Origin of the sequence: Anaerococcus hydrogenalis (genome assembly GCF_002871895.1) — a bacterium.
Lineage (GTDB): Bacteria > Bacillota > Clostridia > Tissierellales > Peptoniphilaceae > Anaerococcus > Anaerococcus hydrogenalis.
In genome coordinates this window covers 1-112,668 of sequence record NZ_PNHP01000003.1, presented here as the reverse complement: position 1 = coordinate 112,668, position 112,668 = coordinate 1, and the positions used below count along the sequence as shown (strand labels likewise).

At 30.9% G+C, this 112,668-nt stretch carries 141 protein-coding genes, 1 tRNA gene and 2 other annotated features (1 of these 144 only partly in view); of the genes, 129 read left to right on the top strand and 13 right to left on the bottom strand.

Translation table 11 applies throughout. The annotated features are described in order from the left end of the window. The 37 genes from CJ192_RS05330 to CJ192_RS05150 all read left to right on the top strand — a co-directional run. Positions 1–88, top strand: the 3' end of a protein-coding gene (locus tag CJ192_RS05330) for a Crp/Fnr family transcriptional regulator (protein ID WP_004817908.1). It extends 560 nt beyond the left edge of the window; only the last 88 of its 648 coding nucleotides appear in the window; its start codon lies beyond the left edge, outside the window; it ends in the stop codon at positions 86–88. 296 nt (positions 89–384) lie between these two features. Beyond that, the gene (rpsJ, locus tag CJ192_RS05325; protein WP_004815458.1) at positions 385–693 is read left to right on the top strand and encodes a 30S ribosomal protein S10; all 309 of its coding nucleotides are present in this window, start codon (positions 385–387) and stop codon (positions 691–693) included. A gap of 65 nt (positions 694–758) precedes the next feature. Further along, positions 759–1,388 carry a 50S ribosomal protein L3 gene (gene rplC, locus CJ192_RS05320; RefSeq protein WP_102198019.1) on the top strand — a complete coding sequence of 210 codons (630 nt, stop codon included), beginning with the start codon at positions 759–761 and terminating at the stop codon, positions 1,386–1,388. A gap of 13 nt (positions 1,389–1,401) precedes the next feature. Continuing rightward, entirely contained in the window at positions 1,402–2,025 is a 624-nt protein-coding gene (gene rplD / locus CJ192_RS05315) for a 50S ribosomal protein L4 (RefSeq protein WP_102198018.1), read from the top strand. Next, positions 2,025–2,318, top strand: coding sequence for a 50S ribosomal protein L23 (gene rplW / locus CJ192_RS05310; RefSeq protein ID WP_004815462.1), 294 nt, complete (start codon positions 2,025–2,027; stop codon positions 2,316–2,318). Before rplD ends, rplW begins: the two co-directional genes overlap by 1 nt. An 11-nt stretch (positions 2,319–2,329) precedes the next feature. Continuing rightward, entirely contained in the window at positions 2,330–3,163 is an 834-nt protein-coding gene (gene rplB / locus CJ192_RS05305; RefSeq protein WP_102198017.1) for a 50S ribosomal protein L2, read from the top strand. A gap of 9 nt (positions 3,164–3,172) precedes the next feature. Next, a complete protein-coding gene (gene rpsS / locus CJ192_RS05300; RefSeq protein ID WP_004815464.1) occupies positions 3,173–3,460 on the top strand; it encodes a 30S ribosomal protein S19 in 288 nt (95 codons plus the stop codon). Positions 3,461–3,470: 10 nt separating this feature from the next. Then, the gene (gene rplV / locus CJ192_RS05295; RefSeq protein WP_102198016.1) at positions 3,471–3,818 is read left to right on the top strand and encodes a 50S ribosomal protein L22; all 348 of its coding nucleotides are present in this window, start codon (positions 3,471–3,473) and stop codon (positions 3,816–3,818) included. Positions 3,819–3,820: 2 nt separating this feature from the next. Beyond that, entirely contained in the window at positions 3,821–4,546 is a 726-nt protein-coding gene (gene rpsC, locus CJ192_RS05290; RefSeq protein ID WP_004815467.1) for a 30S ribosomal protein S3, read from the top strand. 29 nt (positions 4,547–4,575) lie between these two features. Further along, positions 4,576–5,007: a 50S ribosomal protein L16 gene (gene rplP / locus CJ192_RS05285; protein ID WP_004815469.1), complete on the top strand. Its 432-nt coding sequence runs from the start codon at positions 4,576–4,578 to the stop codon at positions 5,005–5,007. Beyond that, a complete protein-coding gene (rpmC, locus tag CJ192_RS05280; protein WP_004815471.1) occupies positions 5,007–5,213 on the top strand; it encodes a 50S ribosomal protein L29 in 207 nt (68 codons plus the stop codon). The genes rplP and rpmC overlap by 1 nt, the downstream gene beginning before the upstream one ends. A 4-nt stretch (positions 5,214–5,217) precedes the next feature. Further along, positions 5,218–5,478 carry a 30S ribosomal protein S17 gene (rpsQ, locus tag CJ192_RS05275; protein WP_004815472.1) on the top strand — a complete coding sequence of 87 codons (261 nt, stop codon included), beginning with the start codon at positions 5,218–5,220 and terminating at the stop codon, positions 5,476–5,478. Between the two features lie 19 nt (positions 5,479–5,497). Beyond that, positions 5,498–5,866, top strand: coding sequence for a 50S ribosomal protein L14 (rplN, locus tag CJ192_RS05270; protein WP_004815474.1), 369 nt, complete (start codon positions 5,498–5,500; stop codon positions 5,864–5,866). A 9-nt stretch (positions 5,867–5,875) separates the two neighbouring features. After that, positions 5,876–6,184, top strand: coding sequence for a 50S ribosomal protein L24 (gene rplX, locus CJ192_RS05265; RefSeq protein WP_004815475.1), 309 nt, complete (start codon positions 5,876–5,878; stop codon positions 6,182–6,184). A gap of 17 nt (positions 6,185–6,201) precedes the next feature. Further along, positions 6,202–6,744: a 50S ribosomal protein L5 gene (rplE, locus tag CJ192_RS05260; protein WP_004815477.1), complete on the top strand. Its 543-nt coding sequence runs from the start codon at positions 6,202–6,204 to the stop codon at positions 6,742–6,744. 11 nt (positions 6,745–6,755) lie between these two features. Further along, on the top strand, positions 6,756–6,941 hold the full coding sequence (locus CJ192_RS05255) for a type Z 30S ribosomal protein S14 (protein ID WP_004815479.1): 186 nt from the start codon (positions 6,756–6,758) through the stop codon (positions 6,939–6,941). An 18-nt stretch (positions 6,942–6,959) separates the two neighbouring features. After that, complete coding sequence (rpsH, locus tag CJ192_RS05250; protein ID WP_004815481.1) at positions 6,960–7,355, top strand: 30S ribosomal protein S8; 396 nt, start codon at positions 6,960–6,962, stop codon at positions 7,353–7,355. Between the two features lie 10 nt (positions 7,356–7,365). Then, positions 7,366–7,905, top strand: a complete 540-nt coding sequence (gene rplF, locus CJ192_RS05245) for a 50S ribosomal protein L6 (RefSeq protein ID WP_102198015.1) — start codon at positions 7,366–7,368, stop codon at positions 7,903–7,905. Positions 7,906–7,914: 9 nt separating this feature from the next. Then, positions 7,915–8,280, top strand: coding sequence for a 50S ribosomal protein L18 (rplR, locus tag CJ192_RS05240; protein WP_004815489.1), 366 nt, complete (start codon positions 7,915–7,917; stop codon positions 8,278–8,280). Between the two features lie 15 nt (positions 8,281–8,295). Continuing rightward, positions 8,296–8,802, top strand: coding sequence for a 30S ribosomal protein S5 (gene rpsE / locus CJ192_RS05235; RefSeq protein WP_004815490.1), 507 nt, complete (start codon positions 8,296–8,298; stop codon positions 8,800–8,802). A gap of 11 nt (positions 8,803–8,813) precedes the next feature. Further along, complete coding sequence (gene rpmD / locus CJ192_RS05230; RefSeq protein ID WP_004817749.1) at positions 8,814–8,996, top strand: 50S ribosomal protein L30; 183 nt, start codon at positions 8,814–8,816, stop codon at positions 8,994–8,996. Between the two features lie 10 nt (positions 8,997–9,006). After that, on the top strand, positions 9,007–9,450 hold the full coding sequence (gene rplO, locus CJ192_RS05225) for a 50S ribosomal protein L15 (protein WP_004817825.1): 444 nt from the start codon (positions 9,007–9,009) through the stop codon (positions 9,448–9,450). Continuing rightward, positions 9,450–10,721, top strand: a complete 1,272-nt coding sequence (gene secY, locus CJ192_RS05220) for a preprotein translocase subunit SecY (protein WP_102198014.1) — start codon at positions 9,450–9,452, stop codon at positions 10,719–10,721. Before rplO ends, secY begins: the two co-directional genes overlap by 1 nt. Before the next feature lie 4 nt (positions 10,722–10,725). Then, positions 10,726–11,370 carry an adenylate kinase gene (locus CJ192_RS05215; protein WP_004815498.1) on the top strand — a complete coding sequence of 215 codons (645 nt, stop codon included), beginning with the start codon at positions 10,726–10,728 and terminating at the stop codon, positions 11,368–11,370. Positions 11,371–11,537: 167 nt separating this feature from the next. Beyond that, entirely contained in the window at positions 11,538–11,756 is a 219-nt protein-coding gene (infA, locus tag CJ192_RS05210) for a translation initiation factor IF-1 (protein ID WP_004815500.1), read from the top strand. 130 nt (positions 11,757–11,886) lie between these two features. Next, the gene (gene rpmJ / locus CJ192_RS05205) at positions 11,887–12,000 is read left to right on the top strand and encodes a 50S ribosomal protein L36 (RefSeq protein ID WP_004818043.1); all 114 of its coding nucleotides are present in this window, start codon (positions 11,887–11,889) and stop codon (positions 11,998–12,000) included. 11 nt (positions 12,001–12,011) lie between these two features. After that, on the top strand, positions 12,012–12,353 hold the full coding sequence (gene rpsM, locus CJ192_RS05200; RefSeq protein ID WP_004815502.1) for a 30S ribosomal protein S13: 342 nt from the start codon (positions 12,012–12,014) through the stop codon (positions 12,351–12,353). Positions 12,354–12,361: 8 nt separating this feature from the next. Next, entirely contained in the window at positions 12,362–12,766 is a 405-nt protein-coding gene (rpsK, locus tag CJ192_RS05195) for a 30S ribosomal protein S11 (protein WP_004815504.1), read from the top strand. A 12-nt stretch (positions 12,767–12,778) separates the two neighbouring features. Continuing rightward, entirely contained in the window at positions 12,779–13,372 is a 594-nt protein-coding gene (gene rpsD, locus CJ192_RS05190) for a 30S ribosomal protein S4 (RefSeq protein WP_004815507.1), read from the top strand. 33 nt (positions 13,373–13,405) lie between these two features. Continuing rightward, entirely contained in the window at positions 13,406–14,362 is a 957-nt protein-coding gene (locus CJ192_RS05185) for a DNA-directed RNA polymerase subunit alpha (RefSeq protein WP_004815509.1), read from the top strand. 9 nt (positions 14,363–14,371) lie between these two features. Beyond that, positions 14,372–14,713: a 50S ribosomal protein L17 gene (rplQ, locus tag CJ192_RS05180; protein ID WP_004815511.1), complete on the top strand. Its 342-nt coding sequence runs from the start codon at positions 14,372–14,374 to the stop codon at positions 14,711–14,713. A gap of 164 nt (positions 14,714–14,877) precedes the next feature. Further along, positions 14,878–15,978, top strand: coding sequence for a PP2C family protein-serine/threonine phosphatase (locus tag CJ192_RS05175; protein WP_004817950.1), 1,101 nt, complete (start codon positions 14,878–14,880; stop codon positions 15,976–15,978). Beyond that, entirely contained in the window at positions 15,968–16,609 is a 642-nt protein-coding gene (gene deoC / locus CJ192_RS05170; RefSeq protein ID WP_102198013.1) for a deoxyribose-phosphate aldolase, read from the top strand. Before CJ192_RS05175 ends, deoC begins: the two co-directional genes overlap by 11 nt. Continuing rightward, on the top strand, positions 16,610–18,055 hold the full coding sequence (locus CJ192_RS05165) for an alpha-amylase (protein ID WP_102198012.1): 1,446 nt from the start codon (positions 16,610–16,612) through the stop codon (positions 18,053–18,055). Next, positions 18,055–18,645: a ribonuclease H1 domain-containing protein gene (locus CJ192_RS05160; protein ID WP_102198011.1), complete on the top strand. Its 591-nt coding sequence runs from the start codon at positions 18,055–18,057 to the stop codon at positions 18,643–18,645. Before CJ192_RS05165 ends, CJ192_RS05160 begins: the two co-directional genes overlap by 1 nt. Positions 18,646–18,706: 61 nt before the next feature. After that, positions 18,707–18,935: a binding site (T-box leader), on the top strand. 68 nt (positions 18,936–19,003) lie between these two features. After that, complete coding sequence (locus tag CJ192_RS05155; protein WP_102198010.1) at positions 19,004–20,239, top strand: argininosuccinate synthase; 1,236 nt, start codon at positions 19,004–19,006, stop codon at positions 20,237–20,239. Between the two features lie 194 nt (positions 20,240–20,433). Further along, the gene (locus CJ192_RS05150; RefSeq protein ID WP_004818026.1) at positions 20,434–21,378 is read left to right on the top strand and encodes an alpha/beta hydrolase; all 945 of its coding nucleotides are present in this window, start codon (positions 20,434–20,436) and stop codon (positions 21,376–21,378) included. Between the two features lie 128 nt (positions 21,379–21,506). Here the strand turns inward: CJ192_RS05150 and argH are convergent, their stop codons facing one another. Further along, positions 21,507–22,946 carry an argininosuccinate lyase gene (gene argH, locus CJ192_RS05145; RefSeq protein ID WP_102198009.1) on the bottom strand — a complete coding sequence of 480 codons (1,440 nt, stop codon included), beginning with the start codon at positions 22,944–22,946 and terminating at the stop codon, positions 21,507–21,509. Between the two features lie 50 nt (positions 22,947–22,996). Further along, positions 22,997–23,210: a binding site (T-box leader), on the bottom strand. 367 nt (positions 23,211–23,577) lie between these two features. Further along, entirely contained in the window at positions 23,578–24,132 is a 555-nt protein-coding gene (locus tag CJ192_RS05140; protein WP_102198008.1) for a DUF3783 domain-containing protein, read from the bottom strand. A gap of 100 nt (positions 24,133–24,232) precedes the next feature. Between CJ192_RS05140 and CJ192_RS05135 the strand changes: the two genes are divergently transcribed. From CJ192_RS05135 to CJ192_RS05125, 3 genes are read left to right on the top strand one after another with little or no spacing between them, the layout of a single operon-like run. Next, positions 24,233–24,718 carry a hypothetical protein gene (locus CJ192_RS05135; protein WP_102198007.1) on the top strand — a complete coding sequence of 162 codons (486 nt, stop codon included), beginning with the start codon at positions 24,233–24,235 and terminating at the stop codon, positions 24,716–24,718. A gap of 56 nt (positions 24,719–24,774) precedes the next feature. After that, positions 24,775–25,173, top strand: coding sequence for a phage holin family protein (locus tag CJ192_RS05130; RefSeq protein WP_004817909.1), 399 nt, complete (start codon positions 24,775–24,777; stop codon positions 25,171–25,173). Next, positions 25,170–25,973, top strand: coding sequence for an N-acetylmuramoyl-L-alanine amidase (locus tag CJ192_RS05125; protein WP_102198006.1), 804 nt, complete (start codon positions 25,170–25,172; stop codon positions 25,971–25,973). Before CJ192_RS05130 ends, CJ192_RS05125 begins: the two co-directional genes overlap by 4 nt. A 38-nt stretch (positions 25,974–26,011) precedes the next feature. On the opposite strand, the gene CJ192_RS05120 is transcribed toward CJ192_RS05125, so the two are convergent. From CJ192_RS05120 to CJ192_RS05110, 3 genes are all read right to left on the bottom strand, one after another. Then, complete coding sequence (locus tag CJ192_RS05120) at positions 26,012–26,653, bottom strand: SdpI family protein (protein ID WP_102198005.1); 642 nt, start codon at positions 26,651–26,653, stop codon at positions 26,012–26,014. Continuing rightward, positions 26,643–26,918: an autorepressor SdpR family transcription factor gene (locus tag CJ192_RS05115; RefSeq protein ID WP_004815554.1), complete on the bottom strand. Its 276-nt coding sequence runs from the start codon at positions 26,916–26,918 to the stop codon at positions 26,643–26,645. Before CJ192_RS05115 ends, CJ192_RS05120 begins: the two co-directional genes overlap by 11 nt. Positions 26,919–27,052: 134 nt before the next feature. Continuing rightward, entirely contained in the window at positions 27,053–29,755 is a 2,703-nt protein-coding gene (locus CJ192_RS05110; protein ID WP_102198004.1) for an ABC transporter ATP-binding protein/permease, read from the bottom strand. A gap of 98 nt (positions 29,756–29,853) precedes the next feature. Here CJ192_RS05110 and CJ192_RS05105 point away from each other — a divergent pair, with 98 nt between their 5' ends. From CJ192_RS05105 to CJ192_RS05040, 14 genes are all read left to right on the top strand, one after another. Beyond that, positions 29,854–30,846: an alpha-amylase family protein gene (locus CJ192_RS05105; protein WP_102198003.1), complete on the top strand. Its 993-nt coding sequence runs from the start codon at positions 29,854–29,856 to the stop codon at positions 30,844–30,846. Positions 30,847–30,866: 20 nt separating this feature from the next. Beyond that, a complete protein-coding gene (locus tag CJ192_RS05100; RefSeq protein WP_004817878.1) occupies positions 30,867–31,541 on the top strand; it encodes a hypothetical protein in 675 nt (224 codons plus the stop codon). A gap of 509 nt (positions 31,542–32,050) precedes the next feature. Continuing rightward, positions 32,051–32,983 (top strand): P1 family peptidase, encoded by a 933-nt coding sequence (locus tag CJ192_RS05095; protein WP_102198002.1) that lies wholly within the window; start codon positions 32,051–32,053, stop codon positions 32,981–32,983. Positions 32,984–33,081: 98 nt separating this feature from the next. Further along, positions 33,082–33,366, top strand: coding sequence for a 30S ribosomal protein S6 (rpsF, locus tag CJ192_RS05090; RefSeq protein ID WP_004815573.1), 285 nt, complete (start codon positions 33,082–33,084; stop codon positions 33,364–33,366). Next, a complete protein-coding gene (locus CJ192_RS05085) occupies positions 33,367–33,897 on the top strand; it encodes a single-stranded DNA-binding protein (protein WP_004815575.1) in 531 nt (176 codons plus the stop codon). Positions 33,898–33,913: 16 nt separating this feature from the next. Beyond that, positions 33,914–34,138 (top strand): 30S ribosomal protein S18, encoded by a 225-nt coding sequence (gene rpsR / locus CJ192_RS05080; protein WP_004815577.1) that lies wholly within the window; start codon positions 33,914–33,916, stop codon positions 34,136–34,138. An 84-nt stretch (positions 34,139–34,222) separates the two neighbouring features. Then, on the top strand, positions 34,223–35,146 hold the full coding sequence (gene mnmL / locus CJ192_RS05075; protein ID WP_102198001.1) for a tRNA modification radical SAM protein MnmL/YtqA: 924 nt from the start codon (positions 34,223–34,225) through the stop codon (positions 35,144–35,146). Continuing rightward, positions 35,131–35,736 (top strand): isochorismatase family protein, encoded by a 606-nt coding sequence (locus CJ192_RS05070; protein ID WP_102198000.1) that lies wholly within the window; start codon positions 35,131–35,133, stop codon positions 35,734–35,736. Before mnmL ends, CJ192_RS05070 begins: the two co-directional genes overlap by 16 nt. A 533-nt stretch (positions 35,737–36,269) precedes the next feature. After that, positions 36,270–40,529 carry a 2-hydroxyacyl-CoA dehydratase gene (locus tag CJ192_RS05065; protein ID WP_102197999.1) on the top strand — a complete coding sequence of 1,420 codons (4,260 nt, stop codon included), beginning with the start codon at positions 36,270–36,272 and terminating at the stop codon, positions 40,527–40,529. Positions 40,530–40,873: 344 nt separating this feature from the next. Further along, positions 40,874–42,145, top strand: coding sequence for an O-acetylhomoserine aminocarboxypropyltransferase/cysteine synthase family protein (locus tag CJ192_RS05060; protein ID WP_102197998.1), 1,272 nt, complete (start codon positions 40,874–40,876; stop codon positions 42,143–42,145). 352 nt (positions 42,146–42,497) lie between these two features. Continuing rightward, positions 42,498–43,304 (top strand): transporter substrate-binding domain-containing protein, encoded by an 807-nt coding sequence (locus CJ192_RS05055; RefSeq protein WP_102197997.1) that lies wholly within the window; start codon positions 42,498–42,500, stop codon positions 43,302–43,304. A gap of 3 nt (positions 43,305–43,307) precedes the next feature. Next, entirely contained in the window at positions 43,308–44,015 is a 708-nt protein-coding gene (locus CJ192_RS05050) for an amino acid ABC transporter permease (protein WP_102197996.1), read from the top strand. Continuing rightward, a complete protein-coding gene (locus CJ192_RS05045) occupies positions 44,008–44,727 on the top strand; it encodes an amino acid ABC transporter ATP-binding protein (protein ID WP_102197995.1) in 720 nt (239 codons plus the stop codon). Before CJ192_RS05050 ends, CJ192_RS05045 begins: the two co-directional genes overlap by 8 nt. Before the next feature lie 48 nt (positions 44,728–44,775). Then, a tRNA-Leu gene (locus CJ192_RS05040) sits at positions 44,776–44,865 on the top strand. A 183-nt stretch (positions 44,866–45,048) separates the two neighbouring features. Here CJ192_RS05040 and CJ192_RS05035 read toward each other — a convergent pair. The 3 genes from CJ192_RS05035 to CJ192_RS05025 form a co-directional block, all read right to left on the bottom strand. Further along, the gene (locus CJ192_RS05035) at positions 45,049–46,110 is read right to left on the bottom strand and encodes a tyrosine-type recombinase/integrase (protein WP_102197994.1); all 1,062 of its coding nucleotides are present in this window, start codon (positions 46,108–46,110) and stop codon (positions 45,049–45,051) included. A gap of 104 nt (positions 46,111–46,214) precedes the next feature. Next, on the bottom strand, positions 46,215–46,985 hold the full coding sequence (locus tag CJ192_RS09380) for a hypothetical protein (protein WP_102197993.1): 771 nt from the start codon (positions 46,983–46,985) through the stop codon (positions 46,215–46,217). A gap of 50 nt (positions 46,986–47,035) precedes the next feature. Further along, positions 47,036–47,677: a LexA family protein gene (locus CJ192_RS05025; RefSeq protein ID WP_102197992.1), complete on the bottom strand. Its 642-nt coding sequence runs from the start codon at positions 47,675–47,677 to the stop codon at positions 47,036–47,038. A gap of 141 nt (positions 47,678–47,818) precedes the next feature. On the opposite strand from CJ192_RS05025, the gene CJ192_RS05020 reads away from it, so the two are divergent. Both CJ192_RS05020 and CJ192_RS05015 read left to right on the top strand, forming a co-directional pair. Then, positions 47,819–48,067 carry a helix-turn-helix domain-containing protein gene (locus CJ192_RS05020; RefSeq protein WP_102197991.1) on the top strand — a complete coding sequence of 83 codons (249 nt, stop codon included), beginning with the start codon at positions 47,819–47,821 and terminating at the stop codon, positions 48,065–48,067. A 64-nt stretch (positions 48,068–48,131) separates the two neighbouring features. Next, the gene (locus tag CJ192_RS05015; protein WP_102197990.1) at positions 48,132–48,317 is read left to right on the top strand and encodes a hypothetical protein; all 186 of its coding nucleotides are present in this window, start codon (positions 48,132–48,134) and stop codon (positions 48,315–48,317) included. Here CJ192_RS05015 and CJ192_RS09305 read toward each other — a convergent pair. Further along, positions 48,314–48,475 carry a hypothetical protein gene (locus tag CJ192_RS09305; protein WP_180960890.1) on the bottom strand — a complete coding sequence of 54 codons (162 nt, stop codon included), beginning with the start codon at positions 48,473–48,475 and terminating at the stop codon, positions 48,314–48,316. The genes CJ192_RS05015 and CJ192_RS09305 overlap by 4 nt on opposite strands. Positions 48,476–48,569: 94 nt before the next feature. Here CJ192_RS09305 and CJ192_RS05010 point away from each other — a divergent pair, with 94 nt between their 5' ends. After that, entirely contained in the window at positions 48,570–48,917 is a 348-nt protein-coding gene (locus CJ192_RS05010; RefSeq protein ID WP_102197989.1) for a hypothetical protein, read from the top strand. On the opposite strand, the gene CJ192_RS05005 is transcribed toward CJ192_RS05010, so the two are convergent. Beyond that, a complete protein-coding gene (locus CJ192_RS05005; RefSeq protein WP_040349230.1) occupies positions 48,914–49,120 on the bottom strand; it encodes a hypothetical protein in 207 nt (68 codons plus the stop codon). The two genes, CJ192_RS05010 and CJ192_RS05005, sit on opposite strands and share 4 nt — an antisense overlap. Before the next feature lie 181 nt (positions 49,121–49,301). On the opposite strand from CJ192_RS05005, the gene CJ192_RS05000 reads away from it, so the two are divergent. Next, positions 49,302–49,487 (top strand): hypothetical protein, encoded by a 186-nt coding sequence (locus CJ192_RS05000; RefSeq protein ID WP_102197988.1) that lies wholly within the window; start codon positions 49,302–49,304, stop codon positions 49,485–49,487. On the opposite strand, the gene CJ192_RS04995 is transcribed toward CJ192_RS05000, so the two are convergent. Further along, complete coding sequence (locus tag CJ192_RS04995; RefSeq protein WP_102197987.1) at positions 49,482–49,985, bottom strand: DUF8453 domain-containing protein; 504 nt, start codon at positions 49,983–49,985, stop codon at positions 49,482–49,484. The two genes, CJ192_RS05000 and CJ192_RS04995, sit on opposite strands and share 6 nt — an antisense overlap. A 93-nt stretch (positions 49,986–50,078) precedes the next feature. Between CJ192_RS04995 and CJ192_RS04990 the strand changes: the two genes are divergently transcribed. The 55 genes from CJ192_RS04990 (at position 50,079) to iadA (ending at position 92,150) form a co-directional block, all read left to right on the top strand. Next, positions 50,079–50,267 carry a hypothetical protein gene (locus CJ192_RS04990; RefSeq protein WP_004817930.1) on the top strand — a complete coding sequence of 63 codons (189 nt, stop codon included), beginning with the start codon at positions 50,079–50,081 and terminating at the stop codon, positions 50,265–50,267. 15 nt (positions 50,268–50,282) lie between these two features. Beyond that, positions 50,283–50,534 carry a hypothetical protein gene (locus CJ192_RS04985; RefSeq protein ID WP_102197986.1) on the top strand — a complete coding sequence of 84 codons (252 nt, stop codon included), beginning with the start codon at positions 50,283–50,285 and terminating at the stop codon, positions 50,532–50,534. A gap of 162 nt (positions 50,535–50,696) precedes the next feature. After that, complete coding sequence (locus tag CJ192_RS04980; protein ID WP_102197985.1) at positions 50,697–50,915, top strand: hypothetical protein; 219 nt, start codon at positions 50,697–50,699, stop codon at positions 50,913–50,915. Beyond that, on the top strand, positions 50,884–51,357 hold the full coding sequence (locus CJ192_RS04975; protein WP_102197984.1) for a hypothetical protein: 474 nt from the start codon (positions 50,884–50,886) through the stop codon (positions 51,355–51,357). The genes CJ192_RS04980 and CJ192_RS04975 overlap by 32 nt, the downstream gene beginning before the upstream one ends. Positions 51,358–51,368: 11 nt before the next feature. After that, the gene (locus tag CJ192_RS04970; protein WP_102197983.1) at positions 51,369–52,244 is read left to right on the top strand and encodes a helix-turn-helix domain-containing protein; all 876 of its coding nucleotides are present in this window, start codon (positions 51,369–51,371) and stop codon (positions 52,242–52,244) included. Between the two features lie 9 nt (positions 52,245–52,253). After that, the gene (locus CJ192_RS04965) at positions 52,254–52,442 is read left to right on the top strand and encodes a hypothetical protein (RefSeq protein ID WP_102197982.1); all 189 of its coding nucleotides are present in this window, start codon (positions 52,254–52,256) and stop codon (positions 52,440–52,442) included. Further along, positions 52,442–52,621 (top strand): hypothetical protein, encoded by a 180-nt coding sequence (locus CJ192_RS04960; RefSeq protein WP_102197981.1) that lies wholly within the window; start codon positions 52,442–52,444, stop codon positions 52,619–52,621. Before CJ192_RS04965 ends, CJ192_RS04960 begins: the two co-directional genes overlap by 1 nt. Positions 52,622–52,629: 8 nt before the next feature. Next, positions 52,630–52,809 (top strand): hypothetical protein, encoded by a 180-nt coding sequence (locus CJ192_RS04955; RefSeq protein WP_102197980.1) that lies wholly within the window; start codon positions 52,630–52,632, stop codon positions 52,807–52,809. Beyond that, positions 52,806–53,003 (top strand): hypothetical protein, encoded by a 198-nt coding sequence (locus CJ192_RS04950; protein ID WP_102197979.1) that lies wholly within the window; start codon positions 52,806–52,808, stop codon positions 53,001–53,003. The genes CJ192_RS04955 and CJ192_RS04950 overlap by 4 nt, the downstream gene beginning before the upstream one ends. Positions 53,004–53,020: 17 nt before the next feature. Continuing rightward, the gene (locus CJ192_RS04945; RefSeq protein WP_102197978.1) at positions 53,021–53,266 is read left to right on the top strand and encodes a hypothetical protein; all 246 of its coding nucleotides are present in this window, start codon (positions 53,021–53,023) and stop codon (positions 53,264–53,266) included. Further along, positions 53,259–53,705, top strand: a complete 447-nt coding sequence (locus CJ192_RS04940) for a single-stranded DNA-binding protein (protein WP_102197977.1) — start codon at positions 53,259–53,261, stop codon at positions 53,703–53,705. The genes CJ192_RS04945 and CJ192_RS04940 overlap by 8 nt, the downstream gene beginning before the upstream one ends. 7 nt (positions 53,706–53,712) lie before the next feature. Further along, positions 53,713–53,901 (top strand): hypothetical protein, encoded by a 189-nt coding sequence (locus CJ192_RS04935; RefSeq protein WP_102197976.1) that lies wholly within the window; start codon positions 53,713–53,715, stop codon positions 53,899–53,901. Continuing rightward, complete coding sequence (locus CJ192_RS04930) at positions 53,898–54,368, top strand: hypothetical protein (RefSeq protein ID WP_102197975.1); 471 nt, start codon at positions 53,898–53,900, stop codon at positions 54,366–54,368. The genes CJ192_RS04935 and CJ192_RS04930 overlap by 4 nt, the downstream gene beginning before the upstream one ends. Continuing rightward, positions 54,340–54,525, top strand: coding sequence for a hypothetical protein (locus CJ192_RS04925; RefSeq protein ID WP_102197974.1), 186 nt, complete (start codon positions 54,340–54,342; stop codon positions 54,523–54,525). Before CJ192_RS04930 ends, CJ192_RS04925 begins: the two co-directional genes overlap by 29 nt. Then, complete coding sequence (locus CJ192_RS04920) at positions 54,522–54,713, top strand: hypothetical protein (protein WP_102197973.1); 192 nt, start codon at positions 54,522–54,524, stop codon at positions 54,711–54,713. The genes CJ192_RS04925 and CJ192_RS04920 overlap by 4 nt, the downstream gene beginning before the upstream one ends. Beyond that, positions 54,706–55,209, top strand: coding sequence for a Holliday junction resolvase RecU (locus CJ192_RS04915; protein WP_102197972.1), 504 nt, complete (start codon positions 54,706–54,708; stop codon positions 55,207–55,209). Before CJ192_RS04920 ends, CJ192_RS04915 begins: the two co-directional genes overlap by 8 nt. After that, positions 55,202–55,363, top strand: a complete 162-nt coding sequence (locus tag CJ192_RS09300; RefSeq protein ID WP_180960889.1) for a hypothetical protein — start codon at positions 55,202–55,204, stop codon at positions 55,361–55,363. Before CJ192_RS04915 ends, CJ192_RS09300 begins: the two co-directional genes overlap by 8 nt. Beyond that, positions 55,356–55,760, top strand: a complete 405-nt coding sequence (locus tag CJ192_RS04910; RefSeq protein ID WP_102197971.1) for a dUTP diphosphatase — start codon at positions 55,356–55,358, stop codon at positions 55,758–55,760. The genes CJ192_RS09300 and CJ192_RS04910 overlap by 8 nt, the downstream gene beginning before the upstream one ends. A gap of 12 nt (positions 55,761–55,772) precedes the next feature. Then, entirely contained in the window at positions 55,773–56,210 is a 438-nt protein-coding gene (locus tag CJ192_RS04905; RefSeq protein ID WP_102197970.1) for a hypothetical protein, read from the top strand. Between the two features lie 243 nt (positions 56,211–56,453). Further along, on the top strand, positions 56,454–56,810 hold the full coding sequence (locus tag CJ192_RS04900) for an HNH endonuclease (protein ID WP_004817979.1): 357 nt from the start codon (positions 56,454–56,456) through the stop codon (positions 56,808–56,810). 98 nt (positions 56,811–56,908) lie between these two features. Continuing rightward, entirely contained in the window at positions 56,909–58,165 is a 1,257-nt protein-coding gene (locus CJ192_RS04895) for a phage portal protein (RefSeq protein ID WP_004817813.1), read from the top strand. Continuing rightward, positions 58,155–59,213: a hypothetical protein gene (locus CJ192_RS09295; RefSeq protein ID WP_004818013.1), complete on the top strand. Its 1,059-nt coding sequence runs from the start codon at positions 58,155–58,157 to the stop codon at positions 59,211–59,213. Before CJ192_RS04895 ends, CJ192_RS09295 begins: the two co-directional genes overlap by 11 nt. Beyond that, complete coding sequence (locus CJ192_RS04885) at positions 59,182–59,475, top strand: hypothetical protein (protein WP_004817946.1); 294 nt, start codon at positions 59,182–59,184, stop codon at positions 59,473–59,475. Before CJ192_RS09295 ends, CJ192_RS04885 begins: the two co-directional genes overlap by 32 nt. 115 nt (positions 59,476–59,590) lie before the next feature. Further along, positions 59,591–60,979, top strand: coding sequence for a terminase large subunit domain-containing protein (locus CJ192_RS04880; protein ID WP_004817902.1), 1,389 nt, complete (start codon positions 59,591–59,593; stop codon positions 60,977–60,979). Positions 60,980–61,062: 83 nt separating this feature from the next. Continuing rightward, positions 61,063–61,545 carry a hypothetical protein gene (locus CJ192_RS04875; RefSeq protein WP_004817750.1) on the top strand — a complete coding sequence of 161 codons (483 nt, stop codon included), beginning with the start codon at positions 61,063–61,065 and terminating at the stop codon, positions 61,543–61,545. Between the two features lie 2 nt (positions 61,546–61,547). Then, positions 61,548–62,444, top strand: a complete 897-nt coding sequence (locus CJ192_RS04870) for a phage major capsid family protein (RefSeq protein WP_004817991.1) — start codon at positions 61,548–61,550, stop codon at positions 62,442–62,444. Beyond that, positions 62,444–62,710 carry a hypothetical protein gene (locus tag CJ192_RS04865; RefSeq protein ID WP_102197969.1) on the top strand — a complete coding sequence of 89 codons (267 nt, stop codon included), beginning with the start codon at positions 62,444–62,446 and terminating at the stop codon, positions 62,708–62,710. Before CJ192_RS04870 ends, CJ192_RS04865 begins: the two co-directional genes overlap by 1 nt. Before the next feature lies 1 nt (position 62,711). Continuing rightward, positions 62,712–63,134, top strand: coding sequence for a phage Gp19/Gp15/Gp42 family protein (locus CJ192_RS04860; RefSeq protein ID WP_102197968.1), 423 nt, complete (start codon positions 62,712–62,714; stop codon positions 63,132–63,134). Continuing rightward, complete coding sequence (locus tag CJ192_RS04855) at positions 63,112–63,426, top strand: hypothetical protein (protein ID WP_244897285.1); 315 nt, start codon at positions 63,112–63,114, stop codon at positions 63,424–63,426. Before CJ192_RS04860 ends, CJ192_RS04855 begins: the two co-directional genes overlap by 23 nt. After that, a complete protein-coding gene (locus CJ192_RS04850; protein ID WP_004817863.1) occupies positions 63,423–63,659 on the top strand; it encodes a hypothetical protein in 237 nt (78 codons plus the stop codon). Before CJ192_RS04855 ends, CJ192_RS04850 begins: the two co-directional genes overlap by 4 nt. After that, the gene (locus tag CJ192_RS04845) at positions 63,656–64,003 is read left to right on the top strand and encodes a hypothetical protein (protein WP_004818044.1); all 348 of its coding nucleotides are present in this window, start codon (positions 63,656–63,658) and stop codon (positions 64,001–64,003) included. The genes CJ192_RS04850 and CJ192_RS04845 overlap by 4 nt, the downstream gene beginning before the upstream one ends. Before the next feature lie 11 nt (positions 64,004–64,014). Further along, positions 64,015–64,593 (top strand): phage tail tube protein, encoded by a 579-nt coding sequence (locus CJ192_RS04840; RefSeq protein WP_102197967.1) that lies wholly within the window; start codon positions 64,015–64,017, stop codon positions 64,591–64,593. Beyond that, a complete protein-coding gene (locus CJ192_RS04835) occupies positions 64,593–64,916 on the top strand; it encodes a hypothetical protein (RefSeq protein ID WP_102197966.1) in 324 nt (107 codons plus the stop codon). The genes CJ192_RS04840 and CJ192_RS04835 overlap by 1 nt, the downstream gene beginning before the upstream one ends. Before the next feature lie 20 nt (positions 64,917–64,936). Continuing rightward, positions 64,937–65,293 (top strand): hypothetical protein, encoded by a 357-nt coding sequence (locus tag CJ192_RS04830; protein ID WP_102197965.1) that lies wholly within the window; start codon positions 64,937–64,939, stop codon positions 65,291–65,293. Next, the gene (locus CJ192_RS04825) at positions 65,283–65,807 is read left to right on the top strand and encodes a hypothetical protein (protein WP_219721370.1); all 525 of its coding nucleotides are present in this window, start codon (positions 65,283–65,285) and stop codon (positions 65,805–65,807) included. Before CJ192_RS04830 ends, CJ192_RS04825 begins: the two co-directional genes overlap by 11 nt. 277 nt (positions 65,808–66,084) lie before the next feature. Beyond that, entirely contained in the window at positions 66,085–66,573 is a 489-nt protein-coding gene (locus CJ192_RS04820; protein ID WP_102197964.1) for an HNH endonuclease signature motif containing protein, read from the top strand. Between the two features lie 103 nt (positions 66,574–66,676). Continuing rightward, positions 66,677–68,452 carry a phage tail protein gene (locus CJ192_RS04815; protein ID WP_180960888.1) on the top strand — a complete coding sequence of 592 codons (1,776 nt, stop codon included), beginning with the start codon at positions 66,677–66,679 and terminating at the stop codon, positions 68,450–68,452. Next, positions 68,453–70,096 (top strand): distal tail protein Dit, encoded by a 1,644-nt coding sequence (locus CJ192_RS04810; protein ID WP_102197963.1) that lies wholly within the window; start codon positions 68,453–68,455, stop codon positions 70,094–70,096. It begins immediately after the preceding gene. Further along, entirely contained in the window at positions 70,093–74,634 is a 4,542-nt protein-coding gene (locus tag CJ192_RS04805; protein WP_102197962.1) for a phage tail spike protein, read from the top strand. Before CJ192_RS04810 ends, CJ192_RS04805 begins: the two co-directional genes overlap by 4 nt. Positions 74,635–74,642: 8 nt before the next feature. Beyond that, positions 74,643–76,499 carry a DUF859 family phage minor structural protein gene (locus CJ192_RS04800; protein WP_102197961.1) on the top strand — a complete coding sequence of 619 codons (1,857 nt, stop codon included), beginning with the start codon at positions 74,643–74,645 and terminating at the stop codon, positions 76,497–76,499. Further along, positions 76,493–76,939, top strand: a complete 447-nt coding sequence (locus CJ192_RS04795; protein WP_102197960.1) for a YomQ N-terminal domain-containing protein — start codon at positions 76,493–76,495, stop codon at positions 76,937–76,939. The genes CJ192_RS04800 and CJ192_RS04795 overlap by 7 nt, the downstream gene beginning before the upstream one ends. A gap of 8 nt (positions 76,940–76,947) precedes the next feature. Then, entirely contained in the window at positions 76,948–77,310 is a 363-nt protein-coding gene (locus CJ192_RS04790; protein WP_102197959.1) for a hypothetical protein, read from the top strand. A gap of 44 nt (positions 77,311–77,354) precedes the next feature. Next, on the top strand, positions 77,355–77,732 hold the full coding sequence (locus CJ192_RS04785; protein WP_102197958.1) for a hypothetical protein: 378 nt from the start codon (positions 77,355–77,357) through the stop codon (positions 77,730–77,732). Beyond that, a complete protein-coding gene (locus CJ192_RS04780; RefSeq protein WP_102197957.1) occupies positions 77,733–78,683 on the top strand; it encodes an N-acetylmuramoyl-L-alanine amidase in 951 nt (316 codons plus the stop codon). 125 nt (positions 78,684–78,808) lie between these two features. Further along, positions 78,809–78,994 carry a type II toxin-antitoxin system HicA family toxin gene (locus CJ192_RS04775; protein WP_102197956.1) on the top strand — a complete coding sequence of 62 codons (186 nt, stop codon included), beginning with the start codon at positions 78,809–78,811 and terminating at the stop codon, positions 78,992–78,994. A gap of 28 nt (positions 78,995–79,022) precedes the next feature. Continuing rightward, the gene (locus tag CJ192_RS04770) at positions 79,023–79,424 is read left to right on the top strand and encodes a type II toxin-antitoxin system HicB family antitoxin (RefSeq protein ID WP_102197955.1); all 402 of its coding nucleotides are present in this window, start codon (positions 79,023–79,025) and stop codon (positions 79,422–79,424) included. A gap of 877 nt (positions 79,425–80,301) precedes the next feature. After that, entirely contained in the window at positions 80,302–82,098 is a 1,797-nt protein-coding gene (locus CJ192_RS04765; RefSeq protein ID WP_180960887.1) for an oleate hydratase, read from the top strand. 364 nt (positions 82,099–82,462) lie between these two features. Then, positions 82,463–83,881 (top strand): aspartate ammonia-lyase, encoded by a 1,419-nt coding sequence (locus CJ192_RS04760; RefSeq protein ID WP_180960886.1) that lies wholly within the window; start codon positions 82,463–82,465, stop codon positions 83,879–83,881. Positions 83,882–83,897: 16 nt separating this feature from the next. Then, positions 83,898–85,202 carry a dicarboxylate/amino acid:cation symporter gene (locus CJ192_RS04755; protein WP_102197953.1) on the top strand — a complete coding sequence of 435 codons (1,305 nt, stop codon included), beginning with the start codon at positions 83,898–83,900 and terminating at the stop codon, positions 85,200–85,202. 3 nt (positions 85,203–85,205) lie between these two features. Further along, positions 85,206–85,922: an aspartate/glutamate racemase family protein gene (locus CJ192_RS04750; protein WP_102197952.1), complete on the top strand. Its 717-nt coding sequence runs from the start codon at positions 85,206–85,208 to the stop codon at positions 85,920–85,922. Positions 85,923–85,930: 8 nt separating this feature from the next. Then, positions 85,931–86,839, top strand: a complete 909-nt coding sequence (locus CJ192_RS04745) for a LysR family transcriptional regulator (protein WP_004817986.1) — start codon at positions 85,931–85,933, stop codon at positions 86,837–86,839. 12 nt (positions 86,840–86,851) lie between these two features. Beyond that, positions 86,852–88,210 carry a class II fumarate hydratase gene (locus CJ192_RS04740; RefSeq protein WP_102197951.1) on the top strand — a complete coding sequence of 453 codons (1,359 nt, stop codon included), beginning with the start codon at positions 86,852–86,854 and terminating at the stop codon, positions 88,208–88,210. Positions 88,211–88,220: 10 nt separating this feature from the next. Continuing rightward, a complete protein-coding gene (locus CJ192_RS04735) occupies positions 88,221–89,396 on the top strand; it encodes an NAD(P)-dependent malic enzyme (RefSeq protein ID WP_102197950.1) in 1,176 nt (391 codons plus the stop codon). Between the two features lie 187 nt (positions 89,397–89,583). Next, complete coding sequence (nhaC, locus tag CJ192_RS04730) at positions 89,584–91,026, top strand: Na+/H+ antiporter NhaC (RefSeq protein ID WP_004817822.1); 1,443 nt, start codon at positions 89,584–89,586, stop codon at positions 91,024–91,026. Continuing rightward, positions 91,023–92,150, top strand: coding sequence for a beta-aspartyl-peptidase (gene iadA / locus CJ192_RS04725; protein ID WP_102197949.1), 1,128 nt, complete (start codon positions 91,023–91,025; stop codon positions 92,148–92,150). The genes nhaC and iadA overlap by 4 nt, the downstream gene beginning before the upstream one ends. Before the next feature lie 37 nt (positions 92,151–92,187). On the opposite strand, the gene msrB is transcribed toward iadA, so the two are convergent. Further along, positions 92,188–92,622 (bottom strand): peptide-methionine (R)-S-oxide reductase MsrB, encoded by a 435-nt coding sequence (gene msrB / locus CJ192_RS04720; RefSeq protein WP_102197948.1) that lies wholly within the window; start codon positions 92,620–92,622, stop codon positions 92,188–92,190. Between the two features lie 122 nt (positions 92,623–92,744). Between msrB and CJ192_RS04715 the strand changes: the two genes are divergently transcribed. Next, positions 92,745–93,983: an aminotransferase class I/II-fold pyridoxal phosphate-dependent enzyme gene (locus CJ192_RS04715; RefSeq protein ID WP_102197947.1), complete on the top strand. Its 1,239-nt coding sequence runs from the start codon at positions 92,745–92,747 to the stop codon at positions 93,981–93,983. A 45-nt stretch (positions 93,984–94,028) separates the two neighbouring features. Here CJ192_RS04715 and CJ192_RS04710 read toward each other — a convergent pair whose 3' ends face one another. Continuing rightward, positions 94,029–95,771, bottom strand: a complete 1,743-nt coding sequence (locus tag CJ192_RS04710; RefSeq protein ID WP_102197946.1) for a phosphoenolpyruvate carboxykinase — start codon at positions 95,769–95,771, stop codon at positions 94,029–94,031. Between the two features lie 221 nt (positions 95,772–95,992). Here CJ192_RS04710 and CJ192_RS04705 point away from each other — a divergent pair, with 221 nt between their 5' ends. The 15 genes from CJ192_RS04705 to CJ192_RS04635 all read left to right on the top strand — a co-directional run bounded on the left by CJ192_RS04705 (position 95,993) and on the right by CJ192_RS04635 (position 112,568). Further along, positions 95,993–97,369: an NAD(P)/FAD-dependent oxidoreductase gene (locus CJ192_RS04705; protein ID WP_004817263.1), complete on the top strand. Its 1,377-nt coding sequence runs from the start codon at positions 95,993–95,995 to the stop codon at positions 97,367–97,369. A 160-nt stretch (positions 97,370–97,529) separates the two neighbouring features. Next, positions 97,530–98,069 carry a translation initiation factor IF-3 gene (gene infC, locus CJ192_RS04700; protein WP_004817261.1) on the top strand — a complete coding sequence of 180 codons (540 nt, stop codon included), beginning with the start codon at positions 97,530–97,532 and terminating at the stop codon, positions 98,067–98,069. Between the two features lie 10 nt (positions 98,070–98,079). Continuing rightward, positions 98,080–98,280 (top strand): 50S ribosomal protein L35, encoded by a 201-nt coding sequence (gene rpmI, locus CJ192_RS04695; RefSeq protein ID WP_004815623.1) that lies wholly within the window; start codon positions 98,080–98,082, stop codon positions 98,278–98,280. Positions 98,281–98,292: 12 nt separating this feature from the next. Then, positions 98,293–98,646, top strand: coding sequence for a 50S ribosomal protein L20 (rplT, locus tag CJ192_RS04690; RefSeq protein ID WP_004815624.1), 354 nt, complete (start codon positions 98,293–98,295; stop codon positions 98,644–98,646). Continuing rightward, the gene (locus tag CJ192_RS04685) at positions 98,646–99,377 is read left to right on the top strand and encodes a TrmH family RNA methyltransferase (RefSeq protein ID WP_102197945.1); all 732 of its coding nucleotides are present in this window, start codon (positions 98,646–98,648) and stop codon (positions 99,375–99,377) included. Before rplT ends, CJ192_RS04685 begins: the two co-directional genes overlap by 1 nt. A gap of 219 nt (positions 99,378–99,596) precedes the next feature. Further along, complete coding sequence (gene pheS, locus CJ192_RS04680) at positions 99,597–100,619, top strand: phenylalanine--tRNA ligase subunit alpha (RefSeq protein ID WP_102197944.1); 1,023 nt, start codon at positions 99,597–99,599, stop codon at positions 100,617–100,619. An 8-nt stretch (positions 100,620–100,627) separates the two neighbouring features. Then, the gene (gene pheT, locus CJ192_RS04675; protein ID WP_102197943.1) at positions 100,628–103,006 is read left to right on the top strand and encodes a phenylalanine--tRNA ligase subunit beta; all 2,379 of its coding nucleotides are present in this window, start codon (positions 100,628–100,630) and stop codon (positions 103,004–103,006) included. Between the two features lie 8 nt (positions 103,007–103,014). Beyond that, a complete protein-coding gene (locus tag CJ192_RS04670) occupies positions 103,015–103,539 on the top strand; it encodes a cell division protein ZapA (RefSeq protein WP_102197942.1) in 525 nt (174 codons plus the stop codon). Further along, on the top strand, positions 103,539–105,755 hold the full coding sequence (locus CJ192_RS04665) for a peptidase U32 family protein (RefSeq protein ID WP_102197941.1): 2,217 nt from the start codon (positions 103,539–103,541) through the stop codon (positions 105,753–105,755). Before CJ192_RS04670 ends, CJ192_RS04665 begins: the two co-directional genes overlap by 1 nt. Further along, on the top strand, positions 105,755–108,100 hold the full coding sequence (locus CJ192_RS04660) for an endonuclease MutS2 (RefSeq protein WP_102197940.1): 2,346 nt from the start codon (positions 105,755–105,757) through the stop codon (positions 108,098–108,100). Before CJ192_RS04665 ends, CJ192_RS04660 begins: the two co-directional genes overlap by 1 nt. Before the next feature lie 14 nt (positions 108,101–108,114). Further along, complete coding sequence (gene argS / locus CJ192_RS04655; protein ID WP_102197939.1) at positions 108,115–109,821, top strand: arginine--tRNA ligase; 1,707 nt, start codon at positions 108,115–108,117, stop codon at positions 109,819–109,821. Continuing rightward, positions 109,821–110,522 carry a hypothetical protein gene (locus tag CJ192_RS04650; protein ID WP_102197938.1) on the top strand — a complete coding sequence of 234 codons (702 nt, stop codon included), beginning with the start codon at positions 109,821–109,823 and terminating at the stop codon, positions 110,520–110,522. The genes argS and CJ192_RS04650 overlap by 1 nt, the downstream gene beginning before the upstream one ends. Position 110,523: 1 nt before the next feature. Then, positions 110,524–111,624, top strand: coding sequence for a tetratricopeptide repeat protein (locus CJ192_RS04645; RefSeq protein ID WP_102197937.1), 1,101 nt, complete (start codon positions 110,524–110,526; stop codon positions 111,622–111,624). Between the two features lie 102 nt (positions 111,625–111,726). Further along, entirely contained in the window at positions 111,727–112,101 is a 375-nt protein-coding gene (locus tag CJ192_RS04640; protein ID WP_004818312.1) for a RidA family protein, read from the top strand. An 11-nt stretch (positions 112,102–112,112) separates the two neighbouring features. Beyond that, the gene (locus CJ192_RS04635) at positions 112,113–112,568 is read left to right on the top strand and encodes a redoxin domain-containing protein (RefSeq protein ID WP_102197936.1); all 456 of its coding nucleotides are present in this window, start codon (positions 112,113–112,115) and stop codon (positions 112,566–112,568) included. Positions 112,569–112,668: the final 100 nt, after the last annotated feature.

Genomic DNA, 112,668 nt, shown 5'->3' with positions numbered 1-112,668 from the left:
ATCAAATATGGCGGATGAAAAAATTATTAAAATTAAAGGAAGAGAAATCGAAATTTTAAATCTAGATTTGCTAAAGGAAATATTATAAGGATATTTACTCCTATATAATAATGATAGAACTTTTATAATAAAAAAATTTGCATTATTTAAAAAAAACATATATAATAATCAAGATTGGTACAAAAATTATATAAAACTATGAAAATTACTTGATTTTTATTGGTAATTGTTGTATCATGTTTAAGTGCTATGAAGTGGGAGGTTGCTTTCACACTTAAGCCAGATGTGGAAGGTAATTTCCACCAAGCAAGCTAGAGAATAATCTCTAGTGCTTTCCAAATATAATTAAACGCCCGGTAGGGTGGCACATCAAAAGGAGGAAAAATGGCTAATCAAAAAATAAGAATTAGACTAAGAGCATATGATCATGAAATAATTGATAGCTCTGCAGAAAAAATTGTTGAAGCGGTAAAAAGATCAGGAGCAAAAGTAAGTGGACCAATTCCATTACCAACAGAAAAAGAAGTTATAACAATACTTCGTGCGGTTCACAAATACAAAGACTCAAGAGAACAGTTTGAACAAAGAACACATAAAAGATTAATCGACATCATTGGACCAAATGCTAAAACTTTAGATTCTTTAAAGAAACTAAATTTACCAGCTGGTGTTGATATAGAAATAAAACTGTAATTAGAATGATTGAAGATTTTCCAATTAATTTTGGATCAATCCGCTGTAATTAAGGAGGTACTCAAATGAAGAGTATATTTACAACAAAAGTAGGCATGACTCAAGTCATTGATGAAGATGGTGTTGTTACACCAGTAACTGTACTAAAAGCTGATGAGAATGTAATAGTTCAAGTTAAATCAGAAGAAGTTGATGGTTACAACTCAATCCAAGTTGGATATTATGACAAAAAAGAAAAAAATGTTAAAAAACCTATTAGAGGACACTTTGATAAGGCTAACGCATCTTACAAAAGATATTTAAAAGAAGTTAGACTTTCAGAAAAATCTGAATTAAGCCCTGGAGATACACTAAGTGTTGACCAATTTGAAGAAGGTGAATTAGTAGATATAGTTGCTACTTCAAAAGGTAAGGGAACACAAGGTGCTATTAAAAGATGGAACTACGGAAGAGGACCAGCAAGCCACGGTTCTAAATCACACAGAGTAGCAGGTGCAAGAGCTGCAGGTTCTGATCCAGCTAGAGTGTTCAAAGGTAGAAAAGGCTCTGGAAAAATGGGTAATGAACGTGTAACAGTTCAAAACCTAAAAGTTGTTAAAGTTAACACAGAAGACAGCTACATCTTAGTTAAAGGCGCTGTTCCAGGACCAAAAGGTGGACTTGTTCAAGTAAAACAAGCAATCAAGAGCCTATAATAAGGAGGAATAAATGCCTAAAGTAGAAGTTTTAAATATAAAAGGAGAAAATGTTGGTGAAATCGAGTTAAACGAAACTCTTTTTGCAGCAGATATCGCTGAAACAGCTGTTTATGATACAGTTAAAAACCAACTAGCTAATAAAAGACAAGGCACACAATCCGCTAAGACTCGTTCAGAAGTAAGAGGTGGAGGAAGAAAGCCATTCAGACAAAAAGGAACAGGTAGAGCTAGACAAGGATCTATAAGGGCACCTCACTATACAGGTGGTGGAATTGTATTTGCACCAAAGCCAAGAGACTACAGCTACAAGATTCCTAAGAAAATGAAAAGAAAAGCTCTTTACTCAGTTTTAACTTCAAAAGTAAATGACAATGAATTAGTTGTACTTGATGAATTAAAACTTGACTCATACAAAACTAAAGAAGCAAATGAAATCTTAACAAACATAAAAGCAGATAAAAAAGCATATGTAGTTATTGCTGATAATGATGACAAAGTTTATAGATCATTTAGAAATATTGAAGGTTGTGATGTAGAAAAAGCAAACCTAATCAATGTATATGACCTTTTAAGACATAACAAACTTGTTATAACAAAAGAAGCAATCGCAAAACTTGAGGAGGTATTTATATAATGAAATCACCTTACGAAATAGTAAAAAGACCAATAATTACTGAAAAAAGTATGGAGTTAATTGAAGATAATAAATACACTTTTGAAGTAGACAAAAATGCTAACAAAGCAGAAATCAAACATGCAATCGAAACTATCTTTGAAGGAGTAAAGGTTAAAAAAGTAAGAACATTAAACTTTACAGGTAAAAAAGTTAGAACTAGATATGGTTATGGTAAAAAAGCTGATTGGAAAAAAGCTTACGTTACATTAACTGAAGATTCTGAAGCAATTGAATACTTCGACGGAATGTAGGGAGGATTTAAATGCCTATAAGAAAATTAAAACCAACATCAAACGGACACAGAAATATGTCTGTTATGACATATAGTGAAATCACAAAAAAAGCCCCAGAAAAATCTCTTACAACTGATTTGAAAAAATCAGGTGGAAGAAATAATACTGGTAGAATAACAGTTCGCCATAGAGGTGGTGGAGCTAAAAGAAAATATAGAATCATTGATTTCAAAAGAAACAAAGATAATATACCAGCAAGAGTAAAAGCTATTGAATATGATCCAAACAGATCTGCAAATATTGCTCTTTTAGCTTATGCTGACGGAGAAAAAAGATATATACTAGCTCCAAGAAATCTTAAAGTTGGAGATGTAGTTGAAAGTGGAAAAGAAGCTGATATCAAACCAGGTAATGCACTTGAATTAAAAGATATTCCAGTAGGTACACAAATTCACAATATCGAACTTAAGGCAGGAAGAGGAGCAATTCTTGTAAGAAGTGCAGGAGTTTCTGCTCAACTTATGGCTAAAGAAGGAAGATTTGCAACAGTAAAATTACCAAGTGGTGAAACAAGATTAATCCACAATGATTGTAAAGCAACAATCGGTATGGTTGGAAACATCGAACACGAATTAGTAAGAGTTGGTAAAGCTGGTAAAACAAGATATATGGGTCAAAGACCACATGTAAGAGGATCAGCAATGAACCCAGTAGACCATCCACACGGTGGTGGTGAAGGAAGAACACCAGTAGGTAGACCAGCACCATCAACACCATGGGGTAAACCAGCACTTGGTCTTAAAACAAGAAAGAAGAAAAATAAATCTTCTAAATACATTGTAAGAAGAAGAAACGAAAAATAGGGGGATTTAATGGCTAGATCACTAAAAAAAGGACCTTTTGTCGATGAACATTTAATGAAAAAAATTGAAGCATTAAATGAAAAAAATGACAAAAAGGTAGTTAAAACTTGGTCAAGACGTTCTACAATATTTCCTGAATTTGTAGAACATACTATAGCAGTTCACGATGGTAGAAAGCATGTTCCAATATATATAACAGAAGATATGGTTGGACATAAACTTGGAGAATTCGTTCCAACAAGAACTTTCAAAGGCCACGCTAAAAAAGCGACTGAATTGAAATCAAAATTAAGATAGGAGAGTATAAATGGAAGTTAAAGCAACAGCTAAATATGTAAGAATATCTCCTCTTAAAGTTAATTATATATGTAGAGAAATTAGAGGTAAACAAGTAGATGAAGCACTTACTATTTTAAGATTTACAAATAAAAAAGGTGCTAGACTACTTTCAGACGTACTTAAAAGTGCAATAGCAAACGCAGAAAACAATAACGGATTATCTAGAGAAAATCTTATTGTTAAAAAAGCCTTCGCAAACGACGCTCCAACTATGAAAAGATGGAGACCTAAGGCTAAGGGTGCAGCTTATCCAATCCTTAAGAGATCATCTCACATAGGTGTAGTTCTTACAGAAGACGAAGTAGAGGAGGCATAATAATGGGTCAAAAAGTAAATCCTAAAGGTTTTAGAGTTGGCGTAATTAAAGAATGGGACTCTAAATGGTATGCAAATAAAAAAGACTTTTCTGAACTTTTAGTAGAAGATCATAAGATAAGAGAATTAGTTAAAAAAGAAGTTTACGATGCAGGAATTTCTGATATAGAAATTGAAAGAGCAGTAAATAACATCAAAGTTTCAGTTTATACTGGAAAACCAGGAATGGTAATCGGTAAAGGCGGAGCAGGAGTAGAAGAATTAAAGAAAAAAGTTGAAAAAATCGCTCCTGGCAAAAGAGTAATAATTAACGTTGAAGAAATCAAAAATCAAGACGTTGATGCTCAATTAGTAGCTGAAAATATTGCAGCGCAACTTGAAAATCGTATCACATTTAGACGTGCTATGAAACAAGCAGTTCAAAGAACAATGAGAGCTGGAGCTGTAGGGATCAAAACTCAAGTATCTGGTAGACTTGGTGGTGCTGATATGGCAAGAAGCGAAGGATACAACGAAGGAAAAGTTCCACTTCAAACACTAAGAGCAGATGTTGATTATGGTTTTGCAGAAGCTGATACCCAATATGGTAAAATCGGATGTAAAGTTTGGATTAACAGAGGAGAAGTTCTTCCTGGAGAAAAAGCAAAGAGAATTCCAGACATTAAACAACCAAAACAAAACAGAAGAAACAAGAAAAGACGTCCAAATAGAAGAAACAACGATAGATAATATTATTATCTCAAGGAGGAAACAAGATTATGTTAATGCCTAAAAGAGTAAAATATCGTAGACAACATAGGGGAAGAATGAAAGGTAAAGCCCAAAAAGGTAATACACTTGCTTATGGTGAATACGGATTACAAGCACTAGGTAGCACATGGTTAACAGCTAACCAAATCGAGGCTGCAAGACGTGCTATGACAAGATATATAAAAAGAGGCGGAAATATTTGGATTAAAGTATTTCCAGACAAACCAGTATCAAAGAAGCCAGCAGAAGTAAGAATGGGATCTGGTAAAGGTGCTCCAGAATATTGGGTAGCAGTAGTTAAACCAGGTAGAATTTTGTTTGAAATGAGTGGTGTAAGTGAAGAAGTTGCAAGAGAAGCTATGAGACTTGCAGCACAAAAACTTCCAATCAAAACAAAATTTGTAAAAAGGCTTGAAGTCAAAGAAGTGGAGGAAGCTTAATGAAAGCAGTAGAAATCAGAAAATTAAGTGAAAGCGAATTAAATAAAAAACTTTTCGATTTACAATCTGAATTATTTAATCTTCGTTTCCAATTGGCTACAGGTCAACTTGAAAACCCAGCTGCTATTGGAAATGTTAAACAAGATATAGCTAGAGTAAAAACAATCCAAACAGAGAGAAAGCTCAATATAAATAAGGAGGCTTAACTTGATGGAAAGAAATAGTAGAAGATCCGTTCAAGGAATAGTTGTATCAGATAAAATGGATAAAACAATTACTGTAAAAGTAGAAACAAAAATCCAACACCCTGTATACAAAAAAAGATTAAATGTAAGTAAGAAATATAAAGCTCACGATGAGAACAATGAAGCGAGAGTTGGCGATACAGTAACAATAATGGAAACTAGACCATTATCTAAGACAAAAAGATGGAGACTAGTTAAAATTAACGAGACTGCAGTTCGTGCTTAATTAGGTAAAGGAGATTATTATGATACAACAAGAATCTCGTATGAGAGTAGCAGATAACTCCGGAGCAAGAGAACTTTCAGTTATCAAAGTTCTTGGAGGAGCCGGAAGAAGATACGCAAACATTGGGGACATAGTTACTTGTTCAGTTAAAAGTGCAACACCCGGTGGAGCGGTAAAAAAAGGTGAAGTTGTAAAAGCTGTTATAGTTAGAACTTCAAGAGGAGTTAAAAGAAGCGATGGATCATACATCAAATTTGATGACAACGCAGCTGTAATAGTAAAAGACGACAAATCACCTGTAGGAACTCGTATATTCGGGCCAGTAACAAGAGAACTTCGTCATGAAGGATTCATGAGAATTATCTCACTTGCACCGGAAGTATTATAGGAGGATTAAATGCATATTAAAAAAGGCGATAAAGTCCAAGTAATATCAGGTGAATATAAAGGACACGTAGGAGAAGTTATTAAAGCATTTCCTAAGGAAAATAGAGTAATAGTTGAAGGTGCAAACATTCAAACTAAACACCAAAAAGCAAGACAAATGGGTGAAGAAAGTGGAAGATTTGAAAGAGAAGGAAAAATCTCAGCATCAAAAGTTCTACTATACTCAGAAAGCTTGAAAAAAGGTGTAAGAACATCAACTGAAATAATCGATGGAAAAAAAGTAAGAGTTTGCAAAAAAACTGACGAAAAATTCGATTAGATCCAAAAGGAGTAATTATGACAAGTAGATTAAAAGAAAAATATAAATCAGAAGTTGTTAAAGGTCTTGTGGATCAATTCGGTTATGAAAACTTAATGCAAGTACCAAAACTTGAAAAAATTGTTATAAATATCGGACTTGGTGAAGCAAAAGATAATAAAAACATTTTAAACAAGGCAAAAAATGAACTTGCACTTATTACAGGTCAACAACCAATTGAAATAAAAGCTAAAAAATCTGTATCAAACTTCAAACTAAGAGAAGGCCAACCAATAGGTACAAAAGTAACTCTTAGAGGAGAAAAAATGTATGATTTCATGGATAAATTAATCTCAATTTCTCTACCAAGGGTAAGAGACTTTAGAGGAATCAATCCAAATTCATTTGATGGAAGAGGAAATTATTCATTAGGAATCAAGGAACAATTAATATTCCCAGAAATTAACTATGATGATGTTGATTTCTTACATGGTATGGATATTACATTTGTAACAACAGCAAAAACTGATGAAGAAGCTAAAGCATTCTTAACATTAATGGGAATGCCTTACAGAAAATAAAGGAGCAAAAAATGGCAAGAAAGTCAATGATTGCGAAACAAAAAAGAAAGCCAAAATACAGTACAAGAGCATATTCAAGATGCAAGATTTGTGGAAGACCACATTCTGTATTAAGAAAATACGGTATTTGCCGTGTATGCTTTAGAGAGCTCGCAAACAAAGGTGAAATTCCTGGAGTAAGAAAAGCAAGCTGGTAAGTTAGGAGGAAAATAATTATGATGACAGATCCAATTGCGGATATGCTAACAAGAATAAGAAATGGTAATAAAGCTAATCATACATCTGTAAGCTTACCATCTTCTAATGAGAAACGTGCTATTGCTCAAATTCTATTAGACGAAGGTTACATCAAAGGATTTGATGTAGAAGAAGACAATAAGCAAGGTATTCTTACAATAGACTTGAAATACGCAGAAGAAGGCGAAAAAGTTATAACAGGACTTAGAAGAATTTCTAAACCAGGATTAAGAGTTTATGTAAAAGCTAATGAAGTACCAAAAGTACTTGATGGACTTGGAATTGCAATAATCTCAACATCAAAAGGACTATTAACAGATAAAGCAGCAAGAGACTTAAATGTCGGCGGCGAAGTTATGTGTTATGTATGGTAAGGAGGAATAAATGTCAAGAATAGGTAAAAAACCAATTGAAATCCCTTCTGGAGTAACTATTGATGTTAAAGACAATTTGGTTACAGTAAAAGGACCAAAAGGTGAAGATTCTCAATTAGTATCAAAAAACTTGAAACTTGAACAAAATGATAACGAGTTAAATGTTATCGCTTCTGAAAATCCTACAAAAATTGAAAATCAAGAACATGGTCTATTTAGATCATTAATTGCAAACATGGTTTTAGGAGTAACAGAAGGATATCAAAAAACTCTTCAAATAGAAGGAACAGGATATAGAGCTCAAAAACAAGGTAAAACTCTAGTAATGAATCTAGGATTTTCTCACCAAGTTAAACTGGACGATCCTGAAGGTATTGAGGTAGAAGTTCCTAATGATAGAACAATCATTGTAAAAGGAACAAATAAACAACTTGTTGGACAATATGCAGCAAATATCAGAAGATGGAGAAAACCTGAACCATACAAGGGTAAAGGAATCCGTTATGAAGGTGAGCATATTAGAAGAAAAGTTGGTAAGACAGGTAAGTAGGGGGCAATAATGGCTAAAAAAACTAAAGAGCAAAAATTAAAAACTCGTAAGTACAGAGTTAGAAATAAAGTCAGTGGAACTGCTCAAAAACCAAGACTTAGTGTCTACAAATCAAATACTAATATATATGCACAATTAATAGATGATGATGCACAAGTAACACTTGCAAGTGCAAACACATTACAAAAAGAAGTAAATGAAGGTTTAGAAAATTGTGCAAACATTGAAGCTGCCACAAAAGTTGGCGAAATGATAGCAAAAGTTGCACTTGATAAAGGAATCGAAGAGGTTGTTTTTGATAGAAACGGATATCTTTATCACGGAAAAGTAAAAGCCCTAGCTGAAGCAGCAAGAGAAAATGGTCTTAAGTTTTAACGAGGGAGGATTTAGATGTATTTATTAAAACAAGATGTAGACAAACTAAACCTCGAAGATAGAGTAGTTAGTATAAATAGAGTTGCGAAAACTGTTAAAGGTGGACGTAACATGAGATTTGCTGCCTTAGTGGTAGTAGGAGATCAAAATGGACACGTTGGTGTTGGAACTGGAAAAGCAACAGAAGTTCCAGAAGCTATAAGAAAAGCAACAGAAGATGGAAAAAAACACATGATTACTGTTCCTATAGTAAACACTACTGTTCCACACAGAACATTGGCAAACAAAGGTGCAGGATCTGTACTATTAATGCCAGCTAAAGAAGGTACCGGAATCATAGCAGGTGGACCAGTTCGTGCTATTTGTGAACTTGCAGGATACAAGGACATAAGAGCTAAAAACTTAGGTTCATCAAATCCTAAAAATATCATTAATGCTTGCTTAAAAGCTTTCTCTTCAATGAAGACTGTAGAAGAAGTAGCAAGATTACGTGGTAAATCAATAGAAGAATTCGATTATTAAGGAGTAATTCTATGGCAAAAGTTGAAATTAAATTAAAAAAATCCTTCATAGGCAGAAAAGATGATCAAATAGCTACTGCAAAAGCACTAGGTCTTAAAAAGATTGGCCAAACAGTAGTAAGAGAAGATAATTCTGCACTAAGAGGAATGATCAATAAAATTCCATTTATGTTGGAAGTTAAAGAATTAAGCTAGGAGGTGTAAAATGAAACTTCACGATTTAAAACCTAACCAAAAGCTAAAGACAAAAAATAGAAAAGGTAGAGGTCCAGGAAGTGGAAACGGAACTAGAGCAGGTCGTGGTCAAGACGGACAAAACTCAAGAAGTGGTGGAGGAGTTAGACCAGGATTTGAAGGTGGCCAAATGCCATTATTTAGACGTCTTCCAAAAAGAGGATTCAAAAATATTAACACAAAACAATACGAAACAATAAACGTATGTGATTTAGATATCTTTGAAGACGGTACAGAAGTTACACCTGAACTACTATTTGAAAATAAGATTTTAAATAAAAATAAAGCAAAAGCTGGAATCAAAATTCTTGGTGATGGCGAAATAACAAAAAAATTAACAGTTAAAGCTCACAAATTTACAAAATCTGCAGAAGAAAAAATCACAGCCCAAGGGGGAAAGGCTGAGGTGATCTAATGTTAGATACGCTAAAGAGAGCATGGGGTGAAGAAGAAATTAGAAAGAAATTCTACTTCACTCTTGTGATGTTATTAATCTATAGACTTGGAAATAACATCCCAATTCCATTTATTGACGCACAAAAGTTAGCTGCGGCATATAAAGGAATGGAAGGAACCCTTGTTGATTACTTAAATATGCTAACAGGTGGTGGCCTTTCAACCCTATCAATATTTGCACTTGGAGTACAACCTTACATTACAGCATCAATCGTAATGCAGTTACTCACAGTTGTAATACCAAGACTTGAAGAGCTAACAAAAGAAGGCGAAGCAGGAAGAAAAACTATACAAAAATATACAAGATATATGACAATATTTCTTGCTATATTTCAAGCTATAGCGATAACAAATGGATTATACGGAGCAGCTTTATTATCTGCTACACCATTTCAAAAACTAGTTATGAATGTAGTACTTATCGGTGGAACAATGCTTGTAACATGGATGGGTGAAACCATAACAGAAAAAGGAATAGGAAACGGTGTATCAATTATAATCTTCATGGGTATCATTGCAAATGTACCTAAAACATTAAAAACATGGAAGACTGGTCTTCACTACAATACAATCTCATGGCTTTCAATCTTAGTTATGGCAATTGTAGTAATATTTATAGTAGTATTTACTGTAAGAATTACAGAAGGTGAAAGAAAAATACCTGTCCAATATGCAAAAAGAGTAGTTGGAAGAAAAATGTATGGTGGACAATCAACCCATATTCCTGTAAAAGTAAATATGAGTGGTGTAATGCCAATAATATTTGCTTCAGCAGTTTTAGCTATCCCATCAACAATTTCATTATTTATGGGAAGAGCAAATGGAGGATTGAATCAATTCTTTAGCAAATCAACACACGGATTTATAATATATCTTGTTGTCCAAGCTGCACTAATATTAGTGTTTGCATATTTCTACAACATGATACAATTTAATACAGTTGAATATGCTAAGCAACTACAACAAAATGGTGGTTTTGTACCAGGAATTAGACCAGGAAAACCAACTAGTGATTACCTAGCAAAAGTTGGAAACAAAATCACATTTATCGGTGCTATTTCGTTAGCCTTACTTACAATAGTACCAGCACTATCATCAAGATTTTTAGGACTAAACTTATCATTTGGAGGAAGTTCAGTAATAATTGTTGTTGGTGTAATACTTGAAACAGTGAAACAAATAGAAGCTATGCTTACTATGAAAAACTACAAAGGATTTTTAAACAGGTAATATTATGAATATCATATTGTTAGGACCTCCGGGAGCCGGAAAAGGAACACAAGCAGAAAGATTAATTAAAGAATTGGATGCAGTTCAAATTTCAACAGGTGATATATTTAGAACAAATATAAAAAATAATACACCTTTGGGAACTAAGGCTAAAGAATATATTAACAAGGGTCAATTAGTTCCTGATGAGTTAACAATAGATTTAGTTTGGGATGCCTTAGATAAGGTAGAAGATGGAAAAACAATTCTACTTGATGGTTTTCCAAGAAATATTACTCAAGCCGAAGCACTTGATGAAGGAATGCAAAAAAGAGATAATAAGATTGATAAGGTAATAAATATCAACGTACCTGAAGATGTAATTATTGAAAGAATATCTGGAAGAAGAGTAAATGTGTCTACTGGAAAAGTTTATCATATAAAATTCAACCCACCAAAAGTTGAAGGGATTGATGATGAAACAGGAGAAAAACTAATCCAAAGAGAAGATGACACAGAAGCTGCAGTTAAAGAAAGACTTGATGTTTACAACAAACACACATCAGTTTTGATTGATTACTACAACAAAAAAGGTATATTAGTTACTATTGACGGTGCAAAAACTCCTGATGAAGTTTTTGATCAAATTAAAAAAAGTTTAGGTAGATAGATAAAAAATATTAACAAATATGCTAAATTTTTCAATGGATTACAAAATCGAAAACGAGATAAAGATAGAGTCTTTCATAAAAGATATCTTGATTATGTCTTGTTGTAAAAAGAATCAATCAGACATTAATAGATCAAAATAAAAAAAGAAAAGGAGAGATTTTATCGATGTCAAAAAAAGATGCTATAGAAGTAACAGGAGTAGTTAAAGAAGCTCTACCAAATGCAATATTTAAAGTAGAACTAGAAAATGGACATGAAATACAAGCACATATTTCAGGTAAACTAAGAATGAACTACATTAGAATATTACCAGGAGATACAGTTACAGTAGAATTATCTCCATACGATCTTACTCAAGGAAGAATTACTTGGAGAAAGAAATAGTCACGGGAGTGTTAAAGATTTTGAAAAAATCTTTAATTTTCGAGGCGAATAAGAGCTAGAAAAACTAAGCGAGCAAGCTTTAAGCTGACTATTTGATAAACAAGTTTAGATAAAGAAAGAGAGAACGATAATGAAAGTTAGAGCATCAGTTAAGAAAATGTGTGATAAATGCAAAATTATCAAAAGAAATGGTAAAGTTATGGTAATTTGCGAAAATCCAAAACATAAACAAAGACAAGGTTAAGGAGGTTTTAGATGCCAAGAATAGCTGGTATAGACTTACCTAGAGAAAAAAGAGCAGAAATTGGATTGACTTATATTTATGGTATAGGAAAATCTTCAGCACAAGAAATATTAGAAAAAGCAGGAATTAATCCTGATACAAAAATGAAAGACCTTACAGAAGGCGAATTAGGAAAAATTCGTGAGGTACTTGACGATTATACAATCGAAGGTGATTTAAGACGTGAAGTATCAATGAATATTAGAAACCTTAGAGAAATTAATTGCTACAGAGGACTAAGACATAAAAAAGGTCTACCTGTAAGAGGTCAAAATACAAAAAATAACGCAAGAACTAGAAAAGGAAGACATTAGGAGGAGATATGGCAGCAAAGACTAGAAAATCTTCTGCTAAAAGAGGTAGAAGAAGAGTTAAAAAGAATGTCGAAAGAGGACAAGCTCATATCAATTCAACATTCAATAATACAATGGTAACTTTGACAGATGCACAAGGTAATGCCTTATCATGGGCAAGTGCTGGACAATTAGGTTTTAGAGGATCAAGAAAATCTACTCCTTTTGCAGCACAAGAAGCAGCTTTAGAAGCAGCTAAAAAAGCTATGGACTATGGTTTAAAAAGTGTAGAAGTATTTGTTAAAGGACCAGGCTCAGGAAGAGAATCTGCAATCAGAAGCTTACAAGCAGCAGGGCTTGAAGTAACAATGATAAAAGACGTAACACCAATTCCTCACAATGGTTGTAGACCACCTAAGAGAAGAAGAGTTTAATAAGGAGAAACTATGGCAGTAAGCAGAGATCCAATTTTTAAAAGATGTAGAAGCTTAGGAATAAGCCCAGCATACTTAGGATATTCAGGAGAATCTAAAAGATCAAACTCTAATCAAAGAAGAAAACTCAGTGAATATGGTATGCAACAAAGGGAAAAACAAAAAGCTAAATTCATCTACGGAGTAAGTGAAAAACAATTTAGAAGTTATTATGAAAAAGCTTCAAAAATGCATGGACAAACAGGTGAAAACCTAATAATCCTTTGCGAAAGAAGACTTGACAATATAGCATTTAGATCAGGACTTGCTAGAACTAGAAGAGAAGCAAGACAAGTTGTAACACACGGACATTTATTATTAAATGGAAAAAGTGTTGACATCCCATCAATTCTTGTAAAAGAAGGAGATGTTATCGAAGTTAGAGAAAAATCAAGATCAAGCCAATTATTTAAGGCTATCAAAGAAACAAACCAATCATTTGGAATTGTTTCATGGTTAGATTCAGATCTAGAAAACTTAAAGGTAAAAGTTACAAACTTCCCAACAAGAGAAGATATTGATATACCTGTTGAAGAACGTATGATTGTTGAGTTCTATTCTAAATAGAATTAGTTAAATTGTTAGAACTAAGGAGATACAATGATAGAAAAATTAGATACAAAAATTGAAATTTTAGATATAGACGAAGAAACTAACTACGGAAAGTTTGTCTTATATCCACTCGAAAGAGGCTATGGTACAACCATAGGAAACAGTATGAGAAGGATGCTTTTATCATCCTTACCTGGTTCTAGCGTCTCAAAGATTCTTATAGACGGGGTACTACATGAATTTTCAACAATTCCTGGAGTTGTGGAAGATGTACCTGAATTAATATTAAATATCAAAGGTATTGATATTAAAAAACATACAAAAGAAGATCTAACACTATTTTTAGATATAGAAGGCCCAAAAATTGTTACAGCAAAAGATATTAAAACTGATGCCCAAATAGAAGTAGCAAATCCTGACCATTATCTTGCAACAGTCAATGATAAGGCAAGATTATTCATAGCACTTGATGTTACTGACGGAAAGGGCTACAGAGTTGCTGAGTTAAATAAAAAGGATACAGATCCTATAGGGGCAATTGCAATAGACTCATCATTTACACCAGTTAAAAGCGTAAACTTTACAGTAGAAAATACTAGAGTTGGTGAATCTACAGATTATGATAAATTAATTCTTGAAGTATGGACCGATGGAACAATCACTCCTCAAGAAGCCTTATCTGAAGGAGCTTCAATTTTGATGGAAGATATTAGATTTTTCAAAGATCTTCCTGGCCAACAATTCCCACCAGAAGTTGAGGAAGAAGAAGTTGAAGAAATTGAAGAAGAAGATGATAATCAAGTAGAATTATCTAAAACTATTGAAGAATTAGATCTTTCATTAAGATCATTCAATTGTCTAAAAAGAGCAGGATACAATACTGTTGGTGAGATAATAGAGAAAAGTGAAGCTGAACTAAAAGATATCAAAAACTTTGGTAAAAAATCTTTAGATGAAGTTATTGATAAAATTCATAGTTTAGGACTTAGCTTAAGAGAAGAATAGGAGGATATGATGGCTAATAAAAGAAAGCTTGGTAGAAGAACTGATCATAGAAATGCCTTACTTAGAAATCAAGTAACTTCTTTGTTAGACAATGGTAGAATTACTACTACCCTAACAAGAGCAAAAGAAACTCAAAAAATGGCTGATCGTATGATCACTTTAGGAAAGAAAAATACACTTCACACAAGAAGACAAGCAGCTCAATATATATACAAACCATCTACAGTTCAAAAATTATTTGGTGAAATAGCACCAAAATATGAAGATAGAAATGGTGGATATACTAGAGTATTAAAACTCGGACCAAGAAAAGGTGACGGTTCTGAAAGAGCAATTTTAGAATTAGTATAATTAAACTTACTCTATAGCATCTTATGAAAATAAGGTGCTTTTTTTGTGTTTATTTTTATTTTTTAAATTTATACTATTTTTGTATAATTTATTCTTATAAAAATTGAAAATCTATGATATAAATGTTAACATTAAAAGAGAATAAATGTTAAAAAGAGGTTTATATGGGTAAGGAAAATATAGAAAAATTTAGGGATGATAATTTCTATGTCTTAAACTCAATGGATGACTGGGTTAGGATACTTGATAAATACGGGAGGATTGTATTTATTAATGAAAAAATGAAAAGAGATATCCACTTAGATAGGTCACTCATTGAGCAAAATATAGATACTGAAAAACTTAATGAGAAGGCTGATATTTTTAAAAATACAACAATTGAAGAAGAAAGACTTATTAATGATAAGTATTATTCTATAAAGTCGTCTCCCTTATATTATCAAGATGAATTTGTAGGAATAATTGAAGTTTATAGGGATATAACTAGTGAATCTAAAATGAAAGTTGACCTATTTAATGCAAATAGGAAGATGCTTGAAGATATTAGATTTGTTAGAAAAATTCAAACTAACATACTTCCAAAAAATAAGGTATACGGGGATATAAAACTTGAAGGTAGATACCTACCTTCCAATGATGTTTCCGGAGACTTATTTGATATTATAAAAATTGACAAAGATAAGTATGCCTTTTATATAGCTGATGTTATGGGCCATGGGGTTAAGTCTTCTATTATGACTATGTTTGTAAAACTTTCTATAGCAGCTATTTTTGAAAGACACCCTTTTTATTCTCCAGGACAGGTTTTAAAAAAATTAAGAGAAGAATTTGTAAAACTTGATATGAACTCATCCCAATATTTTACAGTTTGGATTGGAATTTTTGACTGCAAAAAAAATACCCTTACCTTTTCAAATGCAGGCCACAATTGCCCACCTCTTCATTTGATTAATAAAAAATCCTATGTTGAAAAACTTGTTGTTTCAGGAAGGATGATTTCAAATATAATAGAGCAAAATATCTACCAAGAAGTTACAATAAACTTAAATCCAAAAGATAAGATATTATTTTATACTGATGGGATTATAGAAAGTAAGGATATAGGAAAAAATGAGTATTCCGTTGAAAGATTGATGAAGATTTTAAAAGAAGATAGAAGTCTTGATTATATCTTAGATGATTTGGAAAAATTTAGCTGGGGAGAACAAGATGATGATATAAGCCTTGCTATAATTGATTATAAAGGAGAAAAAAATGAAAATTAACCAATATATTGACCACACTATACTAAAAGCTGATGCTACAAAAGACCAAGTTAAAAAAATTGTTGAAGAAGCTAGGGAATATGACTTTAAATCTGTTTGTGTAAATTCCTCTTATGTTTCTTTTATTAGAAATATGGATAAGGATATTAGAATTACATCTGTTGTTGGTTTTCCTTTGGGGGCAATGACAACAAAGGCTAAAGTTTTTGAAGCAGAAGATGCTATAAAAAACGGTGCAGATGAAATTGATATGGTAATCAATGTAGGAAGATTAAAGGATAAGGATTATGACTATGTCCTTAACGATATAAAAGAAGTTAAAAAGGCATGCGGGGATAAAACTTTAAAGGTTATTATAGAAACTTGCCTACTTGATGATGAAGAAAAAATCAAGGTATGCGAACTTTCTAAAGAAGCTGGTGCTGATTTTGTAAAAACTTCTACAGGATTTTCTATAGGTGGGGCAAGAAAAGAAGATGTAGCTTTAATGAGAAAAACTGTAGGAGAGGATATGGGAGTTAAGGCTAGTGGAGGAATTCATACTTATAAAGAGGCCATGGAAATGATAGAAGCTGGGGCAAGTAGATTAGGTTGTTCAGCATCTATTGCTATAGTAAAGGGAGAAAAATAAATGAGTGATGTTATGATGCAAGCCTTCGAGTGGGACACACCTGCTGACGGAGGCTATTATAAATTTTTAAAAGAAAATGCAAAAAAAATTAAGGATGCAGGAATAGATGCCCTTTGGCTTCCACCAATGTGTAAGGGTGGAGGAGACCAAGATGTTGGATATGGAATTTATGACTTATGGGATTTGGGAGAATTTGACCAAAAAGGCACAGTTAGAACAAAATACGGAACAAAAAAAGAACTTCTTGAAGCCATTGATGAACTTCACAAAAATGAAATAAAAGTTTATGCCGATGTTGTTTTAAATCACAAGGGAAATGCTGATTTTGAAGAAGAATTTATGGCAAGAATGGTAGATCAAAACAACAGGGAAAAAGATGTATCAGAAGATATGAAAATAAAGGCTTGGACAGGTTTTAATTTTCCTGGAAGGGCTGGTAAATATTCTGATTTTGTTTGGCATTATTATCATTTTACAGGTGTTGATTATGATGCAAATACCGATACAAAGGCTATATTTAGGATTCTTGGTGATGGAAAATATTGGGATGAGGGCGTAAGTGATGAAAAAGGAAATTTTGATTACCTAATGAACGCTGACATTGACCATTCCCACCCAGAAGTTAGAGAAGAAATTTTCAAATGGGTTGATTGGTTTATGGAGGAAACTGGGGTTGATGGATTTAGGTATGATGCTTTAAAACACATATCTGATGAATTTATTTATGATTTATCCAAACATATTATGGAAAAAAAGAAAGATGATTTTTATCTTTTTGGTGAATATTGGCAATATGATGAGGGCCAAATTGATGGATATTTGGATGATACTGATTGGAAAATAGACTTATTTGATGTTCCACTTCATTTTCACATGCAAGAAGCAAGTAAGTCCAATGGAAATTATGATATGAGAAATATTTTTAACAATACCATAGTTGAAAATCATCCCCTTCAAGCAGTAACCTTTGTCGATAACCACGATTCCCAACCTGGTCAATCTTTAGATTCTTGGGTTGAAGATTGGTTTAAAGAAATTGCCTACTCCTTAATTTTATTTAGAAAAGACGGCTATCCTTGCATATTTGCAGGAGATTATTACGGTTTAAAAGGAGAAATTAAAAAAGATCCCTTAAAAGAAATGATTGATAAGATGCTTGATGTAAGAAAAAAATATTCTTTTGGTGACCAAGATGAATACTTTGATAATCCACAAGTTGTAGGCTGGGTAAGAAGAACTGATAATGAAACATCATCCCTTGCAGTTTTAATTTCTATTGGGGATATGGCTGAAAAACAAATGTTTGTCGGTGAAGAAGAAGCCGGAAAAGTTTATATAGATTTATCAGGAAATAATAAAAACACAGTTACAATCGATGAAGATGGAAACGGAGTCTTTAATGTTGGACCTGGTTCTGTTTCATATTGGGCAGCAGAGGAAAATTAATGAAATATTACGCAGTAAAAAAAGGCAGAAATCCTGGGATATATACATCCTGGGATTTATGTTTAAAAGAAGTAAAAGGCTACAAGGGAGCAATTTATAAATCTTTCAAGAAAAAAGAAGATGCCTTAGATTTCTTAGAAGATAAAAAAATTGAAATAAAGGCAGATAAAGATTCAGTGATAGCCTATATAGACGGATCTTATTCTAAAAAAGATAAAAAATATGGGGTAGGAATAGTCTACATTACTGATGAAAAAATCGAAGAAATTTACGAAGATTTTGATGATGAATTTCATATCCACAGAAATGTAGCAGGAGAAGTTAAGGCAAGTGTAGGAGCAATCAACAAGGCGATTTCTGATGGTAAAAAAACAATCTATATCCATTTTGATTACCAAGGCATAGAATCTTGGGCAAGAGGGACTTGGAAAAGAAATAACGACCTAACCAAAAGATATTACGAATTTTTCCAAAAAGCAAAGGAAAAAATTGATGTCCACTTCATAAAAGTAAAGGCCCACTCAAATGACAAATACAATGATATGGCAGATGCCTTGGCAAAAAAATCCTTGGGGATAGAGGCAGAATAATTAAAATATTTGACAAATTATAAAATTAATATTACAATATATTTAATTAAAATATTAGTTAAGAAAAGTGTTGAAGAGAAGAGTAACTATTTTAATGCTTAAAGCGAATCCCGTAGAGTGTGAGGGGAGAAGTTAAGAGATAGTGAAAAGAACCTTAGAGCTTATGGGTCGATACAAGGAGACCTATACGGGAACTCCCGTTACAGAGTTAGAGTATGTTAGTACTTGATGAGGTTTATTTTGTGAAAAATAAACAAATACGGGTGGTATCGCGAGTCTTCGTCCCTTTTGGGATGAAGGCTTTTTTAATTTCCAAAAACACAAATGACTAGTTTTTAAAAAATTTAGGAGGAAAAATATGATAAATAATGAATATGAAGTTTTAAATCAAGCAAAAAAAGTAGTATTAGCTTATTCAGGAGGTCTAGATACATCTGTAATGGTAGCTTGGCTAAAAGAAAATGGAGCAAAAGAAGTTATTTGTGTATCAGTAGATTTAGGACAGGTTAAAAATCCTGAGGCCTTGGAGAAAAAAGCTCTTAAATCTGGAGCTAGCAAATTTTATAATGTAAATGTTGAAGATGAATTTATAGATAATTATGCTTTCAAAACCTTAAAGGCTGGAGCAAAATACGAAAATGTATACCTATTAGGAACAGCCATAGCCCGTCCTTTAATTGCCAAAGTTTTGGTTGATGTGGCTGAAAAAGAAAAGGCAGATTTGATAGTTCATGGTTGTACGGGAAAAGGAAATGATCAAATACGTTTCGAACTTTCAATAATGACTATAAATCCTCAAATAAATGTTCTAGCCCCATGGAGATTTTGGGATATAAAGGGACGTAGCCAAGAAGAAAAATATGCAAAAGACCATGGCATAGAACTTAAAGTAACAAAAGATGAAGACTATTCAATGGATGAAAATATTTGGCACCTTTCCCATGAAGGCTTGGACTTAGAAAACCCAGAAAATCCTACAAACTTAGAAAAAATACTATATTGGGTCACACCAGCTGAAAAAGCTATAGATGAGACAGAAATTGTAGAAATAGAATTTGAAAAAGGAAAACCTATAGGCCTAAATGGAGAAAAATTAAAGGGATCAACTCTTGTAAAAAAATTAAATAAAATTGGAGGAAAACACGGAATAGGTGTAGATGATATGGTAGAAAGCAGGATGGTCGGAATGAAATCAAGGGGAGTATATGAAAATCCAGCTGCAAGTATCCTTTACTTTGCCCACGAAAAATTAGAATCCGTAACAATTCACCCAGATGCCCTCCAATATAAGCAAAAAATGGCCCTAGATTATGCCAAATTAGTTTATGCAGGAAAGTGGATAACCCCACTAAAAGAAGCCATGGATGACTTTATAGAAAAAACTCAAGAAAATGTAAGTGGAAAAGTAAAAGTAAAACTTTACAAAGGCTCCATGCAACCTGCAGGAATCTATGCAACAAACTCCCTTTATTTAGAAGAATACGCAACATTTGAAGAAGATGACGTATACAAACAATCAGATGCAACAGGCTTTATAAATTTATTTGGCCTATCAAGTAAAATATATGCAAAAGCTATGAAAGAAAATAAATAAGCAAGTCCTCCTTACTAAAAATTGTAGGGAGGATATTTTTTAAAAAATATTTATAAGGATTTCTTGGTCCTAGATTCTAGATTTTTTAAAAAATTTTATCCTACTTATATTTGTAAAATTTTGGTAAAATTTATGATTTTTCCTAGGATAATCCAAATATCTTTATTATAATTTAATTAAGATAGGGGGATTTTATGAGAAAGAAATTAAAGATTATTTTTATAGTTATAAGTGTACTTTTTATATCAGTGAGTTTATTTTTTGGGGCCTTTCTTGGTGTGGAAACTTTTAAGGGGCTAACAAATTTTACACCAAGAAAGGCTACTATAGAAAATATTTCAAAATATAAGAAAGAATATGAAAAATTTGCAGAAAATAAGGATGTTGAAGAGGTAAAAATAAAATCTTCCAAGTTTGACCATGAAATTCCTGCAATTTTTATTAAAAATAAAAATTCTGATAAGATTTGTATAATGGTCCATGGTATGGGGGCAAGCAAGTATTCTATGTATAATCAAGGGCAAATTTTTTATGATTTAGGTTACAGTCTTTTAATTTATGATCAAAGAAATTCAGGATATAATAAGGCAAAATACTCAACATTTGGAGTCTTGGAATCTTTTGACACATTGGATTGTCTAAATTATGCAAGAGAAAATATTAATAGTAAGGCCAAACTTGTTTTATTTGGAGAATCTTTAGGGGGAGCAACGTCTTTAATTGCTGCAAGTCGTGATAAGACAAATATTGATTATCTAGTCCTTGATTGTCCCGTTTCAGATTCTAATGAATTTTCTGATAAGGTATTTGAAAAGGTAGAAAAAGAAGAAAATATACCTGGTCAGTTGATGAAATTTACTGGAAATATTTGCTTGAAATTAAAATTAGGCTTTACTTTAAAAGATATTAACACAATAAAATGGATAAAAAATGCAAAATTAGATATGCCAATTTTGATAATAAATTCTGATTCTGATAAGATTACCCCTAAATACATGGGAGAAGATATTTATAGGGCAATAGATTCAAAAAATAAAGAAATTTATACAGCAAAAGGCTATGACCATACAAAATTTGCCCAAGAAAACCCCAAGGCCTACAAGAAAGTGCTGGCTGAATTTTTTGAAAAATATAAGTAGAACTTATTATAAAAAAAATAATTTTTAATTAAAAAAACAAGGAAAGTCAGCTTAGATTTTCCTTGTTTTTTATATAAGCCTTATGATAAGTATTTTAATTAATCTTATAAAGCTTTTTATATAATTATTTATTTTTCTAAATTAGCATATAAAGAATCTATGGTATTTTTTAACCTACTAATTTGATTTTCTAATTTTTCTATATATTCTTCTCCAACTCCTACTTGCCTATCAACTTCTTTGAAGGATGTTGCCCCGAAGGAGTTTCTTCTTTTTATGGAATTTTCAATTTTAAATATTGATAGGTCATCGAGTTTTACTGGAAATTCTAAAATTTCTAGGTCTTTTTTATTTATTTGAGAGAAATCTTTATTGTTATTTTCGCAGTATTTTACCAGGTTTCCTACAATTTCATGGGCAGATCTAAAGGGAATATTTTCTTTTACTAAATATTCTGCTATGTCAGTTGCCTCTATAAATCCTTCTTCTAAATGTTTTTTCAAAACTTCTTCTTTAAAGTGAGATCCTTCTAGCATTTTTTCAAAGATTAAAAGGGACATGTTTAGGGTTTTTATTGAATCGAATAAGGCTTCCTTATCTTCTTGGAAGTCCTTGTTGAAGGTTAAAAATGTTCCTTTTACAACTGTAAGAAGATTTATCAAATTTCCTATATTTCTACCAACCTTTCCTCTTGCAAGTTCTGCGAGGTCAGGATTTTTCTTTTGAGGCATTATAGATGAGCCTGTGCAATATCCATCATCTATATCTATAAATGAAAATTCTTGGGAATTAAATACTACAAATTCTTCCGCAATTGATGAAATATGGGTCATGGTAAGAGAGGATAGGTATAAATAATCTATTATATTATCACGATTTCCTACAGTATCCATGGCATTTTCTGTTGGCTTATCAAAGCCTAGAAGTCTTGTTGTAATAAACCTATCGGTTGGAAGAGTTGTCCCAGCCATAGCACAAGCTCCGAGTGGATTTTCTTGGAGTCTTTTAAAAAGTTCCATAAATTTCTCACTATCTCTTTTAAATCTTTGGAAATGTGCCATATAATAATAGCCAACTGTGATTGGTTGGGCATGTTGGAGATGGGTAAAGCCAGGCATAATCTTGTGACCTTCTTCCTTCGCTTTTTTTAATAAAACTTCCATCAAATTTTTAAGCCTTGTAAGAGATTCAAGACAAGCCTCTCTCATAAAAAGAGTTTCATCAAGGGCATTTTGGTCGTTTCTACTTCTTGCAGTATGAAGGGCCTTGCCAGCCTTGCCAATTTCATTTGTAAGCTCTTTTTCAATTAGCATCATTATATCTTCATTTGCTATATCAAGCTCAACCTCACCCTTATCAAATTTTTCCTTAACCTTAATAAGGCCAGATTTTATTTTCTTATAAGTATCTTCATCAATAATTTTACAATCTTTTAGCATTGTAACATGAGCAAGACTTCCCAAGATTGAATATGGATATAAGACATTATCAAAAGATAAAGATTCATTATAAAGGGCTGCCACCTCATCCATTGTCTTGGAAAATCTTCCAGACCATAAATTTTTCATTATTTCCTCCTAAAATTTTTCCTTTGAAGATATAAAAAAAACGCCCCTAAAAAAGGGACGATAGTAAACGTGTTGCCACCCTAATTTGCAAAATAAATTTTGCCTCATTAGAAAAACTTAAACGCAGTCAACGGGAAGCTTATGACTTATACCTCCAACTATTTCAAGCATCTTTTCGGTTAAAAATACTATAGCTTCTTCCAGCAAAACGAAACCTCTCTGTGATTAATAAAGCTAACCTACTAAACTCTTCAAAGTATTTATAAAGATGATAACATCATAGGAATACTTTGTCAAATATATTTATAATTATTTTATTATATTAATAGAAAAATATGAAAAAGTAAATTTAAGCTAAGGCGACATAAATAGATCTCTCGACTACGCTCGAGATGGGTGATTCTTATATTGGGATTATTGCTAAAGGATTTTTTTAATTATTATTTAAAAAAATATTAAAAAAAAGATCTCTCAAAAAGCTAGATGTGAGATAGGTCTTTGTATTTTATTGCTAAAAAATAAATATTTCTTTAGTAATAAAGTAAATAAAGAGTAACCCATCTCGAGCCCAGTCGAGAGATCTCCCTTATTAAATTTATACAAAAATATAAGCTAAACTTTGAAAAAAATCCTATAAACTTTCAACCAAGCTTTTAATTTTATCTCTATATTCTTTGGCTACATTAACATCAAAATCTTCCCCAGCTGTTTGGAAATAATGGTTTAATTCCTTAACTAACTTTGCTATTTGTGGATTTTCTTCTCCGCTTTCTTCTTTGATTTTGCTAGCCTTTGACAAATATCCATTAATCTCTTCTACAATTTGCATAGTTTTATGTTCTTGGTCGTTTTCTTCTAATAATTCCCTTAAAGTCCATTTGATATTTGTAGGTGTAATTCCAGCCTTGTGCTCAATCACAACTCCTTCTGCTCTCATCTTATCAATAAATTCAAACAAATCATTTTGCTCAAAATCTTTAAAAAATGCAAAGGTAAAATCATATTGGTCAAGGTGCTCGCCTTCTGATTCTATTTTTTCATAACCTTCAATTTCAGCAAGATATCCAACCTTTTGATCAACAGCTTCCATGCCAATCAATTTTAATTTTACTTGGTCTTTTTCACATAAAATTCTTAATTTTTTCTTTTCTATATCATTAGCGTTAAATAAAATAATTAATGCCATAAACTCTCCTTTTCTTTTTATACTTTATTTTATACCCAAAAAGATTATTTACTCACAAATGGGTATAATATATTATAAAGATAAATTTAGGGAGAGTTTTATGAAAGATTTTAAATATGAAAATAATAGGATAAAAGAAATTGATAAATTACTAGTTGAGGCAAGAGATGCTCTTGGAGTTTTGCAAAGGGCAACAAAAAGGGTTGGAAAGGCTTCTGATTATTCTCTTACTGGGCTTGTTGGAAGAAATATTGTTGGAGATTTTTTAAGGTCTAATAAAAATAATTCTATAAATAAGGCTATTGATAGGAGTCAAGATGTTCTTTTGAGTCTTCATTCAAATTTATTAACTTTTGATCCCAAGCTTGCATCAATTATTGATCTTCCTTACAAACTAAGTCAATTTTCTAGCCCTAGAAATCCTATTTCGGATATGAAATTAAGAATTGATATGAGAAAAAAGAAATTGGATATTCAAAAATCTGAGAAAAAACTTATTACTCTTATCAAAAAACTTTCTAAGGAAAGATCTAAGGAAATTAATAAAATTAAAAAAAGTATAGAGCTTAAGGCTTTTGAAGATTAATAATTTAGGGACATTTTCACCTTTCTACTTATATATAAGTAGGAGGTGATTTTTTTATGGAAAAATTTAAGGAAGTTTTTGCCTTTATTTTTACCATTATGGGATCTTTTTTGGGATTTTATTTTGGTGAAATTGATGCTTTTGTCTATAGTCTTTTATGTTTTGTTATAGCTGATTATATGACAGGAATTCTAAGGGCAGGAGCAGAGAGAAAACTTTCTTCAAAGATAGGTTTTAAGGGAATAGCTAAGAAAATTATGATTTTTATTCTTGTTGGAATAGGAAACTTGTGTGATAAAAACTTAATTAAATCTGAACCAATGATTAAGACTGCTATTATATTTTTCTATATAGCAAATGAGGGACTTTCTATTTTGGAAAATTCCCTTGCCATAGGTTTACCTATTCCAATGAAATTAAAAGTTTTATTAGAACAATTTAAGGAGGAGAAATGACTAACAGTAAATTAATTGATGATATAATTTTATCACCAAACAATAGTGGCTTAAGAAATGAGAAAATTACAAAAATTGCCATCCACCACGCAGCTGGAATAATTAAGGGTAGAGATTTGGCAAAAATTTTTCTGCCAAGGCAAAGACAGGCTTCTTCCAATTATATGATAGGATCAGATGGGCTTATTGTTTTGGGTGTAGATGAAAAAAATAGGGCATGGACAACTTCATCATCCTGGTGCGATAACCGTGCTATTACAATCGAAGTAGGAAATTCTACAAGAGATCCAAGTTGGGAAGTTTCTGACTTTGTTTTAAATAGATTAATTGACTTGGTGACAGATATTTGCAGGAGGAATAATATTTATCCTTGTACTTATACGGGAAATAAAAATGGTGTTTTGCAAAAACATGAGTGGTATGCAAATACAAATTGCCCAGGGCCATATCTTGGAAATAAATTTTCTTTTATAGCAAGTGAAGTTAACAAAAGACTTGAAAAAGATTATAAGGAAAATTTATATAGGGTAAGAAAATCTTTTAATGATAAAAAAAGTCAAAAAGGATCCTTTAAATCTATAGATAATGCCAAAAGATGTGCTGATAAATATAGGTTAAAGGTATTTGATGAAGGTGGAAAGGAAGTTTATCCAAAAAAGAATTTAAAATCAATCGATACTCTTGCAAGAGAAGTTATAAGAGGAGATTGGGGAAATGGAAATGAGAGGAAAAAAAGATTGACTGAGGTAGGATATGATTATTATGCCGTACAAAGAAGGGTTAATCAGATTTTAAGTTAATGAAAAAGCATTGAATAAATTCAATGCTTTTTTTGTGCTTAAATTCCATTTTTGTATAGATAAAAAGAATAAATCATTGGAATAAAAAATATTACAGCTATGGTTATTAAAATTAAATATTGATTTCCCACAAATGGACTTAATAAGAAAAAAAGTCCACCTAATATAAAAGTATAGCCACCAAGTCTGTGAGTTTTTCTCCAATTTTCGTCACTATTTAAGGTCCAAGGAAGTTTTATTCCAACTGTATAATTTCTTTTAGTTTTTGGAAGATAGTTTCCTATTATAATTAAGAGAAAACCTACAAATAAAGATACTATCACCATAACATTTATTTCTTTACCTAAACCATAAAAAACGCTTATCATGAAGGTTATAAGTAAAACGAGTGGAACAGTAGCTTTTCCAATTAATATTATAAGCTTATTTTTATTTATGTTTTTTGGATCATTATCTAACATAAAACAAGAAAAAATATTTATTAATATTAAAAATATTGGAGTTTTTATAAAAGCACTAAACTTAGTGGAATAATCATCAATTTCATTGTTAAAGCCCCAGTGAGTTGGTATAGTTTCTGGCATTTTTTTGTAAAATAATAAATTTATAAGGGCAAATAGCAAGATTGAAAAAACTATTGATATTATACTTTCTTTTTTAAATTTTATTTTATTTTTCATTTTCTCCTCCTTTAAATTTTACAAACCAAGCCATTATTTCTTCAAAAATACTTGTGTTCAGCTCATAATAAATAAAATTTTTCTTTTTTGTTTCATAGATTAAATCTTCATTTTTTAATAATTTTAAATGGTGGGAGATGGTTGCCCTTGATAGGTCAAAATTTTTGGCAATTTCTCCTGCATTCATACGCCCTTTTTTTCTTAATAAATTTAAAATTTCAATCCTTACTGGATCTGATAAGGCTTTAAAAGTATCAGAAAACAAAAAATCACCAACCTTTCATTCTATTTTGATAATTATCTAAATAGCTATTTTTATTATAGATTCTAAATAAAAAAAAAGTCAAATCTATTTTGAAAAATATCTAAATAGATTTGACTTGAAATTATTTTTAAATTTTATTCACTTTGCAAAGCCTCAACCGGGTCTTTTTTAGATGCTATTGATGATGGAATAATTCCTGCAATTAAGGTTAGTAAAACTGAAATTATTACAAGAATTACACCAGCTTTTATAGGAAGTGATGACCTAATATAGGAAATATTTGTCATATTTTGTATGATTTTACTTATTGGAATATTTAAAAGGATTGTGACAATAACTCCAAGAAGTCCTGACAACAGTCCTTCCATAAAAGTTTCTGACAAGAAAACTTTTCTTATATCTTTTTTGCTAGCTCCAATTGACCTTAAAATTCCTATTTCTTTTGTCCTTTCTAAAACGGAAATATAGGTTATTATTCCAATCATTATTGATGAAACTATTAGAGAAATCCCTACAAAGGCAATTAGTACATAAGAAATTGCATTTATTATTGTTCTTATTGATGAAGTCAAAAGTCCTACAAAATCTGTGTAGTGGATTTGGTCTTTTTCTTTTTTATTTTTGTTAAAATCATCAATTATGTTTTTTACCTTGTCCCTGTTTTCAAAATTTTCCACATAAATTTTTATTTCAGATGGGGCATTTTTGGAAACATAACCAAAATTTTCTAGGTTATTTTGGTAAGAATTTGATTGGAGTTTTTCATCGTATAATTTATCCAAGACCTTATCTTCTGGATCTTTTAGGAAAAGTCCAATTATATCCATATTTTGTCCTTGTTTTTGTCCGACTTGTGGATTCATTGATGCTTTTTTGATATTTTCTTTTAATTTATCAGAATTTGCAAGCAAAAATGATTGGGCTTCTAATTTTTGGTCAGCTTCTAAATTTTTAAGATATGACTTACTTGCCTTTCTTTTTTCTTCTTGGTCTTTTGCTTTAAAGGCAATATTATTTAAAATATTTATGTCTTTATTTTTTTCTTGGTCTTTTACAATTTGAGACTCTCCTGCTCTTTTTATCATCTGATCAGTAAATTTTGATGTAAAACCAAGAGGGGCAGTATTTGTTTGATTTGTTTCGCTATCTTTTTTTGCCCTGGCAATTCCTACTATTTTTATTTTGTAGGCATTTTCTATAGCTTTTTTCTTTTCATTTTCATCATCTTTTATATTTTTGTACTTATTATTTTCTTTTTTATAAAAATCAGCAGGTATTAAGGCCTTAAATTCATGGCCTATTAAGTCCTTTGTTTTTATTTTTTGATGGTCAAGTTTAATTTTTTCTCCATCTTTCATTTTATTTAAGATATTTTTGTAGTCTTTTTTTGGTAAAATTCCAAGTTCATACAAGCTTTCCCTATCAACAGAATTATTTTTGTCTGTAAATAAAACCAATTCATTGGCATTTTCTGGCCATTTTCCATCAATCAAATCATATTCTTCTTTTACAATATTTGAAATTGATCCATCCTTGTTAGAAATTATTTGCCTAAAATTTTTGTGTTCACTTGATCCTATATTAAAAATTGAAGGATTATTTGATGAAAACATATTGTCATCGTCATCTTTAAAATCTGACCCATCAGTATTTATAAGATTTCCATCCTTATCTTTTCCATATATTTGCAAATTTAAGTTATAAATATAGTTTGTTGAATGTTTTCCAATTGTTTTACTTAAATTTTTCTTATCCAGATAGGACTTAAATGGAGATAGGTTATTTTCCGAAATTGACGATGTAAGGGTTGATTTTCTTTTTAAAATATCATTATTTGCTAAAATATTTTTATCATCTTTATTGTGAATTTCATCTCCTGCAGGATCTCTCATGAAATTTTCCCCAAGATTTAGGCTTTCTTCCTTAATTTCTATGGGATAAGATTTTAAGGTTTTTCTTTGACTTTCCTTTATAAAATCATCAACCCCATTTGAAAGAGATAGGATTAAGGCTATTCCAATAATTCCTATTGATCCTGCAAAGGCTGTGAGGATAGTCCTTGCTTTTTTTGTCAAAAGGTTGTTAAAAGAAAGTTTTAGGGCAGTTGGAAGAGAAAGAGATAATTTTTTTGTCTTAAATTCATCCCTTGTTTTTTCTTCTTCATAGGGGTTAGTATCTGATAAAATTTTACCGTCTTTAAGTCTTACAATCCTTGTTGAATATTTTTCTGCCAATTCTGGATTGTGGGTTACCATAATTACAAGCCTGTCCTTGGCAACTTCTTTTAACAAATTCATAATTTCTTTGGAAGTTTCTGTATCAAGGGCTCCTGTTGGCTCATCGGCAAGGATAATTTCTGGATTATTTACAAGGGCACGGGCAATGGCAACTCTTTGCATTTGCCCACCTGATAATTGGGCAGGTTTTTTATAAATATGATCAGATAAGCCTACTTTTTCCAGGGCTTTTTTTGCCAAATCCTCCCTTAGATTTTTTTTCTCACCAGAAAGAGTCAAAGCAAGTTCTACATTTTTTAAGATATTTTGATGGCCAATTAGGTTATAAGATTGAAAAACGAAGCCGACCGACCTGTTTCTATAATAATCCCAATCCCTATCCTTAAATTTTTTGGTAGATCTCCCATCTATAATTAAATCTCCTGATGTATAATTCATAAGGCCGCCGATTATATTTAAAAGGCTAGTTTTTCCACCACCAGATGGGCCTAAAATTGAAACAAATTCATTTTTTCTAAATGAAATATTTATATCATCAAGAGCTTTTTGTTCACTTTCTCCTGTTTTATAAATTTTACTAATATTTTTAAGCTCTAACATATTAATCCTTTCTTTAATTGTAACGTTGTTTATTATACTCTTCTTTTGTGTTTTGATTATTTAGATTTAAAAAATATAATATAAATATAAGGAGAATTATGGAAGATATTTTTTATAGGACTTACCCAAAAAAATTTAATAAAGATAGATCAAATTTGGGATTTTTGGATATTTATGACCTTGATGCAAGGTTTATGATAGGAAAAATTTTGGGAATCGATTATATAATAATTGAAGATATTTTTATAAATTTTTTTCAGATAAATAAATTATTTGGTCAAAGATCTGATTTTGAAAATCAAATTTTAAAGGCCCATGATTTGGGTTTAAAAGTTATTTTGAGAATGGATTTAGAAAAAATTTCCAATGAAAATCAATTAGTAAACATAATAAATTTTTGGAAAGAAAGAGAAGTTGATGGTTTTTTATTTGATAATAGTCAAAATTTTGAAAATATTTTCGAAAAATTTGATATGAAATTTATTGTAAATTCCAAAGAAAATAAGGATGAATTTATCCCTAGCCTAGACTTATCAGATACTTACAAAAATATTGACTTTAAGTCTTATATTTTGGAAGAAAATAAAAAAGATGTGGGATTTTCTTTAAATAAAGACCTGGGCTTTATTTCTGAAAATATTTTGGACTTTAAACATTTTCACACAAATTGTGCAAAACTTTTGGCTATCATAACTATATTAAGGAAAAATGATATTTTTATAAAAGAAGGGGAGGAAACTCTCTTTAATATTAAAGGACTTGCTTTTAGTGAAAGAAAGGAAATATTTGATTTTTACAAAAAATTAATAGTCTTAAGCTATGATTATTTTGACATAATAAATAGTGGATATTTTTCCTTAAATTTCAAAGATAAAGATGTTTTATCCTATCTTTTTTATAGGAAAGACAAGGCCTTTATTGTAATAAATAACCTTTCTCAAAAAAATATTTTATTAAAATTGCCAGGATTTTTGGATGTGAAAAAGGCTAAGTTTGTAGTTGGAAATATTTCTAAAAGAGAAATTTTTGAAAATATAAACTTAAGATCTTACGAATCTTTTGCCTTTATCTGTCCAATAGTTGGAATATAAATTAAAAAAAGGAGACAATCATGGAAGAAAAAATGAAAAAATTTGTACCACAAGTACACTCTAAACTAAGAAAATCTTTTATAACAGTGCCAGAGGAAATTTACAGGGCAAGTGGGATAAAAATTTATGAAAAAAGAATAAAATCTCTTTTATTTACAACCGACCTTGCCATAATTAGAAATACAAATGCAGATTCAATAATGGCAGTTTATCCCTACACCCCACAAAATACAATTGCCCAATCAATAATTTCTACAGCATCAGTTCCTTGTTTTATTGGTGTTGGTGGAGGAACAACTCAAGGAGCAAGGTCAAAATACATAGCCTTTGATGCAGAACTTGAAGGAGCTTATGGAGTCGTTGTAAATTCCCCAATTCCAAATAAGGACATAAAGGCAATTTCAGAATTTGTAGACATTCCAGTAATTGCAACTGTAACTGGATTTAAGGATGATGTAGTTGGAAAAATAGAAGCAGGAGCTGAAATTTTAAATGTATCAGGAGGACCACAAACTCCAGAGCTTGTAAGTGAAATTAGAAAATTAATTGGAGATGAATTTCCAATAATTGCAACAGGCGGCAAAAAGCCAGAATCAATTTTAAAAACAATAAAGGCAGGAGCAAATGCCATATCCTATACAGCACCTTCATCTGCAGAAGTTTTTGCAGAAATGATGGATAAGTATAGGAAGTAGAATTAATATTTTAAAACAATTTACTTAGCTTGTAAACAAACCCTCAAGCACGAATATCTAACTCCAAAAATTGTTGATTTCTAAATTTGAAAATCCTAAAATCGCAAACTCGCTTACGCTCATACAGTGCGATTTTGAACGGATTTTTAAATTTGAAATCAAATTAATTTTTTACGTATGATATTCTTTGCATGAGGATTTGAATACTTAATTAATAATAGTATAAGTATTTTTCATTTTATTACTTTAATTAGTATAGAGAATTAAAAAAATCAAGAGATCTCTCGACTGGGCTCGAGATGGGTTATTATTGTATTTATTTTTAGGCTAAAGTTTAAGTGGAAATAATATTTATTTGATTAAATTAAATTGTAAGGCTTTTAAAAATTAACTAAGACACAAAAAACCCATCTCGACCTTGTGGAGAGATCTCTTGACGGCTATTAGCTTTATAAGAAAAATAGCTTAATTTATTAAAGATAATTTTTAATTTTAAACAAGGAGAAAAAATGTATAAGGGATACATTACCGACATCGAAGGAATAAAAATTGGTCATGCTCAAAATTTTGATGCAGGAACAGGTCTTACAGTTTTAATTCCTCCACAAGGAAATACTGCAAGTGTTGACGTAAGAGGGGGAGGACCTGGGACTCGTGAAACTGATTTATTAAATCCTGTAAATACTGTAAGCGAAGTTTCAGCTCTTGTTTTATCTGGAGGTTCTTCTTATGGTCTTGCAGGTTCAATTGGAGTTGTTGAAGAACTAGAAAAAGATGGGATTGGTTTTAAGGTTCCAAGCGGAATTGTTCCCATAGTTCCCCAAGCAATTTTATACGATTTGGATTATAAATCTTATAAAATTAGACCAGACAAAAAAATGGGAAAGGATGCTTATAAAAATGCAAGTTTTGATGAAAATCGCCAAGGAATAATTGGAGCAGGAACTGGAGCTACAGTTGGAAAGGCCTTGGGAAAAGAATTTTCTATGAAATCAGGACTAGGATCTGCAACAATTTGTGTAGGAGATTTAAAAGTTTCAGCTATAGTTTCAGTAAATGCAATGGGAGATATTTTTGATGATGAAAAGAATAAGCAAATTGCAGGAATTTTAAAAAATAATAAATTCATTCCAACCCTTGAAGTTTTAGAAAAAATTTCTGAAAAAAATTCTTTGAACACAACAATTGGAATTGTTGCAACAAATGGAAAATTTTCTAAAACTGAACTTAGAAAAATCGCCTCAATGACTCACAACGGTTATGCCAGAGCGATTAGACCCGTTCATACAATGATGGATGGAGATACAATTTTCTCTCTTGCAACTAATAAAGTAAGTGCAGATTTAAATCTTGTAGGAAGCCTTGGAGCAAAAGTAATGGCTCGTGCGATTGCAAATGCAATTTATTTTTCAAAAATAGAAAATTCTTCTGAATTTATTTAAGAAAATTGTTGACTTTTAAAATAGATTATAGTAACATAGATAAGAATTCTCTACTCCGACAATAGATCGGGGTCAAAGACCAAAGGGAGGTGAATAAGATGAATAACTACGAAGCAGTATTGATTTACAAACCAGAAGTTTCAGATGAAGAAAGAAATAAATCTTTAGAAATCTTCAAAGGCATTATAGCTGATAATGGAGAAGTAGAATCTGTAGATGACTGGGGAAAAAGAAAACTTGCATACGAAATCAATTATATCAAAGAAGGATATTATTATATCGTTGATTTTAAAGCTAGTGGTGACCACATCAAAGAATTTGAAAGAAGATTAAGAATATCTGATTTAATTCTAAGATTCATGGTAATCAGAAAAGAGGACTAAATGAATAAAGTTTTTCTTATAGGAAGACTTACAAAAGATCCTGACTTGAGATATACTCAACAAGGTCAAGCAGTTGTTAGTTTTTCCTTAGCAGTTGATAGAGGTTTAAGTAAACAAAAAAGACAAGAAATGGAATCAATGAATCGTCCAACAGCTGATTTTCCACGAATTACAGTATGGGGAGTACAAGCTGAAAATGTATCAAGATATCTTAAAAAAGGAAATCAATGTGCGATAGATGGTAGAATCCAAACAGGATCTTACCAAGATAAAGATGGAAAAATGGTCTATACAACAGATGTTGTAGCAGACAGGGTTGAATTTTTAGAATCAAGATCAGAAGGTCAATATCAAAATAACAACAATCCAATGAACCAAGATAATGGTTTTGGAGATATGAACCAAGATAGATCTTACAATAATTCAAATAATTTCCAACAAAATAACAATCAAAACATGAATAATAATAACGATGACTTTTTTGACGATGACTTTACAGAAATTGAAGACGACGGAAGAATTCCTTTCTAGATTTTAGGAGGATAAAATGCGTAGAAATTTCAGACCAAGAAAAAAAGTCGATCCATTTGTCAAAGACCCTTCAAAAGTAATAGATTATAAGGATATTGATACTCTAAAAAGATTTATTTCTGATAGAGGAAAGATCCTACCAAGAAGAGTTACAGGACTAAATGCGAAACATCAAAGAGAAATTACAAGAGCAATCAAAAGAGCTAGACAAGTAGCTTTATTGCCATACGAAGATAATTAAAGATAAATAGAATATATAAACTTTCAATAAGCAAGCAAAAGATACCGAGAGGTGTCTTTTTTTATATAAAAGTAAAATAAAATTATGGAGATAAATAAAAAAAGATATAGGGATCTGGATTCTTATTTTAAAAGAAAATTTAATAAAAAAATAATAAAAATTCCTTTAGATGGTGGTTTTACTTGTCCCAATAGGGACGGGAAAATCTCAAAATTAGGCTGTATTTATTGTTCAGAAAATGGGGCTGGAGATTTTACAAAATATGATGATTTGGATAAGCAAATTGATTTTCAAATAAATAGATTAAAAAAAGAAAATAGAAAAGAAGGCTATATGGCATATTTTCAAAATTTCACCTCAACCTATGGGAATATCCAAAAGATGAAAAAATTATTTTATGGGGCAATAAATAATCCTAATATTATGGGGCTTTCTATTGCAACACGTGCAGATTGCCTTTCAGATGAGGTTATAGACTTACTGGATGATTTAAATAAAAAAACTTTTCTTGTTGTAGAACTAGGCCTTCAATCTGTAAATGAAAAATCTATAGAATTTATAAATAGGGGTTACACTCACAAGGAATTTGATCAGGGTCTTTTGAAATTAAAAGAAAAAAATATAAAAACTTTGGCCCATATTATCATTGGTCTTCCTAATGAAGATATTGATGATTTTTTAAATGACATCTCTTATATAAACCAAAGAAAGTTTTGGGGGATTAAAGTTCACAATCTTTATATTGAAAAAAATTCTGGAATTTATGATTATTATTTGAAAAATCAAAATGACTTTACTATGACTTTGGATCAGTATGTAGATTATGTTATACTTATTTTGGAGAATTTAGATCCAAATATAATAATCCAAAGACTAACAGGTGATGGACGTCGTGATAAAATTATTTGGCCAATTTGGTCAAAAAACAAGGCAAGGGTCTTATCGACTATTGATAAAAAATTAAAAGATGAAGATAAAAAGCAGGGGGATTTATGGAAAGAGAAATAGGAAATTTTTATATTGAAGGCTATAATTTTGATACAAAAACTTATGATAATAAGGAAAATACACTTTTGTTGGTCATAGACCTTCAAGAAAAATTGATGCCAGCAATTTTTGAGTCTGAAAAAATTGTAAAAAAATCAGCAGCACTTTTAAAAGTTTTTGATATGTATGGAATGAAAAAAATTGCAACAGAACAATATCCAAAAGGCCTTGGCCAAAGCCTAGGAGATATTAAAGAGTATCTTGATGATGATCATATTTTTTCAAAAACAAGCTTTGATGCAATAACAGATGAAGTTTCTTCTTATTTAAAAGAAAATAAGATAACAAATGTAGTAATTACAGGAGCAGAAAGTCATATTTGTGTATTTCAAACAGTAAGAAGATTATTGTTTGGAGGATATAAGGTTTTTGTTGTTGAAGATGCAATTTCAAGTTTTAATAAAGAACAAAAAGATTTGGGCTTAAAAGCAATTTCTGATATGGGAGCAAGCCTTGTAAATACAGAAATGTTAATGTTTGACTTGGCAAGCGATGCAAAGGATGAAAATTTTAAAGAAATTTCTAAAATGGTAAAAGATTTAAGAAAATAATTACTGCCTTTTTATAAGGCTCAGACTGTTGATAAAGTATACAAATCCTCATGCTAAGAATATCATACGAAAAAAATTGATTTGATTTCAAATTTGAAAATTCGTCAAAAATCGCACTGTTCGAGCTTTAGCGAGTTTGCGATTTTAGAATTTTAAATTTAGAAATCAACAATTTTTGGAGTTAGATATTCGTGCTTGAGGGTTTGTCTACGCTCTGAGCCTTTCTATAAGGCTTTTTTTGTGCTTATTTTTATAGTTTTTTATAATATATAAATTTTGAATAATCCTTGATAATTTTATAGTTTTAATTTACTATATAGTGATACGAGTTTAAGAAAAGTTTTATAAATTTGATATATAAATTATAAATTATTTTACAAAAAAATTTTCATTTAATTTAATGAGTAAAACCAACTTATTTACTTGTATTTACTTTTTATTAGAATAAAATATATATAGTAGAATTTTATAAAAATTCTATGATGATTTTAAATATAAAATAAATTTTTAAGATATATAGGAAAGGATAGAATATGAATTTACATATGGGTCTTGATGTCGGCTCTACGACTGTAAAGATTGTTATTACTGATGATAAGTTTAACACTCTTTATTCTGTCTACAGAAGGCATAAATCAGATGTAAAACAAACAGTTACAGACGTTTTAAATGAATCTTATGATAGGTTCAAAGATGATTTTTTGACAGTTAATGTCACAGGCTCAGGTGGAATGTTTGTTGAAAAATATTTGGGAATTAATTTTGTTCAAGAAGTTATTGCAGAAACTAGGGCAATAAAAGAATTTATTCCCAATACTGATGTTGTGATTGAACTTGGTGGTGAGGATTCAAAAATAACTTATCTTAAAGGTTCTGTTGAACAAAGAATGAACTCTATTTGCGCTGGTGGTACTGGCGCTTTTATTGACCAAATGGCAGCCCTTCTTGATACTGATGCTAAAGGTTTAAATGAGCTTAGCAAAAATTATAAAAAAATTTATCCTATAGCAAGTCGTTGTGGAGTTTTTGCAAAAACTGATATCCAAGCTTTAATGAACCAAGGAGCTAGCAGGGAAGATATAGCTATTTCTGTTTTCCAATCAGTTGTAAATCAAACAATTTCAAACCTTGCCTGCGGTAGGCCTATTAAGGGAAATGTAACTTTTTTAGGTGGACCTCTTCATTTTCTGAAAGCTCTTAGGGATAGGTTTATAGAAACTTTAGGAGAAGAAGAAAATAATTTTTATATTCCAGACGATGCCCAAACTTATGTGGCAAAGGGTGCTGCAATTTTATCAAAGGATGAAAAGCCAATTTCATATAAATCTCTTATAAAATCTTTGAGAGAAGATAAAAAAGTTGATATGGAAATGACCAAAAAAATGGATAGGCTTTTTGATAATGAAAAAGATTATGAAAAATTTAAGAAAAATCATAAGACAGATCTTGTAAAATATAAAGATATAGAAGATTATGATGGAGAAATTTTTCTAGGAATAGATGCAGGCTCTACTACTTCAAAAATTGTCCTAATTAGTGAAAATAATGAAATACTTCACCAAGATTATAGGATGAATCTTGGAAAACCACTCGAAGTTGTAATTTCTATGCTAAAGGATGCCTATAAAAAAATTTCACCAAAAGCAAAAATTGTCTCATCAGGAATTTGTGGTTATGGGGAAGAGTTTATTAGAAAGGCTCTTCATATTGATAATGGAGAAGTTGAAACTATCGCCCATTATTCTGCAGCTAAATTTTTTGATCCAGAGGTAGACTTTATTTTGGATATTGGTGGCCAAGATATGAAGGCTATGCATATTCGTGATGGAATTATCGATTCTATCCAATTAAATGAATCATGTTCATCAGGCTGTGGGTCATTTTTGTCTACCTTTGCAGCAAGTGTTGGACTTTCTGTAGAAGAATTTCAAAAAAAGGCTCTTTTTGCAAAAGAACCTGCAGATTTGGGTTCAAGATGCACAGTTTTTATGAATTCAAAGGTAAAACAAGCTCAAAAAGAAGGGGCTGATGTTTCTGATATAGCAGCAGGTCTTTGTTATTCAGTAATAAAAAATGCCATACAAAAAGTTATAAAAGTGCGTGATCCAAAATCTCTTGGAAAAAATATAGTTGTTCAAGGTGGAACTTTTTATGGGGATGCAATTTTAAGAGCCTTTGAAAAATTATCATCAAGAAGTGTAACCAGACCTGAAATTTCTGGACTTATGGGGGCTATGGGCATGGCCTTAATTTCTAAAGAAAAATCAACAGGCCATTCCAAAATTTTATCAGAAGCTGAGATAGATAATTTCACCTACACTCAAAAATCTGCAAGGTGTGGAAGATGTACCAATAATTGTTCCCTACAAATAAATATTTTCCCAGACGGATCAAGATTTATTACAGGAAACAGGTGCGAAAGAGGAGCTGGAGTAAAACAAGAAGAAACTTTGGCAGATCTAAATATGTACAAATTTAAAAATAATTTATTATTTGATAGGAAGACTTTGGGAGATAAAAATATTCTCGGAAGAGTTGGACTTCCTAGAGTTTTAAATATGTACGAAGATTATCCTTTCTGGCATGAATTTTTCACATCTCTTGGCTTTGATGTAGTTTTATCAGATAAATCAAATAGGGAAATTTATGAAAAAGGAATTGCGACAATTTCATCAGAAACTGCCTGCTATCCTGCAAAAATCACTCACGGTCATATAGAAAATTTACTAGAAAAAGATATAGATATTTTATTTTATCCAGCAATTTTTTATGAATACAAGCAATTTGATAGGGCACAAAACCACATGAACTGTCCGGTTGTTTCAGGCTATCCTAATGTAATAGAAAATAATGTTGATGGCTTAAAAAATGTAAAATATATGGCCCCATATCTTTCATTTGAATCAGAAAAAATAATTTCTGATAGGCTGGTAGAAATTTTTGAAGGATATGAGCATGATGGATTTGTTATAAAGAAAAATCAAATTATAAATGCAGTAAAAAATGCCTGGGTAAAACAGGCAGACTATCATGAAGATATTAGAAAAAAGGGAAGAGAAATTCTTGAATATGTTCATGTAAACAATGAAAAGGCCATAGTTCTTTCAGGCCGTCCTTACCATATTGATCCTGAAATAAATCACGGTATTCCAGAATTAATCGAATCTATGAGAATCCCAGTTTTATCTGAAGATGCTATAGCTTATTCTACAGAAGATTTGGTAAATGAAACCAGGGTTTTGGACCAATGGTCCTATCATGCAAGACTTTATAGGGCAGCAGAATTTGTAGGAAAAGATCCATGCCTTCAATTGGTTCAACTAAATTCATTTGGTTGTGGGCTTGATGCAGTTACAACTGACCAAGTCCAAGATATATTAGAAGCAAATGGAAAAATTTATACTCTATTAAAAATAGATGAAGTTTCAAACCTTGGAGCTGTAAAAATTAGGATTAGGTCATTAATTCAAGCCCTAAGCCAACAAAATGAAGAAGATATTCACTTAAGAAAAAGAGAAGATAAGATATCTTATGAAAATCATGAATTTACCAAAGAAATGAAAGATGCAGGCTACACAATTCTTGCCCCACAAATGGCAAGAGAGCATTTTCAAATTTTGGAAAAACTTTTTAATGGCAGTGGATACAATATTGAATTTTTAAATAAGGTTGATGAAAAAGTTATTGATAATGGTTTAAAATATGTAAACAATGATTCATGTTACCCATCAATTACAGTTGTTGGCCAGCTTATGGAGGCTGTAAATTCTGGAAGATATGATCCAAATAAATTAGCCCTTTTAATGACTCAAACAGGTGGAGCTTGCCGTGCATCAAATTATGTTGGCTATATAAGAAAGGCCTTAAAAGATGCAGGTTATCCACAAATTCCTGTAATTGCCTTATCAGCCCAAGGAATAGAATCACATTCAGGTTTTGACCTTAAAAAAGTTTCAAATATTCCACTTTTAATAAATGCTCTTAGGTCTTTACTTTTGGGAGATTTAATAAATAGAGTTTCAAATGCAACAAGACCTTACGAAAAAGAAAAAGGATCTGTAAATAAATTAAAAGATAAATGGATTAAAATTTGTAGGGACAATATTGTAAAAATGAGTTCAAAAACCTACAGAAAAATTATTAATGATATTGTAGAAGAATTTGATAATGTTGAAATTTTAGATATCAAAAAGCCAAAAGCAGGAATTGTTGGAGAAATTCTTGTAAAATATTTACAAGAAGCAAACAACCACCTCCAAGATACCCTGGAAGAAGAAGGGGCAGAAGTTATTGTTCCAGATTTAATGGACTTTTTTATGTATTGCTTAAAAAATACAGAAATTAAAAAAGATTTATATGGAAAAAGCCCTTGGACAGCATTTTTTGGAAAAACTGCCATAAATACAATTGAAATTTACAGAAAGCCAATAAGAAAGGCCTTAAAAAATTCAAAAAGATTTTCAGAACCTGTTTATATAAATGATGTAGTAGATTTTGCAAAAGAAGTTACAAGTATAGGAAATCAAGCAGGTGAAGGCTGGCTTTTGGCAGGAGAAATGGTAGAATTAATCCACCAAGATGCTCCAAATATTGTTTGCATCCAACCATTTGGTTGTCTTCCAAACCACATTACTGGAAAAGGGGTAATGAAAAAAATCAGAGAAATTTACCCACAAGCAAATATTGTAGCTATCGACTATGACCCAGGTGCGAGCGAAGTTAACCAAATTAATAGGGTCAAATTAATGATGAGTCAAGCTAGGGAAAATTTAAAAGAAAATGTAAAATTATAAAAAAATTTGACAAAAATTCAAAATATTTATATAATTCATTTAAGTTTAAAAAATATATAAACTTAACAAAAAGAAGAGTAGCAAGAAAAACTGATTACAGAGAGCTTCGATTTGGTGAAAGAAGTAGATGGATTTTTTGTGAACATGGTCTTTTTTTAGGAAAAGTCGATATTTAGATTTTTCCGGGTGCTCCCGTTATAGGGCTAGGCTATAAAATATTTTTAAATATAGTAGCTGATGAGTTTATATGCGTGAGTATATAATAAATTAAGGTGGTAACACGAGTCTTCGTCCTTTTTGGATGAGGGCTCTTTTTTATTATGGAAAATTATAAGGAGAGAAAAATGACTAAAAAATTTACTAAATTTGACACACTTTGCGCCCAAGCTGGATGGGATCCAAAAAATGGAGAAAGTAGGATTCCACCAATAAGCCAATCAACAACTTTTAAATACGATAGTCCAGATACTGTTGCAAATTTATTTGATTTGAAAGAAGAAGGATATTTTTATACAAGAATTGCAAATCCTACTGTAGATGCCCTTGAGAAAAAAATTGCAGCCTTAGATGGGGGCCTTGCAGCTGTGGCAACATCGAGTGGGCAAGCTGCAAATCTTTTGGCGGTTTTAAATATTGCAAAAAGTGGGGACAATATTGTTGCAGTAAATAATATTTATGGGGGAACATTTAATTTACTTGGAAATATAATAAAAAATTTTGGTATAGAAACAAGATTTGTAGATTCGAATGACCTAGACCAATTAAAAAAGGCAATTGATAAGAAGACAAAACTTGTTTTTGGGGAGACTTTGTCAAACCCTAGAGCAGATGTAATTGATATTTCATCTTATGCAGATATTGCCCACAAAAATAATATTCCACTAATTCTCGACAATACTCTTGCAACTCCTGCCCTTGTAAGGCCGATAGATTTTGGTTGTGATATAGTTACTTATTCATCATCAAAATATTTGGACGGTCATGCAGCAGCTATGGGAGGAATTATTGTAGATTCTGGAAATTTTGATTGGGATAAGGGAGATTATCCTTACCTTACAGAGCCTGATGAGTCTTATCATGGTTTAGTTTATACTAAACAATTTGGAAAGGCAGCCTATGCTGCAAGACTTAGGACAGTAGGACTTAGGGATATTGGATCAATAATTTCACCTTTTAATGCTTATCTTACATTTTTAGGACTTGATACTCTTTCACTAAGATTGAAAAAAACTAGTGAAAACGCCCTTGAAGTTGCAAAATTTTTAGAAAAATCTGATAAGGTAGAAGCTGTAAATTATGCTTACTTACCATCAAGTAAAAACTATGAACTTTCTAAAAAATATTTAAAAGCTGGTGGAGGTCTTATATCTTTTGAAATAAAGGGAGGACGTGAAAAAGCTAAGAAATTTATAGAAAAATTAGAACTTTTAACCTTATGTGTCCATGTAGCAGACTTAAGATCATACGCCCTTCACCCAGCAAGCTCAACCCACAGGCAATTATCTGATGAGCAATTAAAAGAAGTAGGAATTGGGTCAAATTTGATAAGATTATCAATTGGAATAGAAGATGTAGATGATATTTTGGCAGATATAAAAAATGCCTTAGAAGATTAAATTGAAAAAATATTTGACAAATATTCTAATTGTTATATAATTCTACTAAAGTAAATAAATGCATCGAAAAGAAGAGTAGTTTTGTGAAAGCTTAAAGCGAATCCTGTAGAGTGTAAGAGGATAAGTGGAAATAAAATGAAGAGAAACTTGGAGCATGTGGAAGTAAAAAGTCCATACGGGAACTCCCGTTACAGAGTAAGAGTATAATTTGTACTTATTAAGTTCTATTTTGTGAAAAATAGAAAAATTTGGGTGGTATCGCGATCTTCGTCCCTTTGGGACGGAGATTTTTTTAATTTTCGGTAATATTTATTTGCTTAAATTATATTTAAAAAAAAGAAAAGAGGAAAAAATGAAAAATTTAAAGAAAATATTGTTGGCCATTGTAACTACTACTTTATTAGTTTCATGTTCAGGAAAAAATCAAAAAGATAATTCAAACGAGAGTGACCTATCAAATAATTCAAACAAAAAAGTTTCATCAGAAATTGTAAGTGATGGGGTAATAGACCTTGGAACAAGTGCTGATTTCCCACCATACGAATTTTTTGATGATAACAATAAAATTGTAGGAATCGACGCTGAGATTGCTCAAGAAATTGGAAAAAAACTTGGAGTTGAAGTTAAAATTAAAGACATGGACTTCTCATCAATTATTGCCTCAATAGAATCAGGCAAACTTGATGGAGGAATTGCAGGAATTACTGCTACTGAAGACCGTAAGAAAAATGTAAATTTCTCTGATACTTATGGAAAATCTGTCCAAAAAGTTATTGTTAAAAAAGATTCTTCTTTCAAAAATCCAGAAGATTTGAAAGGAAAAAAAGTTGCAAGCCAACTTGGTTCAACTGGTGAAGCTGCAGCTAAGGATACTTATGGAGAAGAAAAGGTCCAATCTTTTAGCAAGAACATGGATGCAATCGTAGCTTTAAACAATGATAAGGTTGATGCAGTTGTACTTGATGACCAAGTAGCAGAAAAATTTGCAGCTGCAAACAAGGACTTAAAAGTTTTAGATAAAGAATTAGCAAAAGATGAATATGCCATAGCCCTTGATAAGAAAAACGAAAAATTATTAGAAGAAGTAAATAAGGCTATTGATGAACTTAAAAAAGACGGAACAATTGATAAAATTTTTGAAAAATACATGGACAAATAAAAAATGGAAAGTTTTTTACAAGCAATAGAAAAGAATTTAATACAAGATAATAATTACAAGTATTTGACAGATGGTTTAAAAACAACCCTATCAGTTACCTTAATTTCCTTAATTCTTGCCCTAATTTTTGGAATGGCTATAGCCATTATCAAAGATTATGACAAGAATTTGGATAAAAACGATAAGGGATTAAAAGTTACAATAATAAAAATCCTTTCAAAAATTTTAAATATTTTTGTAACTATAGTAAGGGGTACTCCATCAACAATCCAACTTCTCATTATATATAATGTAATTTTGGCAAACACAGACTCCTTATTTTTGGTAGCTGTTGTAACATTTACAATCAATTCATCAGCCTATATGTCAGAAGTATTTAGGGGTGGAATAAACTCTGTTGATAAGGGAGAAATTGAAGCTGCTAGAAGCTTGGGCTTATCCTATGAAAAAACAGCAAAACTTGTTGTAATTCCCCAAGCTATGAAAAATTCCCTACCAGCCTTAGGTAATGAAGTTATAACCTTATTTAAGGAAACATCAATTTCAGGATTTATTGGCCTAGTAGACTTAACAAGGGGAGCTGGAATAATAATATCAAGAACATTTTCAGCAGCAATTCCATACTTTGCAGCAGCGCTCATATATTTACTAGTTGTTTTATTACTTGAAAAAATATTTAAAAAATTAGAAGAGAGGATGGCCCATGATTAAAGTAGAAAATTTAAAAAAATCTTTCAAAGAAAAAGAAGTTTTGAAAGGAATAGACTTAGAAATAAATAAGGGCGATATACTTGCAATAATTGGACCATCAGGATCAGGAAAATCAACCCTACTTAGGACTTTAAACAAACTAGAACAAAAAACAAGTGGAAATATATATTTTGAAAATAAAAATATAGATGAGCTTGATGTAAACAAATTAAGGGAAAAAGTAGGTATGGTTTTTCAACAATTTAATCTTTTTTCAAATATGACAATATTAGAAAACCTCTTAGTTGCTCCCTTAAATACAAAAAAAATGCAAAAAAATCAGGCTGAAAAAAAAGCCCTAGATTTATTAGAAAAAATTGGCCTATCAGATAAAAAAAATTCATACCCAAAAGAACTTTCAGGTGGACAAAAACAAAGAATAGCAATAATAAGAGCCCTAATGATGGAACCTGATTTGATTTTATTTGATGAACCAACAAGTGCCCTTGATCCAGAAATGGTAAAAGACGTTCTAGATTTGATGAAAGATTTAGCAAACGATGGAATGACTATGGCAATAGTAACTCACGAGATGGAATTTGCCAAACAAGTTTCAAATAAAATAATAATAATGGATGATGGGGAAATAGTAGAAGAATCCCAAAATCCAAAAGAATTTTTTGAAAATCCAAAAGAAAAAAGAAGCAAGGAATTTCTATCAAAAGTTTTATAAAAAAAATTGACAAAGCTATCATATATTGGTATTATATAAAGGTAGCTTGCAGGATTGGCGGAATTGGCAGACGCGCAAGACTAAGGATCTTGTGTCCGATTTTAGGACGTGGAAGTTCAAGTCTTCTATCCTGCACCATAGAAAAATTATACAAAGATATAAAAGGATATTGGCAGATATGAGCTGATATCCTTTTATATTTATTAATTTTATTGGATATAAAGGGATATAAAAGGATATGAAAGGATAGGTTTGTAGTTTTTTTGTAGTTACTTATGATTTATATATAAAAAGGACAGTTGTTGAAACTGTCCTTTTTTTCTATGCTTTATTTTCCATGTATTTTACAAAATTGGATAAATATTTTTCTTTTGTATCTTTTGTAACGTGTGTATATATGTTTAAGGTTGTTTTTACGTCTGCATGACCAAGTCTTGTTTGAACATATTTTATACTTGCTCCACTTGCAAATAATAAGCTTGCGTGGGTGTGTCTTAGGTCGTGGACTCTTATTTTTTTGATGTTTGTTTCTTTTATTGCCTTATTGAGTTTGTCGGCTATGTTTGATAACCTTGAATATTTTCCTTTTTTGTTTGGGAAAATTAGTTTATATTTTGATTGGATTTTTAGTTTTTGGAGTTCTAGGATTGTTTTATCGTCTAGATCTATGGTTCTTATGGAGCTTTCTGTTTTTGGTGATGATAGGACTATTTTTTTATATTCTCCTATGCTTAGGGTTTTATTTACTGTTAGGGTTTTGTTTTTAAAATCTATATCGTCCCAAGTTAGGGCCAATGTTTCTCCTCTTCTTAATCCGGTATAGCACATTAATCTAAATAAGGTATACCAATATTGGTTGTTTTTGTAATATTCTAAAAGTGTGTTTACTTCTTCTATGGTTAAAAAATTTATCTGTTTTTTGCCTTTTTTAAATTCTGGCAAGATCACATTATTAAAGGGATTCTTTTTGGTGTAGTTCATTTTTATTGCAAAGTCTATTATTCTTTTTGCATATCCAAAGTATTCTTTTCCTTTTACATAATCTTTTAATGATAGGGCAAATTTTTGACAATCTTGGACTGTTATTTCTTGTATTTTTGTTTGTCCGAATACTGGCAGTATATGAATTTCATATATGCTTGTACAGGCTTCATAGGTTGTTTCTTTTACTTTTGTTTGGTAGATTTCTAGCCACTGTATATAGGCTTTTTGGTAGGATATATTCCCTTCCTGTTCCTCTTCGTATTCTTCTAGTAGTTTTGTATAGGCAAATATTGCTTCATTTCTTGTTTTAAATCCTGCTCTTGTTGTTACTTTTTCGCCCAGTCGTACTTGAAATTTATAAAAATTTTTATTTTGTTTTTGGTATTTTGTTATTTTCATTTTTTCTCCTATTTTTGGTATAATAAGAGTGCAGAGATAATCTGCACTTTCAGTTTAAAGACTTCCTAACTTTGGTCGGTGGGGGAGTCTTTATTTTATTCTTTTTATGATTCGATATATCCTATATCTTTATATTCATTTTCTAATTTATTTAATCTTTTTTCTGTTCCTTGTTTAAATAGCTCTTTTTCTTCTTCCAGGTCAATTTTTAAGCTATCTGCTAAATCTAAGCAATACAATAGTTGTTCAACTAAAGTTTTATCGTTTGGGCCAAATTTTAATTGTATTAAGCCATGTTCTAAGGTTGATAAGTTTAATTGGTATGATTTTACTTCTGTATAACTTGTCAAATCATAATCTGTTTTGGACTTTTTCTTTCCTGTAACTCCACCTACAACAGCACCAGCTGGTCCTAATAAAGCACCACCTACTATAGCTCTACCTACACTTAAACCTCCAGATGTTTTTCCTTTTGTATTTCCTTTTGTTTTTGTTTCTTGTTCAACTTCTAAATTGTGATTGATTATTTCTGCAAAGAAAACAGGAAACATACCATTAAAACTAAAATAATGTTCATCTTTATTTATAAAGTATTTTAGATTATCTGATATTTTATATTGTATTTGTAAAGTTCTTATATATTCTTTTTTATCTTTATCTATAGCTTTCAAAGCCATTTTTTCTATTGATCCACTACCAAAGAAACTGTTTGTTTGAAAGAATTCTTTTTCATCTTGGCTTATAGGCAATTTTTGTTCGAACTTACCTTTTATCTCTTCTATTTGCCTTTTAATTTCTTCCTTTTTTTCTTTTTTAATTTGATTTTGTTCTTTCATCTCATTAAATTTGTTTTTTGCGTTGTCAAAAAATCCCATAATTTTCTCCTTTTTTTATTTATATAAAATCTCCAATGGAGATATTATAATCATTTACTGCCCTTAACATACATTCCAACCATTTCACCAAGTATTCTAATATTGGTAGATTCATCTAAATCTATAATTATAGGGGAATATGATTTATTTTCTGGTTGTAGTATTATTTGATTTTCTTTTTTGTAGAATCTTTTTAGGGTGGTTGTATCATCAATGAAAACGGCAGCGATAGATCCGTTTTCTACTTGTGGGGTTTGTTTAAAAAATACTAAATCGCCCTCATGAATACCAGCATCTATCATTGAATCTCCATCTGCATAAAGACAAAAATCTGAGTTTATTATTTCTGGGTCTGCTGGGAAATATCCCTCATAGTTTTCTACTGACATTACTGGTTTACCACATTGGATATGTCCTAGTATGGGAATTTTTATTATTTTTTTTACTGGTATTACTCCTGGTATGCCTGATAGGTCGGTTTTATCTTTTTCCCAACCCATAATATAAGATGGAGATACATCAAAAAGATTAGCTAATGATTCAATTTTATCTTGTGGAATATTAGTTATTATTCCATTTTCATACTTATGTAAAGTTTGTTTACTAGCTCCTATAATTTTACCAACTTCTTCTTGAGTTAAATTTCTTTCTGTTCTTAAATTTTTAATGATATTTCCTTTATTTATTTTCATAATATTTACCTCTTATATAAATAATACAACAAAAAAACTTTTAAAGCAACAAAAAAGTAAAAAAAAAGGTAAAATATATCTTGACAAGTTACAAAAAGCATTGTATCATATAAATAACTTAATAAGTTACTGGAAGGAGTGATGTATTTGAGAAGAGATGAATTGAAAGGAATTATTGTAAGTAAAGGAAAAACTCAAAAAGATGTTGCAGATTACTTAGATATGTCTGAAAAAACTTTTAATACGAAATTAAAAAATGGAATATTTGGATCGGATGATATTGATAAAATGATTGATTTTTTAGAAATAGAAGATCCTATGTGGATTTTTTTTGACAGAAAAGTAACTTTAAAAGATACTAAACAAATATCTTTTGTAAAACTGCAATAAATAGAATTATGTAGATTTCTTTTGCTGGTGTAAAAAAATATGGAGAAAAAGAAAGGAGGGACACATGGTAAATGTTATAAAGGCTGAAGGTGATAAAAATAAAAGAAAGAAGGTAGGAATAGATATTAATTTTGTAGCTTTTAAATATGATGATCTTAGTTTTTTGGATGATGTATTTAAAAAGATTGAGTATTTAGAAAAGGAGTACAAAATTGATTGCACTCCTATCAATATTAATATTAATAATTAATTGTTTTTTGTGTAATTTCTTAAAGAATTTTTAATTTGTTCGTAGGTTTCTTTATAGAGTTTTACTAATGATTCTGGTGTTTGTTCGGATAGGTCTTTTGATTCAAGCAGAAGTCGTGTTAAGTATTCTGCTTGTTCATAGAATGTAGTATTTGGCATATAATCACCTCCTTTCTGGTTTTATTATAGCAGATTGGAGATTGTGTATTGAATTTAAAAGGTTAAGACAAAGGAAAAGAAAGGAGGGGGATGGTTGAAAAGATTTTTAGAAAATATTGAGATTAACAGATTTATTGAAGATAATTTCAATTCTGTATCTGAATTTTGTAGAGAGCTTAATATTTCTAGATCACATTTTGATGGAATGATGAAAAGGGAAATAGCTTGTGGGAGAAAAACTCAAAATAAGTTAAAGAATTTGCTTAAAGGTTATGGTATTGATATTGAAGATTTGCTTGAACCTTTACCGATTATTATTGGAGATAAAAAAGTTAAGGAAATTATAATTTCTGATAATAAAAATAGGTTAATAGTTTCTATTAATTCTAATAGTGAGATAAGTGATAAAAATTACAAAGTAGAGTATATCCCATTTTCTTAATCTAAATTGTTGTTTTTAGATTTATCGGGATTGGAAACAGGTGTTTCTATACCATTTATCAAACGAACATGATAATTCTCGTAATTGCCAGCTTTTATAGATCTAACGAAGTCTTGTCTTGTCATATATCTACCAGACTTTGTGTCTTTAAAGTTTAAATTTCTTCCAGTTGAAGATTGATTTGTGGTTATTACTCTTTTCAATTGTCACCTCCTTTCTGGATAAAATATTTAACAAATTAAGAGATATACTCTACTAGAAAAATTTTACCATCTTTGACTATAAAAAGCAATATATATAGTTATTATAATTCTGTGTAATACTATAAGTTGTGGTTTTAAATGAGATTAAAAAAGAAAGACAAGGAAAAGGAAAGGAGAAGAAATGGGAGATTATATTTATTCTGGAGATCATAAAAGGTTAGAGAAAAAGGATTATGAAAATTGTATTAACAAAATTTTTGATGTATTAAAAGAACTTCCTGAAGACAAACATTATTATGCAAGTTATAAGTATTGTCTCAAGGAAGTTTTGGAAAGGCTTAAGGTCAGAAATTTTAATAATTTATAAGATTTCTTCTATTAATTGTTGCATTGAGCATATTAGTACATTTATATCTTTATCTTTTCCGTGATGTCTATTGTATGTGTTATCTTTATTAGCATCTACTTTTACACTAATATTTTCTGAATATTTTTTATTTGATGGAGATGTATAAGATATTTGAAAGTTTAATATTAAATTTTCTTCAGGTGGATTTATTAAAGATTTATATGACTGGTTTGGTACTAAGGTGCTTTCTTGTATTGAATTGAAAGGTGTTAAATCGTCTATGCAAGATATTTTGCTTAGATTATAATCACATTTAAAAATGTTAATCTTTCCAGCACTTTTTCCAAAATTTTTGATGATTAATATCTTATATGGAGTACCTAAATTTATAGTTTTTAGATAGACGGTTATATACGGTCTTGTACTTTCTTCAATTTGTTTTGAGTTTTGTTTTAATGTACAGACTGAAATTATAAGAGCAATTATAGCAGTTAGTGATTGTATTATTTCTAACATTATATACCTCCTTTCTGATTTTATTATAGCAGATTGGAGATTGTGGATAGGTTTTAAATAATTAAGAAAGAAGATGTAGGAGGATGAGGAGTTATGGAGGAAAGGCTTACAGTTTTAAAAGAATATATGACACTTTCCGATATGAAGGAATATTTTCAATTTAAGGATTCTAAGACTTTTAGAGATTGGGAGCAAAAGGGGCTGAAAACAATAAAGCTTACGGAATCTTCCAAACTTTATAAGGCTTGTGATATAAGGGAGTTTTTAGATAATTTAAAATAATTTATGGAGGAGATTATGGAGAATAAGAAAGTTAGAAGAATTAGAAAAAGAAGTCAGGTGTTTGAGATGTTAGATGGTAAAAAGCTTGATGATGCTTGTGTTAGGTTTACTGCTAAGCCTGAGAGAGAAAGGATGAGGGATAAGTTTTTAGGAATTTTTGTTGTTGGTTTGTGCATGACCTTGGCCATAGCTGGTCCAAGTGAATTAATTAGGGTGTCAGGGATAGTAGCAATGTTTTTGGGGTCTCTTATGGCTTTTTTGGCATAAAAAAAAGCCGACAGCAATCGGCTTTTTAGAAATTTGTTATAGGGTTATTATACTTCGTTTTTAATTTTTGGAAAGGCTGGAGATTTCTATATGCTAAGGAAATTTCTTGGTCTTTCTTAAAATGTATATTTATGATTATATTTAAGGATTTGGAGAATATTTATGAAAATAGAGAATCAAGTTATGTTTATGAGAAATTTGATTAATGTTAGTGATGAGGATGTTATTTCTCTTGGGGAGTATTTCAATGGGGTTGGTTCTGGTATTAATCCTAGAAAGAATGGTTGTAATGAAGATTGTTTTGATATGCACTTTTTAGTGTTGTGTGAGCTTAAAAGAAGGGGGATTTATGATGGAGATTTGGAAAGATTTATTGGATAGGGGTTGGAGATTTAATGCTGATGTTATTAGTAGTTTTGATGTGCCTAGGTATGAGTTTAATCGTTTTAGGATGAGAATTAGAGATTCTTATCCTAAGTTTTATAGGGACAATGTTTTTAAGCGTGAGGATAGGAGACTTTTACTTTCTCCAAAGATGGTGGAGATCATGAAAGATATTTATGATTCTCATAGGTGGAAAAATGAGAGGGTATGTGATGATGATTTTGCCAAGGCTTTGAGTAAGTTTGATGAGGGCAATGATAAGAATTTTAAAGAGGAATCTTTTTATAAGATTGATTTTAATGGTGAGGATTTTGAGACTATTCGAGGAATGGTTGATGAGAAAATTTCCCATTTAGATGATGAGATTAGGGTTTTGAATGATTATAAGTCCAATTTATTGGAGTTTAGGGACAAGGTTGTTTATTTAAGTGAGAATTAAGGAGGATTATTATGGCAGAAAATCCTAATTATTATAGTATTTTACCGGCTAATGTTAGGTATGATGATAGGCTAAAGGCCAATGAAAAGTTATTGTATTCTGAAATTACAGCCCTTGCAAATCTACATGGATATTGTTATGCTAGCAATTCTTATTTTGCTAAATTGTATGGGGTTAAGAAGGATACAGTTAGTGGGTGGATTAATAAGTTATGCAAGTTTGGTTATCTTAGTACGGAATTAATATACAAGAAAAATAGCAGGGAAGTAGAGTCTAGGAAAATTTATATTGTTCCAAATTCTGATAAGAAAGATTTGGGAGAAAATTGTCCTGACCCTATCCCACAAAAAGAGGATACCCCTCCGATAAATAAAGGGGAGACCTATCCGATAAATATCGGGGAGGGTACCCGATATAAATCGGAAGATAATAATACAAGATATAATACTACAAGTATTAATAATCTTCTTCATGATGATGAGGATGAAAATCTCCATAATTTAGAAAAAGTTTTGGATAGGGTTATGGATACTTGGAATAAGCTTGATAGTAATATTCCTAGGCTTAAGTCTATTAGTCCTAATACTAAGCGTTATAGGTTAACCAAGTTATGTCTAGATGAGTATGGGATTGATTATCTTTTGGGGGCTATTAATAAAATTAATTATAGCAAGTTTCTCCAGGGTTATTCGGATAGGAGTGATTTTGTTATTAATTATGATTGGTTTATAGATCCTAATAATTTTTCTAAGGTGTCTGAGGGCAATTATTCTGACAGCAAGAAAGAAGCTGTTAAGTCTAAAAGGCATAGTGATTGTAAAGAGGCCATTGATTTGGCTGAGAGGATGAGGCAGGAGAGATTTAAAAGGATTTTAGGACAAGGCTAGGAGGAAGAAATGTTTTTAAAGATTAAATATGAAAATGAATCGGCTATATTTTTGAATACTGATTTTTTTAGGGTTTGTAGGGTTGATGTTGAAGATAAGTCTGCCCGTTTGGAGATTATTAATAGGAATGGGGAAGAGGAAGTATTTGATGATATTGAATATTCTGGAGATTTTAAGAATTTTGTGGAGGGCTTATAGTGCCTGTAATTATTAAATATTTAATTTTCATGATACTTGTTAGTGATTTTTGCTATTTTGGTTTTAAAAGATTTGGAAAAATAAAGTTAGATTTTTCTAGGTTTGATTTTGGATTAATATTTGGGCAAGTGTCAGTTTTGGCTTTTGTTGGAATTATTGTTTATAGGTTTTTGGGATAGGAGGAGTTTTGTTAAAGATTAAGACTAAGAGATTTTTTAATAATTTGTTTAATGGTTTTGGTAGACCTAAGAAGATTTATGTAAGTATAAGGCAAGATGAAAAATCGTCAATAATTTCTTTTGGAGATTTTCAGTTTGATTTGAGGGAGATTGGACTTTGTTTGAAAGAAGTGGAGGAAGAAGAATGAAAAAATGGCAATTAGATAGGGCCGCTTATTATTGGGCAGTTACTTTTTTACCAACATATATTGAGGAATTGAAAAAGAAAATAGAAAAGGCTGATGATGATTTGGTGAAAATAGGACTTAACATAAAATTAGATAAGGCAGAAGAAGATCTTACTGAAATATCAAAAGTGTATTTAAAATTAATAGATGGTTAAAAAGTGGGGAAAAAAAGATGAAAAAGAAAGTGAATAATGTAAGAGATATACTTGTTAGTATAGAGTTTGATCCTATAGAAATTGGATTTATTCAAGCTAGTATTGATACTTATTTGGAAACGGTAAGGAAAAAATTTGGAGATAAAGATGGTTTGGTCCATTTACCATTAGTTGAACCTACGGGAAAGACTTGTCTTGGTAAAATTGATAAGGCTATAGATGAGCTAGAAAAAATTTATGAATGGGGAGAAATAGATGATTAATAATTTAACTCTAGTTGGTAGGCTTGTTAAGGATCCTGAGCTTAGGTATACAAGGTCTAATATTGGTGTATGTTCTTTTGTGCTTGCTGTTGATAGGGAGTTGAGCAAGGAAAAAAGAGAGGAAGCCAAGGCAAATAATTATCCTACGGCAGATTTTCCAAGGGTTGTTGTATGGGGCAAGATGGGAGAGGTTTGTTCTAAGTATCTCCAAAAAGGCTCAATGGTTGCTATTGTTGGAAAAATTCAAACTGGTTCATACAAGGACAAGGACGGAAAGATGGTTTATACAACTGATGTTAGAGCTGATAGGGTAAGATTTTTAGATACAAAGTCTAGTGGAGATAAGGATAAGGCTGATTATCATAATAATATTACAAGCATTGATGATTATTTTAGTGATGATTTTGTGGAAATTCAGGATGATAATATTCCTTTTTAGGTGAGTTATGGAGAAATTGTATTTTATGGTTACTGCTGATGAATTGGAATGGCCAATTGCTGTTGGTAGGTCTATTGAGGAATTGGCAAGGGATTCTGGTAAGGCTGAAGGGACTATTTACACTAAGATGAGAAATCAAAGGAAAGGTTTAAAAATTAAAGATTACAAGGTTGAAGTTGTGGAGGTGGAAGAATGAAAACTAAGGAATTTATCAAAAGAGTTGAAGAGTTGGGGTTTAAGGTTAATAAAGGAATTACACGAATATGCATAGTTAGCGAAGGACTTACTGTTGCTACAATATCCACTGAACGAGTACATTATATTAATTGTTTCTGTTTTGTAGATATTGAATGGGAAAATCAAGATAAACTGTTTAACCTAATTGTCGAGTATGCAAAAACACCTATTGAGGATAGGGAGGAAGAAAAGAAATATTATTTGAAGCATAGGTGGATAAAAAATTCTATTAATGGTAAAGGCTACCTCAATTGTTTTATACATGATGATATCATGAGATTATCATCTACCCTACAAGATAAAAGTGCTAAAACCCAATTTACACGTAAAGAAATTGAAGAAATCAAGAAAAAGTTTGATACTGATTTGAAAGATTTTGAGTTGGTGGAGGTAGAAAATGAAAACAAACATACAAGTTGTATTTAAAGATGAAAACGAAACTATATTTGATGCAAATTCTTTTAGATTTGAAGAAGACGGATTTTGTTATTTAGAGTTTAACGAAGAAGATAAATATACACTTATTGCTTGCGTATCAACATCTGAAATTAAATATCTAATGTTTGTGGAGGTGGAAGAATGAAAAGTGATAAGGAAAAGTTATTTGATATGTTTAATGTTTTTGAAAATGCAATTAAAGAAGTTGAGGATATAGGCGAATATAGAGATTATGATTTAGATCAAAATATTGAGGAAATTTATAATAAATTAGAGGATTTGAGTATTGATGTTTGGGGATTGATTCGTGAAAGGGGTTGGAGTGATGACTAATCTCCAAAGTTTTAAGGCTTTACAGGCTAATGGTTTTGGTAAAAATTTTGAGAAATTAATTGATTTGGCTTGTAAGTATTATAGGGCTGAGGGCAAGGCTGATATTGCTAAGATTGATGAGCCTTTTAGGGTTATTAGGCTTAAAAATGCTGGTCGATTTGAAGGGCAGTTTACAAAAAACGCTAACCCTGATTTTGAGGGGACTCTTGATGGTGGTAGGTCTATTTGTTTTGAGGCAAAGTACACTACAAGCGATAGAATGAAACAAAGTGTGGTTTCAGATAAGCAAGCCGAGGTTTTGGAGATTAAAAGTAAGCTAGGTGGTCTTGCTGGTGTTTGTATAGGGATTAAAGACAGGTATTTCTTTATCCCTTGGAATATTTGGGCAAATATGAAAGAAATATTTGGTAGAAAGTATGTTAAGGCTGATGATCTATCCCGATATGAGGTTATTTTTAGGCAAGGGGTCAGATTTTTGGATTATAAGTATGAGTAAGTTTTTAAATATTAATGATTGTTCTTTATTTTTGGAGATTGTTATTTATATTTTGGAAAATAGGTTTGATTTTTCGGATAAGGATATTGATAAGTTTATTTGTGAAATTGAAATGAGAATTGATGATAATTTTGAGGAGGTTTTTAATGATTAAGTACAAGGCACCTTACATATTAAGTAAGAAAGATGGAGATATTGGCTATGATGTAAGAGCTATTGAAGATAGGATATTGGAGCCAATGGAAACTGCTACTATTTCTACTGGTGTTTTCTTGGAATTAGATAATGGATATTATGCTGATTTAAGGCCAAGGTCTGGTAATTCTAGTAAGGGTCTTATTTGCAATCTGGGTTTGATTGATACTTCTTATAGGGGAGAGATTAAGGCTTCTATTACAAATCTTACTGGTAATGATTATGAGATTAAGAAAGGTGATAGGATTGGCCAACTTGTTTTTAGGAAAGAAAGTATGGTTGATTTGGAGAAAGTTTTGGAGATTGATTGTAATACTGATAGGGGTTCTAAGGGTTTTGGGTCTTCTGGTAGGTAGTTAGGAGTTATGATGCAAAGTTTTTATATAAATTTGGTTAAGGAAAAGTTGAAAAGATATTTTTATGCTAGAGATTTTATTGAAAGAGCTGAAAGGAAGATTGATGAATTAAATAACCTTAAGGAAGGTAAGACTGTTGTTTTTTATGGTGATAAGCCACCTTTTGGTGGATCTGAGGATAAGGACAAGTTACTGAATATTCTGGCAGAGATTGACTTATTAGAAACTAATATTAGAGAGAATAAAAAGATTATCGAAGAGCTTGATTATGCTTTCAAGAGTATGAGTGAGATCCAAAGGGATATTACTTTGGAGATTTATGGGAGACCTTATAAGTATAATAAGATACAGAATCTGAAAGATAAATACCATTATGAGAAAGCCCATTTATATAATCTAGCAAATGAAGGTTTGGTTCATATTGCTTTGTCTTTATTCGGTAAATATTAATATAGTAAAGTAATTTGATAAAAATATTTAAGAATTAGACTATTAGTGGACACTTTATACGGCAATAGGGTGTATAATGGTAGTGTGAAAGTAAGCGAGAAAATCCTCCATGATTATTTATTATTGTTTACTTTCTAGTAACATACATTCTCATTAGAGTCTCCTAGTTTATAAATTATTTTTGAAAGCTACCACCACCTTTGTGTTGGTAGTTTTTATTTTACATAGAGAAAGGATTATAGTATGGCCAAGGAGAGATTGGATAGGACTGGACCTCATAGGGCAACCTTTGAAAGGAACAAGAAGATAATACTTAAGACGCAGAATGTATGTGGTATATGTGGTAAGCCTGTAGACCTAAGTCTTAAGGCACCTAATCCTTTGGCTCCTTGTATTGATCATATAATCCCAGTATCAAAGGGTGGACATCCATCTGACATTGATAACTTACAGCTTGCACATTGGTCTTGCAATAGAGCAAAGTCAGACAAGCTATTTAAAAATAAAGTAAACATAGAGCCTGAAGTGATAGGAAATAGGAATCTTCCATGGTCGACTGATTGGACAAAATATAAACCAAAAAAATTTAAAGGTATGTAGGGGGGATACCCCCCTCCCCGGTCGGTTGGCCGGAGTTCAGCCGTCCACTGTACATTTTTTATCATGCGGGGTTGGTTATTTTTTTAGAAAGGGAATTTATGGAATATGATTTAGAGTTTTTAAGGCGAAAATTGAATAGTTTTGAGCCTATGGTTAGGAAAAGATACTTATATTATGATTCTAAGTTTAGGGAGAATGATTTTGGTATAACTATTCCTCCACATATTAGGCAGATGTATAGGTCATCTCTTGGTTGGTGTGCTAAGGCTGTTGATAGCTTGGCTGATAGGTTGGTTTTTAAAGAATTTTCAAATGATTTATTTGATTTGAATGAAATATTTAACTTGAATAATCCGGATATATTTTTTGATTCGGCAATTTTATCTGCTCTTATTTCTTCTTGTTGTTTTATTTATATATCAATGGGAAATGAGGGTTATCCAAGATTACAGATTATTGAGGGAAGCGAAGCTACTGGAGTTATAGATCCTATTACTGGGCTATTGAAGGTTGGATATGCAGTTCTTGATAAGACTGAAAATGGAAATCCTAAGACTGAAGTTATTTTTTTACCAGATAGGACGGAATATTATTTGGACGGTAAGATTTATTCTAATGTGAAAAATCCTGCTGGTGTTCCTTTGTTAGTTCCTATTATATATCGTCCAGACGCTGTAAGGCCTTTTGGTAGGTCTAGGATTTCTAGAGCCTCTATGTATTTCCAAGCCCACGCTAAACGAACGCTTGAAAGGGCGGATGTAACAGCAGAATTTTATTCTTTTCCTCAAAAGTATGTGGTTGGATTAAGTCAAGATGCTGAGCCACTTGATAAGTGGAAGGCTACAGTTTCTTCAATGTTACAGTTCACCAAAGACGATGAAGGGGATAGTCCAAAACTTGGACAGTTTTCTCAACCGTCTATGAGTCCATTTACTGAACAACTAAGAACTTTAGCATCAGGTTTTGCTGGAGAAACTGGATTAACTTTAGATGATTTAGGATTTATAACCGATAATCCATCATCTGCCGAGGCAATAAAGGCAAGTCATGAAACTTTAAGAATTACTGCAAGAAAGGCTCAAAGGTGTTTTGGGTCTGGATTTTTAAATGTTGGATATGTGGCAAGATGTTTGGCAGATGGTTATCCTTATTTAAGAAACCAATTTTATGAAATAAAGCCTAGCTGGTATCCAGTATTTGAACCAGATGTAACAACACTTTCAGGAATTGGAGATGCATCAATTAAAATTAATCAAGCCATACCAGGATTTTTTGGAAAAGATAATTTATCTGATCTTACTGGCTTTAATGCAAGCAAAGAGCCACCAAAAGTAGAGGCTGAAAATGAAGAATGAAGAAGTTAAGGATATTGTTCCTGGTATATTTGATGAAATTAAAAAATCTTTTGATTTAAAGACTAAAGAATCTCATATAATTAAGGATAAATTAAAGGCCTTAAAAAATAAGAAAGCTAATTACAAGGATGCCAATGATTTTGCTGTTGAAATTGGGAAAATTCTTTCTGATACTTTCCAGGATAAGATAAAAACTGGAGATTTGCCAGATGGGAAAATGTATTATAATATTGCAAAAAGATTGATAGAGCCAAACATGGTAAGAAATCATGATTTAGTTTCTGAATATTCTAAAGAAGTTCAAAGCATATTAAATAAAAAGGCTAATATATCAATTAAAGCCCAAAAGGCAGATTTAAACCAGGATAGGATTGACAAGTTAATAGATAAAATTACAGGATATGATTCTTACGAAGATGGTAAATGGTTATTAAAGGAACCAGTAATAAACTTTACCCAAGCTGTAGTTGATGAAACTATTAAAAAGAATGCTAATCTACATTATAAAAGTGGACTAAACCCTAAGATCATCAGAAAAGAACATGGTAATTGTTGTGATTGGTGTAAAGAAATAGTTGGAACATATTCTTATCCAGACGTACCAGAAGATATTTACAGAAGGCATAGGCATTGTAGGTGTACAGTTGACTATTATCCAGGAGATGGAAAAAAGCAAGATATATGGTCTAAAAAGTGGAAAAATGTCAACGAAGATGATAAAATTAAAGAAAAAATAGAATTATCAAATAAGACAAATTTCTCAATTAATTCTAAACAGTTTGGTAAGAAATCTAATAAACACATGAAAGATTATGGACTAGACGTTAGTTCAAAAGTAGATAGAAAAAAGTTTGTTAGAATTATTAATGATATTGTAGAAAACCATGATAGTGTTATTAGAAATATAAATTGGAGAGGTCAAACAAATACCGTTATAGCTTATGTTAAAGGTAAAGATGTAGTATTGGTTGACAAAAATAACGAATTTATAACTATTTTGAAAGGAGGTATTAATAATGCTAGGATTAAGAACGCAGGAAAACAATAAATTTATTAAATTTTTCAAATTGGTTCAAGATGAAGCTAGTAAAGTAAATAAAGTTTTCTTTTTGGATTTTGGAGAATGTGAAGATATAGATTTTATGGATATGGAAGTAGATTCTTTATTTGGTTGGTTAATACCTGAAGAAATAGTAGATAAATTTAAAGTAAAATTTGAAAAAGAAAAAGATTTATCAGGTTGGGATGACTACTGTGTATGGGTTATTCCAGAAATAAAAGATAATAAATTAAATATTGTATTTGAATAAAGCACAACTAAACTTACAGGTGTAAGATTTTAGAGGTGCTTTTTTAGTGGAGATTTTGACCTAAGTATGTCGTTAAACTGCTATTTTTTATTGTAAATTTTGAAAGGGGTTTGTATTGAATAGATTAGGTAAGCAGACTCCTACCCAAAAGATAAGTCAAGGATATAAAAAATCTGATTATAAAAAATGTGTAGAACTTTATGAGGGATCTAAGAGAAAAACCATGGAGTGGCAGAGGTTAATTTTAAAAGACCTTTTGGCCATAAATAAAGATGGGCTATGGACCCATACCAAGTGTGGTTATTCTCTACCAAGAAGAAATGGAAAGTCTGAAATATTAGTTATGAGAGAGCTTTATGCTATTCTAAAAGGGGAAGTTGTAAACCATACAGCTCATAGGACTTTTACTTCTCATGCTTCTTGGGAAAGGTTGTGCATGGTTTTAGATGATGCAAATATTGAATATAAATCTTTGAGGGCTACAGGTCGTGAACGTGTGGAGATTCCTGAAACTGGTGGAAGGGTGGAGTTTAGAACTAGAACTTCTACTGGTGGACTTGGGGAAGGTTTTGACCTTTTAATAATTGACGAGGCACAAGAATATACTGACGACCAAGAATCGGCCCTTAAATACACGGTAACATCTTCTAAAAATCCTCAAACTATAATGTGTGGAACTCCACCAACTCCCATATCTTCAGGTATGGTTTTTGTTAATTTTAGAAAACAATGTTTAACATCAAGACCAAATAATGCTTATTGGGCAGAATGGTCTGTGCCAGAAATGTCAGATATACATGATAGTGAGTTGTGGTATAAAACTAATCCATCTTTGGGGACTATTTTTACAGAAAGGTCAATTGAAGATGAGATTGGCTCAGACGAAACTGATTTTAATATACAAAGATTGGGACTGTGGATCTCATACAACCAAAAATCAGCTATTACAGAAAAAGAATGGCAAAGGTTAAAATTAAAGTCTTTACCAATTCTTACTGGAGAAATGCACGTTGGAATAAAATTTGGAAATGATGGAACTAATGTATCTTTGGCTGTTGCTTGTAAGACTTTATCAAAAATGATTTTTATTGAAGCTATTGATTGTCAAAATGTTAGAAATGGTGATAATTGGATAATAGATTTTTTAGTAAAAACTAAGCCTAAATCTGTAGTAATAGATGGGGCAAGCAGGCAATTTATATTGCAGGATGAATTAAAAGAAGCTAGGGTTAAAAATATTATCTTACCTACTGTAAAAGAGATTATAAATGCAAATTCTCTTTGGGAGCAGGGGATTTTTGATAAATCTATTGGCCATATGGACCAACCTTCTTTATCACAAGTTGTAACTAACTGTGAGAAAAGAAATATAGGTTCATCTGGTGGATTTGGTTATAAAAGCCAATTTGATGATATGGATATAAGCCTAATGGATGCATGCTTACTTGCACATTGGGCAGTAAAGGAAATAAAGTCTACAAACAAGCAGAAAATTATATATTGATTATTAAAGTGGGTGTCAACTAATAGTTGACAGTCACTTTTTTAATATAAAATTACCGGACACGGGGAAATGGAGTAGAAGAAATGAGCGAATTTAAAGTAATTGAAAGTCAAGAAGAATTTGATGCAAGGATTAAGGATAGAATTGAAAGAGCTAAGGAAAAAGCGATAGAAGATTATAAAACTGAAATCAAAAAAACAATAGATGATCTAAAGTCTGAAAATTCTAGTCTTAAAAATGAAGTGGCAGGATATAAGGAAAGCTTGGAAGAAGTAAAAGGAAAGGATGAAACCATTAAGGGGCTTAATGAAAAGATTTCTGCTTTTGAAAGAGCAGAAGTTAAAAGAAATATAGCCTTAGAATATGGTCTACCTTTTAAACTTGCTGACAAGATTTCTGGAGATGATGAGGATTCCATGAAAAAAGATGCCGAAGTTATGGCCAAATATTTTTCAGAATCTAAAAAATCTTATGAACCACCATTAAAAACTTATGAAAATAAGGTTGATGAAAAAGACCAAGCTTTGAAAAAACTTCTTGATGGTCTAGATTTGGAAGGAGAATAAACATGGTATTAAGTAGAGGAGATTTCTTTGATGAAATCCTAGTAAATGATTTAATGAACAAGGTTAAAGGTAATTCATCTTTGGCTGTTTTATCCAAACAAACTCCAATTTCTTTTAATGGAAATAAAGAATTTGTTTTTTCAATGGATAAGGAAGTAGACATTGTTGCAGAAGGTGGACAAAAATCTGAAGGTGGAATAAGCCTTGATACTGTTATCATGGTTCCATTAAAAATAGAATATGGGGCAAGGGTAACAGATGAATTTTTATATGCTTCTAAAGAATATAAGTTAAATATTTTGAAAGCCTTTAATGATGGATATGCTAAAAAAGTTGCAAAAGGTTTAGACCTTATGGCTTTTCATGGAATAAATCCAAGAACTGGACAAACATCTACTGTAATTGGAGATAATTATTTTGATAAAAAAGTTACACAAACAGTTGTATTTAACGCTAAAAATCCTGATGAAAACATTGAAAGTGCTGTAGGTTTAATTAGAGGTTCTGAGGGAGATGTAACAGGAGCTGCTTTTGACCCAACATTTGCGACTTCTATGGCAAAACAAACAGTAGATGGCAAGGAAGGTACACCAAGATTATTCCCAGAATTAAGATGGGGTGCAAATCCTGGTTCTGTTAACGGATTAAAAGTTGATGTAAATGCTACTGTTGGAAAAGGTACAAAAGATAAGGCTATTGTTGGTGATTTCTCTAATATGTTCAAATGGGGATATGCAAAACAAATTCCATTTGAAGTAATAAAATATGGGGATCCTGACAATTCTGGAAAAGATTTGAAAGGATATAACCAAGTGTATTTAAGATGTGAAACTTACTTAGGCTGGGGAATATTAGATCCTAATCATTTTGCAATTATTAAAGAAGGTGAATCATCATAATGTTTGAATATGTAAATACCAAAACAGGGGCTAGAATATCTAGCCCTGATATTTTATACGGAGAAAATTGGAAAGTAGTCGGCGAAGAAGTTAAAGAAGAAGTAGAAAAGATTGAAAATCAAATAAAAGAAGAAAAAGATCAAGAAGAAAAATCTTCAGATGAAATAACAAAAAAGGACATAATGGCCCAACTAGATGCTTTGGGAATTGAATATAATCCAAAGGCTAAAAAGGATGAATTATATAAATTAATGATGGGAGAATAAGATGGAGTATTGCTCTGTTGATGATGTTATTTCTTTATGGAGACCTTTAAAAAATGATGAAATTTTAAGGGTTAAAGAGCTTATTCCAGTCATAGAAAACTCTTTGAGAGTTGAGGCAGATAATGTAGGCAAGGATTTAGATGATATGGCCAAGGCAAGTGAGCCTTACAGGTCGGTTTTAAAATCGGTTGTTGTTGATGTTGTGGCAAGAACTTTAATGACTGCAACTGACCAAGAACCAATGACCCAATATTCTGAATCAGCCTTGGGCTATTCTTTTTCTGGTTCTTTTCTTGTGCCTGGTGGTGGACTTTTTATTAAAAAAAGTGAGCTTTCTAGGCTTGGACTTAGAAGACAAAGATATGGGGTGATAGATTTTTATGAAAATCCATGGAATTACAGTGGAATTGATACAGAAGATTAAAGTTGGCGAAGATCCATTTGGTGGAGATATTTACCAAGAAAAACCTATAAAGGTGGACAATGTCTTAGTAACTCCTACAAATTCTGATGATATTATTAATTCTCAAAACCTATACGGGAAAAAAGCTGTTTATACCTTAGGGATTCCCAAGGGAGATGAAAATATTTGGGAAGATAATGAAGTTTTGTTTTTTGGCCAAAGATTTAAAGTTTTTGGAAAAGTAACACAGGGAATTGATAACCTCATACCCCTATCATGGAATAAAAAAGCATATGTAGAGGTGATAGAATGAGTAAGGTTAAGTTTGTATTAAATAGGCAGGGTGTATCTCAGCTTTTAAAAGGAAAAGAAATCCAAACCGTACTTGAATCTTATGGATCAGAAATAAAAAGCCGAGCTGGAGAAGGTTATGATATGAACTCTAGGGTTGGGAAAACCAGAGCAAACACTATGGTTTATGCTGATTCTATTAGGGCAAAAAGAGATAACCTTAAAAACAATACTCTTTTAAAGGCTATGAAATGATTATTGAAGAAATTTTAAAGGATTTTTTGAAAGAAAAATTAAAGTTAGATGTTTTTTTAGAATATCCTAAAAATTATAAAAAAGATGATTTTGTTTTGATTGAAAAAACAAGTAGTTCAAACGAAAATAAACTTTTATCAGCAACTTTTGCTATACAGTCTTATGGCGAGAGTATGTATAAGGCAGCCTTAAACAATGAAAAGGTGAAAGAGGCCATGCTATTTTTAGCCAATGATAAAAGGATAGGATCAATTAAATTAAATTCTGATTATAATTTTACGGATTTAGAAATGAAAAGATATAGGTATCAAGCTGTTTTTGATATTTATTATTATAAAAATTAAAGGAGAAAAATATGGCTGATGTTAATAATGTATCTTATGGTAAGCCACTAACAGACGGGGCGATTTCTACAGCTCCACTTGGTTCAAGCTTGCCAACGGATGCAACTACAAAACTTGATACAAAATTTAAATCTTTGGGCTATGTGTCTGAAGATGGAATTACAAACGAAAATAGTCCAGAATCTGAAAAAATAAAGGCTTGGGGAGGAAAAACAGTTCTCGTATCCCAAACCGAAAAGCCAGATACTTATCAATTTACTCTAATAGAAGTATTAAACCTTGATGTTTTAAAGGTTGTATACGGGGATGAGAACGTAACAGGAACATTAAAAACTGGAATAACTATAAAGGCTAATGCCAAACCAATGAAGGCAAGGTCTTTTGTGATAGAAACCTTATTAAATGGAGATACTATAAAAAGAATGGTAATTCCTAATGGAGTGATTTCTGAGGTTGGAGAAATTTCCTACAAGGATGATGAGGCCATAGGTTATGAAACAACTATAGAATGTTTACCAGATAAGGATGGAAATACACATTATGAATATATAAAAGGTGCTGAGGGAACAAGCTCAGGGGAGGCATCTTAATGAGCAGAAATAAAAGAAGAAATAAGCCTATTAAAATAAATGACAAGATAATAAGAGGAATTACAAAGTCTGGATTTAGATTTTCTGTTGATTCTGAAGTTTTTAAAGATATGGAAATGTTAGAACTTATCGGAGAGGTTGATGATAATCCAATTCTTATGCCGAAGCTTTTAGAAAAAATGTTTGGCAAAAAACAAAAGGATAATTTATATGATTTTGTAAGAGATTATAAAGGTAGTGTCCCAATTGAGAAGGTTTCTGAAATAGTTAAGGATATTTTTGAAAGTAAAGAATTAAAAAACTCCTTGTCCTTGCCAAGATAATTAAAGATTACGAGAAAGAAATGATATGCGATTTGGCCCAATATTATAATATATATAATTATGAACAGCTAGCTTTTAATAAGTTGGCTGTTTTTGTTTTTGGTTTGCCTAACGATTCCAGAATAAAGAAAAAAATATCAGGTTTAAAGGTAGATTTGAATACTGTAATGACAGCAGGGGTTTTGGATAGATTATCCATGATTTTATATAGCTTAGCAGGATCAAAAGGGAGTGAAAAACCTGAAACTTTAGCTAGTATTTTATTAGGAAACAAAAAAACAAAAGAGAAAAAGCCAAACGGATATGTATCTGGCAAGGAATTTGAAAAAAGAAGACAAGAAATATTAAAAAGGATAGGTGAAAACAATGGCAAATAGTGGAACTAATTTAGGAAAAGCCTATGTCCAAATAATGCCATCTGCAAGGGGAATATCTGGTTCTATTTCAAAACTTCTAGGAGGAGAAGCAAAAAGTGCTGGGGCTTCTGCCGGATTAGGATTTGGTGGAAAACTTGTAGGAGTAGCTAGTAAAGTAATAGCCGCTGCAGGAATAGGAAAGGCCTTTGCAACATCAATTCGTGCTGGTGGGGCATTGGAACAATCTATTGGTGGTATAGAAACTTTATTTAAAGGTAGTGCAAATATAGTTAAGGGTTATGCTAAAAATGCCTATAGAGACGCACAGATATCTGCTAATAAATATATGGAACAAGCAACAAGCTTCTCAGCATCTTTATTGCAGTCTTTAGGTGGAGATACAAAAAAAGCTGCAAATACTGCTGATATGGCAATTAAAGACATGGCTGATAACTCCGCTAAGATGGGAACTAATATTCAGTCAATTCAAGATGCATATCAGGGATTTAGTAAGCAGAATTATACGATAAATTAATGTCTGCTATATAAGTGATTATATAGTAAATGTACGTGAACCTTTATCACGGGTGTGAGATATATTCTTGCTAACGGGGGAAACCTAAGGAAAATCTATGGCAATCCCGTGCCAAGCCTAGAAACAGGAAGGTGTAACGACTATGAGTTTGTTACTCAGTACAAACACTATTGATACGTGTTTGGAAGTGCGTACTAACTAAAATATATCAATGTAAAAATAGTTAAGGATTGTCACGATAAATGTTATAATATAAATAAAGAAAGGTGGCAAATTCGTGTGGAAAACTATTGAAGCAAAACCAAATTATGAGGTTAATGAATTGGGACAAGTTAGGAATAAAAAAACAGGAAGAGTTTTAAAACAATCAAAAAGAAAAGATGGATATTGTCAAGTGATGTTAGGCAGAAAAACAACACCATTATATATTCATAGATTAGTAGCTGAAACTTTTATTTCTAATCCTAAAAATATGAGCCAGGTGGACCATATAAATGGTGATAAATCTGATAATAGATTAGAAAATTTAAGATGGTCTAACGCAACTTTAAATTATTTGGCCTATGGTTATGACAATAGAATTAGAAATAAGTGGAAACCTGTAAGAGCTACAAATACAGTTACTGGTGAAACTATTTTATTTAAGTCAAGAAATGATACAGCTAAATATTTTAAGTGTAATAAATCTCAAATTGATTATGGTAGAATTTACAAAAAAGGAAATAAAAAACATTGGTATTTTGAATTAGTTAAAGATATAGTCTAATCCCTTAGAGCTTACACGTGTAGGCTCTTTTTAAATACTTGGAAACAAGGGGTATAAATGGTTAGATAACCTTAAACTTGGTTATGGTGGTACACGAAGTGAGATGTTACGTCTTTTGGGTGATGCTGAAAGGCTTACTGGTATCAAATATGATATAAATAATCTGGATGATGTATTTAATGCAATACATGTTATACAAAAGGAATTAAATATTTCTGGTGTTGCCGCTGATGAAGCTAAGAAAACTTTAATTGGTTCTTTTAATGCCATGAAAGCATCTGCCCAAGATTTTGCTGGATCTTTGGCCTTGGGAATGGATATAAAAGAGCCTTTAAGTAATTTAATAACAACAACAGGGACTTTTCTTTTTGGAAATTTAATTCCTATGATAATAAATATAGGAAAAGCCATACCTGGGGCCTTGGTCCAAGCTATTTCTGAAGTTGGACCAGTAATGGTAGAACAAGGTAAGAATTTAATGGCAAATCTTGGTATTGGTTTATCTGATTCTAGTCCATTAAATGGTTTGGGTGCAAAACTTACAAGCAATTTACAGCCTGTTATTAACGGTATTAAAACAAGTTTAGGATTTTTGCCAGAATTATTTCAAACAGTTTCTCAAAGCGTAATGGGAGTTGTGGATATAATTGCTGGAGGTCTAGCTAAATTAGATTTTTCTGGAATTGGTAATTTAGTTTCTGCAATAATTCCTGCCCTTACAAGTGGTTTTCAAACATTTTCTTCTATTGTAGGTCCTGCCATACAAATGGTTGTAGATTCTTTTGTAGGTTTATGGAATGCCATTCAACCTGTTTTAAGTATTCTAGCTACGGCATTAATGCCTATATTTAATATAGTAGCAAGCTTTTTAGGTGGGGTATTTAAAGGTGTACTTTTAGGAGTTGCTGGAACCTTTGATATTTTAAAAGGAGTTATTGAATTTCTCACTCCTGTTTTTGACGCTTTAGTATCTGTTTTGAACTTTATATCGCCTGTATTATCAAAGATAGCCGAATGGGTCGGAGTTGCCATTGGCTTATTTGCTAATTTAGGACAAGCGGGAAACGGATTAAAAACAATGATGAAATCGGCTTGGACAAATATCTCTAATGCTATATCTACAGCTCAAACAATAGTATATGGATCTATTTCACATATTTTGAGAGTATTTAATAGTTTAAAGGCAGGGGGAAATAGTCTTAAAGCTGTTTTACAAACTGCTTGGAGATTAATTACAAGCTCTATTTCTGGTGCTGTTGGTAAAATTACTGGATATATAGGAAATATTAAAAATGTATTTAATTCTTTGAAAAATATAAATTTATTTGATGCTGGTAAGGCAATAATGAATGGTTTTTTAAAAGGATTAAAATCTGTATGGAAGGCAATTACAGGATTTGTTGGTGGAATAGCTGGTTGGATAAAATCCCATAAAGGACCTATTTCTCATGATAGGAAGCTTTTAATTCCTGCTGGTAATGCTATTATTGGTGGATTAAATAAATCTATGGTTGATAGTTTTAAGGATGTTAAATCTAATGTTTTATCCATGGCTGGGGAAATTTATGATGGATTTGATTTGAATATTAAGCCTTTAAATTTAAGTCCGGATATTTCTAGTCTAGATAAAAATATTTTGGATAAGAAACTGGGTTCTAATTTAGATTTTAATGCTTATGGTGAATACAAGGCCAATAGAGATTCTAAGCTTGAAAGTTTGCTTTTAGATATTTTATCTTTATTAAAGATAATGACTGAAAAGGATGATGATGTTTATATCGATGGCGAAAAAGTTTCTGTTATGCTTGGTAAAAGAATTGATGAATATAAAAAGAGAAAAGACCTTTATGAAAATAGGAGAATGGGGGTGGTATTGTAGATGTATGAAGTCATTGTTGATGGTGAATCTTTAAAAGATTTGATTTTTATTACTGATGTTGAAAGGACTATGGGACCTTTTGTGAAAAATAGGATAGTAACCATACATGCTTATATCCTCCATGATATCCTTGCAACTGTTGATGTTTTAAATAAACTATTGACTGGAGAAATGCAGGAATTTATCTTTACTGACCAACCAGACAGGTATTGGAAGGGGAAGGTAAAAGAGGATATTAAAGTTTCAAGCTCTTATGAGAGGACAAAAATTGACATTGATATAGAAATACCAGATGGGGTTTCACATGCTGTAGATCCCAAAGAGCTTTCTTTTTCTGGGAGAACTAGTCTAATATTAGAAAACAATGGGTCGGATTATGCATATCCGACCTTTGATTTTAAGTTGAAAGAAGATACTTATATGGTTTCTGCTGTAAGTAAGGATAAAGTTTTTCAATTTGGGGAGCCTTTAGAGGCAAGTCCAATGAAACAGGTTAGGATACAAAAAGAGGGTTTGGTGGATGGATATGAAACCAGGAGGTCTTGGGTTGAGATTGATTCCAGGTTTAATAAGCTAAATCCTACAAATTATGATGCAAGTAAAATCCACACCAGGTGGCATAGTGCTGGAGATTTGGTCCAAAGAAACAAATCTATGCCTGCCCCAAGTAATGGGAAGATAAAGGTTGGTAAGTGGGCTACCCATTGGCAAACTGGCGAGAGGATAGATAATTGGGTTAAGGGGAGGTCTTTTCCTGTGGCTCAAACTAAAACAGTTAGGCAATCCAAATCATCTAAGGCCTATTTACTTAAAAATAATGGAGTATATATAGGTTGGCTATTGGAACAAGATATAGATGGTCCTACAAGCAAGGGCTTTGCTTGTAATAATGGAAATTCCCACGACATGTTGGCGACTTTTGCAAGTGGTCAAAGTGGTTGGCATGGACCTTGCAAGTCTTATCCTATTAATCTAGATTGTACCGATTTTGAATTAGAGGCTTATTTAAATTATTTTGTAGGTCCTGCCAATCAGTTTGGGGCAATGTATATAGGTGTTTATGCTGGAGATACTCCCATAATGGCAGCTAGTTTTTCTACCCATTATACAAACAGGGTTACATCGATTTATTATGATGTTTATGATGGCTGTTATGGGAAAATTAATTCTGGCCTTGCTTCAAATTTTTGGGGGAAAATTACTATGAAAAAACATGGGGAAAAATTTTCTTTTTCTACTTTTAATGACATGAGCAAGAAATCTTACACCAAAGACTATAATCTAACAAATAAAGAGCTTAAACCAAGCCATATTCTTGTTTGGGCAGGTAAGTATGGTTCTAATCCACAATTATCAGAGCTATCTTTTGTAAGACTTAAATTTACAGGCCTAGATGGAAAACTTTGGACAGATAAGGATGTAACGAATGTGCCTGACCCAAGATATAAATTTAGGGCTGGAGATGTAGTAAGGCTTGAAATGGAAACAAATAAGGCTTATGTAAATGGGATTGAAACACTAAGTCCAATTTCTTATGGGTCAGATACTGTTAGGCTAAAACCAGGAGAAAATGAAATTATGTTTGATATTTCCTCGGACGTGGTGCCTGATATAGATGTTTTTTATAGGGAGCGTTTTAAATGATATTTTTTACAAATAGGTTATATGAAACACTTGCTGTGGCTAGTACTAATACTGAAAAAGGTCTTAAACTTTTAGATGACGAATTAAATCAAACTATAAAGACGGGAACTGCAATTTATACGGGGAAAATTGCCAAAAATGATATAAGTGTAGAAAAAATTGAGGCTGGATCTTTTGTTTTTGTCCCAAATTTTAAAAATAAAATAATCCCCCTTGAAGTTATGGAAGTAGAAGAGGCAAGATCATATAAAAAAATAATCGCTGAAGATGCAGGACTTGAACTTCTAAATTCTGATGTTGGCGACCATAAGATGAAGGGAACTTTAAGAGAACACATACTAGCAACAATCGGAAATGATTCTGATTGGGTGATTGGTATAGATGAAATTGGTGATTCTAAAAATTTAACTTTGGAATATACTGGGGTAACTAACCAAACAAAAAGAATTGTCCTAATTGCTGGTCGTTTTGGAGCTGAAATTTCATATGATTTTAAATTTGATGGTAATGAAATCAAGGAAAAAAGAATTAATTTTGTTAAGGAAAGAGGAAAAGATACTGCAAGACGTCTTGAAGTTGGAAAAGAGCTTAAGGATGTAAAAAGAAATGTATCTATAACAAATTTAAGGACAGCTGTACTTGGTATAGGAAAACCCCATAAAGAAACTATAAAAACTACAAAAACTGTCAAAAAGACGGTCAAGGTAAATGATTCTTCTTCCACTACAAAACAGACTAATGGAAAATTAGATGCCTTTATAGGATGGTTTCAGGCAAGAAAAGGAAAAGTATCTTATTCCATGTATAGCAGGATGGGACCAAGGTCTTATGACTGTTCATCTGCTGTGCATTTTGCAGCAAAACACGCAGTTCTTTTACCATCAAATCATTATATAGGATCTACAGAAACCTTATTTGGCATGAAAGGAAAATATTTAGATGAAATATCAAGGTCTGATATAAGATATGGAGATATTTTTGTAGCAGGAAGGCAAGGGGCATCTGGTGGGGCCGCTGGCCATACTGGGGCTGTTTTAGATAAAAATAGGATAATCCATTGTACTTACAGTAAAAATGGTATTGCCATAACTCCAATAAATGGATATACTGGTGGACCTCCTGTAAGATTTTTTAGGTGGAGAAATTCTGGAGCTGGCAGTGTTAGTGTAAGTAATGCAAAATTTTGGACTAATAATAATATCGCCTACCATGATTTAGGCTGGACTTTAAATGGATTAAATGCTGGTCAACTTAACAACTGGATAAGGGCCACAAGCCCTGGTAGTCCCTTTAATGGACAAGGCAATGTATTTATGGAAGCACAAAAACAATCAGGGCTTGATGCAAGATATATTCTTTCTCATGCTGCCCTAGAATCTGGATGGGGTAGGTCTAATATAGCAAAAAGATATAATAATTATTTTGGAATCGGGGCCTTTGATAATGATCCAAATAATGCCAAAAACTTTTCTAATTCTGGTTTAGCATCTGGAATTATAAATGGGGCTAAGTGGATAGCAAAAAATTATTATAATTCATCTTATAAGCAAACAACTTTATACAAAATGAGGAATAATAATGGAGTCCACCAATACGCAACCGACCCAAATTGGCACAATAAAATAGCTAACATCATGAAAGGGTCTGAAAGGTATACAAGACCTGCAGCCCCATCAAAAAATAAAACTAAGGAAGTTCTTGAAACTGTAAGTGAAAATAAAGAAGTTGAAAAGGAAACGAATTTAAAGGGATACAAGTATGATGATGGAAGGTATTTTGTAGATAAGGACGGTAGGGTTTGTGATAGGGAAGCTAATGCTATTTGGTCAAAGCCAAATACTAAGGGCAGGTACTTATCAAGAGTCTATGAATCCGAGGCTACAAGTCAAAAAACTTTGTTTGATGAATGTTTAAATCAGCTAAAGAAAAATAACCAACCTGAAGTATCTTATGATGTAAATCCAGATAAAATCCCTAAAGATATTGATATTGGAGATAGGGTAAGGATAATTGATCACGGTTATTCGCCAGCTTTGTATTTGGAAGCAAGGCTAGTTGATGTAACAACATCAAGCACAAATGATTATATAGACCGTGCTGTTTTTGCTAATTTTGTACCAAAAACAAGCGGAATAGCTGAAAGACTTTTTAATTTACAAGCAAATGTACAAGATTTTAAATACAGCTTTGAAAATCAACCTTATGTCATGAGTTTAGAATCAAGTTCTGGCAATGTTTTTAAAGATGATATAGTTGATACAAATTTAATTGCAAAACTCACAAAGGCAGGGATTGACCAGTCGGCAAATGTAGATGGATATATTTGGGAGAGAATTTCAAAATATCCTGATAAATTGGTAGTTAGTGATGAAAAATGGAATGAAAACCATAAGGATAATAACGAACATTTTATAGAACTTAAAAGAAGCGATATTGAATTGGAAGCAACTTTTGTTTGCTCGGCCATGCTAGATGACCTGGCAGTTGCAACTGCATCATATACCATTAAAAATTTATCTATAGGAATTTATAAGCAAAAAGAAGAACCTGATAGAAAGCTTTTAATGTGGGGAGATGTGTGGCAATGGGAGGAAGGAGATATCCATTTTAAAAGAATTTGGAAAGGTGATAGGTGGGAAGATACTGTTACCAAAAGAGATCTAGAACTTTTAGAACTAACTCCAGGCCCTCCAGGAGCAGACGGAAAAGATGGAATGCCAGGTCCAAAGGGGGCAGATGGTAAAACTTCCTATATGCATTTCGCCTATTCTGACAGTAAAGATGGAGTTGTTGGGTTTACGCTAACAGCAACAAATGGTAAAAAATATATAGGATTTTATACAGATTTTGTAAAAGAAGATTCTAAAGATCCCACAAAATATGAATGGTCAAAATATGTTGGAGATAAAGGTGAACCTGGGAAAGATGGTGCAAATGGAATACCAGGAAAAGCTGGGGCAGATGGTAAAACTCCATACTTTCATACAGCTTGGGCAAACTCATCAGACGGAAGTAAAGACTTTTCCACAAGTAAAGCTGGAGAAAAGTTGTATATAGGAACTTATACAGACTACACAAAAGAAGATTCTGCTGACCCTAAAAAATATACTTGGCTACTTGTCAAGGGTAACAAGGGTGAAAAAGGTGAGCCAGGTAAAGATGGTAAAAACATTAATAGGAATTATATTAATGATTCTAAATTTAAAACTGTTACCGTTCCGAAAAAACTTTATGATGAGGCTTATAATATTGACCCTAGTTTTTGGGATACTTATAATAGGCAAGCAATGACTTTATCTTTTTGGTTTAAGGCAAAAAAAGCCAAGACGTACAAAAGAAACTTTGATGTACATTTCAGAGCTGCCCCTTGGTATCAATTTGGAACTGTAGTTTATCCAGAAAATACTACTGAAAATATTTTTTATAAATTGCATATAGGTAGCAAAATGATGCCACAAGACTATAGGGCTGCCCAAATTTTTATAAGATTTATAGAAGGATATAGCGGAGATGCTTTTGAAATAAAAGATTTGAAATTAGAATTTGGAAATGAAGCTACCGATTGGATCCCTTCTGTAAATGATTTGAAAGGCAAAGATGGGGAAAAAGGAAGTCCTGGCAAAGATGGCAAAACTGGTAAAATCGGTCAGAATCTTTTGAGAAATTCTAATGTGCCTGTTGAGAATAAGGATTATAATACAAACATCTGGAAAATTTGTGAAACTCCAACAACTGGGGAAACTATTACTTTTACTATGAAATTGAAGATTGAAAAAGATGATTTAGTCGGCTTGTACAATTCTGGTGGAAGTATCGGTTTTTTTGGATTTGCACAAATAAAAAAAACAAATGATTATCAAATTTGGTCTAAAACTTTTAAGTGGGTTGATAAAAGTGCCTCTGGTTATAAACAAACAAATCCTCCATCATTGTATTTATATGTTTGTAGTAACGGAAATGGAGACAATAAAAATAACAATACTGTATCTATAGAATGGGCAACCTTAACCCGTGGAGATATTCCAGCCATAGAGTGGTCTCCTTGTTATGCAGATGTGGATGATGCAATATCCGAAAAAGCAAGCGAAGAGAGTTTACAAGATTTGCAAGTCCACTTTGCCATGTATCCAACGGCAGAGGAACTTAACCAAAACAAAGTGGATTTAATGAAACAACAAGCATATCTTGACCAATTAAAAACTGCCATTGATTCTAATGCCTTAAGCCTAGAAGATAGGCTAAGTATTATAGAAGCCAACGTAGGAGCAGGAAAATTATCCCTAGAAGCTATTAATACCTACCTACATTTTGGTGAAGAAGGAGTTTTAATTGGAAAAGAGGGCGAACAAGTAAGGTTAAGACTTATTAATAATGCCTTGGAGATTACAGACGGTAGTAAAGTTGTTGCAAGATTTGCAAACAACCAAACCGAGACTCCAAACTTAAAAGTAAGCGGAGCCTTTGAATTTGGTTACCATGTGGCAAACAAGGTAGATTTAAATGGAAATAAATTTACTGTAATAAGTCCTAATATATAGGAGGTAAGATGGCAACATATAGTAAGACGATCAATAATGGTACAGGAACCATACATTTAGAAATAAGACAACAAAGCCAAAATATAGCTAATAATACATCTACTGTATATTATAGATTATATATACAAGGAAAAAATGGTTATGGATTTTGGAATAATTATCATACAGGTAAAACAAGTGTAGTAATAAATGGATCAACTGTTCATAATCAGACAGGAAGAGATTTTGATTTAAGGGGTGGAGGAAGTCAGCAATTGGCTTCTGGTACTACTACAGTAAAACATAATGAAGATGGGTCTAAGTCCTTTTCATTTTCTGCTAGTCTTTGGTCGACTTCGGCAACAGGATATGTTTCTGGAAATTTTTCCTTATCTAAAATTCCTAGAGCATCTTCCTTTTCCTTGCAAAATTCTTCAGGAACTAATATATCAAGTATTTATGCAGGAAATGATGTAAAAATTTCTATTGATAAAAAAGTTTCTTACTTTACCCATAGCTTAAAAGTTTCTTATAGTGGAAATAGCGAAACTATTATCAATAAGACTTTTTCCTCGTCTATTACCTGGTCAAATTCTAATAATGTAATGACGAATTACATGCAGAATTTAAAAAGCATGAATTTAACCTTTACCCTTGAAACCTATGATGGAAGTACAAGAATTGGCTCATCTTCTAAGAATTTAACCTTAAATGTACCAAGTTCAGCAGGTCCAAGTATTAATAGTGTAGATATAACAGAAGCTAACCAGAATAAAATTAATATAATAGGGGCTAGTCCTTTTTATCAACATTTAACAGATTTGAGGATAAAAACAAGTGGAGCTGGTAAATATGGGGCTAGTATTAAGAGTGTAAATGTAAGTATAGGACCCTATAATATTTCTGGTCAAGATGCAATAATTAAAGATATTAATTTAACTGGCAACCAAAATATAAAAATAACAATAAATGATTCTAGAGATATGAGCGCAAGTACAACAAGGACTATTAATTTAAATCCTTATAACTTGCCTAACATATCTTTTTTTAATGCCTACAGAAACCAATCTAATACAAAGTATGCAAGTGCAAGAATAGCATTAACATCTACAGTAATAGACAATAAAAATCCATTGGATGTAAAAGTAGATGTGGCAGAAAAAGATTCAAATTCCTGGAAAAATGTATATTCAGCTACGGTAGGAAATGGGTCATTTAATTCAACAATATCCCTAGGCGGAGGTTTTGATGACTACAAGGCTTATGATGTAAGGCTAAGTATAGCCGATAAATTTAAAAGACACCAGGCCTTGTCAACTATACCTGCGACTAGTCAATCCTTAGTTATAGGGGCAAATAAACCTGTAGTGGGCATTGGAAAAGTGCCAACCATCGATAAGGGGTTGGAAATAGAAGGCTTATTTAAAATGGGTGATTTCACAAGTTACATTTCAGGAAGTGATGTAGTCTTTAAAAATAATAAGGCTAATGGGAGTATTAAATTTGAAAATAATCTCAAACTAGATGGGGATATTGTTCCTGGTCAGGATAAAAAAGTTATTAATGTAAATTTGGATGAAGGTTTATCAGGTTATTTAAAGTTAAGCAAGGATGCCTTTGGCCTAGTCCATATGTGGGCAGATTTACTTCTACAAACAGATAGACCAGCACAAAGATGGAATACATGGGCAAAAATACCAGAAGGGTATTGTCCAAGTGTTAGAATGAGTATAAGTTTTGCTACTGGAGGCTGGTCCAGGACTGGATTAGCATTAGATCCTAATGGCAACTTATTTTTCCTAAATCAAGATGGGGTTAAAGGAATTGGAAAGGGCGATCCCATAAGAATTGATTATATTTATAGGAACAAGGAGGCAGCATGGTAGATGAAAACAAAATAGATTACAAAGAAGTCTTTATCTTAGATGATAAGGGCTTTTTTATTGGAACAACTTATTTAAACATAGAAGAAAAACAAGAATTTAAATTTACAACAACTCCTCTAGATAAAAATCTATTAAAGCCTAAATTTGATGGCGAAAAATGGATAGAAGGAGTTAATAAGAATGATCTAATGATTAGTATGCTATTTCCTGAGAATGATTTAGGAGTTAATACCAATGATTTCTTAGTTTTAAATATATTAAAAATTTTAAGGGAAGGGGGGATGATTATGGATAATACATGGTTTTTTAAATACTGTATGTTTTGTTGGGCAGAAAGAAAAATCGATGAAGCCTATCTTGATATGGCAAAGAAGATGGATATGCTAACAGACCAACAAATTATGATGATAAAAATGACACCAAGAATTGAAGAAAAGTAGGTGATGGTATGGAATGGACTATGATAGCAAGTGCTTTAATTAAAAATGGTCCTTTAGTTGTAATAGCTGCTATTTTTTTGAAAGTATACATGGACGATACAAATATAAAAAGAGTAGAAAGAGCAGAGGACAGGAAATTACAAAAAGAAAATAACGATAAAATTTTAAATCTTACAGAAAAAGTAACCCAATCTATCGAAACCAACAAGGGTGAAGTAAGGTGTTTGGGAGAAAAATTAGAGGTGCATAACTCTTCCTCCGGGGCTTCCCTTGCTGAGATTAAGCAAGGGGTAAACCAAATACAAAAAGACGTTACGATTTTAAACAGCAAAATTGACGATATAGCAGATGATATGGATAAAAGTGCTTAGGGCTAGTATTTACTAGTCCTTTTTTAGTATAAAGGAGTAAAAAAATGAATGATATTTTAATAAAAATCTTAGTAAGTGTGGGAATATTAGTTTTGACAAATGTATTTGTATATTTAAGCAACCTAAGCAAGGAGAAAATAGCAAAAATAGATAATATAAAAGTAAGAGAAGCAAGCTACAAGCTATTAGATATAGTAACAAAATGCGTATCTGCAACCAATCAAGAATTTGTTGGAGATCTTAAAAATCAAGGAAAATTTGATAGAGACCAACAAGAGAAAGCTTGGAATAGCACAAAAGAAAAAATTAATAAAATATTAGATGCTGAATCTAAGGAAATTTTAGAAAAAGCTTATGGAGATCTTAACTCTTATATAAACCAATCAATCGAAAATGAAGTGAAATTACAAAAGGAGGGATAAATGAGTAATTCAAGTTTAGTAGATTTTAGAGATTACAGCCCAAACCATAGTGGATTAAGAAATGAGAAAATTACAAAAATTGCAATCCATCATACTGCAGGAGTTTTAACAGCTGCAGGTATTGGTAGTGTCTTTAAATCTAGGGGCAGGCAAGCTTCTTGCAACTATGGAGTTGGATCAGATGGAAAAATTGTTTTGGTTGTTGACGAATGCAATAGGGCGTGGACAACATCTTCAGCCTGGTGCGACAATCGTGCAGTAACAATAGAAACATCTAACAGCCAATACGGTGGCAATTGGCCAGTATCAGATTTTGTATTAAATAGGTTAATCGATTTGGTAACAGATATATGTAAAAGAAATAATATTTATCCTTGTACTTATACGGGAAATAAAAATGGTGTTTTGCAAAAACATGAATGGTATGCCCAAACTACTTGTCCTGGTCCATACTTAGGTAGCAAGTTTTCCTATATTGCGAGCGAAGTAAACAAAAGACTAAAGAGTGGAAATTATACAGCAAAAACTGTGGCAGATTTGTATAGGGTTAGAAAATCTTGGCAAGATTCCAAAAGCCAAAAAGGTGCATTTAAAAATTTAGAAAGTGCAAAAAGTTTGGCCAAAAAATATAATTATAAAGTTTATAATAAGAATGGAAATCAAGTGTACCCTGAAGTTAAAAAAGCGAATACAAACCCTTATGATGGAGTATTTATAAAAAATGAAAACTGGACTGGAGTTACTCTAACCGAATGTAATGTAAGAACAAGCCCATCAACAAAAGCACCAATAGTAGCATGTTATGGAAAAAATGAACCAATATATTATGATAGCGTATATGAAGGTGATGGCTACAGATGGATATCCTACGTTGGTAAACAGTCTAAGGAAAGAAGATTTGTTGCTTGTAGGAGACTTACTGGAGATACTACACCTTGGATTAGGTTTTAGTTAAAGTGTTTGACACGTATAAAAAATACGTATATAATGTAAATGTAAGTCAAAAGCTTACAATCTAACCCAACCCTCAAACTCAACATCAATCTTAGTGTATACATTTAAAGATTGGAGGGAATATGGTAAAACCATATAAAGAGGTTATAAAAGTTATGAAAAAGAATGGTTGGCTTTACGACCATACTACTGGTTCGCACGAAATTTATATTAAAGACGGGAAAACATGTCCTGTAAAATGTAATAAAAAAGATATTCCAGCTGGAACTTTGGCGAGCATTAAGAGAATAACTGGGCTAAATTTTTAGCCCTTAGCCTCTGAATAGGAGAATTATTATGAAACACGACAGATACTCATACCCATGTATAATTACTTTTGATCAGGATGATGGTATTTATTATGTCAATTTTCCTGATTTGGAAGATTGCTTTACAGATGGAGAGACTTTAGAGGAAGCTTTATATAACGCTAAAGATGTTTTAGGATTAGTACTTTATACTAAAGAAGAAAATAATATAGAGATTAATCCTCCAAAAAATAATTTTATTTCTACTAAAGAAAACCAAGCTTTGTCTTACGTTTCTGTTTGGATGCCATTAGTTCGTGATGAAATAGAAAATAAATCAATTAAAAAGACAATTACAATCCCTAAATGGTTGAATGATTTAGCGGAAGATAATAATGTTAATTTTTCAAAGCTTCTTCAAGTTTCGTTGAAAAAGTATTTAGGAGTTTAAATATAAGAAAATAGATAAACTAAGCGATTATATAAGTAGTCGCTTTTTTAGTAGATAAAAAAGGAAAAATAATAGTATAATATAAGTGATAGGTAAGCAACGTATAGTGTTTACGAATTTTCTACATTGACCACTGGCATTTGCTGGTGGTCTTTTTTTATTTGAAGTATAATATTATTGATCAATTAGTTTTGTTACGACAAACTAAGATAAAAGACACTTGGGAAGGAATTAAGCTAGATTAATTATCTATGCTCCTGGGGTGTCTTTTTTTATGCTTATAAAAACTTAAAGTTATTTTTTAAGGAATACTATTGGTATACTTAATTATTTAATTGGCTTATAAGTTAAAATAAAACGTATTGCTTTGTTTTACTCGTTTATAAGATGTTTATGCTATATTTTCTTAGTAAAAAATACAACCAGCGATAAGTAGCGGTAATTGTATAAAATTTTATGTTCACAGCTGTAAGTTAACTAAAAATAATTATTGTTTAGTTACTAATAGGTTACCAACGTACATTTTTTAATAAAATAGTTGTAGTTTTTTTGTAGTTATTCAACCATATAAACTTGTTAATTGCTTATAGGTTTTATACTTCTATCCTGCACCAGATTTAAGCACTCAAAAGTGAGTGCTTTTTTTTGTACCTTTTTTCAAATGTGATTTATTTTTGTGATTTTTATTAGATTAATTAATTTATAATTAAAAAAGAATTTTTAAACATAATTTTGGGGTATATATAATATATAGAAAGTATTTAGGTTTAATATGTATTGATTAAATCTTAATATATATATACTTAATAGTGTTTGTTATATTTTAACTGATAAATTTTACCAGTTAAAAATTCATCTTAGAAAAAGGAGATATATTATGATGAAAAATTCTTATGATGACAGAGTGAAATTTGTAAATGGTAATTATCATTCTCTTGTAAAAGCAAGAAAACCAAAAGATATTGATAAGAAGAAGGCTTATATTATAGGTACTGGTCTTGCAGCCTTATCTGCTGGAGGATTTTTGGTAAAAGATGCTCATATGAAAGCTGAAAATATTACTTTTTTAGAACAATTAGATTTGCCAGGTGGAAGTTTAGATGGGGATTATAAAAAAGAACACATGGGATATGTTGCCCGTGGTGGAAGAGAAATGGGTCACCATTTTGAAATTTTATGGGACCTTTATAGTGCAGTTCCTTCTTCTGAAAATCCAGATGAATCTATTTTAGATCATTTCTTTTATACAAATTTGGATGATCCAAATTATAGTAAATGTCGTATAATTCATGAAAATGGAAAAAGATATGATGAAGAAAAATTTAATTTAAGCGACAAAGCATTAAAAGAAATAATTGATCTTACTATTACTGCTGATGAAAAATTAGTGAATAAACAAATTGATGAAGTCTTCAGTGATGAAACTTTAAATAGTGATTTTTGGATTTTATGGAGATCAATGTTTGCTTTCCAAAATTGGAATTCTGCTTTAGAAATGAAACTTTATTTGAATAGATTTATCCATCATGTTGGAGGCCTTCCTACACTTTCTGCTCTTCAATTTACTCAATATGATCAATATGAATCTATAGTTAAACCTATTGTTAAATGGTTAAAAGATCAAGGAGCAAAATTTGAGTATGGAGTTACTGTAAAGGATATAGATTTTTACCTAAGTGATGATAAGAAAATGGCTACAAAATTAGTCATGGAAAATAGTAAAAAAGAAGATAAATCTATTGAATTAACTGAAGATGATTTGGTATTTATAACTAATGGTTCAATGACAGAATCTTCAAGCTATGGTGATGATAATACTCCAGCTACTCTTTCTGCAGATCTTGGTGGAAGTTGGGAATTGTGGAGAAATATTGCTTTAAAATCTGATGAATTTGGTCATCCAGATAAATTCTGCCAAAATGTTGAAAGAACAAATTGGGAATCATGTACAGTAACAGTTCATGGGGGAGAAGTTATTGATTATATTGAAAAAATAACTCAAAGATCACCTTATACTGGAAGAACTGTAACAGGTGGAATTGTAACAGTAAAAGATTCAAATTGGTTAATGAGTTGGACTATTAATAGACAACCTCAATATGTTGGCCAACCAAAAGATGATGTTTGCGTATGGGTTTATGGATTATTTTCAGATAAAAAAGGAAATTATATAGAAAAAGCTATGAGAGATTGTACAGGTAAGGAAATTACAAAAGAATGGTTGTACCATATTGGTGTTCCAAGTTCAGAAATTGATAGACTTTCTGAAGATTGTTCAGCAATTCCTGTAATGATGCCTTATATTACAAGTCATTTTGAACCACGTGAATTTGGAGACAGACCATATGTTGTTCCAAAAAATGCAGTTAACTTTGCCTTTTTAGGACAATTTGCTGAAACTTTAGATAGACCTGGAAGAGATACAGTATTTACAACAGAATATTCTGGAAGAACTGCAATGGAAGCTGTTTATGCATTATGTAATGTAGAAAAGGGAATACCAGAAGTTTATGCATCAAGATATGATTTAAGATATTTGATGAATGCTGCAAGTGCTCTAAATGATTATGAAAAACCACATCTTCCAATTCCAAAATTAGTTCAACATAATTTGAAAAAAAGAATTGAAGGTACAGATATTGAAATAATGTTAAAAGAAAATAATTTAATCTAACTAAAGATAACTAAAAACTGGTGAAAATTTTCACCAGTTTTTTAAATTAAATTTAAAATAAAAAATAATAATTTGAGAAGTATCAACTAATGAAATAATTAGTTATATTTATATCTATAAGGAAAAGCTTTTACTAAAATCATTTTCTTATAAATTTTATTTAAATTTTTAAAAAAAATTGAGTTTTCAACATGGTTAAAGATTGAATTATTAATACTATAAGTTTTGACTTATGTTATTGATGACGAATTAGTAATTTTACATAAAGAAACGTTTTCTATATAATTAAATTTGAAAATAGCTACTAATATTTATTATAATTGAAGAGGATTCAAAAAAATTAAGTGAATTTATGGAGGAAATTATGACTAAGTTTCGTAGAGAACATGATTCTGTTGGTGAAATGGATATATTAGAAAATGCTTATTATGGTGCAAATGCAAAAAGAGCAGAGGAAAATTTCCCAATTACTGGTCTTAAAGCTGATGATAAATTTTTAGATGCAATGGTTGAGGTTAAAAAAGCTGCAGCTATTGAAAATGAAAAATTAGGCCTAATATCAACAGATCAAAAAGATGCAATACTTTATGCTTGTGAAAAACTTTTGGAAGGAGAGTATAGGGATAATTTTATTGTTGATCCAATCCAAGGTGGAGCTGGAACAAGTTATAACATGAATACTAATGAAATTATTGCAAATATAGCAAATGAAAAACTTGGTGGAGCTCTAGGAGTTTATGATAAGGTTCATCCAAATGATGACGTAAACAAAGGACAATCTACAAATGATGTTATTCCTACAAGTGGAAAAATTGCTCTTGTTAGATATTTTATGGAACTTAAAGATGAATGTGAAAAACTTTTAGAATCTTTTGAAAGAAAAGCAAAAGAATTTAAAGAAGTTTACAAAATGGGCCGTACTCAACTTCAAGATGCAGTTCCAATAAGCTTAGGTCAAGAATTTAATGCTTACCATTCTGTTATTAAAAGAGATTATGAAAGAATGGATAAGGCAATAGAGGCTTTATCAAGTGTAAACTTAGGAGCAACTGCAATTGGAACAGGTCTTAATGCTGATGCTACATATGTAAATGAAATAGTTGATGTATTAAAAGAGGTTACAGGTCTTGATTTAAAACAAGCAGAAGATTTGGTTGATGGAACACAAAACTTGGATGGATTTTTATATGCATCATCAATTTTAAAAACTTTTGCAGTTTCACTTTCAAAAATTTCTAACGATTTAAGACTTATGTCTTCAGGTCCACAAACAGGAATTGGTGATATAAACCTACCAGTTAGACAAGCTGGATCATCTATTATGCCAGGAAAAATTAATCCAGTTATACCAGAAGTTGTAAGCCAAGTTGCCTTTGCAGTTTGTGGAAATGATACTACTGTAACTATGGCAGTTGAAGCCGGACAATTAGAACTTAATGCTTTTGAACCAGTCATTTTTTACAAACTTTTTGAATCTCTAAGAGCTTTAAAGGGTGCAATTTATACTTTAAGAATTAATTGTGTTGATGGAATTACAGCTAATAAGGAATTATTATTAGAAGAAGTTGAAAAATGTGTAGGACTTGTTACAGCCCTTGCTCCACATATTGGATATGAAAAATCAAGCGAAATTGCCCACAAGGCACAAGATACAGGAAAAACTGTAAGAGAGCTTGTTCTTGAAGAAAAATTATTGGGTGAAGCTGAACTTGATAAAATATTAGACTTCAAAAAAATGATTACACCTGGAATCTTAGAAGAGGATAAATTGGATGAGAAATAAAATTTAGGAGGATTTTATGACTACAAATGAAAAAAAGAAAATGAGCCCAACTAAAAAAATATTATTTTCAATGCTCATTGGTCTTGTAGTAGGTATTGCACTTCATTATATAGTTCCAGATGGATATTTTAAAAAATCTGTTTTGATTGACGGTATATTTTTCCTATTTGGACAAGGTTTTGTTAGATTATTACAAATGCTTGTAGTACCACTTGTATTTTTCTCAATTGGTACTGGTGTTATGCAGATGAGAGATGTTTCACAATTTGGAAGAGTTGCAATTAGAACCTTGGTTTTGTATTTGATTACAACCGCAATAGCAATTGCTATAGCTTTATTTATCGCAAAATTATTAAAACCAGGTGTTGGTATGAACCTTGCTGAGGCTACAAAATCAGCAGCACCTGCAGCTGATGCAGAAGAAGCTCCAACTTTAATAGAAACTTTGGTAAATATTATCCCAAAAAACCCTATAGAATCTTTGGCAAACGGTGATATGCTTCAAGTAATTTTCTGGGCATTTTTATCAGGTATAGTTATAGGAAAATTTGGCCAAGAATTAAAATTATTAGAAGACTTTATGAATGTTGGAAATGATTTTATGATGAAAGTTACAGCTTTAGTAATGAAAGCAGCACCTATCGGTGTATTTGCACTAATTGCTAGAACATTTACAGATATAGGACTTGGAATAGTAGGACCACTTCTTACCTTCTTGGGAGCAGTTTTAGGATCAATGTTAATATTAATTGTCTTAGCATATATCCCATTAATTGCCTTAACATCAAAAACAAGTCCAAGTCATTTCTTGAAAAAAGTATTTCCGGTTTACACCTTTGCTTTTTCATCAGCATCATCAAATGCAACAATTCCATTAACTCTATCATCATGCGATACACTAGGAGTACCAAGAGAAATTTCATCTTTTACAATTCCACTAGGTGCAACAATTAATATGAATGGTACAGCAATCTATCAAGGTTGTGCAGTAATATTTATAGCAAATGCTTATGGAATAGATTTAACATTTGGAAACTTAGTAACAGTTATTTTGACAGCTGTTTTATCATCAATTGGTACAGCAGGAGTTCCAGGAAGTGGAATGATAATGCTATCTATGGTTCTATCATCAGTAGGACTTCCAGTTGAAGGTGTAAGTTTGATTATGAGTGTTGAAAGAATTGTAGATATGTTTAGAACAGCTCTAAACGTAACAGGAGACGTTGTTTCAACTTTTGTATCAGCAACAGCAGAAAAATTATTAGATAAAGAAAGATACCTATCTGATGAAAAACCAGAAATGGAAGAAGTAAACTTTTAAATTATGAAAAATTTCTTTGTAATTTTAGGAGGAATGGGGACTTTAGCTACAACCAATTATTTAAATGATTTAAATAAGGCTTATAAACCAAATTCGGATCAAGAATATTTAAATTATATGGTTTTAAATCATGCTACAATCCCCGACAGGACCTCCTTCATATTAAAAAAATCAAAAGAAAATCCCTATGATTTTCTAAAAGAAGATGTAGAAAGTGTTGATAAATTAGATCCAGACTTTTATGTAATAACTTGTAATACAGCACATTTTTTCTATGACGATTTAAAAAAACTTACCAAAAAGCCAATTATAAATATGATTGAGCTTGTTGAAAATAAGCTAAATGAGCTAAAAAAACCTTCTACTATAGGACTCTTTGCAACTGAAGGAACTATTAAAAGTCGCTTATTTACAGATATTATAGAAAGATGTGGCCACAAAGCCTTAGTATCCTCAAAAGAACTTCAAGAAAATATTAATGATTGCCTTTATAAGGATGTTAAGGAAAGTGGACAAATAAATTTTGAAAGATATCACAAAACACTGGATAAAATGATTGATGAGGGAGCAGATTATATTATAATCGGCTGCACTGAAGCTTCATATATTAATAGTGAAGATGAAAAAAGAGATTCTTATCCTATTATTGATAGTGAAAAAGAATTAGTAAATGAAAGTTTGAAATTAGGACTAAAACTTCAAAAAAATATTGAAATTTAGGAGTAGATATGTCAGAAATAGACTTAGAATATATAAGAGCTATATTGAAATATGGATCTATAACTTCCGCTTCAAAAAAAATTTATATTTCCCAATCAGCCTTAAGCCAGCACATTATAAGGATTGAAAAAAAATTGGGAGTTAAGATATTTAACAGGGATTTTAAACCTATGAAGCTTACTGAAGCAGGTCTTATATATAAAAAGTCTCTTGAAGATATAGAAAAATTAAAAGAAAGCACTCTTTTAAAAATAGAAGAAATAAATAAGTTAAAAATCGGAGAGCTTTCAATAGGTTCTACTGATTATCAAACTTATTTTTTCCTATCTAAAATTTTAAATGAGTTTAATAAGGATTATCCAGGTATAAAAATCAAACTTGTTGAAGCTAAAACAGACCAACTTAATCGTTTTGCAAGAAATGGGATTTGTGATTTTGCAATTACCTATGAAACTGATAAGTACGATGATTTAGAAAGTATAAACCTTTATAGGGAAAATGTATATTTGGCCATGTCGACCAAAAACCCTTTAAAGAAAGATTTGAAGGGAAAAGGACAAATTAAATGGGTAGAGTCGAAAAAACTTTTAGGTCAAAATATTATAAGAATGAAGAAGGGACAAAATTTAGTATTACAATATCAAGAACTTGATAAATTTACAGAAAACTCATTAAAAACAGTACTTGAAACTGACTCTATATTTATAGCTCAAAAATGTGTAAGGGAAAATTTTGGACTTGCAATTCTTCCTGAATCAATGTTAAAGGAAGAAAGGGATGATTTAATATATTTTAAATTAAAAGAAGGTTTATCATCTAGAACTACCATGATAAATTATTGTAAAAATCACAAATTAAAACGAATAGCAAATATTTTTATTGATAGACTAAAAGAATATGCTAAAGAAGAATTTTAAAAGAGGTAAAAAATGAAATTTAGACAAGAAGAAGATTCTCTAGGAATCGTTAATGTTCCAGCTGATCATTTTTGGGGAGCTCAAACTGAAAGATCTTTAGAAAATTTTCCTCAAGAAGTTGAAAAAATGCCACATTCCCAAATTATGGCCATAGCTAGTATAAAAAGATGTGCTGCTATTGTAAATAATAGAGAAGAAAAATTAGATGATAAGAAAAAAGATTTGATTGTAGATGCGTGCGATAGGATTTTAAAGGGGGAATTTGACGAAGAATTTCCACTAACAGTTTGGCAAACAGGTTCTGGTACCCAAACAAATATGAATGTCAATGAAGTTATAAGCCATATTGCAAATGAAAATGAAAAAATCATCCATCCAAACGACCATGTAAATATGAGCCAGTCTTCAAATGATGTTTTTCCAACTGCAATGCATCTTTCAACTTACAAGAATTTATCAGATAAATTATTGAAGGAATTGCCAAAAACAATTGAGGCGATTAAAAAATTGGAAGAGGATAATAAAGATATTATTAAAACTGGAAGAACCCACCTTCAAGATGCAACACCAGTAAAACTTTCTCAAGAAATTTCTGCTTGGAGAACTTGCCTTGAAAGAGACTTGAAAGTTTTAGAAGAAGTAAAAGAAGAGCTAACCTACCTTGCTATAGGGGGTACTGCTGTAGGGACTGGAATAAATGCCAAAAAAGAATTTGGTGATGAGATGGCAAAAGAGCTTTCAGATCTTTATGGATTTAAATTTAAATCTGATGAAAACAAATTCTACCAATTATCATCAAAATCGGCCCTAGTAAATGTTCATGGAACAATCAAGGCCCTTGCAACTGATCTTTATAAGATTGCAAATGATATAAGATTTTTATCTTGTGGACCAAGATGTGGAATTAGTGAGTTAACAATTCCTGCAAATGAACCAGGATCATCAATTATGCCTGGTAAAGTAAATCCAACCCAAGTTGAATCAATAACTATGATTTGTATAAAAATAATGGCAAATGATTTTGCTATATCAATGGCAAATACTCAAGGTCAATTACAACTAAATGCCTACATGCCTTTAATAATTCATTCAATGGATAATTCAATTACCCTTCTATCTAAGTCACTAAAATGTTTTAGGGAAAAATTATTAGAAGGACTTGTAGCTAATGAAAAAAATATTGAAAAAAATCTAGAAAATTCACTTATGCTTGTGACAAGTCTTTCACCACATATTGGATATGATAAGGCAAGCAAGATTGCAAAATATGCCTTCAATAATAATTTAACATTAAAAGAAGCAAGCCACGAACTTGGTTACTTAAAAGATAGTGAATTTGACAAATTAGTAAAACCAGAAAAAATGGTATAAGGAGATAAAAATGGAAAATCTAAAAGAAAAAGCACTTGAACTACACAAAGAAATCCAAGGAAAAATTTCAACAGAATTAAAAGCAAAATTAGAAAACAAAGATGACTTATCCCTAGTGTATTCACCAGGAGTAGCAGAACCTTGTAAAAAAATCCACGAAAATGAAGATGACGCTTATATTTATACTGGAAAGGCAAATACAATAGCAGTTATTTCAGATGGAACAGCTGTATTGGGACTTGGAGATATTGGTCCAAAGGCTGCACTTCCTGTAATGGAAGGAAAGGCTTGCTTGTTTAAAAAATTTGGTGGACTTAATGCAGTTCCACTTGTAATTGATACAACAGATACTGAAGAAATTATTAAATTTGTAAAACAAGTTGCACCAACTTTTGGTGGAGTAAACCTTGAAGATATTTCTTCACCTAGATGTATAGAAATTGAAACAAGATTAAAAGAAGAATTAGATATTCCAGTTTTCCACGATGACCAACATGGTACAGCTATAGTTACAATTGCAGCTTTAATAAATTCACTAAAACTTGTAAATAAAAAACCTGAAGATTGTAATGTAGTTATCTCAGGAGTTGGAGCTGCAGGATCATCAATTGTAAGAATGTTAAATGATTTTGGAATCAACGATATTTACGCTTTCAATTCAAGAGGAATCTTAAAAGAAGGCGAAGAATATTCAAAAGATTTATATAACAAACTTGCAAAAGAAACAAATAAAGAAAATAAAGATTTAACACTTGAAGAAGCAATGGCAGATGCTGATATTTTTGTAGGAGTTTCTGTACCAAATAAGGTAAGTAAGGAAATGGTAAAATCAATGAGACGTGACCCAATAGTTTTGGCTATGGCAAATCCAGATCCAGAAATCACTTATGAAGATGCAAAAGAAGCAGGAGCGAGAGTTGTTGGAACAGGAAGAAGCGATTATCCAAACCAAGTAAATAACGTTCTAGCTTTTCCAGGACTTTTCAAAGGTGCCTTATCAGTTCATGCAACAAAAATTACAGAAAAAATGAAAGTTGCAGCTGCAGAAGCTATAGCAAGCCTAATTCCAGATGATAAAATTTCAGAAGATTATGTAATCCCATCAGCATTTGATTTGGGAGTTGCAGATGTTGTAGCAGAAGCTGTTGCAAAATGTGCAAGAGAAGAAGGAATTTCTCAAAAATAATAAATTTTTTATCTAACCACTGACTTTTTATAAGTTGGTGGTTTTTTATTTTTATAAAAAATTCAACAAGTATAAATAAAAAGATAAAAAATAACAAATTAATTTTTTGTTTTAATAGTTTGACGTAGAGATTGATTTTATTATATAATGAGTTAAAATGATAAAAAAAATAATGGAGGAATAAAAAATGGAAAAAAAGAAAGTTAAACCGACGACATTTCAGGCTATATCGCCCTTGGTTATTATGATTGTGCTTCTTACAATTGGAGTAGGATTTTTAAAATTAAGGGCAGAGCCAATAATATTAATTTGTGCTAGTATTGCAAGTATAATAGCAATAAAATTGGGCTATACCTGGGAAGAATTACAAAAGGGAATTATAGAAAAAATTGCATCAGCCCTTCCTGCTACTTTAATTTTGTGGTCAGTAGGACTTTTGATAGGGGCTTGGATGTTTTCAGGAACTGTTCCTATGATTATTTATTATGGTGTTCAAATTATTAACCCAAGATTTTTATATGTAAGTGCCTTTTTAATAACTGCAGTTTTATCTACAGTTACAGGAACATCATGGGGATCTGCAGGAACAATTGGTGTTGCTATTATGGGAATTTCACAAGGACTTGGAATGAACTTAGCCGTAACTGCAGGGGCAGTTGTAGCAGGATCTTACTTTGGAGATAAATTATCACCATTTTCAGATACAACAAACCTAGCTCCTCTTGCAGCAGGATCACAATTGTATGATCACATCAAACACATGCTTTATACAACTGTTCCTGCAGCTATTGTTTCGATAATAGTATATTTAATTGTTGGTATTTCTTCAAAATCAACAGGAGCAAGCACTGAATCTGTAAAAATTATCCAAAGCCAACTGTCTGGAATTTATAATTGGAATATAATTTTACTACTACCAGTTTTAATTATGTTAATCGGTTCAGTATTAAAATTTCCAACCCTTCCAACCATGATTGTAAACTCCTTGGTATCGGTTGTAATTGGAATTTTTGTTCAAGGATTTAGCTTAAAAGATGGATTTATTTCTATGGTTAATGGATTTAATGTAGAAATGACAGGATTTGATGGAAAAATTATTGATGATATCTTAACTCTTATAAACAGAGGTGGGGCAGTCTCCATGACTACAACAACAGTTTTGGTATTTTGCTCTATGGGATTTGCTGGAGTTATGTCAACATCTGGCATGCTAGATGTTGTTTTGGATGCAATTTTGACAAGGGTAAAGACAACTTTTGGAGTAATATTGTCAACTATAGCTTCATGTTTTACAGTTGCCTTTGTAACAGGAAATTCTTACCTTTCAATTTTAATTCCTGGAGAATTATTCAGAAAAGTTTATCTTGAAAGAAATCTTCATCCTAAAAACTTATCAAGGACTCTTGAAGATTCAGGAACTGTTTTAGTTCCATTAATTCCATGGTCTGCAGCAGGTGCCTACATGGCAGCAACTCTTGGTGTAGATACTTTAACCTACCTACCTTGGGCAGTTTTAAATTATATGGGAATAGTATTTGCCATAATTTTAGCCTTTACAGGAATTGGAATAACAAAAATAAATGAAAAAGAAAAAGAAGAATTTTTAATAGCAGAAGGTGAAAAAGTATGATTTTAATTAAAAATGTAAAAATACTTGGTGAAAATAAGATAAAAAATATTTTAATAGCCAATGAAAAAATAGAAAAAATATTTGAAGGAGATTGTGATTATTATTTTGATGAAATTTATGATGGAGGAGGGAAAACTCTTATACCTGGATTAATTGACCAACATATCCACATAACCGGCGGTGGTGGAGAAGGTGGATTTGAAACAAGGGTTCCAGAGATTAGCCTTTCAAAATTAATTGAGGCAGGAATAACTACTGTAGTTGGACTTCTGGGAACAGATTCTGAAACAAGAAGTGTAGAAAATCTTGTGGCAAAATCACTGGCCCTAACAAATGAAGGAATAAAAACATATTCTTTAACAGGCTCCTACGCCTATCCATCACCAACTATTACAGGATCTGTAAAAAAAGATATAATTTTTGTAAATCAACTTATAGGAGTAAAAATTGCAGCAAATGATCACAGGGACTCTTGCCTTGATTATAAAGAGCTACAAAGAATTGGGGCAGAAGCAAGAGTTGCTGGAATGATTTCTGGTAAAAGTGGCCATGTAACAATTCATATGGGAAGTGGAAAATTTTATTTTAATCAAATTAATGATGCCCTAAAATATTCAAATCTACCTATTACAATTTTTAGGCCAACCCATGTAAATAGGGATAAAAAACTCTATGATGAGGCCTTAGAATTTGCTCAAAATGGTGGATATATTGATTTAACATCAGGAATAAATAAAGATTTCCCAGACAGCTTAGCTTATAAGATGGCAAAGGAAAAAAATGTTTTAGATAAAATTACCTTTTCGTCAGATGGATTTGGTTCATGGTCAAATTATGATGATGAAGGAAATCTAATAGAAATTGGCTACTCACCAGTTGATACTGGAATAAAGGCAATTAAAGAAATTGTAGCTGATGGAGAAAAATTAGAAGATGCAATCAAGCCTTTTACATCTAACGTTGCAAAAGTATTAAAGCTTGACAAGGAAGTTGGCTTTATTAAAGAAGGTTATATAGCAAACTTACTTTTACTGGATGAAAATTTAGATATTGATGGGGTAGTTTCTCAAGGTAAGTTTATGAAAAAAGATAAAAAAATCCTAAAAAAAGGATCATACGAATAAAAAAAAGCAGAAATAAATTTTCTGCTTTTTTTAATATTTATTCAAATAAATAAAGATATTCTTCGTATCCTTCTTCCTTTAATTTCTTTTTTGGGATAAATTTTAAACTTGCTCCGTTTATGCAATATCTTAATCCTCCCATTTCTTTAGGTCCATCATTAAAAACGTGTCCTAGGTGTGAGTTTGCTTTTTTGGATTTTACTTCAGTTCTTACCATACCGTGAGATAAATCTTCATTTTCTTTTATATTATCTTCTAGTGGCTTTGAAAAAGAAGGCCAGCCGCAACCAGAATCAAACTTATCTAAAGATGAAAATAAAACTTCTCCACTTACAATATCTACATATATCCCATCCTTATAAAAATCATCATATACACTAGAAAAAGGTTTTTCTGTACAAGAATTTTGAGTAACCTCATAAGATAATCTAGATAGCTTATTTAATTTATCTTGCTTTAATTTTTCATCCATAACATCCTCCTTACAAACATTTTACTAATTTATAATAAATTAAGCAATCTTTTTTTACTTTCAAAAACAAATAAAAAATGATACAATATTTTAAATAATAATGAAAAATAAAGGGGAAAATTATGGGAAAGAATATTATAGCAGACCATGCAAAATGGCCTAGACTTGAAGATGAAATTTTCAAGATTAGCGGCGAGTGCAAGAAGGCAATAGAAAAAAAAGGTAGGGATAAGGTAATTAACTCTACCCTTGGAACTTTAATTGATGATGATGGAAATATTATTGCCTTTGACAGTGTTTATGAAACATTAAAAAATATGGATAAAAAAGACATAGCAAGCTATGGGGCCATAGAGGGAGATAAAGATTTTCTAAATTTATTAATTGATAAATGTTTTGGTCTTTATAAGCCTGATGGATATATTAGATCTATTGCAACAGCTGGTGGAAGTGGGGCAGTAAGACATACTTTTTGGTCACTTTTAGATGAGGGAGATTATGTTATTTGTCCAAATTGGTATTGGCCAGCTTACCAAACCATGTGCGAGGAGTATAATAGAGAATTTTTAAATTATGAATTTTTGGATAAAAATTATGAATTTAATTTACAAGAATTTACAAAAGCCTTGGATTATGCTTTGGAAAAAAGGGATAGGGTTTTGTGTGTGTTTAATTCACCAGCAAATAATCCTACCGGTTTTACAATCAATGATTCTATGTGGGATAAAATTTTAAAAATTATAGATGAAAGGGCAGTTGAGGGGAAATTTATTAGTATTTTGTTAGATGTTGCCTATATTGAATTTGCAGGTGATGGAAGTCAAAAGAAATTTTTCCAAAAGTTTGGGTCATTAAAGGAAAATATAATTACCTGTATTGCTTATTCTATGAGTAAATCTTATACAGCCTATGGTTTAAGGTCAGGAGCTTGTATAATTGTTTCTTCAAATGAAGAAATTGCAGATAGCCTTTTTGACTCAATGAAACATTCTAACAGGGCAATTTGGTCAAATATTACCCATGCAGGGATGAATATATTGGTTGATATTGAAAAAGATGAGAAAAAGAAAAAATCCTATGACGATGAGCTTGAGTTTTATAGGATAATGCTTGAAAAAAGAGCAAGGGCATTTGTGGAAAATGCAAATAAAGTTGGCCTTGTTAGCCTTCCATATTTTGGTGGATTTTTCATTTCTATTCCTTGTGAAAATTCAAAAAAAGTTTCTGAAAAATTAAAGGAAAAAGATATGTATATAGTTGCAAACAAAGAAGGACTAAGGTTTGCTCTTTGTGCAGTGAGTGAAGAAAAATGTAAGATTTCCCCAAAACTTATAAAAGAAGCTATTGATGAAATAAATTAAAAAATAGCCCCAATTAATTTTGGGGCTATTTTTTTATAAAAGATTTTACATTTTTTTAATTAATTCAAAAAGCTCGATTGCAGCAGATTTTGGTCCTTCAAATTGCATGTGGTCAAGTCCTAATTGGGTTTTAATTGTTCCGACTTTTATATTGTTTTCAAATAAATTATCAAAATACTTATCTAATAATTTATCGCATTCTTCTCTTTTTTGAACAGGCCCAAATGGGTTAGCAAAATATGTTTGCACGAGACCCTTTTCTGTTGTTGTTCCTTTGGCAAGTCTTGCTCCTCTTTTGAAAACTCTTAGGGCTTCTTTTTTATTATCAAAAAGTTCTATCGAGTTGCAATTATCTAAAACTGCTGAATAATTGTCTGCATACAAGAAGAAGTCTACAGGGTAACCTAAATTAATTTCATCAAAGGTTGCAACCGGCATAATTAATCTAGAATTAATCTTATCTGGATTCATAAAAATTGACCTGTCGATTTGTTTGAAGGCATAGCCTGCATCAAGGTCATCAAGTCTTACAAAGGCACCAATTTCTGTTCCGTAAGCATAAACTTTTCCATTTTTAATCCTAAAAGATCCCATATCATCAAAGACAATGGTCATTTCCTTTATATAATCTTTAGCAAGAGACCTAAATGCTTCTATTGATTCGCTTTTTCCAGCCCCGCTATCACCAAGAATTACAATATTTACAGTCTTACCATTTTGCAAAACTACTGAAAGACCTGCCCCGTGAATTGGTAAATATCCCTTTTTAATATTGATAACATTATTTAAAGTTAGGACCATTTTTTTCAAATAGCCGAAATAATCAATTTTCTCACAATAGGCAATATATCCTACATATAATTTATTTTCCTCATCATAATAAAAAGAATTCTTCTTATTTGTCTTATCCTTTGGTCCGTAAATATAAATTGCATCAGGCTTTTTATTTTCTATTTCATCCACATCTGCAAGTTCAAAAAGGTTGGATGCAGAAACTCCGTGAGTTAATAGGTCCCTGTGAAAATAAATATAAATCAAATTATCTCCTACCTTAGCAGGATAGCAGAAAAAATGTTTTGGATTAATTTTTGTTTTTAAAATAGGATTCTCATAAACTTCCTCAAAAATCCCGTCCCTTTTATTAGATTTTGTATAGGTTATGTATGGAGTTTCAATCATAACTTGGGTTATAAAACAAACATCATTTAAAAACTCATAAGCTTTTGGATATTTTTTGTTAAAATTTCTAATCATAATAGAAGCATCAGCAGCAGCTGGAACTTGCCTATAAACCTTTGGCCATTGCCCAAGAATGCTCATTTCAATCCTTCTATAAGCTTGAAGGATCATATTTTTTAACTTTTCATTAATTTCAACAAAATTTACAACCCCAACACCTCTAGCATCTTCCTTTTGTTCGATTATGGAATATCTTTCTAAATTTCTCCAATAATTATAAAATTCCTCAACTATTTTTAATAAGCCGTATTTTTCCTTATTCAAATTGTGGTACTTATTTATTTTTGATGAAATTTCATCGATATTCATAACAGTTAAAAGTTTTAAAATATCAGTTAGCTCTTTTGCAAGAGAATCAACTGAAGAATTTATGAAAAATTGTTCTATGTAGGCATAGACCCTGGTTGATTCTTTTTTATGATAATTTATAAATGATTTTGTCAAATCTAAAAAAGACTCACTATTTAAAAGTTCATTTACATCATTAAAAAATTGTTCAGACAAATTTAAAATTGCCTTGTTACCTGTAATTGAAAAATCTTTACTCATTACTTTCCCCTTTTTTCTTTTCTATATTTATTTATAATTTTTACTAATTATATATCAGCTGGTCTATAAAAACAAGGGAAAAAAAGCTTTTTTCATAAATTTTCCTTTCTTCTAAATAAATTTCTATAAATTATATCATAAGAGTAAAAAAGTAGGAAAATTTCATTTTTATTCTTTAAAATGCTATAATTATTATGTATGTTAAAAAAGAAAGGATTATTATGAGAGAATATGACGTTGTTGTAGTAGGTAGTGGAGCAAGTGGATCCTTTATGGCCTACGAATTTACTAAATTAAATTCTGACAAAAAAGTTTGTGTAATAGATGAAGGAAGAAAAGTTAAGGCAAGAAGATGTCCAATTTCAGAAGGAAAAGTTGATTCTTGTATCGGATGTAAACCTTGTAATATAATGTATGGATTTGGTGGAGCAGGAACCTTATCTGATGGAAAATATAACATAACAACAAATTTTGGTGGAGATTTACATAATTATATTGGAGAAAAAAAAGCTCTAGAATTAATGGAATATGTTGATTCTGTTTTGATGGATTTTGATAAGGGAGATGCCACACTTTATTCAACAGAAAATACTGATTTAAAAAGAGAGTGTTTGAGAAATGACCTTCACTTATTAACAGCAAAAGTTCGTCACTTTGGTACAGAAAGAAATAGGGAAATTTTACAAAAAATCTATGATTATGTAAAAGATACAATAGATTTTGAATTTATGACAAAAGTTTTAAGTGTAGATTTTGAAGATGGATATTATTTTGTAAAAACTGACAAGGACGAAACAATAAAATGTAAGTATTTAGTTCTTGCAGCAGGAAGATCTGGATCAAAATGGATTTCAGAAACTTGCCAAGAATTTGATGTCGAAATGAAAAAAAACAGAGTAGATATAGGAGTTCGTGTAGAAGTACCTGCAGAAGTTTTTAAACACATAACAGATAAAGTTTATGAGGCAAAAATTGTTTATCAAACAAAACAATACAATGATTTGGTAAGAACTTTTTGTATGAACCCATACGGTGAAGTTGTAACAGAAAATACAAATGGAATTATAACTGTAAATGGTCACTCATACGCAAATCCAGAACTTCAAACAGAAAATACAAACTTCGCCCTTTTGGTTACAAATAGATTTACTGAGCCATTCAAAGATTCCAATGAATATGGAGAATCTATAGCTAAAGTTTCAAATATGCTTGGTGGTGGAGTTTTGATGCAAAGATTTGGAGATTTAGTTAAAGGAAGAAGATCCTCAGAAAGAAGAATGAAAAAATCTTTCCTAAGACCAACCTTAAATGCAACAGCCGGAGACTTATCATTAGTTATGCCAAAAAGACAATTAGACGATATAATAGAAATGATTTATGCTCTTGATAAAATTGCACCAGGAATGGCAAATGATGATACACTCTTATATGGAATAGAAGTTAAATTCTATAACTCAGTTGTAGAAGTAAATGAAGAATTTGAAACAAGTCAAAATAATTTATTTGTTCTTGGAGATGGATCAGGAGTAACACACTCCCTATCTCAAGCATCAGCATCAGGTGTTGAGATGGCAAGAATAATAAATGATAGAAAATAAAAATTTGACAAAAAAAGAAAATTCTTGTATCATAGCAAAAGAGAGTTAAAGAAGTACCCGATACTCACCTGCCGACGTTTAGTTTTCAGGTTACAATCTCTATTAGAATATTTCTAATTATATTGTAAATTTTATGGGTACTTTGAGTACCCATTTTTTTATGCGAATATTTGGAGGTAAGATTATAAAAGATTTAAGAATTAATGACGAGATAAGGGACAATAAGCTTAGACTTATAGACGAAGATGGATCACAAGTTGGTGTCGTATCAAAAAATGAGGCTTTAGATAGAGCTTATGATAAACATCTTGATTTAGTCTTGATGTCACCAAATGCTAAGCCACCAGTTGCAAGAATAATGGACTATGGAAAGTTCAAATATGAACAAGAAAAAAAAGCTAAAGAAAATAAGAAAAAACAAAAAACAACTCAAACAAAAGAAACAAGATTTAGCTTAAATATAGAAGACCATGATCTTGAAACCAAGGCTAATCAAACAAAGAAATTTTTAAACAATGGCGACAAAGTTAAAGTTTCAGTAAGATTTAAGGGTAGAGAATTGGGTCATAAAAACTTAGGCTATGATTTATTAGATAAATTTATGGAATTTGTAGGAGATTGTGCACAAGTTGATAAGAAACCAGCAATGGAAGGAAGATCACTAGTATTATTTATCTCACCAAATACCGAAGAAAATTAGGAGGAATAAAATGGCTAAAAATAAAATTAAAACAAAAAGAGCAGCTGCAAAAAGATTTAAAGTAACAGGCAGTGGAAAAATAAAAAGACATAAAGCTTACAAGGGACACCTTACAGCTAAGAAAACACCAGCTAGAAAAAGAAGATTAAGAAAATCAACAATAGCTGCAAAAGGTGATGCTAAAAACATCAAAAGATTATTAAACATCTAATAGGAGGAAATAATGGCAAGAGTTAAAAGAGCATTAAACGCTAAAAAAAGACATAAAAAAGTCCTTAAACAAGCTAAGGGTTACTACGGTTCAAAATCATTACTTTTCAAAACTGCAAACCAAGCAGTAATGAAATCTTTACAATATGCTTATATTGGAAGAAAAAGAAGAAAAAGAGATTTCAGAAAATTATGGATTGCAAGAATAAATGCAGCAGCAAGAGCAAATGGAACAAGCTATTCAAAATTAATGGGAAATCTTAAAAAAGCAAACATTGATATCAACAGAAAAATGCTTGCAGAAATTGCTGTATCAAACCCAGAAGAATTTACAAAATTAGTAGAGATTGCTAACCAAGCAGCTTAATGATAATAAAATCAGAATCTAACGAAAAATATAAGTATATAAATAAACTTAAAAAGAAGAAATACAGAAAAAAGTTTAAATCTTTCATAGTTGAGTCTATAAAAATAGTTGACCAAATCCCAGAAGATTTTGAATGTGAATTTGTTTTTGTAAACGAAGATATGAAAGATTATAAAACTGATTTTAAAAAGATAGTTTTTTCAAATAATTTATTTGATAAACTATCTTTGCTTGAAAATCCTGAGGGAGTTTCAGCTGTTATAAAAATGAAAGATAAAAAAGAAATTTCTTCAAACAAGGTATTACTTTTAGATCATATGCAAGATCCGGGAAATCTTGGCACCATAATTAGAAGTGCTGAGGCTTTTTCTTTTAAAGATATAATTTTTCTAAACAATTGTGTAGATTTATACAATGAAAAAACTATAAGGGCTAGCATGGGGTCTATTTTTAGGTTAAATTTTATAGATTTAGAATTAGAAGATGTAAAAGATTTAATTAATAAAGATTATAAGCTGATTTTAGCTGATATGGATGGAAAATCAGTAGATTATTTTAAATCTTGTGATAAAATAATATTAGCCATAGGAAACGAGGCTAATGGAATAAGCAAGTCTTTAAAAGATTTGTCAGATGATTTTGTTTCCATAAAAATGGATGGAGAAATCGAATCATTAAATGCAGCTATAGCTGCATCAATACTAATGAATAATTTTAGCCAAAGCGGATAAAAGCTATGCTATTCAAGCAAAGCAAGTGGTAGATGATGAAAGGCCACCTTGTAACGGTATAGAAATTCACCGCCTAGCTTTGATACGAATTAAAAGTAGTTGAGACGGTAATGCGTTATAATTATTGAGTGGATTATTACAATCAAATTAGGTGGTACCGCAGATAAGTCTGTCCTTTTATAGGGCAGTTTTTTTGTACAAAAAATTAAAGGAGTTAAAATGAAAGAAAAATTAGAAGCCTTAGTTAAAAAAGCAAGTGAGGCTATTGAAAAAAGTGAAGATTTGAAAACTCTTGACGATCTAAGAGTTAAATATCTTGGTAAAAAAGGAGAAATTACTTCATTAAAGAAAAATATTTCAAAATTACCAAATGATCAAAAGCCAATGGCAGGAAAACTAATAAATCAAACTTCCAGCCAAGTTGAAAATAAACTTGAAGAAAGAAAAGAAGAAATCAAAAAAATTCTTTTAGAAAAAAAAGTTAAAGAAGAAAAAATTGATGTAACAGCAAATTTTGACCTTTATTCTAGTGGACATTTATCAGTTATTAATCAAACAATGGCAGAGCTTGAAGAAATTTTCCAAAATATGGGTTTTGACGTTGTAGAAGGACCAGAAATTGATACAGTGAAAAATGTTTTTGATGATTTAAATTCACCAAAAAATCACCCTTCAAGATCACTTTCTGATACTTTTTATATAAATGAAAATACTCTTCTTCGTCCTCACACATCAAGTATGCAAATTCGTGTGATGAATGAAGGAAAACTTCCAATAAAAATGGTTTCAGCTGGAAGAGTTTTTAGAAACGACGAAGTAGATGCAACTCACTCACCAATGTTTCACCAATTAGAATGTTTGGTTGTAGATGAAAATGTATCACTTGCAAATTTAAAAGCAACTCTTGAAACTTTTATAAAAGAAATGTTTGGAGATGAGATGAAAATGCGTTATCGTCCTCATCATTTCCCATTTACAGAACCATCTCTTGAAGTTGATGTAACTTGTCCAATTTGTGGAGGCAAGGGATGTCCTGCTTGTTCAAATACAGGTTGGTCAATGGAACTTTTGGGTGGAGGAATGGTTCATCCAAATGTACTTGAAAATTGTGGAATAGATAGTGAAAAATATACTGGTTTTGCTTTTGGTCTTGGAGTTGATAGAATTGCCATGGTTAAGTACGGGCTAGATGATATTAGATTACTATTTGATAATGACAAAAGATTTATTGAGCAATTCTAGGAGGGATTATGTTAGTACCTTTAATTTGGCAAAATGATTATATAAAATTAGATGAAGATTTAAAAACAATTACAGATAGACTATCAGAAACAGGTTCCCACGTTGAAAGTGTAAATTTTATTTCTGATAAACTTGATGGACTTGTTGTAGGAAAAGTTTTAAAACAAGAAAAACACCCAAATGCTGACAAATTATTTGTCCTTAAAATTGATGTTGGAGAAGAAATTACTATAGTAACTTCTGCAAAAAATACAAAAGAAGGAGATTATCTTATAGTAATAAAATCAGGCTCAGAAATTAACGGACAAAAAATTGATGACCATGATTTCTTTGGTATAGTTAGTCAAGGCATGCTTACCTCATATAAGGAAATTGGCTATGATGATTCTGTTATTGAAAAAAAATTAAAGGATGGAGTTATAGTTTTATCTGGTGAATTTAAGCCAGGAACGCCTGCAGTTGAAGTTTTATTTTCAAATACACCAGTAATTGAATATGAAATTACTCCAAACAGACCTGATTGTCTTTCAATTATAGGAATGGCAAGAGAATCTGCAGCATCTTTTGATAAAAAAATCACCTATCCTTCAACAGAATATCCAACAGTTTCTGATAAAAAAGATCATTATTTTAATGGAATTGAAATAAAATCTAAAAATTGTAAAAGATTTACAGGAAGAATTATTAAAAATGTAAAAATTGGTGAATCACCACAATGGCTTAAAAATTGCTTGATGCTTGCTGGAATGAGACCAGTAAATAATGTTGTAGATATTACAAATTTTGTAATGCTTGAAACAGGCCAACCCCTTCATGCTTATGACCTTGAAACTTTACATGATAGAAAAATTATTGTAAGGGATGCAAAAGAAGGTGAAGTTATTAAAACTCTTGATGGAGAAGAAAGAAAATTAAATGAGGAAGTTCTAGTAATTTCTGATGGAAAAGAAGCAATTGGTCTTGCAGGAATTATGGGATCAATGGATAGTGAAATTACAGAAGATACAAAAACTATTCTTCTTGAAGCTGCTAATTTTGATTCTGATAATATTAGAAAATCTTCTAAATTTTTAAATTTAAGATCTGAGGCTTCATCAAGGTTTGAAAAGGAAATTTCTGTAGAAAATGCAGAATTTGCATCAAAAAGAGCTATGAAACTTATAACAGATCTTGGAATTGGTCAAGTTTTAGAAGATCATTTTGATGAAGGAATAAAAGAAAGTCCAGAAAACAAGGTAAAACTTAGGATTTCTAGATTAAATTCTTTAATTGGAAGAAAATTTTCAAAAGATGAGGCAATTTCTTATTTAAAAGCCTTAGAATTTGAAGTTAAAGATATTGACGATGATACAATTGAAGCAAAAATTCCAGATTTTAGGATGGATATTTCAATTGAGGCAGATTTAATTGAAGAAGTTGCAAGACTTTATGGAATGGGAAAAGTTGAATCTAAACCACTTTATTCATCTTTACAAAGGGGAGAGAAAACTTCTATGAGACTTCTAAAAGATGAATTAAAAAATAATTTATTTGGACAAAAATTCTCAGAAATTACAACCTATTCTTTTATTTCTCCAAGAGATTATGACAAATTATTGGTTGATGAAAATTCTAAATTAAGAGATTATATAAAAATTATAAATCCTTTGGGAGAAGATTATTCTGTAATGAGAACAAGCCTTCTTTCAAATATGCTTGATACTTTTTCAAAAAATATTGCAAAAAAACAAAAAGATTTAAGGTTTTATGAAATTGGAACAGCCTTTATTAAAGGTGGAGATGATCTTCCAGAAGAAAAACAATACTTGACTATGGGTCTTTATGGAGATTATTCTTTCTATGATTTGAAAGATTTCTTTATAAAAGCTATGAATAAAACTGGTTTTAAAGGATTTAGATTTGAAACTGAAGAAAATATTAAAACTTTCCACCCAGGAAGGTGTGCAAATATTTATTTAGATGGTCAAAAAATTGGTATAATGGGACAAATTTCTTATGAAGTTATGGAAGAATTTAAAATTAAAAATCCTGCTCTAGCTTTAGAAATTAATCTTTCTATGATTAAGGATAAAAAAATTGACCAAGTTAAGTATAAGGCCCTTTCAAAATTCCCATCTATTCTTCGTGATTATTCGTTTACTTGTGATAGGGATGTAGAAAGTCAAAGCATTGAAGATAAGATTATTGAAAAAGCTGATGGCTTGGTAAGAAATATAGAAATATTTGATATCTACACAGGAGATCAAATTGAAGAAGGCAAAAAATCTATTTCTTACAAGGTAGCCTATGGTAAAAATGATGCAACTTTAAAAGATGAAGAAGTTGAAAAAATTGAAAAAGCATTTTTAGAAGATTTAAGTAAGGAAAATATAAACTTGCGTAGTTAGGAGTTAAGGTGGCAGATAATAAAATTGTTGTTAATATTGCTGGCATGGACTACACTTTGGTAAGTGAAAAGGAAAATAATGAGATTAAACAAATAGCTGCTTATGTTGATAAAAAAATTCGAGAAATTGATAATGATAAATTAACTCGTGAAAACCAACTTGTCTTAGCTTCAGTAAATATTGCTGATGAAATGTATAAAATTTTAATCAAGCACAAAGAGCTAAGAGAAAAAGCTAAAGAGCCTATTGAAAATTATCCTAAAATAAAAGAAGCTTACGAAAAATTAGAAGAAGAAAATAAAATTACAAAAGATGATTTTGAAAAATCTAAGAAAGATTTTATGGAATCTATGAAAAAAATCGATGGCTTAAATTCTACTATTAATAGGTTGAATGCGGAAATTGATAAGAAAAATAAAATAAATAAGTCCAAAGATGAAAATCTTAAAAAACTTAGAGAAAATTTAACTAAGTTACAAGAGGAAAATCTTGATCTTCAAAAAGAAAATGAAGATTTAAAGAGGGACTTATAATGAAAAATATTGAAATATTAGCTCCTGTTGGAAAAATGTCCATGCTAGATGCAGGCATTTCTGCAGGGGCTTGCAGTTTTTATTTGGCCTTGGATGATTTTGGAGCAAGGGCCTACGCCAAGAATTTTTCTTTGGAAAATATTGAAGAAGTGATTGATTATATTCACTTGTTTGATAAAAAAGTTTTTATAACCATAAATACCCTTATAAAGGATGAAGAAATTGATAAGGCGATTTTCTATATTGAAAAACTTTTTGAATATGGGGCTGATGCTATTTTAATCCAAGATATTGGTCTATATTCATTAGTAAAAAATATAAATAAAAATGCAAAGCACAAATTAGAATTTCACGCCTCAACTCAAATGGCCATAAAAGATTATGAGGGGGCACTTACTGCCAAAAATCTTGGCTTTGATAGGGTAGTTGTTGCAAGAGAAACAGAAATTGATGAGATTGAGAAAATTTGTAAATTAGATATTGATACAGAAGTTTTTGTCCATGGATCTTTGTGCGTATCATTTTCTGGAGAATGTCTTTTATCTTCATACCTTGGAAAAAGATCTGCCAATAGGGGAAGGTGTGCAGGGATTTGTAGAAAAAAATATAAGCTTATAAATGATGGTAAAATTTTGGGAGAAGATTATTATCTTTCAATGAAAGATTTATCAACCATAGATTATACAGATAGGCTAATTAAGGCTGGGGTTGATTCTTTAAAAATTGAAGGACGTATGAAAACTGATGAGTACGTTTATAATACGGTCATAAATTATAGAAAAAAGTTAGAGAAAAACTTTTATGATAAGGACCAATTAAGGGATATTTCAAATAGGTCCTATACAAAAGGCTTTATTTTTGGACAAAAATCATCATATCTTGCCCTTGAAGATGAAAATAAACATAGGGAAATTGGTCAGGTTTATGAAAAAAATGGCAAGAGATTTTTTAAATCAAATTCATCCTTGATAAAAGAGTCAATTCTTCAAGTTACTACTGAAAAAAATAGAAAACTCCCTTTGACCTTAACAGAGGATTTGAAGAAGGGTCAAGAATTAGAATTAAAAGATTTTAAAGATGCAAAAATAGGGTCAAAAATTTATCTTCTTTCTTCAAAAGTTTTAAAAGACAATCTAGATCAAGGCCTAAATTCTTATAAAAATTTGCCTTTGGATATAAGTTTTTTTGCAAAAATTGGAAAATATCCAAAAATCACCCTTCAATATAAGGATACAAAAATATCTTATGAGGGAGAAAGTTTAGTAGAAGAAGGAAAAAATATTTCTTTAGAAAAAAATCATATAGAAGAAAATCTTACAAAACTTGGAAATACAATTTATGAGGCTAGGAATGTTGAAATTGATATAGATAAAAATATATTTTTAAGAAAAAAAGATATAAATTCTATGAGAAGAAGAGCAGTGGAAGATTTAAATGAAAAAAGACTTGCCTTTTATAAAAATAATCCGGTAAAGATTAAAAAAAGAAAATTAAAGGAATATAAAGCTTTTACTAGAGAAAAAAATATAGAATTACTAGAAAATGATATAGACCCTTCTCTTTTAAATGATTTTGATAATATTTATTTGAGAAAGTATGATAAAAAATTTGATGGTTTAAATATTTTCTATATTATGGATGCTGATAAAAAATATGACCATAATTTTATTTCTTTTTTGAAAGATAAAAATTTTAAGGGAGTAGTTTTTAATAATTACAAGGACTTTGTTTTAAAAGATGAGCTTTTAAAAAATGGCCTTGAAATTAGGATAGGTAGATATTTAAATGTTTTCAATTCTTATTCCTTTGATTTTTATAGTGATTTTTCTTCAATGATTTGTTCATCAGTAGAAAACTCTTTTGAAAATATCAACAAAAATTCTAAATCATACCCAACAGAAATTTTGGCTTACGGCCCAATTGAGCTTATGAATATGAGACATTGTCCATTTTCTGCCATAAAAAAATGTGGCCTTAAGGGATGTGAGTCATGTAAATTTTCAAATTCTCAAATAAAAGATGAGGATAATAATTTATTTGATATAAAAAGATCTGATGGCTTATCTAGGATTTATTCAAAAGAAATTACAAATATTGACCTTAAAAAAATTGAAAATTCAGTATCCTTACTGTATCTTGTAAGAGACAATGAAGATATTAAAAATATAAGAAGAAGTAAGATTAACAATCTTGGATATGACAGGGGTGTTATTTAATGCAGGAAAAAACTTTAGAAGTATTAGAGTTTGAAAAAATTTTGGAAAAACTTCAAAACTATGCAAGAAGTGAACTTGTTAAAAAAGAAATTTTAAAAATAAAGCCTAAAAATGATATAAAAGAAATTAAGGAAGAGCTAGACAAAACTAAGGCAATGGAAAAGGTCATTGTAGAAAATGGTAACATTGATATTTTTGGCCTTTATGATTTAAAAGAAATAATTGGCTATGTTAGAAAAAATGGAATTCTTGAACCTTTTGAACTTTTAAAAGTCCTAGACCTATTGAGGGTTAGTAATTATTTAAAAGAATATGGGGAAAATATAGAAGATTCTTATATTAAAGATATTTTTGATAGGATTTCTACCAATGATTTTATAAAAGATGAAATAGAAAGGTCTATAATTTCTGAAGATGAGATTGCTGATAATGCATCGGCAAATTTAAGGTCAATTAGAAAAAGAATGGGCAAAAAGGAAGAAGAAATTAAAAATAAATTATCATTTTATATTTCATCTTCAAAATTTGACGACTCACTTCAAGATAAGGTAGTTTCTATTAGGGATGGTAGGTATGTACTTCCAGTAAAGACAAATAAAAAAGCAGTCCTAAATGGAATTATCCATGATAGGTCCCAATCTGGAAATACTCTTTTTATTGAACCAAATGCAATTGTAGAATTAAACAATGATTTATCAAATTTACAAATAGAAGAGGGCGACGAAATCAGAAGGATTTTGGATAGGCTTTCAAGATTTGTAGAAGGCTTTGACCAAGAAATTTTAGAAAATCAAAAATTAATTCAAAGAATTGATTTTTTGCAAGCCAAGGTAAAATATTTTTTGGCCCACGAATATACTATTCCAAAGCTTACAGATAAAAAAATAATTAATTTAAAAAATGCCCGTCACCCCTTATTAAAGGGAAATGTTGTGCCAATAAATGTAAAAATTGGTGATGGCTATAACACTTTAATTATTACAGGACCAAATACTGGAGGAAAGACTGTATCACTAAAAACAGTTGGATTAATTTCTTTAATGGCCCAATCTGCTTTTTATATACCTTGTGATGAGGATAGTTTGGTAAATGTATTTGATGATATATTTTTAGATATTGGAGATACCCAATCAATAGAGATGAGTCTTTCAACATTTTCAGCTTCTCTAACAAATATTGTAAAAATAACAGAAAATATTACAGAAAATTCCCTAGTTTTATTAGATGAAGTTGGAAGTGGAACTGATCCTACAGAAGGGGCAGCCCTTGCCATTTCAATCTTAGAATTTTTGAAGAATAAAAATACTATGACCTTTGCAACAACCCACTATTCTGAGCTAAAATATTATGCCTTAGAAAAAAATGGGGTAATGAATGCAAGCGTTGAATTCGACCTTGAGACCTTATCACCAACCTATAAGTTAATTATAGGAACTCCTGGTAAATCAAATGCATTTGAAATTTCAAAAAGACTAGGTTTAAATAAAGAAATTCTAAAAAATGCCAAGTCAATTCTTTCAGAAGATAACAAAAACTTTAATACAATTTTAGAAGAACTTGACCAAAATAAAAAAGAAATGGAAATTAAAAACCAAGAAATAGAAGATTATAAGAAAAAAATAAGAAAGGCTAGAAATGATCTTTTATCCTTATCGGAAAAAATAAAAAAAGAAGAAAAGGATATAATTAAAAAAGCTGAAGAAAAAGCGAATAAAATCTTGGATCAAGCCAATGAGTCAAGTCAAGAAATGTTAAAAATTGCAAAAAAATCAAAAAATGCAAATACTTCCGATATTGACAGGTCATTAAATGAAATAAGAAACAAATACAAGTCATCAAAAATCGAAAAAGATGAAAATATTCTAAGAGAAAAAAGAAGCAAAAATGCTCCTCAAAATTTAAAAGTTGGTGACATTGTAATAATTGAAGGCTTAAATGAAAAGGCTCAAGTAATTGAGAATCCTGATGAAAAGGGTAATATAAAAGTACAAATGGGCATTTTGAAAATGGATTCTAATATTAAAAATGTTACCAAGCTTAAGGATGAAAATAAAACAAAAGAAAATACCAATAGAATTTACAAGGCAAAAAAAGCCATGCACATTTCTCCAACTCTTGATTTGAGAGGACAAAGATATGATGAGGCTTTGAGAAATTTTGATAAGTATATAGATGATGCAATGTTATCAGGACTTGACCAAGCAAAAATTATCCACGGCAAGGGAACTGGTGCGTTGAGAAATGGTATTAATGATTATTTAAAAAATAATAAAATGATAGACTCATATAGGCCTGGAAATGAAAAAGAAGGCGGATATGGGGTTACAATTGTAAAATTCAGATAGATTTTGGAGGATAAATGGAAGATTTAAAAGGATTAATAGCCAAAAAGCTAGAAGAAAAAGAACTAGGATTGGATTTTCAAGAAATTTATGATTTGATTGAAATTCCACCTCAAGATGATATGGGAGATTTTTCTTTTCCTTGCTTTATTTTGGCAAAAAAATTGAGAAAAAACCCAGCAATTATTGCAAAAGAATTAAAAGAGGATTTAGAAAAAGAAGACTCACCTTATTTTTCAAAAGTAGATTCCTTAAATGCCTACCTAAACTTTTATATAGATAGGAAGTATTTACAAGGTCAAGTTTTAAGAGAAATTATTAAAGAAAAAGAAAATTATGGTAGGTCAGATATGGGAAAGGGAAAAAATATTGTACTCGATTTTTCATCAGTAAATATTGCCAAGCCTTTCCACATTGGACATATTAGATCAACTGTCATTGGTGATGCAATTAGAAATATTCATGATTTTCTTGGCTATAATACCATAGCTAGTAATTATATTGGAGATTATGGAACACAATTTGGTATTATGATTGCAGCCTACAAGCTTTGGGGTGATGATGATAAATTAAACCAAAACCCAATAAAAGAGCTTTTAAATTTATATGTAAGATATAATGAGCAAGCTTCTAATGACCAAGATATGATGAATGAAGCAAGAGATGAATTTAGAAGACTTGAAGAAGGCGAAGAAGAAGCTGTAAGGCTTTGGTCTTGGTTTAAGGAGATTTCATTTAAGGAATTTGACAGGGTTTATAAATTATTAGATATAAACTTTGATAATTACCATGGGGAAGCTTATCAATCAAAATATATACCAGATGTTTTAGATCAATTAAAAGAAAAGAACTTATTAACAGAATCTGATGGGGCTCAAATAATAGATTTGAGTAAATATGACCTTCCACCAGCTATAATTATTAAATCAAATGGTTCATCAGCCTATATTACTCGTGATATTGCTACAGCTATTAATAGGAAAAAAACATATAATTTTTCAGAAAATTTGTATGTAGTTGCTACCCAACAAAATCTTCATTTCCAACAATTGTGGGCAATACTAGAGCTTATGGGATATGATTTTTATAAAGATTGTAAGCACATACCTTTTGGAATGGTAAGTTTGAAAGATCAAACTTTATCAACTAGAAAGGGTCAAGTGGTATTTTTGGAAGATGTTTTAAATAAGGCTATTGATAAAACAAAAGAAATAATGAAAGATAGGGATTCAGCTCTTGAAAATCTAGATGAAACTGCACAAATTGTAGGTATAGGTGCCGTAAAATTCCAAGAATTATATAACAATAGGATAAAAGATTATGTATTTGATTGGGATAATCTATTAAACTTTGAAGGAGAAACAGGTCCTTACGTACAATATTCATATGCTCGTGCAAAATCCGTCCTAAAAAAAGGTCAAATAGATAACTTTGATAAGGTAGAATTTGATTTGTTAAATACAGATGAAGAATTTAATTTAATAAAATCATTAGCTGAATTTAAAGAATCTATTGTAAGGGCAAAAGAGAAATACGAACCATCAATAATTTCAAGAAAAATTATGGATATAGCTAAAAATTTCAATAAATTTTACAATACATCAAAAATTATGGTTGACGATGAAAAATTAAAAGAACAAAGACTAGCCTTGGCTTATGCAACATCAATAGTTATTAAAAACGGTCTAAAACTACTTGGAATAAAAACAGTGGATCAAATGTAATGAAAGAAAGAATTATAGATTTTTTAGAAATTTCAAAAGAAGCATTTTTTGAAAGTATAAAAAAAATAAAAAAATCATATATATTATTAATTTCTTTAATAGTTAGGTCTATATTTGAAGGAATGAAGGGTTTATCAGTAATAAACTCTTCTTATCTTTCATCCCTAATAAATTATTTGATAGAGATATTAATTTTATGTTTTGTAGCCCAAGCCCTAAGGTCGATTGTCCTATATAACAACACGGGGAAAAAATCAATAGAAAATTCAATATCAAATTTTTTCTATTTGATCATGTCTGCTATGTTTTCAATATACATAGTAGAGTTAATAATAAGTAACCTACTTGGAGGAATTGATCCGACAATTTCATACCTTGTAAGCATAATATTTAAATTTTTCACATCAGCCGTAATAGAACTTGTCTATATAGAAAGTGTTTATGGATTTACTATATTAATAGACTCCTTTAATTTTGTAAAAAATAACATATTTATTTGGGGAATCTATGCCCTAATTTATACCTTAGTAGAAGCTTATTTAATAAATAAATTAGTTATGAATACCTTGGTAATAGGAAATGAACTTATTTATGTAATCCTGCTTTCCTTGTGGGATACAATATTTTTACTATTTAAGGGACACTTATTTAAAATATTATCAAAGCACTCCTATAGGCAAAGAAAATTTATGAGAGGATAAAATGGCAAAAATAGACCAATATTTTTTAAATTTTACAGACAAACTAGCCTACATTGACCTAAAAAAAGAATCGTCATATGAACTTTTAAATAAAACTCCCTTAGCCCTTTATGCAAAAGATTTATCAGAAAATGTAATAAGTGGGGAATTTGAAAACAAAATAAACTTAGATATAATCCTAGACGGACTAATAATAAATTTAGGAATTGATAAAGACTTTAGATACAAAGAATCTTATATAAAAATAATAGAAAATTATATAAAAAATATAGGGTCCTATACATCACAAAAGGCCTTAGAAATAATAGAAAAAAATCCAGAAAAATCACTCCTTTTACTAAGGGGAGGATATATAATAAACCCATTTGATAAATACAATTCATATAATTATGCCAGAGTATTATGGCCAAAGGCGTATGAAGATACAGAATATAAGGATGAATTTATCAAAGAAGCTCTAAGGATTTTACAAGAAATAATAAACCAAGACCAAGATTTCCCTCTATCCTATTATGAGCTAGGAAATATATATGCAAATCTTGGAGAATATATAAAGGCAAGATCATACTATGAAAATGCCCTCCAAAGAACAAAAGATATACAAGCTCAAGATGAAATAAGAGACAAAATAAAAATGATATTTGACAATGCAGAAATAGAAGAAGGCCTTTACTATATAGGAAAGGGAAACTTTGATAGGGCAATTCAAATACTAACCAGACTCTTATCAAAAACTAAAAGAGCAGACGCATATTATTACCTAGCAGTAGCCTATCAAAATGTAGGTCAATATGAAAATTCAAACCTTGCCTTTAAAAACTCATTGGACAAGGGTGGAGAATTTAGAGAACTTTATAATGATTATGCCATAAGTCTATATGCAACAAAAAAACCAATAGATGCTATAGAAATAATAAACCAAGGTCTAAAAAAATACCCAGAAGATCCAAGGATGACCTACAATAGACTGCAAATAAATTTATCTCTTAATAACATAAAAAAAGCAAAAGAAGATATAGAAAATCTAGAAAGCTATGACGATTTAAGCGATGAACTAAGACAAAATATACAAATAATAAAAGACCAATACAAACTAAACTAATCTCAAATTAATTTTTGAGATTTTTTTTATTTTATAAGTTGAATAAGAAAAGAAAAAAAGTATGCTCATAGTATAATAACGTTTACTAAATAGGAGGAAATTATGAAAATAATTCAAACAAAAAAAGCACCAGCAGCAGTTGGAGCATATTCACAAGGAATAGTAACAAACGGATTCGTATACTCATCAGGACAACTTCCACTAGTACCAGAAACAGGCGAATTAATATCAGATGACATCAAAAAAGCTACAAAACAATCATTAGAAAATGTAAAAGCTATAATAGAAGAAGGCGGATCATCTGTAGAAAAAATCGTGAAAGTTAACATATTCTTAGATGACGTAAATGACTTCGCAGCAGTAAACGAAGTATATGCAGAATTTTTTGGTGACCACAAACCAGCAAGAAGCTGTGTAGAAGTAGGAAAATTACCAAAAGGTGGACTATTAGAAATAGAAGCAATAGCTGAATTATAATAGGAGAATTAATGTCAATAATAAAAAAAGGTGAAAAAGCACCCTTATTTAATATAAAAGATCAAAATGCTGAAGATGTAAACTTAGAAAACTATAGAGGAAAAAAAGTTATACTTTCATCCCACCCTCTAGCATTTACATCAGTATGTGCAGACCAAATGAGATCTCTTGAAAGAAATTACGATAGAATCCAAGAAAAAGGAGAAACAGTAGTAATAGGACTTTCAATAGATCCACAACCATCAAAAAAAGCCTGGGCAGCAGTATTAAATATAGATAATGTAAAATTTGCATCAGACTTTTTCCCACTTGGAGAAGTTGCAAAAGCTTATGGAATATTTAATGAAGAAAACTCAGCAGGCAAAAGAGCAAATATAATAATAGATGAAGAAGGAATTGTAAAGTGGTCAAAAGAATATCCACAAGCACAACTTCCTGATATAGAAGAAGTAATAGAGAATTTATAAAAAAAATAAAAAATTTGACAAAAGTCAAAAAAGATAATATACTAATATAGCTGTTTGATTAACAGCTATATTTTTTATCTCAAAAATAGTCAAGAAAAAA

Bases quoted from the DNA above. Each gene is read 5' to 3' on its own strand.
- CJ192_RS05110 (WP_102198004.1), bottom strand. From the start codon at position 29,755: ATGTTAGAGCTTAAAAATATTAGTAAAATTTATAAAACAGGAGAAAGT.
- rpsR (WP_004815577.1), top strand. From the start codon at position 33,914: ATGCGTAGAAATTTCAGACCAAGAAAAAAAGTCGATCCATTTGTCAAA.
- CJ192_RS05120 (WP_102198005.1), bottom strand. From the start codon at position 26,653: ATGAAAAATAAAATAAAATTTAAAAAAGAAAGTATAATATCAATAGTT.
- pheS (WP_102197944.1), top strand. From the start codon at position 99,597: ATGAAAGAAAAATTAGAAGCCTTAGTTAAAAAAGCAAGTGAGGCTATT.
- CJ192_RS04875 (WP_004817750.1), top strand. From the start codon at position 61,063: ATGAGCGAATTTAAAGTAATTGAAAGTCAAGAAGAATTTGATGCAAGG.
- CJ192_RS04950 (WP_102197979.1), top strand. From the start codon at position 52,806: ATGAAAAAATGGCAATTAGATAGGGCCGCTTATTATTGGGCAGTTACT.
- CJ192_RS05095 (WP_102198002.1), top strand. From the start codon at position 32,051: ATGTATAAGGGATACATTACCGACATCGAAGGAATAAAAATTGGTCAT.
- CJ192_RS04825 (WP_219721370.1), top strand. From the start codon at position 65,283: ATGGCAAATAGTGGAACTAATTTAGGAAAAGCCTATGTCCAAATAATG.
- rplT (WP_004815624.1), top strand. From the start codon at position 98,293: ATGGCAAGAGTTAAAAGAGCATTAAACGCTAAAAAAAGACATAAAAAA.
- CJ192_RS04640 (WP_004818312.1), top strand. From the start codon at position 111,727: ATGAAAATAATTCAAACAAAAAAAGCACCAGCAGCAGTTGGAGCATAT.
- CJ192_RS04735 (WP_102197950.1), top strand. From the start codon at position 88,221: ATGGAAAATCTAAAAGAAAAAGCACTTGAACTACACAAAGAAATCCAA.
- CJ192_RS04845 (WP_004818044.1), top strand. From the start codon at position 63,656: ATGATTATTGAAGAAATTTTAAAGGATTTTTTGAAAGAAAAATTAAAG.
- secY (WP_102198014.1), top strand. From the start codon at position 9,450: ATGTTAGATACGCTAAAGAGAGCATGGGGTGAAGAAGAAATTAGAAAG.
- rpsS (WP_004815464.1), top strand. From the start codon at position 3,173: ATGGCTAGATCACTAAAAAAAGGACCTTTTGTCGATGAACATTTAATG.
- CJ192_RS04990 (WP_004817930.1), top strand. From the start codon at position 50,079: ATGGAGGAAAGGCTTACAGTTTTAAAAGAATATATGACACTTTCCGAT.
- CJ192_RS04760 (WP_180960886.1), top strand. From the start codon at position 82,463: ATGACTAAGTTTCGTAGAGAACATGATTCTGTTGGTGAAATGGATATA.
- CJ192_RS04870 (WP_004817991.1), top strand. From the start codon at position 61,548: ATGGTATTAAGTAGAGGAGATTTCTTTGATGAAATCCTAGTAAATGAT.
- CJ192_RS09300 (WP_180960889.1), top strand. From the start codon at position 55,202: ATGAGTAAGTTTTTAAATATTAATGATTGTTCTTTATTTTTGGAGATT.
- CJ192_RS04920 (WP_102197973.1), top strand. From the start codon at position 54,522: ATGAAAAGTGATAAGGAAAAGTTATTTGATATGTTTAATGTTTTTGAA.
- CJ192_RS05050 (WP_102197996.1), top strand. From the start codon at position 43,308: ATGGAAAGTTTTTTACAAGCAATAGAAAAGAATTTAATACAAGATAAT.
- CJ192_RS05125 (WP_102198006.1), top strand. From the start codon at position 25,170: ATGACTAACAGTAAATTAATTGATGATATAATTTTATCACCAAACAAT.
- rplX (WP_004815475.1), top strand. From the start codon at position 5,876: ATGCATATTAAAAAAGGCGATAAAGTCCAAGTAATATCAGGTGAATAT.
- CJ192_RS04805 (WP_102197962.1), top strand. From the start codon at position 70,093: ATGATATTTTTTACAAATAGGTTATATGAAACACTTGCTGTGGCTAGT.
- CJ192_RS04710 (WP_102197946.1), bottom strand. From the start codon at position 95,771: ATGAGTAAAGATTTTTCAATTACAGGTAACAAGGCAATTTTAAATTTG.
- CJ192_RS04900 (WP_004817979.1), top strand. From the start codon at position 56,454: ATGGCCAAGGAGAGATTGGATAGGACTGGACCTCATAGGGCAACCTTT.
- CJ192_RS04945 (WP_102197978.1), top strand. From the start codon at position 53,021: ATGAAAAAGAAAGTGAATAATGTAAGAGATATACTTGTTAGTATAGAG.
- CJ192_RS04835 (WP_102197966.1), top strand. From the start codon at position 64,593: ATGAGCAGAAATAAAAGAAGAAATAAGCCTATTAAAATAAATGACAAG.
- CJ192_RS05025 (WP_102197992.1), bottom strand. From the start codon at position 47,677: ATGAAAATAAATAAAGGAAATATCATTAAAAATTTAAGAACAGAAAGA.
- CJ192_RS05185 (WP_004815509.1), top strand. From the start codon at position 13,406: ATGATAGAAAAATTAGATACAAAAATTGAAATTTTAGATATAGACGAA.
- CJ192_RS04715 (WP_102197947.1), top strand. From the start codon at position 92,745: ATGGGAAAGAATATTATAGCAGACCATGCAAAATGGCCTAGACTTGAA.
- CJ192_RS04770 (WP_102197955.1), top strand. From the start codon at position 79,023: ATGAAACACGACAGATACTCATACCCATGTATAATTACTTTTGATCAG.
- CJ192_RS05150 (WP_004818026.1), top strand. From the start codon at position 20,434: ATGAGAAAGAAATTAAAGATTATTTTTATAGTTATAAGTGTACTTTTT.
- CJ192_RS04780 (WP_102197957.1), top strand. From the start codon at position 77,733: ATGAGTAATTCAAGTTTAGTAGATTTTAGAGATTACAGCCCAAACCAT.
- CJ192_RS05140 (WP_102198008.1), bottom strand. From the start codon at position 24,132: ATGGCATTAATTATTTTATTTAACGCTAATGATATAGAAAAGAAAAAA.
- mnmL (WP_102198001.1), top strand. From the start codon at position 34,223: ATGGAGATAAATAAAAAAAGATATAGGGATCTGGATTCTTATTTTAAA.
- CJ192_RS05100 (WP_004817878.1), top strand. From the start codon at position 30,867: ATGGAAGAAAAAATGAAAAAATTTGTACCACAAGTACACTCTAAACTA.
- CJ192_RS04975 (WP_102197984.1), top strand. From the start codon at position 50,884: ATGATGGAGATTTGGAAAGATTTATTGGATAGGGGTTGGAGATTTAAT.
- iadA (WP_102197949.1), top strand. From the start codon at position 91,023: ATGATTTTAATTAAAAATGTAAAAATACTTGGTGAAAATAAGATAAAA.
- rpsQ (WP_004815472.1), top strand. From the start codon at position 5,218: ATGGAAAGAAATAGTAGAAGATCCGTTCAAGGAATAGTTGTATCAGAT.
- CJ192_RS05175 (WP_004817950.1), top strand. From the start codon at position 14,878: ATGGGTAAGGAAAATATAGAAAAATTTAGGGATGATAATTTCTATGTC.
- rpsJ (WP_004815458.1), top strand. From the start codon at position 385: ATGGCTAATCAAAAAATAAGAATTAGACTAAGAGCATATGATCATGAA.
- infA (WP_004815500.1), top strand. From the start codon at position 11,538: ATGTCAAAAAAAGATGCTATAGAAGTAACAGGAGTAGTTAAAGAAGCT.
- CJ192_RS04765 (WP_180960887.1), top strand. From the start codon at position 80,302: ATGATGAAAAATTCTTATGATGACAGAGTGAAATTTGTAAATGGTAAT.
- CJ192_RS04650 (WP_102197938.1), top strand. From the start codon at position 109,821: ATGAAAGAAAGAATTATAGATTTTTTAGAAATTTCAAAAGAAGCATTT.
- CJ192_RS05160 (WP_102198011.1), top strand. From the start codon at position 18,055: ATGAAATATTACGCAGTAAAAAAAGGCAGAAATCCTGGGATATATACA.
- CJ192_RS04865 (WP_102197969.1), top strand. From the start codon at position 62,444: ATGTTTGAATATGTAAATACCAAAACAGGGGCTAGAATATCTAGCCCT.
- CJ192_RS05065 (WP_102197999.1), top strand. From the start codon at position 36,270: ATGAATTTACATATGGGTCTTGATGTCGGCTCTACGACTGTAAAGATT.
- CJ192_RS05015 (WP_102197990.1), top strand. From the start codon at position 48,132: ATGGTAAATGTTATAAAGGCTGAAGGTGATAAAAATAAAAGAAAGAAG.
- CJ192_RS05085 (WP_004815575.1), top strand. From the start codon at position 33,367: ATGAATAAAGTTTTTCTTATAGGAAGACTTACAAAAGATCCTGACTTG.
- CJ192_RS05020 (WP_102197991.1), top strand. From the start codon at position 47,819: ATGTATTTGAGAAGAGATGAATTGAAAGGAATTATTGTAAGTAAAGGA.
- CJ192_RS09380 (WP_102197993.1), bottom strand. From the start codon at position 46,985: ATGGGATTTTTTGACAACGCAAAAAACAAATTTAATGAGATGAAAGAA.
- rplF (WP_102198015.1), top strand. From the start codon at position 7,366: ATGTCAAGAATAGGTAAAAAACCAATTGAAATCCCTTCTGGAGTAACT.
- rpmD (WP_004817749.1), top strand. From the start codon at position 8,814: ATGGCAAAAGTTGAAATTAAATTAAAAAAATCCTTCATAGGCAGAAAA.
- CJ192_RS05060 (WP_102197998.1), top strand. From the start codon at position 40,874: ATGACTAAAAAATTTACTAAATTTGACACACTTTGCGCCCAAGCTGGA.
- CJ192_RS04905 (WP_102197970.1), top strand. From the start codon at position 55,773: ATGCAAAGTTTTTATATAAATTTGGTTAAGGAAAAGTTGAAAAGATAT.
- CJ192_RS04980 (WP_102197985.1), top strand. From the start codon at position 50,697: ATGAAAATAGAGAATCAAGTTATGTTTATGAGAAATTTGATTAATGTT.
- CJ192_RS05135 (WP_102198007.1), top strand. From the start codon at position 24,233: ATGAAAGATTTTAAATATGAAAATAATAGGATAAAAGAAATTGATAAA.
- CJ192_RS04800 (WP_102197961.1), top strand. From the start codon at position 74,643: ATGGCAACATATAGTAAGACGATCAATAATGGTACAGGAACCATACAT.
- rplO (WP_004817825.1), top strand. From the start codon at position 9,007: ATGAAACTTCACGATTTAAAACCTAACCAAAAGCTAAAGACAAAAAAT.
- CJ192_RS04790 (WP_102197959.1), top strand. From the start codon at position 76,948: ATGGAATGGACTATGATAGCAAGTGCTTTAATTAAAAATGGTCCTTTA.
- argH (WP_102198009.1), bottom strand. From the start codon at position 22,946: ATGAAAAATTTATGGTCTGGAAGATTTTCCAAGACAATGGATGAGGTG.
- nhaC (WP_004817822.1), top strand. From the start codon at position 89,584: ATGGAAAAAAAGAAAGTTAAACCGACGACATTTCAGGCTATATCGCCC.
- rpmI (WP_004815623.1), top strand. From the start codon at position 98,080: ATGGCTAAAAATAAAATTAAAACAAAAAGAGCAGCTGCAAAAAGATTT.
- rpsC (WP_004815467.1), top strand. From the start codon at position 3,821: ATGGGTCAAAAAGTAAATCCTAAAGGTTTTAGAGTTGGCGTAATTAAA.
- deoC (WP_102198013.1), top strand. From the start codon at position 15,968: ATGAAAATTAACCAATATATTGACCACACTATACTAAAAGCTGATGCT.
- CJ192_RS04810 (WP_102197963.1), top strand. From the start codon at position 68,453: ATGTATGAAGTCATTGTTGATGGTGAATCTTTAAAAGATTTGATTTTT.
- CJ192_RS04745 (WP_004817986.1), top strand. From the start codon at position 85,931: ATGTCAGAAATAGACTTAGAATATATAAGAGCTATATTGAAATATGGA.
- rpmC (WP_004815471.1), top strand. From the start codon at position 5,007: ATGAAAGCAGTAGAAATCAGAAAATTAAGTGAAAGCGAATTAAATAAA.
- CJ192_RS04910 (WP_102197971.1), top strand. From the start codon at position 55,356: ATGATTAAGTACAAGGCACCTTACATATTAAGTAAGAAAGATGGAGAT.
- rplP (WP_004815469.1), top strand. From the start codon at position 4,576: ATGTTAATGCCTAAAAGAGTAAAATATCGTAGACAACATAGGGGAAGA.
- CJ192_RS04755 (WP_102197953.1), top strand. From the start codon at position 83,898: ATGACTACAAATGAAAAAAAGAAAATGAGCCCAACTAAAAAAATATTA.
- CJ192_RS04940 (WP_102197977.1), top strand. From the start codon at position 53,259: ATGATTAATAATTTAACTCTAGTTGGTAGGCTTGTTAAGGATCCTGAG.
- CJ192_RS04705 (WP_004817263.1), top strand. From the start codon at position 95,993: ATGAGAGAATATGACGTTGTTGTAGTAGGTAGTGGAGCAAGTGGATCC.
- infC (WP_004817261.1), top strand. From the start codon at position 97,530: ATGCGAATATTTGGAGGTAAGATTATAAAAGATTTAAGAATTAATGAC.
- CJ192_RS04860 (WP_102197968.1), top strand. From the start codon at position 62,712: ATGGAGTATTGCTCTGTTGATGATGTTATTTCTTTATGGAGACCTTTA.
- CJ192_RS04830 (WP_102197965.1), top strand. From the start codon at position 64,937: ATGATATGCGATTTGGCCCAATATTATAATATATATAATTATGAACAG.
- CJ192_RS04985 (WP_102197986.1), top strand. From the start codon at position 50,283: ATGGAGAATAAGAAAGTTAGAAGAATTAGAAAAAGAAGTCAGGTGTTT.
- CJ192_RS04970 (WP_102197983.1), top strand. From the start codon at position 51,369: ATGGCAGAAAATCCTAATTATTATAGTATTTTACCGGCTAATGTTAGG.
- CJ192_RS04915 (WP_102197972.1), top strand. From the start codon at position 54,706: ATGACTAATCTCCAAAGTTTTAAGGCTTTACAGGCTAATGGTTTTGGT.
- CJ192_RS04775 (WP_102197956.1), top strand. From the start codon at position 78,809: ATGGTAAAACCATATAAAGAGGTTATAAAAGTTATGAAAAAGAATGGT.
- CJ192_RS05165 (WP_102198012.1), top strand. From the start codon at position 16,610: ATGAGTGATGTTATGATGCAAGCCTTCGAGTGGGACACACCTGCTGAC.
- CJ192_RS04930 (WP_102197975.1), top strand. From the start codon at position 53,898: ATGAAAACTAAGGAATTTATCAAAAGAGTTGAAGAGTTGGGGTTTAAG.
- rplQ (WP_004815511.1), top strand. From the start codon at position 14,372: ATGGCTAATAAAAGAAAGCTTGGTAGAAGAACTGATCATAGAAATGCC.
- CJ192_RS04815 (WP_180960888.1), top strand. From the start codon at position 66,677: ATGTTACGTCTTTTGGGTGATGCTGAAAGGCTTACTGGTATCAAATAT.
- rpmJ (WP_004818043.1), top strand. From the start codon at position 11,887: ATGAAAGTTAGAGCATCAGTTAAGAAAATGTGTGATAAATGCAAAATT.
- CJ192_RS04635 (WP_102197936.1), top strand. From the start codon at position 112,113: ATGTCAATAATAAAAAAAGGTGAAAAAGCACCCTTATTTAATATAAAA.
- rpsD (WP_004815507.1), top strand. From the start codon at position 12,779: ATGGCAGTAAGCAGAGATCCAATTTTTAAAAGATGTAGAAGCTTAGGA.
- rpsF (WP_004815573.1), top strand. From the start codon at position 33,082: ATGAATAACTACGAAGCAGTATTGATTTACAAACCAGAAGTTTCAGAT.
- CJ192_RS05155 (WP_102198010.1), top strand. From the start codon at position 19,004: ATGATAAATAATGAATATGAAGTTTTAAATCAAGCAAAAAAAGTAGTA.
- CJ192_RS09305 (WP_180960890.1), bottom strand. From the start codon at position 48,475: ATGCCAAATACTACATTCTATGAACAAGCAGAATACTTAACACGACTT.
- CJ192_RS05215 (WP_004815498.1), top strand. From the start codon at position 10,726: ATGAATATCATATTGTTAGGACCTCCGGGAGCCGGAAAAGGAACACAA.
- CJ192_RS04645 (WP_102197937.1), top strand. From the start codon at position 110,524: ATGGCAAAAATAGACCAATATTTTTTAAATTTTACAGACAAACTAGCC.
- rpsK (WP_004815504.1), top strand. From the start codon at position 12,362: ATGGCAGCAAAGACTAGAAAATCTTCTGCTAAAAGAGGTAGAAGAAGA.
- pheT (WP_102197943.1), top strand. From the start codon at position 100,628: ATGTTAGTACCTTTAATTTGGCAAAATGATTATATAAAATTAGATGAA.
- rplD (WP_102198018.1), top strand. From the start codon at position 1,402: ATGCCTAAAGTAGAAGTTTTAAATATAAAAGGAGAAAATGTTGGTGAA.
- CJ192_RS04665 (WP_102197941.1), top strand. From the start codon at position 103,539: ATGAAAAATATTGAAATATTAGCTCCTGTTGGAAAAATGTCCATGCTA.
- CJ192_RS04995 (WP_102197987.1), bottom strand. From the start codon at position 49,985: ATGTTAGAAATAATACAATCACTAACTGCTATAATTGCTCTTATAATT.
- rplE (WP_004815477.1), top strand. From the start codon at position 6,202: ATGACAAGTAGATTAAAAGAAAAATATAAATCAGAAGTTGTTAAAGGT.
- rplN (WP_004815474.1), top strand. From the start codon at position 5,498: ATGATACAACAAGAATCTCGTATGAGAGTAGCAGATAACTCCGGAGCA.
- rplB (WP_102198017.1), top strand. From the start codon at position 2,330: ATGCCTATAAGAAAATTAAAACCAACATCAAACGGACACAGAAATATG.
- CJ192_RS05000 (WP_102197988.1), top strand. From the start codon at position 49,302: ATGGGAGATTATATTTATTCTGGAGATCATAAAAGGTTAGAGAAAAAG.
- CJ192_RS05105 (WP_102198003.1), top strand. From the start codon at position 29,854: ATGGAAGATATTTTTTATAGGACTTACCCAAAAAAATTTAATAAAGAT.
- CJ192_RS04895 (WP_004817813.1), top strand. From the start codon at position 56,909: ATGGAATATGATTTAGAGTTTTTAAGGCGAAAATTGAATAGTTTTGAG.
- CJ192_RS04660 (WP_102197940.1), top strand. From the start codon at position 105,755: ATGCAGGAAAAAACTTTAGAAGTATTAGAGTTTGAAAAAATTTTGGAA.
- CJ192_RS04935 (WP_102197976.1), top strand. From the start codon at position 53,713: ATGGAGAAATTGTATTTTATGGTTACTGCTGATGAATTGGAATGGCCA.
- CJ192_RS05255 (WP_004815479.1), top strand. From the start codon at position 6,756: ATGGCAAGAAAGTCAATGATTGCGAAACAAAAAAGAAAGCCAAAATAC.
- rplW (WP_004815462.1), top strand. From the start codon at position 2,025: ATGAAATCACCTTACGAAATAGTAAAAAGACCAATAATTACTGAAAAA.
- CJ192_RS04840 (WP_102197967.1), top strand. From the start codon at position 64,015: ATGGCTGATGTTAATAATGTATCTTATGGTAAGCCACTAACAGACGGG.
- CJ192_RS04850 (WP_004817863.1), top strand. From the start codon at position 63,423: ATGAGTAAGGTTAAGTTTGTATTAAATAGGCAGGGTGTATCTCAGCTT.
- rplV (WP_102198016.1), top strand. From the start codon at position 3,471: ATGGAAGTTAAAGCAACAGCTAAATATGTAAGAATATCTCCTCTTAAA.
- msrB (WP_102197948.1), bottom strand. From the start codon at position 92,622: ATGGATGAAAAATTAAAGCAAGATAAATTAAATAAGCTATCTAGATTA.
- rpsH (WP_004815481.1), top strand. From the start codon at position 6,960: ATGATGACAGATCCAATTGCGGATATGCTAACAAGAATAAGAAATGGT.
- CJ192_RS04740 (WP_102197951.1), top strand. From the start codon at position 86,852: ATGAAATTTAGACAAGAAGAAGATTCTCTAGGAATCGTTAATGTTCCA.
- CJ192_RS05130 (WP_004817909.1), top strand. From the start codon at position 24,775: ATGGAAAAATTTAAGGAAGTTTTTGCCTTTATTTTTACCATTATGGGA.
- CJ192_RS04795 (WP_102197960.1), top strand. From the start codon at position 76,493: ATGGTAGATGAAAACAAAATAGATTACAAAGAAGTCTTTATCTTAGAT.
- rpsM (WP_004815502.1), top strand. From the start codon at position 12,012: ATGCCAAGAATAGCTGGTATAGACTTACCTAGAGAAAAAAGAGCAGAA.
- CJ192_RS04685 (WP_102197945.1), top strand. From the start codon at position 98,646: ATGATAATAAAATCAGAATCTAACGAAAAATATAAGTATATAAATAAA.
- rplR (WP_004815489.1), top strand. From the start codon at position 7,915: ATGGCTAAAAAAACTAAAGAGCAAAAATTAAAAACTCGTAAGTACAGA.
- CJ192_RS04785 (WP_102197958.1), top strand. From the start codon at position 77,355: ATGAATGATATTTTAATAAAAATCTTAGTAAGTGTGGGAATATTAGTT.
- CJ192_RS05070 (WP_102198000.1), top strand. From the start codon at position 35,131: ATGGAAAGAGAAATAGGAAATTTTTATATTGAAGGCTATAATTTTGAT.
- argS (WP_102197939.1), top strand. From the start codon at position 108,115: ATGGAAGATTTAAAAGGATTAATAGCCAAAAAGCTAGAAGAAAAAGAA.
- CJ192_RS09295 (WP_004818013.1), top strand. From the start codon at position 58,155: ATGAAGAATGAAGAAGTTAAGGATATTGTTCCTGGTATATTTGATGAA.
- CJ192_RS04750 (WP_102197952.1), top strand. From the start codon at position 85,206: ATGAAAAATTTCTTTGTAATTTTAGGAGGAATGGGGACTTTAGCTACA.
- CJ192_RS05045 (WP_102197995.1), top strand. From the start codon at position 44,008: ATGATTAAAGTAGAAAATTTAAAAAAATCTTTCAAAGAAAAAGAAGTT.
- CJ192_RS04965 (WP_102197982.1), top strand. From the start codon at position 52,254: ATGTTTTTAAAGATTAAATATGAAAATGAATCGGCTATATTTTTGAAT.
- CJ192_RS05055 (WP_102197997.1), top strand. From the start codon at position 42,498: ATGAAAAATTTAAAGAAAATATTGTTGGCCATTGTAACTACTACTTTA.
- CJ192_RS05035 (WP_102197994.1), bottom strand. From the start codon at position 46,110: ATGAAAATAACAAAATACCAAAAACAAAATAAAAATTTTTATAAATTT.
- rplC (WP_102198019.1), top strand. From the start codon at position 759: ATGAAGAGTATATTTACAACAAAAGTAGGCATGACTCAAGTCATTGAT.
- CJ192_RS04885 (WP_004817946.1), top strand. From the start codon at position 59,182: ATGCTAGGATTAAGAACGCAGGAAAACAATAAATTTATTAAATTTTTC.
- CJ192_RS04925 (WP_102197974.1), top strand. From the start codon at position 54,340: ATGAAAACAAACATACAAGTTGTATTTAAAGATGAAAACGAAACTATA.
- rpsE (WP_004815490.1), top strand. From the start codon at position 8,296: ATGTATTTATTAAAACAAGATGTAGACAAACTAAACCTCGAAGATAGA.